105 protein-coding genes, 1 tRNA gene and 1 other RNA gene (2 of these 107 only partly in view) are annotated in these 114,173 nt (G+C 66.0%); 71 read left to right on the forward strand and 36 right to left on the reverse strand.

Going from position 1 to position 114,173, the window contains the following annotated elements; all coding sequences use genetic code 11:
* The 11 genes from OIK44_RS07910 to OIK44_RS07960 form a co-directional block, all read right to left on the reverse strand.
* Positions 1–616 carry the 5' portion of a phage baseplate assembly protein V gene (locus tag OIK44_RS07910; RefSeq protein WP_273670180.1) on the reverse strand. 47 nt of this gene lie to the left of the window's left edge, so the window shows 616 of its 663 coding nt (coding positions 1–616); its start codon is at positions 614–616; the stop codon falls past the left edge of the window.
* 124 nt (positions 617–740) lie between these two features.
* On the reverse strand, positions 741–1,208 hold the full coding sequence (locus OIK44_RS07915) for a phage virion morphogenesis protein (RefSeq protein ID WP_273670181.1): 468 nt from the start codon (positions 1,206–1,208) through the stop codon (positions 741–743).
* A complete protein-coding gene (locus OIK44_RS07920; protein WP_273670182.1) occupies positions 1,205–1,693 on the reverse strand; it encodes a phage tail protein in 489 nt (162 codons plus the stop codon). The genes OIK44_RS07915 and OIK44_RS07920 overlap by 4 nt, the downstream gene beginning before the upstream one ends.
* Positions 1,677–2,213, reverse strand: coding sequence for a lysis system i-spanin subunit Rz (locus OIK44_RS07925; protein ID WP_273670183.1), 537 nt, complete (start codon positions 2,211–2,213; stop codon positions 1,677–1,679). Before OIK44_RS07925 ends, OIK44_RS07920 begins: the two co-directional genes overlap by 17 nt.
* On the reverse strand, positions 2,210–2,776 hold the full coding sequence (locus OIK44_RS07930) for a glycoside hydrolase family 108 protein (protein ID WP_273670184.1): 567 nt from the start codon (positions 2,774–2,776) through the stop codon (positions 2,210–2,212). Before OIK44_RS07930 ends, OIK44_RS07925 begins: the two co-directional genes overlap by 4 nt.
* Positions 2,773–3,147: a hypothetical protein gene (locus OIK44_RS07935; protein ID WP_273670185.1), complete on the reverse strand. Its 375-nt coding sequence runs from the start codon at positions 3,145–3,147 to the stop codon at positions 2,773–2,775. Before OIK44_RS07935 ends, OIK44_RS07930 begins: the two co-directional genes overlap by 4 nt.
* 53 nt (positions 3,148–3,200) lie before the next feature.
* Entirely contained in the window at positions 3,201–3,410 is a 210-nt protein-coding gene (locus tag OIK44_RS07940; protein ID WP_273670186.1) for a tail protein X, read from the reverse strand.
* Positions 3,410–3,910: a head completion/stabilization protein gene (locus tag OIK44_RS07945; protein ID WP_273670187.1), complete on the reverse strand. Its 501-nt coding sequence runs from the start codon at positions 3,908–3,910 to the stop codon at positions 3,410–3,412. Before OIK44_RS07945 ends, OIK44_RS07940 begins: the two co-directional genes overlap by 1 nt.
* 106 nt (positions 3,911–4,016) lie before the next feature.
* Positions 4,017–4,733, reverse strand: a complete 717-nt coding sequence (gpM, locus tag OIK44_RS07950) for a phage terminase small subunit (RefSeq protein WP_273670188.1) — start codon at positions 4,731–4,733, stop codon at positions 4,017–4,019.
* Positions 4,734–4,736: 3 nt separating this feature from the next.
* Positions 4,737–5,756, reverse strand: coding sequence for a phage major capsid protein, P2 family (locus OIK44_RS07955; RefSeq protein ID WP_273670189.1), 1,020 nt, complete (start codon positions 5,754–5,756; stop codon positions 4,737–4,739).
* Positions 5,757–5,808: 52 nt separating this feature from the next.
* Complete coding sequence (locus OIK44_RS07960) at positions 5,809–6,600, reverse strand: GPO family capsid scaffolding protein (protein WP_273670190.1); 792 nt, start codon at positions 6,598–6,600, stop codon at positions 5,809–5,811.
* Between the two features lie 138 nt (positions 6,601–6,738).
* Here OIK44_RS07960 and OIK44_RS07965 point away from each other — a divergent pair, with 138 nt between their 5' ends.
* From OIK44_RS07965 to OIK44_RS07975, 3 genes are read left to right on the forward strand one after another with little or no spacing between them, the layout of a single operon-like run.
* Positions 6,739–8,526, forward strand: coding sequence for a terminase ATPase subunit family protein (locus OIK44_RS07965; protein WP_273670191.1), 1,788 nt, complete (start codon positions 6,739–6,741; stop codon positions 8,524–8,526).
* On the forward strand, positions 8,523–9,584 hold the full coding sequence (locus OIK44_RS07970; RefSeq protein ID WP_273670192.1) for a phage portal protein: 1,062 nt from the start codon (positions 8,523–8,525) through the stop codon (positions 9,582–9,584). Before OIK44_RS07965 ends, OIK44_RS07970 begins: the two co-directional genes overlap by 4 nt.
* Positions 9,581–9,796 (forward strand): hypothetical protein, encoded by a 216-nt coding sequence (locus tag OIK44_RS07975; RefSeq protein WP_273670193.1) that lies wholly within the window; start codon positions 9,581–9,583, stop codon positions 9,794–9,796. Before OIK44_RS07970 ends, OIK44_RS07975 begins: the two co-directional genes overlap by 4 nt.
* Before the next feature lie 1,017 nt (positions 9,797–10,813).
* On the opposite strand, the gene OIK44_RS07980 is transcribed toward OIK44_RS07975, so the two are convergent.
* From OIK44_RS07980 to ompA, 5 genes are all read right to left on the reverse strand, one after another.
* The gene (locus OIK44_RS07980) at positions 10,814–11,389 is read right to left on the reverse strand and encodes a Panacea domain-containing protein (protein ID WP_273670194.1); all 576 of its coding nucleotides are present in this window, start codon (positions 11,387–11,389) and stop codon (positions 10,814–10,816) included.
* A 239-nt stretch (positions 11,390–11,628) separates the two neighbouring features.
* Positions 11,629–11,988: a transfer-messenger RNA gene (ssrA, locus tag OIK44_RS07985) on the reverse strand.
* Positions 11,989–12,067: 79 nt separating this feature from the next.
* Entirely contained in the window at positions 12,068–12,775 is a 708-nt protein-coding gene (locus OIK44_RS07990) for an HAD family hydrolase (protein WP_273670195.1), read from the reverse strand.
* Positions 12,776–12,840: 65 nt separating this feature from the next.
* Positions 12,841–13,536: a bifunctional 2-polyprenyl-6-hydroxyphenol methylase/3-demethylubiquinol 3-O-methyltransferase UbiG gene (ubiG, locus tag OIK44_RS07995; RefSeq protein ID WP_273670196.1), complete on the reverse strand. Its 696-nt coding sequence runs from the start codon at positions 13,534–13,536 to the stop codon at positions 12,841–12,843.
* Between the two features lie 209 nt (positions 13,537–13,745).
* Positions 13,746–14,456, reverse strand: a complete 711-nt coding sequence (ompA, locus tag OIK44_RS08000) for an outer membrane protein OmpA (protein ID WP_273670197.1) — start codon at positions 14,454–14,456, stop codon at positions 13,746–13,748.
* A 541-nt stretch (positions 14,457–14,997) separates the two neighbouring features.
* Between ompA and gyrA the strand changes: the two genes are divergently transcribed.
* The 17 genes from gyrA to cysM all read left to right on the forward strand — a co-directional run bounded on the left by gyrA (position 14,998) and on the right by cysM (position 34,844).
* Positions 14,998–17,628 (forward strand): DNA gyrase subunit A, encoded by a 2,631-nt coding sequence (gyrA, locus tag OIK44_RS08005; RefSeq protein WP_273670198.1) that lies wholly within the window; start codon positions 14,998–15,000, stop codon positions 17,626–17,628.
* A gap of 243 nt (positions 17,629–17,871) precedes the next feature.
* Positions 17,872–18,960, forward strand: a complete 1,089-nt coding sequence (gene serC / locus OIK44_RS08010) for a 3-phosphoserine/phosphohydroxythreonine transaminase (protein WP_273670199.1) — start codon at positions 17,872–17,874, stop codon at positions 18,958–18,960.
* A 51-nt stretch (positions 18,961–19,011) separates the two neighbouring features.
* The gene (pheA, locus tag OIK44_RS08015) at positions 19,012–20,082 is read left to right on the forward strand and encodes a prephenate dehydratase (RefSeq protein WP_273670200.1); all 1,071 of its coding nucleotides are present in this window, start codon (positions 19,012–19,014) and stop codon (positions 20,080–20,082) included.
* 33 nt (positions 20,083–20,115) lie between these two features.
* Positions 20,116–21,018 (forward strand): prephenate dehydrogenase, encoded by a 903-nt coding sequence (locus tag OIK44_RS08020; RefSeq protein WP_273670201.1) that lies wholly within the window; start codon positions 20,116–20,118, stop codon positions 21,016–21,018.
* A gap of 26 nt (positions 21,019–21,044) precedes the next feature.
* Positions 21,045–22,397: a 3-phosphoshikimate 1-carboxyvinyltransferase gene (aroA, locus tag OIK44_RS08025; protein ID WP_273670202.1), complete on the forward strand. Its 1,353-nt coding sequence runs from the start codon at positions 21,045–21,047 to the stop codon at positions 22,395–22,397.
* A gap of 45 nt (positions 22,398–22,442) precedes the next feature.
* On the forward strand, positions 22,443–23,111 hold the full coding sequence (cmk, locus tag OIK44_RS08030) for a (d)CMP kinase (RefSeq protein WP_273670203.1): 669 nt from the start codon (positions 22,443–22,445) through the stop codon (positions 23,109–23,111).
* Between the two features lie 151 nt (positions 23,112–23,262).
* A complete protein-coding gene (rpsA, locus tag OIK44_RS08035; RefSeq protein WP_273670204.1) occupies positions 23,263–24,942 on the forward strand; it encodes a 30S ribosomal protein S1 in 1,680 nt (559 codons plus the stop codon).
* 20 nt (positions 24,943–24,962) lie between these two features.
* The gene (locus OIK44_RS08040) at positions 24,963–25,268 is read left to right on the forward strand and encodes an integration host factor subunit beta (RefSeq protein ID WP_273670205.1); all 306 of its coding nucleotides are present in this window, start codon (positions 24,963–24,965) and stop codon (positions 25,266–25,268) included.
* Positions 25,269–25,487: 219 nt separating this feature from the next.
* Positions 25,488–25,793, forward strand: a complete 306-nt coding sequence (locus tag OIK44_RS08045) for a LapA family protein (protein WP_273670206.1) — start codon at positions 25,488–25,490, stop codon at positions 25,791–25,793.
* Positions 25,794–25,825: 32 nt separating this feature from the next.
* The gene (gene lapB, locus OIK44_RS08050; RefSeq protein ID WP_273670207.1) at positions 25,826–27,001 is read left to right on the forward strand and encodes a lipopolysaccharide assembly protein LapB; all 1,176 of its coding nucleotides are present in this window, start codon (positions 25,826–25,828) and stop codon (positions 26,999–27,001) included.
* Positions 27,002–27,019: 18 nt separating this feature from the next.
* The gene (locus tag OIK44_RS08055) at positions 27,020–28,387 is read left to right on the forward strand and encodes a UDP-glucose dehydrogenase family protein (RefSeq protein WP_273670208.1); all 1,368 of its coding nucleotides are present in this window, start codon (positions 27,020–27,022) and stop codon (positions 28,385–28,387) included.
* The gene (gene rfaE1 / locus OIK44_RS08060) at positions 28,384–29,337 is read left to right on the forward strand and encodes a D-glycero-beta-D-manno-heptose-7-phosphate kinase (protein WP_273670209.1); all 954 of its coding nucleotides are present in this window, start codon (positions 28,384–28,386) and stop codon (positions 29,335–29,337) included. The genes OIK44_RS08055 and rfaE1 overlap by 4 nt, the downstream gene beginning before the upstream one ends.
* A 211-nt stretch (positions 29,338–29,548) precedes the next feature.
* Positions 29,549–30,070 carry a ComEA family DNA-binding protein gene (locus OIK44_RS08065; RefSeq protein ID WP_273670210.1) on the forward strand — a complete coding sequence of 174 codons (522 nt, stop codon included), beginning with the start codon at positions 29,549–29,551 and terminating at the stop codon, positions 30,068–30,070.
* Positions 30,071–30,351: 281 nt separating this feature from the next.
* Complete coding sequence (locus OIK44_RS08070; protein ID WP_273670211.1) at positions 30,352–31,380, forward strand: phospholipase C/P1 nuclease family protein; 1,029 nt, start codon at positions 30,352–30,354, stop codon at positions 31,378–31,380.
* Complete coding sequence (locus tag OIK44_RS08075; RefSeq protein ID WP_273670212.1) at positions 31,377–32,741, forward strand: peptidylprolyl isomerase; 1,365 nt, start codon at positions 31,377–31,379, stop codon at positions 32,739–32,741. The genes OIK44_RS08070 and OIK44_RS08075 overlap by 4 nt, the downstream gene beginning before the upstream one ends.
* Entirely contained in the window at positions 32,738–33,319 is a 582-nt protein-coding gene (locus OIK44_RS08080; RefSeq protein WP_273670213.1) for a hypothetical protein, read from the forward strand. The genes OIK44_RS08075 and OIK44_RS08080 overlap by 4 nt, the downstream gene beginning before the upstream one ends.
* A gap of 622 nt (positions 33,320–33,941) precedes the next feature.
* A complete protein-coding gene (gene cysM / locus OIK44_RS08085) occupies positions 33,942–34,844 on the forward strand; it encodes a cysteine synthase CysM (RefSeq protein ID WP_273670214.1) in 903 nt (300 codons plus the stop codon).
* Positions 34,845–34,922: 78 nt separating this feature from the next.
* Here the strand turns inward: cysM and OIK44_RS08090 are convergent, their stop codons facing one another.
* The 5 genes from OIK44_RS08090 to OIK44_RS08110 form a co-directional block, all read right to left on the reverse strand.
* Positions 34,923–35,255, reverse strand: a complete 333-nt coding sequence (locus OIK44_RS08090; protein WP_273670215.1) for a hypothetical protein — start codon at positions 35,253–35,255, stop codon at positions 34,923–34,925.
* A 427-nt stretch (positions 35,256–35,682) separates the two neighbouring features.
* Positions 35,683–36,777, reverse strand: a complete 1,095-nt coding sequence (mltB, locus tag OIK44_RS08095) for a lytic murein transglycosylase B (protein WP_273670216.1) — start codon at positions 36,775–36,777, stop codon at positions 35,683–35,685.
* Positions 36,774–38,786, reverse strand: a complete 2,013-nt coding sequence (locus tag OIK44_RS08100) for a transglutaminase TgpA family protein (RefSeq protein ID WP_273670217.1) — start codon at positions 38,784–38,786, stop codon at positions 36,774–36,776. Before OIK44_RS08100 ends, mltB begins: the two co-directional genes overlap by 4 nt.
* Positions 38,783–39,802 (reverse strand): DUF58 domain-containing protein, encoded by a 1,020-nt coding sequence (locus tag OIK44_RS08105; protein ID WP_273670218.1) that lies wholly within the window; start codon positions 39,800–39,802, stop codon positions 38,783–38,785. The genes OIK44_RS08100 and OIK44_RS08105 overlap by 4 nt, the downstream gene beginning before the upstream one ends.
* A gap of 65 nt (positions 39,803–39,867) precedes the next feature.
* Complete coding sequence (locus OIK44_RS08110) at positions 39,868–40,788, reverse strand: AAA family ATPase (protein ID WP_273670219.1); 921 nt, start codon at positions 40,786–40,788, stop codon at positions 39,868–39,870.
* Between the two features lie 208 nt (positions 40,789–40,996).
* Between OIK44_RS08110 and OIK44_RS08115 the strand changes: the two genes are divergently transcribed.
* Together OIK44_RS08115 and ylqF are read left to right on the forward strand one after the other, a co-directional pair.
* Positions 40,997–41,926, forward strand: coding sequence for a histone deacetylase family protein (locus tag OIK44_RS08115; RefSeq protein ID WP_273670220.1), 930 nt, complete (start codon positions 40,997–40,999; stop codon positions 41,924–41,926).
* Between the two features lie 104 nt (positions 41,927–42,030).
* The gene (gene ylqF, locus OIK44_RS08120; RefSeq protein WP_273670221.1) at positions 42,031–42,978 is read left to right on the forward strand and encodes a ribosome biogenesis GTPase YlqF; all 948 of its coding nucleotides are present in this window, start codon (positions 42,031–42,033) and stop codon (positions 42,976–42,978) included.
* 22 nt (positions 42,979–43,000) lie between these two features.
* On the opposite strand, the gene OIK44_RS08125 is transcribed toward ylqF, so the two are convergent.
* Positions 43,001–43,837 (reverse strand): DODA-type extradiol aromatic ring-opening family dioxygenase, encoded by an 837-nt coding sequence (locus OIK44_RS08125; RefSeq protein ID WP_273670222.1) that lies wholly within the window; start codon positions 43,835–43,837, stop codon positions 43,001–43,003.
* A gap of 133 nt (positions 43,838–43,970) precedes the next feature.
* Here OIK44_RS08125 and OIK44_RS08130 point away from each other — a divergent pair, with 133 nt between their 5' ends.
* The 8 genes from OIK44_RS08130 (at position 43,971) to OIK44_RS08165 (ending at position 52,205) form a co-directional block, all read left to right on the forward strand.
* Positions 43,971–44,876 carry a LysR family transcriptional regulator gene (locus OIK44_RS08130; RefSeq protein WP_273670223.1) on the forward strand — a complete coding sequence of 302 codons (906 nt, stop codon included), beginning with the start codon at positions 43,971–43,973 and terminating at the stop codon, positions 44,874–44,876.
* A gap of 160 nt (positions 44,877–45,036) precedes the next feature.
* Positions 45,037–46,932: a TonB-dependent receptor gene (locus tag OIK44_RS08135; RefSeq protein WP_273670224.1), complete on the forward strand. Its 1,896-nt coding sequence runs from the start codon at positions 45,037–45,039 to the stop codon at positions 46,930–46,932.
* 14 nt (positions 46,933–46,946) lie between these two features.
* Positions 46,947–47,849: a cobalamin-binding protein gene (locus tag OIK44_RS08140; RefSeq protein ID WP_273670225.1), complete on the forward strand. Its 903-nt coding sequence runs from the start codon at positions 46,947–46,949 to the stop codon at positions 47,847–47,849.
* Positions 47,850–47,961: 112 nt separating this feature from the next.
* The gene (locus OIK44_RS08145; protein ID WP_273670226.1) at positions 47,962–48,666 is read left to right on the forward strand and encodes a thiol:disulfide interchange protein DsbA/DsbL; all 705 of its coding nucleotides are present in this window, start codon (positions 47,962–47,964) and stop codon (positions 48,664–48,666) included.
* Positions 48,667–48,670: 4 nt separating this feature from the next.
* Positions 48,671–48,895, forward strand: a complete 225-nt coding sequence (locus OIK44_RS08150; protein ID WP_273670227.1) for a hypothetical protein — start codon at positions 48,671–48,673, stop codon at positions 48,893–48,895.
* A 211-nt stretch (positions 48,896–49,106) separates the two neighbouring features.
* Positions 49,107–50,768, forward strand: coding sequence for a methyl-accepting chemotaxis protein (locus tag OIK44_RS08155; protein ID WP_273670228.1), 1,662 nt, complete (start codon positions 49,107–49,109; stop codon positions 50,766–50,768).
* A gap of 103 nt (positions 50,769–50,871) precedes the next feature.
* Positions 50,872–51,429 (forward strand): ester cyclase, encoded by a 558-nt coding sequence (locus OIK44_RS08160; protein WP_273670229.1) that lies wholly within the window; start codon positions 50,872–50,874, stop codon positions 51,427–51,429.
* Positions 51,430–51,497: 68 nt separating this feature from the next.
* Positions 51,498–52,205, forward strand: a complete 708-nt coding sequence (locus OIK44_RS08165; RefSeq protein ID WP_273670230.1) for an SDR family oxidoreductase — start codon at positions 51,498–51,500, stop codon at positions 52,203–52,205.
* A 62-nt stretch (positions 52,206–52,267) separates the two neighbouring features.
* On the opposite strand, the gene OIK44_RS08170 is transcribed toward OIK44_RS08165, so the two are convergent.
* The 7 genes from OIK44_RS08170 to OIK44_RS08200 all read right to left on the reverse strand — a co-directional run bounded on the left by OIK44_RS08170 (position 52,268) and on the right by OIK44_RS08200 (position 58,900).
* Positions 52,268–53,188 (reverse strand): LysR family transcriptional regulator, encoded by a 921-nt coding sequence (locus OIK44_RS08170; protein ID WP_273670231.1) that lies wholly within the window; start codon positions 53,186–53,188, stop codon positions 52,268–52,270.
* Positions 53,189–53,222: 34 nt separating this feature from the next.
* On the reverse strand, positions 53,223–54,107 hold the full coding sequence (locus OIK44_RS08175; protein ID WP_420213836.1) for an HlyD family secretion protein: 885 nt from the start codon (positions 54,105–54,107) through the stop codon (positions 53,223–53,225).
* Between the two features lie 13 nt (positions 54,108–54,120).
* Positions 54,121–54,321 (reverse strand): DUF1656 domain-containing protein, encoded by a 201-nt coding sequence (locus tag OIK44_RS08180; protein WP_273670232.1) that lies wholly within the window; start codon positions 54,319–54,321, stop codon positions 54,121–54,123.
* Complete coding sequence (locus OIK44_RS08185) at positions 54,311–56,431, reverse strand: FUSC family protein (protein ID WP_273670233.1); 2,121 nt, start codon at positions 56,429–56,431, stop codon at positions 54,311–54,313. The genes OIK44_RS08180 and OIK44_RS08185 overlap by 11 nt, the downstream gene beginning before the upstream one ends.
* 63 nt (positions 56,432–56,494) lie before the next feature.
* Positions 56,495–56,992 (reverse strand): MarR family transcriptional regulator, encoded by a 498-nt coding sequence (locus OIK44_RS08190; RefSeq protein ID WP_273670234.1) that lies wholly within the window; start codon positions 56,990–56,992, stop codon positions 56,495–56,497.
* Between the two features lie 45 nt (positions 56,993–57,037).
* Positions 57,038–58,474 carry an efflux transporter outer membrane subunit gene (locus tag OIK44_RS08195; protein ID WP_273670235.1) on the reverse strand — a complete coding sequence of 479 codons (1,437 nt, stop codon included), beginning with the start codon at positions 58,472–58,474 and terminating at the stop codon, positions 57,038–57,040.
* 12 nt (positions 58,475–58,486) lie between these two features.
* Complete coding sequence (locus OIK44_RS08200; protein WP_273670236.1) at positions 58,487–58,900, reverse strand: DUF4148 domain-containing protein; 414 nt, start codon at positions 58,898–58,900, stop codon at positions 58,487–58,489.
* A gap of 305 nt (positions 58,901–59,205) precedes the next feature.
* Here OIK44_RS08200 and OIK44_RS08205 point away from each other — a divergent pair, with 305 nt between their 5' ends.
* From OIK44_RS08205 to OIK44_RS08215, 3 genes are all read left to right on the forward strand, one after another.
* Entirely contained in the window at positions 59,206–59,565 is a 360-nt protein-coding gene (locus OIK44_RS08205; RefSeq protein ID WP_273670237.1) for a hypothetical protein, read from the forward strand.
* Between the two features lie 98 nt (positions 59,566–59,663).
* Complete coding sequence (locus tag OIK44_RS08210) at positions 59,664–59,966, forward strand: hypothetical protein (RefSeq protein WP_273670238.1); 303 nt, start codon at positions 59,664–59,666, stop codon at positions 59,964–59,966.
* A 131-nt stretch (positions 59,967–60,097) separates the two neighbouring features.
* Positions 60,098–60,565 carry a DUF2244 domain-containing protein gene (locus OIK44_RS08215; RefSeq protein WP_273670239.1) on the forward strand — a complete coding sequence of 156 codons (468 nt, stop codon included), beginning with the start codon at positions 60,098–60,100 and terminating at the stop codon, positions 60,563–60,565.
* A 29-nt stretch (positions 60,566–60,594) separates the two neighbouring features.
* Here OIK44_RS08215 and OIK44_RS08220 read toward each other — a convergent pair whose 3' ends face one another.
* The 3 genes from OIK44_RS08220 to xseA form a co-directional block, all read right to left on the reverse strand.
* Positions 60,595–61,935, reverse strand: a complete 1,341-nt coding sequence (locus OIK44_RS08220) for a chitinase (protein WP_273670240.1) — start codon at positions 61,933–61,935, stop codon at positions 60,595–60,597.
* A gap of 378 nt (positions 61,936–62,313) precedes the next feature.
* Positions 62,314–62,892 (reverse strand): superoxide dismutase [Fe], encoded by a 579-nt coding sequence (gene sodB / locus OIK44_RS08225; protein ID WP_273670241.1) that lies wholly within the window; start codon positions 62,890–62,892, stop codon positions 62,314–62,316.
* 129 nt (positions 62,893–63,021) lie between these two features.
* Positions 63,022–64,383, reverse strand: coding sequence for an exodeoxyribonuclease VII large subunit (gene xseA / locus OIK44_RS08230; protein ID WP_273670242.1), 1,362 nt, complete (start codon positions 64,381–64,383; stop codon positions 63,022–63,024).
* Positions 64,384–66,171: 1,788 nt separating this feature from the next.
* Here xseA and OIK44_RS08235 point away from each other — a divergent pair.
* From OIK44_RS08235 to OIK44_RS08265, 7 genes are all read left to right on the forward strand, one after another.
* Positions 66,172–66,777: a MotA/TolQ/ExbB proton channel family protein gene (locus OIK44_RS08235; RefSeq protein WP_273670243.1), complete on the forward strand. Its 606-nt coding sequence runs from the start codon at positions 66,172–66,174 to the stop codon at positions 66,775–66,777.
* Positions 66,774–67,217: an ExbD/TolR family protein gene (locus tag OIK44_RS08240; RefSeq protein WP_273670244.1), complete on the forward strand. Its 444-nt coding sequence runs from the start codon at positions 66,774–66,776 to the stop codon at positions 67,215–67,217. The genes OIK44_RS08235 and OIK44_RS08240 overlap by 4 nt, the downstream gene beginning before the upstream one ends.
* A gap of 52 nt (positions 67,218–67,269) precedes the next feature.
* Positions 67,270–68,358, forward strand: coding sequence for a tetraacyldisaccharide 4'-kinase (gene lpxK, locus OIK44_RS08245; RefSeq protein ID WP_273670245.1), 1,089 nt, complete (start codon positions 67,270–67,272; stop codon positions 68,356–68,358).
* A complete protein-coding gene (locus OIK44_RS08250) occupies positions 68,339–68,515 on the forward strand; it encodes a Trm112 family protein (protein ID WP_273670246.1) in 177 nt (58 codons plus the stop codon). The genes lpxK and OIK44_RS08250 overlap by 20 nt, the downstream gene beginning before the upstream one ends.
* 13 nt (positions 68,516–68,528) lie before the next feature.
* Positions 68,529–69,281 (forward strand): 3-deoxy-manno-octulosonate cytidylyltransferase, encoded by a 753-nt coding sequence (gene kdsB / locus OIK44_RS08255; RefSeq protein WP_273670247.1) that lies wholly within the window; start codon positions 68,529–68,531, stop codon positions 69,279–69,281.
* Positions 69,282–69,491: 210 nt separating this feature from the next.
* The gene (gene adk, locus OIK44_RS08260; protein ID WP_273670248.1) at positions 69,492–70,148 is read left to right on the forward strand and encodes an adenylate kinase; all 657 of its coding nucleotides are present in this window, start codon (positions 69,492–69,494) and stop codon (positions 70,146–70,148) included.
* Between the two features lie 211 nt (positions 70,149–70,359).
* Entirely contained in the window at positions 70,360–72,477 is a 2,118-nt protein-coding gene (locus OIK44_RS08265) for a sodium-translocating pyrophosphatase (protein WP_273670249.1), read from the forward strand.
* Positions 72,478–72,540: 63 nt separating this feature from the next.
* On the opposite strand, the gene OIK44_RS08270 is transcribed toward OIK44_RS08265, so the two are convergent.
* Positions 72,541–74,565 (reverse strand): TonB-dependent receptor domain-containing protein, encoded by a 2,025-nt coding sequence (locus tag OIK44_RS08270; RefSeq protein ID WP_273670250.1) that lies wholly within the window; start codon positions 74,563–74,565, stop codon positions 72,541–72,543.
* A 236-nt stretch (positions 74,566–74,801) separates the two neighbouring features.
* Here OIK44_RS08270 and OIK44_RS08275 point away from each other — a divergent pair, with 236 nt between their 5' ends.
* The 17 genes from OIK44_RS08275 (at position 74,802) to OIK44_RS08355 (ending at position 95,436) form a co-directional block, all read left to right on the forward strand.
* A complete protein-coding gene (locus OIK44_RS08275) occupies positions 74,802–75,212 on the forward strand; it encodes a hypothetical protein (protein WP_273670251.1) in 411 nt (136 codons plus the stop codon).
* A 13-nt stretch (positions 75,213–75,225) separates the two neighbouring features.
* Complete coding sequence (locus OIK44_RS08280; protein WP_273670252.1) at positions 75,226–75,720, forward strand: hypothetical protein; 495 nt, start codon at positions 75,226–75,228, stop codon at positions 75,718–75,720.
* 19 nt (positions 75,721–75,739) lie between these two features.
* Positions 75,740–76,189: a hypothetical protein gene (locus tag OIK44_RS08285; protein WP_273670253.1), complete on the forward strand. Its 450-nt coding sequence runs from the start codon at positions 75,740–75,742 to the stop codon at positions 76,187–76,189.
* Between the two features lie 192 nt (positions 76,190–76,381).
* Entirely contained in the window at positions 76,382–77,140 is a 759-nt protein-coding gene (locus OIK44_RS08290; RefSeq protein ID WP_273670254.1) for a 3-hydroxyacyl-CoA dehydrogenase, read from the forward strand.
* Positions 77,141–77,222: 82 nt separating this feature from the next.
* Positions 77,223–79,001, forward strand: a complete 1,779-nt coding sequence (gene ggt, locus OIK44_RS08295; protein WP_273670255.1) for a gamma-glutamyltransferase — start codon at positions 77,223–77,225, stop codon at positions 78,999–79,001.
* Positions 79,002–79,130: 129 nt separating this feature from the next.
* Entirely contained in the window at positions 79,131–80,300 is a 1,170-nt protein-coding gene (locus tag OIK44_RS08300) for a patatin-like phospholipase family protein (protein ID WP_273670256.1), read from the forward strand.
* Positions 80,301–80,340: 40 nt separating this feature from the next.
* Positions 80,341–84,576 carry a hybrid sensor histidine kinase/response regulator gene (locus OIK44_RS08305; protein ID WP_273670257.1) on the forward strand — a complete coding sequence of 1,412 codons (4,236 nt, stop codon included), beginning with the start codon at positions 80,341–80,343 and terminating at the stop codon, positions 84,574–84,576.
* A gap of 104 nt (positions 84,577–84,680) precedes the next feature.
* A complete protein-coding gene (locus OIK44_RS08310; RefSeq protein ID WP_273670258.1) occupies positions 84,681–85,397 on the forward strand; it encodes a response regulator in 717 nt (238 codons plus the stop codon).
* A gap of 165 nt (positions 85,398–85,562) precedes the next feature.
* Entirely contained in the window at positions 85,563–87,185 is a 1,623-nt protein-coding gene (locus OIK44_RS08315) for an AMP-binding protein (RefSeq protein WP_273670259.1), read from the forward strand.
* Positions 87,186–87,195: 10 nt separating this feature from the next.
* The gene (locus OIK44_RS08320; protein ID WP_273670260.1) at positions 87,196–89,568 is read left to right on the forward strand and encodes a bifunctional salicylyl-CoA 5-hydroxylase/oxidoreductase; all 2,373 of its coding nucleotides are present in this window, start codon (positions 87,196–87,198) and stop codon (positions 89,566–89,568) included.
* Between the two features lies 1 nt (position 89,569).
* Entirely contained in the window at positions 89,570–90,358 is a 789-nt protein-coding gene (locus OIK44_RS08325) for an SDR family NAD(P)-dependent oxidoreductase (RefSeq protein ID WP_273670261.1), read from the forward strand.
* A gap of 17 nt (positions 90,359–90,375) precedes the next feature.
* On the forward strand, positions 90,376–90,903 hold the full coding sequence (locus OIK44_RS08330; protein ID WP_273670361.1) for a MarR family winged helix-turn-helix transcriptional regulator: 528 nt from the start codon (positions 90,376–90,378) through the stop codon (positions 90,901–90,903).
* An 11-nt stretch (positions 90,904–90,914) separates the two neighbouring features.
* The gene (locus OIK44_RS08335) at positions 90,915–91,769 is read left to right on the forward strand and encodes an enoyl-CoA hydratase family protein (protein WP_273670262.1); all 855 of its coding nucleotides are present in this window, start codon (positions 90,915–90,917) and stop codon (positions 91,767–91,769) included.
* Between the two features lies 1 nt (position 91,770).
* On the forward strand, positions 91,771–92,916 hold the full coding sequence (locus OIK44_RS08340) for an acyl-CoA dehydrogenase family protein (RefSeq protein ID WP_273670263.1): 1,146 nt from the start codon (positions 91,771–91,773) through the stop codon (positions 92,914–92,916).
* Positions 92,917–92,936: 20 nt separating this feature from the next.
* Positions 92,937–93,326: a RidA family protein gene (locus OIK44_RS08345; RefSeq protein WP_273670264.1), complete on the forward strand. Its 390-nt coding sequence runs from the start codon at positions 92,937–92,939 to the stop codon at positions 93,324–93,326.
* 140 nt (positions 93,327–93,466) lie between these two features.
* Positions 93,467–94,552: an acyltransferase family protein gene (locus tag OIK44_RS08350; RefSeq protein ID WP_273670265.1), complete on the forward strand. Its 1,086-nt coding sequence runs from the start codon at positions 93,467–93,469 to the stop codon at positions 94,550–94,552.
* Between the two features lie 134 nt (positions 94,553–94,686).
* Positions 94,687–95,436: a PEP_CTERM-anchored TLD domain-containing protein gene (locus tag OIK44_RS08355; RefSeq protein ID WP_273670266.1), complete on the forward strand. Its 750-nt coding sequence runs from the start codon at positions 94,687–94,689 to the stop codon at positions 95,434–95,436.
* Positions 95,437–95,463: 27 nt separating this feature from the next.
* Here the strand turns inward: OIK44_RS08355 and OIK44_RS08360 are convergent.
* Positions 95,464–95,538 (reverse strand) — tRNA-Arg (locus OIK44_RS08360).
* A 209-nt stretch (positions 95,539–95,747) separates the two neighbouring features.
* Between OIK44_RS08360 and OIK44_RS08365 the strand changes: the two genes are divergently transcribed.
* The 14 genes from OIK44_RS08365 to OIK44_RS08430 all read left to right on the forward strand — a co-directional run bounded on the left by OIK44_RS08365 (position 95,748) and on the right by OIK44_RS08430 (position 112,339).
* On the forward strand, positions 95,748–97,661 hold the full coding sequence (locus tag OIK44_RS08365; RefSeq protein ID WP_273670267.1) for an ATP-binding cassette domain-containing protein: 1,914 nt from the start codon (positions 95,748–95,750) through the stop codon (positions 97,659–97,661).
* A gap of 190 nt (positions 97,662–97,851) precedes the next feature.
* Positions 97,852–98,514, forward strand: a complete 663-nt coding sequence (locus OIK44_RS08370) for a CAAX prenyl protease-related protein (RefSeq protein ID WP_273670268.1) — start codon at positions 97,852–97,854, stop codon at positions 98,512–98,514.
* Positions 98,515–98,554: 40 nt separating this feature from the next.
* Entirely contained in the window at positions 98,555–99,823 is a 1,269-nt protein-coding gene (gene epsL / locus OIK44_RS08375; RefSeq protein WP_273670269.1) for an XrtB/PEP-CTERM-associated polysaccharide biosynthesis outer membrane protein EpsL, read from the forward strand.
* 8 nt (positions 99,824–99,831) lie between these two features.
* Positions 99,832–101,214 carry an undecaprenyl-phosphate glucose phosphotransferase gene (locus OIK44_RS08380; RefSeq protein WP_273670270.1) on the forward strand — a complete coding sequence of 461 codons (1,383 nt, stop codon included), beginning with the start codon at positions 99,832–99,834 and terminating at the stop codon, positions 101,212–101,214.
* Positions 101,215–101,639: 425 nt separating this feature from the next.
* A complete protein-coding gene (locus tag OIK44_RS08385) occupies positions 101,640–102,578 on the forward strand; it encodes an EpsD family peptidyl-prolyl cis-trans isomerase (protein WP_273670271.1) in 939 nt (312 codons plus the stop codon).
* A 44-nt stretch (positions 102,579–102,622) separates the two neighbouring features.
* A complete protein-coding gene (gene epsE / locus OIK44_RS08390; protein ID WP_273670272.1) occupies positions 102,623–103,411 on the forward strand; it encodes a polysaccharide export protein EpsE in 789 nt (262 codons plus the stop codon).
* A 64-nt stretch (positions 103,412–103,475) separates the two neighbouring features.
* Positions 103,476–104,885, forward strand: a complete 1,410-nt coding sequence (gene epsF / locus OIK44_RS08395; RefSeq protein ID WP_273670273.1) for a chain length determinant protein EpsF — start codon at positions 103,476–103,478, stop codon at positions 104,883–104,885.
* Positions 104,886–104,894: 9 nt separating this feature from the next.
* A complete protein-coding gene (epsG, locus tag OIK44_RS08400; RefSeq protein ID WP_273670274.1) occupies positions 104,895–105,773 on the forward strand; it encodes a chain length determinant protein tyrosine kinase EpsG in 879 nt (292 codons plus the stop codon).
* A gap of 35 nt (positions 105,774–105,808) precedes the next feature.
* Positions 105,809–106,687 carry an exosortase B gene (gene xrtB, locus OIK44_RS08405; RefSeq protein ID WP_273670275.1) on the forward strand — a complete coding sequence of 293 codons (879 nt, stop codon included), beginning with the start codon at positions 105,809–105,811 and terminating at the stop codon, positions 106,685–106,687.
* Positions 106,684–107,367 carry an exosortase-associated protein EpsI, B-type gene (gene epsI / locus OIK44_RS08410; protein ID WP_273670276.1) on the forward strand — a complete coding sequence of 228 codons (684 nt, stop codon included), beginning with the start codon at positions 106,684–106,686 and terminating at the stop codon, positions 107,365–107,367. Before xrtB ends, epsI begins: the two co-directional genes overlap by 4 nt.
* A 61-nt stretch (positions 107,368–107,428) precedes the next feature.
* On the forward strand, positions 107,429–109,033 hold the full coding sequence (locus OIK44_RS08415) for a hypothetical protein (RefSeq protein ID WP_273670277.1): 1,605 nt from the start codon (positions 107,429–107,431) through the stop codon (positions 109,031–109,033).
* A gap of 44 nt (positions 109,034–109,077) precedes the next feature.
* The gene (locus tag OIK44_RS08420) at positions 109,078–110,289 is read left to right on the forward strand and encodes a lipopolysaccharide biosynthesis protein (protein ID WP_273670278.1); all 1,212 of its coding nucleotides are present in this window, start codon (positions 109,078–109,080) and stop codon (positions 110,287–110,289) included.
* A 4-nt stretch (positions 110,290–110,293) separates the two neighbouring features.
* Positions 110,294–111,007, forward strand: a complete 714-nt coding sequence (locus tag OIK44_RS08425; RefSeq protein WP_273670279.1) for a glycosyltransferase family 32 protein — start codon at positions 110,294–110,296, stop codon at positions 111,005–111,007.
* A 264-nt stretch (positions 111,008–111,271) separates the two neighbouring features.
* Complete coding sequence (locus OIK44_RS08430; RefSeq protein WP_273670280.1) at positions 111,272–112,339, forward strand: acyltransferase family protein; 1,068 nt, start codon at positions 111,272–111,274, stop codon at positions 112,337–112,339.
* Between the two features lie 221 nt (positions 112,340–112,560).
* On the opposite strand, the gene OIK44_RS08435 is transcribed toward OIK44_RS08430, so the two are convergent.
* Both OIK44_RS08435 and OIK44_RS08440 read right to left on the reverse strand, forming a co-directional pair.
* Positions 112,561–113,325, reverse strand: coding sequence for a PEP-CTERM sorting domain-containing protein (locus OIK44_RS08435; RefSeq protein ID WP_273670281.1), 765 nt, complete (start codon positions 113,323–113,325; stop codon positions 112,561–112,563).
* 237 nt (positions 113,326–113,562) lie between these two features.
* Positions 113,563–114,173 carry the final stretch of a phenylacetate--CoA ligase family protein gene (locus tag OIK44_RS08440; RefSeq protein ID WP_273670282.1) on the reverse strand. Its footprint extends 640 nt past the window's final position, so the window shows 611 of its 1,251 coding nt (coding positions 641–1,251); the start codon falls outside the window, past its right edge; the stop codon is at positions 113,563–113,565.

Below are 114,173 nucleotides of genomic sequence, written 5' to 3' on the forward strand. Positions count from 1 at the left end.
CGTGTGGGTGCTTGGCCAGGCTGATGGCGCCGGCCAGCACGTCCACGGTCGCCTTGATCGTGCCTTGCACGGCCATGGCCACACCGCCGGCTGCGCCGGCCTTGGCGTTCACGCCGCCATTCAGGGTAGTGGCGCCCTGGATGGTCGTGCTTTGCATGACGATCAGGTTTTTCATGACGGTCAGATCGCCCGTGCATATGGTGCTGGGCGCGTTGGACGTGACCTTGTCGGCCGTGACAGTGGCGGTGCCGCCGGGCAGCGTGGCGGTCAAGGCATGCGCCGCGTGATCGTACTGCACCACGGCGCCGTCGGGATAGTGGGTTGTGTGTACCGTGTGGCTGGATTCGGGAGTGTCAAATTCCTCCGAGTACAGCGCCGGCATGATGGTGCCGCGCGTCAGGTCGCCGCCTGGTGACAGCACTACGACCTGTTCACCGACGGTAGGAGATGACCAGGTGCGCGTGCTGCCGGCGCGCGGCGTGATCCAGTTCAGCCATTGCGTGGTCAGTTTCGGGCCGAGTTTGACGCGTGCCTTTACCCCGTCCACCTCGGCGATGGTGCCCAGGCGGATCAGGTTTTGCAGCAGGCGGAGGATTTCGGACAGGTCGGCGTTCATGCATTGCATGTTGCCGAATCGCGTGCGCAGATGCACGCGATGGCGGGTTGCTATCGCGCTTACCGACCCGATTGAAGCGGTTTCCCTACGCGCGTGCGAGCGGTTAAGGACATCGGAAAAGGTGCTAGATGGATTCCATATGGCGTAACAGCGACTCGCGGATAAAAGCCCGATCCGATTCGCTGAATCCAAGCAAGGGCCGCGCAGGATATTTGTACCGTGGCCCGGTCTTCGACACCTGGTCTGGCAAGCCGTCCTGATGCACACGGGCTATTCGGGCCACGCGGCCAAAGAATCCGATTGTTATCTCGCCGGGAGCGGCGCGTATTTTCAGGTAGGTTGCCGTTCTGATTTTATTGAACATGGCGGCTTTTTTTCGCTTGATCCGACCGGCCTTGCCGTGCCACTCCTTGCGCGGTTTGCGCGCGGCGTAGGATGCGCCATCCGGCCCTTGCTGCGCCGCTATACGCTGCGCCTGGCTGCGGCGCAGGTCGATGGCGACCTTGTGATTGATGGCACGGCGCTGGGCCGGCTGCAGCCTGGCCAGCAGCGCGCCGGCCCATGCTTCCAGACTGTGAAGGTTGTCGGTCACGCGGTCGCCTGCGGTGTGTGCCATTCCGCCAGCAGCGTGTCGCCGGCGTAGAGCGACCAGAACTCGTCCGCGTAGGCCGGCGTCATTTGCGGTTCGGCCAGGTGCGTGACGTCGAGGCGTCCTTGCTCGCCGCGTTGGACGACCACGCGTTCCGTCAGGTCCAGCTTGATCGAGATATCGACCGTCTCGTGGTTGTTGAAGTCCACTTCGAAACTGATGCCGGTGCGGCGTTTTTCCTCGTTGCCCATCAGATCTACCTGGTGAGCTTTCAGCCAGGCGATCAAGGCCACCATGATGGCGTCGGCGTCGCCGGCGAAATCGGTGATGATCAGATTGAGCTTGAAGCGGTATTCGAACGACAGCGACGCCGTCGCCGCCGCTACGACGTTGCCCTCGTCGGCGAAGACGTGCAGACGGTCGGGGTTGCGCTGCAGGTCGGGGATGGCCTCGGCCAAGTGCCGGCGCAGGCTATTGGGCTTGTACATTGAATTGTTCCCGGATGCTGTTGTAGGCGTCGATGCAAGCGTTTAGCTGGCGGGCGGCATCGTCGCCGTCGCCGGCGATGGCGCCAAGAGCTGCCGCAGCCTCGATGTTAAGTTCGGCTCGCGCTTGGTCGCTATCTTCGCCGGCAGGGGCGGAATATGCGGCGCCGACGGCGCAAGCGCCGGCGACGGGGATTGACAGCCGCACAGCGCCGCCGCGCACGTCAGCGATAAAACGATCACGTTCAGCTTGTGCATGGCTCATCTCCAGTTTGAATTGTTCCGTGTGGTTGTCCAGGCCGAGCGCCGCCGCGCGCTCCAGCTCGCGCGCGTGGCCGGTGGCCTGCGCGAGCCGCGTTGCGGCGGCGGCCTCGCTGGTGGCCGCCGCGCGGCGCAGGTCGGCGATGGTCGCGTCCTTGCGCCAGCCCTGGACCGTCCAGCTCAGCATGGCGCCGACGATCATGCCCAAAGCCGGCGCCAGGCATTTTTGCAAGGCCATGCCGGGCCAGGCGAGCGGCATCATATCGCCACCCGTTCCTTGATCCAGCCGAACAGGAACCGGCGCTGGCTCGTGTTGGCTTCCGCGATGTCTAGGTAGCGCGCCGCCTGCACGCCGTTGAGCGCGCGCAGCATCACCGTCGCGCCGTCCTGGCCGCGCCACTTGAGGAAGGCGGCCAGGGCGCCCAGCGACAGCTCGCCCAGCCGGCCATCGACAAATAAGTTTTGGTAGCGGCTGCCGGTGTCGTTGAATCCGTTCAACCAACGCTGCAGGAACTCGGCGGCGCGGTGCGGCCCCATGTTGACGCCCGTATCGATCAGCTCGGCCCCGATGGAGGCGTTGATGTCCAGCACGCGGCCGAACCGCGGTTCGGTGATGTAGCGGGCCGTGTAGATGGCGCGCGCCACGCCTACGGGCATAGTGCGCATGGGGCCGGCGTATCCGTTCGCGCGCGCGACGGCGGCGGTGATGCCGAAATTCGTTTCGCCGCCGGCGTCCGCCGGATCGTTGACATAGCCGGCCTCCACCCGCAGCACGGAATCGACAACGCGGTCGATCAGCGCCTGGTTGGTGTCCTGGCCGCTCACAAGGATTCCTTGACGTCCCGCGCCATCTCGGCGATGTCCTTGTCGTTGCGGCGCTGAAACCACAGGGCCACGGCGCGCGATATCCACCATCCCGGCGCGCCGACGATCAGGTCGATGGCGCTGGCATTGACCATCGCGCCAATGGTGGGCAGTTGGGCGCACAGCAATTGGTAGGCCGTGCCGCCCAGCAGGCATGAGAACACGCCGGCGCAGGCCAGGCGCGCGACGAATTCGCCCTTGTTGAACGTGCCGTCCGTATTCAGCGGCGGCAGCACGATGTACAGCATGGCGGCGCCGATCATGCCCAGCGCAGCCTTGAAGCCGTAGAGTTTGACGAGTGTGGCGAAGCCACCGAACGATTCTGCGGACATTGCTTGATTCTCCGTATTGAGGATGAGTAAATATTTCATGTTGGCGATGCTTGCTAGTCCCATAGCTGCACGATGTCGGTCATGGTGGTCGTGCTCGGCACCGGCTCGGGCAGGGTGACGACGATGCCGCTGGGCAGCACCGCACCGTATTGCGCCAAGGATGGGTTTAGTTCCAAGGTGTGTTCGACGTAGCCGGCGCCGCCGCCCAGGTAGCGCCAGACCAGGGCGTCCACCGTGTCGTGCTGTTGCGTACGCACGCGCATCAGATCAGCTCGACGGTCAGGTGCGTGCGGCCGACGATATCGGCGATTGCCCACTGCGCATTGCGGCGCTGGGCGCCGGGCGCCTCGTCCAGCGCTTCCATGCTTTTCTTGTCGCTCAGCGACGAGGCCGTGGTGTCGTAGTCCCGGTAGCGTTCGATCAGATCGGCCTTGGCCGTGCTGTAGACGGCGCGCCGATACTGCGCCAGCAGGCGGCTTTCGCGGTTGATCCTGGTGGCCGGCACGTCCGCCATCGCCGCAACGCCGGCCACGGCGTGCTGGCCCTGCCACTGCTGCAGCTCGCGGTTGACGTGCAGGATGGCATCGACCACTGCCTGCACCAGGCGCGCGTCGGTGACGGTGCCATCGAGGCGCATGGCGTCGCGCAGGTCGGACAGCGCGATGTCGGGGAACCAGCCATCGTTTTCGACGATGCCGGCCGGCGCGGGCGCGGGCGCGGCAGCCGGTGTAGTCGATTGGGGCGGATGGGCGATAAAAGACATGGCGTGTACTTGGGTTGGAGAATAAAAGTCGGCGGTGGACGGGGTTCATCTGGCGTTGGTGCTGGCCAGAATTCCCCCGTGCCGCCGAGCGCCTTGGGGGTGCTCTTTACTTGGAGTCGGCCGCTCGCTTAATGCGCCGCTCCAGACGTTCGATTTCCTTTTTCACTCCGCTGGCCTCCGACAGGGCGCGGGCACGCTTCAGGTTCGCCATGGCGTTGTCGGCTAGCTCCAGCAGCGCCGGGGCGATGTCAGTGTCGTCGGCCAGGTCGAGCACGGCGACCATGGCCAGGCCGATGGCCTTGTGCAGCTTGGCGCGCGCCTGGTCGGGCGCGTCGCTCGACGCCGTCATTTTCTCGACGACGCCGAGCACCGTGACTGCGTGCTGCGGATCGGCGTTCAGCTTACCCTGCAGATAGCCTTCGGCGAATTCGTCGAGCAGCATGGTCGGAATGTCGCGGCTGTAGCCTTCCGGCAGAGTGAACTTATGCTCCATGGCGTAGGCGGCAATCGTCAGCGCGCGGTCGTACTCGCCCGTGTCGATGTGCCAGACCAGCAGGGTGGCGAACACGTCATCCTGCGCGCCCTTGCCGCCGGCCAGCACGCCGTCGATCCATTGCGCATAGTCCGGCAACAGGGTGGCCTTGACCTCGATCTTGCGTTCCACCGACTGAATGCTCTTCAGACGCCGGCGGTCGTCGGTCAGCTTGTAGAGCATCAACTCGTAGGCCGTGCCGGTGGTCACGTCCTGGGATTCGGATGCGCCGGCCGTGCGCTCGGCCAGAATGCGCGCGCGGTGGCGCATGGCTGGGGATGGGTTCGACATCGCTTAGGCTTTCAATTCGATGTTTTGCACCAGCGCGGTCAGGCCCAGGTCTTCGATGACATACGCATCGTTCGACGATTCGTAGTTCTCGATGCGGTCGCGCTTGGCTTCATCGACCACACGGCGCCGGCGTGCGCCCTCCTGGAAATAGATCGACAGATTGTCGAAGCGGGTGATCAGGATCGCATTGTCGGGGAAGTAGGGCACGCGCGCGGCCGGCAGGCCGCCGATGCGCTTCTGGCTGATGATGATGTCGGCCGCCAGCGTTTCGGTCGGCGCCTGCTTGGTGTTGACCAGCGGGAAATACTTGTCGCTTAACAGTTTGCGGCCCACGATGGCGACCAGGCCGGTGTCTTCCTGATACCACGGGTCCAGCAGGTTGACGGCATCGACCACGGCCGCGTCCAGGTTGGCGTAGTCGGCGCCGGCGGCGTCGCCGATGACGACCTTGCCGGGCATGTTGGCGCCGACCAGGCCCAGCACACGTTCCGGCGCCTGTTCGCGCAGGTGCTGCAGCCAACCCTTGTTGACGTCCTGCAGTAGGGGATTGGCGGCCAGATCGGTATCGGCCGCGACCTTGGTGCCGTTGAAACCGATCACGATGCGGTCGAGCGCCTGGCGCACCAGTATGGCGTTGGCCACGCGCGCCTGGAAGTCAGGAAACTTGGCCCAGGCGTCCAGCTTGGGGTAGGTGATGTGGGTGTCGAAGTTTGTCTTTTCGCAGCGGTACTTGACGCCGTCCAGCGAGGACAGGTCGCGCGTCTGGCGATCCTTGTTGGCGGATGTGTTGGTGCGGCCGGCAATCGGGCCGGACACGCCCAGACCCAGCTTTTCGCCTTCCTGGTCGGTGACGCCGATCATGTTCACTTTCGACAGGAACTCGCTCGATTCCTGCATCTTGCTTTCCAGTTTTTGCTGGATGGTCGGATCGACGCTGTAGGTGTGGGCGACGCTGTCGGTGTCGTTGAGCTGGCACAGGCGCGCCGCGTACTGGTTGAAGGCGAGACGGGTTTGTTTTTTCATGAAAATTTGCTCCAGGCGAAATGTTTTTTAAAGGGGATGAGCGGGCCGGCGCTTAGAACTCGGTCTGCACGGCGCCGTCGTTGCCGGTGGCGGCCGGGCGGCGCGGCGCACTGCCCGGCTCGGCGTCCATCTGCGCCTTGAAGGCGGTCAGCTCCGTTTGCGTCGCTTTCAGTGCGGCTTCCGCCATCTCGATGCGGACCAGCGCGGCGGCATAGTTGTGGTTGGCGCTGACGACATGGCCGGCCAGCTCCTGCACGGCGTCGCCGATGTCGGCGAACTGCTGTTCGTTGCCGGTCTTGGATTCGGTTTTCAAACGGGCGAACAGGTTTTTTACGATGTCGGCCAGCTTGGGGCCTTCGGGTTCGTCGAATTCCAGGCTGATTTCGACGGCCGAGGAAAACAGGTTCTCCGTGCTCTGCTTGCGGTTGGCCGAAAACAGCAGCGCTTCGGTGCCCAGGCTGGCCGGGCTGTCGGTGACGCCCAGGCCGACCAGGTAGGGGCGTTCCGTGTTGGCGAAGTTCGGTTGAATTTCCAGGCTGGTGAACAGCTTCTGCCGGGCCTTGTTGATGGCGACCAGCTCCGGCGTCGGCTCGATCTGCGCGAACAGGGCCAGCTTCTTGCCGGTGTCGGTATCGACCTCCTCCGCCTTGACGGCGATCACGTCACCGTAGGCTTTGAATGGGCCGTCCGGCAGGATGCTGCGGTAGTGCTCAAGCCAGACGCGCGCGGCGTAGGTCTTCGGGTTGTAGGAGGCGGCGATTTGCTCGATGGTGGCGCGGTCGATGTTACGGCCGTCCGTAGTGGCGCCCTCGGTGGCGACGCGGAAGAATTTCGATTTTGGCATGGTGGGCGTGTCATCAGTTGATCGGATAGCGCCATGGTCAACGTACTGGCGTTCCGATTCAATGCTGTGCGGGTTGCTATGCCCGATACCGACTTGCGGCTTCAACCGCTACGCGCGCGCACCGCCTACGCTGGCGGCATGCTAGAAACCGAAGAAAAAATTGCAGAATTGGCGGCGCCGGAATCCGAGCCGCGCCGCGTCGCGCGCGGCCTTTACTGGAAGGGCTGGCGCATATCGTCCATCGCGCGCCACTTGGGTATCAAGCGCAGCACCATCAATAGCTGGAAGGCGCGCGACGAGTGGGACAAGGCCCAGGCCATCGAGCACGTCGAGAACGCCGCCGAGCTGCGCATCGTGCAGCTAATCGAGAAAGAAGTAAAGAGCGGAAGCGACTACAAGGAAATCGATCTGCTGGCGCGCACCATCGTGCAGATGGCGCGCGTGCGCCGCTACGAGCAGCCCGGCGGCAACGAGGTGGATTTGAACCCGAAGCTGGCGAACCGCAACGCCGGCCCGAAGAAGAAACCGACGCGCAACGACTTCAGCGAAGAGCAGAAAATTCAGTTGCTCGACGCCTTCCAGGATTCGCTGTTCGACTATCAAAAGGTATGGTTCCGCAACGGCGACCAGCGTACCCGCGCCATCCTCAAGTCGCGGCAGATCGGGGCGACCTGGTATTTCGCCCGCGAGGCGCTGGCCGACGCGATGCGGACGGGGCGCAATCAGATTTTCCTGTCGGCGTCCAAGTCGCAGGCCCACGTCTTCAAGCAATACATCGTCCAGTTCGCGCGCGAGGCCGCCGGTATCGAGCTGACGGGCGACCCTATCGTGCTGCCGAACGGCGCGCACATGTACTTCCTTGGCACGAACGCGCGCACGGCCCAGGGCTACCACGGTAATTTTTACTTCGATGAATTTTTCTGGACGCAGAATTTCCAGGAACTGAACAAGGTCGCCTCGGGTATGGCGATCCACAAGAAATGGCGCAAGACGTATTTTTCTACGCCATCCTCGACGACCCACCAGGCTTACCCGTTCTGGACAGGCGAGCTGTTCAACAAGCGTCGCGCCAAGGCGGACCAGGTCAATATTGACGTCAGCCACAAGCGCCTGTCGTCGGGCTTCACGGGCGAGGACAAAATCTGGCGCCAGATCGTCACGATCATGGACGCCGAGCGCGGTGGCTGCAATCTGTTCGACATCGACGAGTTGCGCAACTTCGAATACAGCCCGGACCAGTTCGAAAACCTGTTGATGTGCAACTTCATCGACGACACGGCTTCCGTTTTCCCGCTCAACGAGCTGCAGCGCTGCATGGTCGATTCCTGGCTGGAGTGGGACGATTACAAGCCGCTCGTGTCGCTGCGCCCCTTCGGCAACAGGCCCGTGTGGATCGGCTACGACCCGTCGTTGACGGGCGACAGCGCCGGCTGCGTGGTGATCGCGCCGCCCATGACCGCCGGCGGCAAATTCCGCATCCTGGAGCGCCACCAGTGGCGCGGCCTGGACTTCAAGGATCAGGCCGAAGCGATCCGCCAGATGACCCTGCGCTTCAATGTCGAATACATCGGCATCGACACGACGGGCATGGGCATCGGCGTGTTCCCCATCGTGCGCCAGTTCTTCCCGGCCGCCACGGCCATCAACTACTCGCCCGAGGTCAAAACGCGCATGGTCTTGAAGGCGAAGAACATCGTCAGCAAGGCGCGGCTGGAATTCGACGCCGGTTGGATTGACATCGCGCAAGCCTTCATGGCGATCCGCAAAACCCTTACCCCTAGCGGCCGCAACGTCACCTACGACGCCGGCCGCAATGCCGAAACAGGCCATGCCGACCTGGCTTGGGCCTGCATGCACGCCCTCGACCATGAACCGTTCGAAGGCAGCACCGATACCAACCAATCTTTTATGGAGATTTATTCTTGAGAAACAAAGCTCGACATCTGCGTGCGCAGGACCAGCGCGCGGCGCCGGCCGTGGTGGCGCCGGCGCCGGCCGCCGGCGGCCTGGAAGCGTTTTCGTTCGGCGATCCTACCCCTGTGCTCGAACACAGCGACATACTCGACTGCTTCGAGTGCTGGAAGAATGGTGACTGGTATGAACCGCCCGTCAGCCTGGCCGGCCTGGCCAAATCGTTTAACGCCGGCGTGCACCACAGCAGCGCAATCCATTTCAAGGTGAACATCTTAGCGTCCACCCTGGTGCCGACCAAGTACCTGACGCGCGAGGCGTTTAAGCGTTTCGCGCTGGATTTTTTGACATTCGGAAATGGCTACCTGGAGAACCGCGCTAGCCGTTCCGGCCAGTTGCTCACCTTGGAACACGCGCTGGCCAAGTACATGCGGCGCGGCGTGGACATGGACACCTATTTTTTTGTGAACGCCTACCGGACCGTGCACCAGTTCGACAAGGGCAAGGTGTTCCACTTGATGGAACCGGACGTCAACCAGGAGCTGTACGGCGTGCCGCAGTACCTGAGCGCCCTGCAATCGGCCTGGCTCAACGAGGCGGCAACCCTGTTCCGCCGCAAATACTACAAAAACGGCTCGCATGCCGGCTTCGTGTTCTACATGACCGACGCGGCGGCCAACACGCAGGACGTGGACAACCTGCGCCAGGCGATGCGCGACAGCAAGGGGCCGGGAAATTTCCGCAACCTGTTCATGTACGCGCCGAACGGCAAGAAGGATGGCATCCAGATTTTGCCGGTATCCGACGTCGCGGCGAAGGACGAGTTTTTCAACATCAAGAGCGTGACGCGCGACGACCAACTGGCCGCGCACCGCGTGCCGCCGCAACTCATGGGCATCCTGCCGAACAACGCCGGCGGCTTCGGCGCCGTCGAGCCGGCCGCGCGCGTGTTCGCGCGCAATGAGCTGGTGCCGTTGCAATCGCAGTTCACCGCGATCAACGAGTGGGCCGGCGTGGAGGTGGTGAAGTTCGCGCCGTATCAGTTGACGGCGGACGGGGAGGGCGCGCCATGAGCGACCACGCCGACATCACCGACAAAATCATCTTCGCGGCCGTTCGCCGCGGCCTCGACGCCGTGCGCCGCCAGCCGCGCTTGGCGCCGGATTGCCGGTGCCATTACTGCGATGAAGAGGTCGGAGCCGCCGCGCTGTTCTGTGGTGTCGATTGCCGCGACGACTACGACAAGGAGCGGGCCGCAATCGCCCGCGCGGGGCGCGCCGTATGACCGCCACGCCGCGCTAGCAGTCAAGCCAAGGGCGAGGTAGCCCCACAGCGCCTGCGCGCCCCAAACGCCGGACAAGCCGCCCACGAGGCGGTTTTTTTGCGCCTTGGTGTTTGTTGTTGCTCAAAATGAAAGTTTTTGCCTTTTTCGGCCCGGCGCGCGCAGTCATCCCCGCCCCACGCCTGCCCGCTATATAGGGGTCTTTTGACTCAATTTTGCGTCATGGCCGAAGGTCCGGCAGGGCTGACGCGGCGGGCAGAAGAGGGGGGCATGCGATTTGACGCATTTTGGCGCACTTTGAGCGGTTTTTTGCGTTCATGGAGTGGTGGCGTGGGAAAAGCCGTTTTGTCGCGCTGTGTGGTCGTATCGCGGCGTTTGCAAGCATGCGCCGGCCGTCCGCCTCCATCGCTTGCGCGTTTAACTTCAAGCCCAAATTCTTTCGTTGACTTAGGTGTTCGGCCAAACTGGTCTTGAAAATGGTAGCGGCCATTCGCGAACATCTACGCCACAAAAAATAAAGCCCGCAAAACGCGGGCTTTTTGTTCGCTAGAGCAGTGGAGAGCAGCTTGCAAAAGTCGACGGTTAATTAGCAATTCAAGGTCGCGCGAGCGGCCATAATGTACTTAGTCTGCCGAGCGGTTGTATCTGGCGCATAAGCTGCGCACTCAAGTGCTGTATAAAGGATCTCTTTGGGGAATGAATGAACGTTAAAACATTCTTCTTCGTCAGATCGGCGAAGTCTCGCGCATCGAAATCCTCGATCTCGCGAAGATCTAGCCAAGTTGGCTTGCAAAGCACACCGGCCGGCATCGGAGTACCAAGATAATAACCTGGATGTACGCCATCCTTGTCACATGCCGGGGCTTGTGGCCGCTGATGCGCTTGGCTCGTCAAAAGACGATACACCAAATCACCATCCGGGCGGACAGCAAGAATTAATAGATATTTGGGTAGCATTTCCCCGGTCAAGGCATCCGTGTAAAACTGCGAATGCTTCCAAACCTCACCAAGGGCCGGCATCTAGTAGCCACCGTTCGCTACAGGATGCGAATAGCCTTTAGCTTCGCTTGCCAGCTCAAGAATCAAACTTCGATTGTCCGCATCGTCCGCAAGAGCGAGTAAATAAGGAATCTCTTTCTGCGCACCGCGCCCATTCGCCCATACCTTATCCCACGCGCCATTTTGCTCGTGAGTAACGTCTATCATTTTTGGTGATTGCGTAGTGAGATACTTCTCGCACAGGTCATGCAGGATAGTCATCTGCCGGCCGGTAAAGTCATCGGCATCAAACTCGACGTTTTTTCGGACCTTAACAGCCAGCCGAGTATAGTCAATGACCCGCTCAGGAACGATTTCGACAACTGCCTTTAGATCGTCCTCGAAATCTTCCCACTCCTGCATGAGCTCGACAGGTACAGGGCCAAATTTCCAAGCTTGATACTCGAATCCGGTCACACTCTTGCCTGTCTGGCGAAAGTGTTCAAAGTCAAGCATGTACAGTAACTTGAACAGCTTGATCTTGCCGCACGACTCTGTGTTCTTCGCGAAGAACACGATGGCGTTGCGAAGACGCGACCGAGCAATTGATGTTTTCATAATTTTAGTATAGCAGTTGCCTTTTTAAAGTCCACCGATTACGTCAATCGTATTGTAATAAAGTGCACCGTAGCAACAAAAATGATTCTTGCGGACAACAAGTTGCGTGTGCCACATGAGAGTGAGAGGCAAAAATAAAAGCTGTCATTATGTTGTCATTCCAGAGCCTAAACAGCCCAAAAACAACCCAAATAATGACAGCCTTCGTCTTGCTAACTACTTGATTCTAAAGAATTCAGTGGTGGAGACGGCGGGAATCGAACCCGCGTCCGCAAGCACTCTACAGACAGTTCTACATACTTAGCGCTGCCATTTAATTTAACCTATACGACGCGGACGCGCACGCTGCGGACAGGCGAGTTACCTATTATTTAGTGCGATGCCAAGTAACCCGGCATTACACGAGTCCCTGTAAATGACTCTACAGCTTTTAAGGGCCCACCCCAGGGACGAGGTGTTGTAGAGCTAACAGCGATTAAGCTGCCAGTGCGTACGAGTTATCGTTTGCAGTTAAGTTTTTCAGGTTGTATTTACGAGGTAGCCCGCCCTCGGTATGCCCTGCGCTGCTTTGCAACCCACGTCGAAACCAGGTCGTCCCCACAGAACCTTCATTTTAACGCAATTCGCGCAAGCGCGCAGACTTGATTCGCGGCTCGTCCACTGGGCGCCGGGTCCGCCTTACGCCGCCAGCTCGTCGCGGCCGGCGGCATCGACGACGTCGCGCACCAACGCCAGCAGCGCCTGCGGCGTCTCCAGCAGGTAGTCGGCGTCCCAACTGAGCGGCTCGGTGGCGCCGCAATAGCCCCAGGCGCAGGCCAGCGTCAGCATGCCCGCCGCGCGCCCGGCCTGGATGTCGCGCAGGTCGTCGCCGACGTACCAGCATTGCTCCGGCGCCAGGCCGAGCCGGCGCGCCGCTTCCAGCAGCGGCGCGGGGTGGGGCTTGGCGTGCGCCATCGTGTCGCCGGAGATGACGCAGCCGGCCGCGCCCAGGCCGATCAGGCCGACCAGCGGGTCGGTGAAGCGGGCCGCCTTGTTGGTGACCACGCCCCAGGCCAGGCCCAGTTCGGCGAGGCCGTCGAGCAGGGCCGGCACGCCGTCGAACAGGCCGCTGCGCACGGCCAGCGCCGCTTCGTAGTTGTCGAGGAAGCCGTCGCGCAGGGCGATGTAGCCCTCGTCGTCGGGGCCGATGCCGAAGGCCGCGCCTATCATGCCGCGGGCGCCGGACGAGGCGGTCGGGCGCAGCACGGCGTAGGGCGTCGCTTCCAGGCCGCGCGCGCTGCGCAGCAGGTTGACTGCGGCCGCCAGGTCCGGCGCTGTGTCGGCCAGGGTGCCGTCGAGGTCGAACAGGATGGCGAGCGGGGCTTGCGGGCGGTTTGGCGTGGTCATGGCGGATTCGGTGGTCGGCGGAGTCGGTAGGGTAGGGCGGCCGCAGCCGCCCCGGGTTTGTCGTGTTACAGCGGACGGGTGCAGGCGATCAGGTAGTTCACGCTGGTGTCGTCGTTGAGCGAGTAGATTTTGCTCAGGGGGTTGTAGCCCATGCCTTTCAAGCCCTTCACTTCCAGTTGCGCGCTGCGCGCGTATTGCGACAGTTCGGCCGGGGTGATGAATTTGTCGTAGTCGTGGGTGCCCTTGGGTAGCATGCGCAGCAGGTATTCCGCGCCGACGACGGCGAACAGGTAGGCTTTCGGGTTGCGGTTCAGCGTGGAGAAGAAGACGTGGCCGCCCGGTTTGACCAGCGTCGCGCAGGCGCGCACGATGGCGGCCGGGTCGGGCACGTGTTCCAGCATTTCCATGCAGGTCACGACGTCGTATTGGCCCGCTTCCTGCTCGGCCATCGCTTCGGCCGCGATCAGTTGGTAGCGCACTTGCGCGCCCGATTCCAGGCTGTGCAGGTCGGCCACTTTGAGGGCTTTTTCGGACAGGTCGATGCCCGTCACCTGGGCACCTTTTTTGGCCATCGATTCGGCCAGGATGCCGCCGCCGCAGCCGATGTCGATCACGCGGCGGCCGGCCAGCGGCGCGCGCGCATTGATCCATTCCAGGCGCAGGGGGTTGATTTCGTGTAAGGGACGAAACTCGGATGTGGGGTCCCACCAGCGATGGGCCAGCTCACTGAATTTTTGGATTTCGATAGGGTCGGCGTTCATAGGTCGAATCATAACGGCAATTTGGCCGATTCAATAGCGGGCGTTGCAAAAAAGCTGGTTTGGCTTGATTTGGGGAAAGTTGAGCAAGGTCAGGGGCGGCCTCGAAAGCCGGCGCCGGCCCCTGGGGCCAAGCGCCAAGCCAATAAAAAAACCCCGCCGTGGCGGGGTTTCTGTCGTTCGCAAGAAGCGAGCGGCGGTCTTGCCTGCAATTACTTGCGGGTGCCGACGACTTCGATTTCTACGCGGCGATTTTTTTCGCGGCCGGTTGCCGATTTGTTGTCAGCAACAGGTTGTTTTTCGCCTTTGCCTTCGGTGTACACGCGGTTGGTTTCGATACCTTTCGATACCAGGTAAGCCTTGACGGCTTCCGAGCGACGGATCGACAGTTTTTGGTTGTAAGCATCGGTGCCCACGGAGTCGGTGTGGCCGACAGCGATGATGACTTCCAGGTTGATGCCGCCCAGTTTCGAGCTCAGGTCGTCCAGTTTCGCTTTGCCTTCTGGTTTCAGCGTGGCTTTGTCGAAGTCGAAGAACGCGTCAGCGGCGAAGCTGACTTTTTCCGAGATCGGCGCTGGTGCCGGTGCCGGACGTGGTGCCGGTGCTGGTGCTGGAGCCGGTGCCGGTGCTGGAGCGGCCGGGGCTACGCATTTGCCGTCTTGCAGGGTTTCTGGAGCAACGCACAGTGGCACGTCGCAACCTGGCACCGCGTCAGCTGGCGTCCAGTAGCCGGTGCGCCAGCACAGGCCGAACGGGTCACGGGCGATGACGCCGCGTGCATCTTGCACGTAGGCGCTGTGTGGCGTTGGTGCTTTGATGTCGGTGGTCACTGGTGCGAACGGTGCCGCTGTCGGGGTTTGGGCCGTAGCCGAGCCAGCAATCACTGCGGATGCAGCGAAAAACAGGGTTGCAAATTTTTTCATTCTTTTTTCCTTTCGGGGGGTGATATCCGCAGAATTACACTGCGCGACTGGACCTGCTTGAACCAATAGTAACATGCAGGTTAGCAACGCTCGTTCCAGATTGCGAAACTAGCAATTAACTTCTCAATCATTTTGCCACAGGCTTCAAGTTCGCACGCCCGTGGTTAAATCAAAGTTTCCGGGATTTTAAGCGCCTCGTTGTTTTCATGCAACGATCGTAGGAGATTGTTACACTCTTATGACAACTTTTCCCCGTTTTGCCTATTTTGTTGGCATTTTTTTGCTAATTGTTATTGCCTCTGCGCACTACCCTGCCAGCCCTGCGCCGGGGTGGTCTGGCGCGGCGCGGCGGCGGCCCCGGCGCCGGAATTGCGCTGCAAGGGGGGCGCCCATGCTAAAATCCCATGCTTGACTGTTGAAAACATGGTAGCAAGCCCAATCCGCCCGCCGCCCATGCAACAGCCGCCCCGGATATGCAGTATGGCGTCACACATTGCGTAGCAGATAAGTTAACCACAGCCTGAGATCAGTCGAACCGCCAATGGATCAATTCGCAAAAGAAACAATCCCAATTTCCCTCGAAGAAGAGATGCGCAAGAGCTACCTCGATTACGCGATGAGCGTGATCGTCGGCCGGGCCTTGCCGGATGTGCGCGACGGCTTGAAGCCGGTGCACCGCCGCGTCTTGTACGCGATGCACGAAATGAACAATGTGTGGAACCGCCCTTACGTCAAGTGCGCCCGCGTCGTCGGCGAAACCATGGGTAAATTCCACCCGCACGGCGACGCCTCGATCTACGACACGCTGGTGCGCCTGGCGCAGGACTTCTCGCTGCGCTACACGCTGATCGACGGCCAGGGCAACTTCGGCTCCGTCGACGGCGACAGCGCCGCGGCGATGCGTTACACGGAGTGCCGCCTCGACAAGATCGCCGGCGAGATCCTGGCCGACATCGACAAGGACACCGTCGACTTCGTGCCGAACTACGACGGCAAGGAAAAAGAGCCGTCGGTGCTGCCGACCAAGATCCCTAACCTGCTGATCAACGGCTCCTCCGGCATCGCCGTCGGCATGGCCACCAACATCCCGCCGCACAACATCACCGAGATCATCAACGGCGCGCTGCACGTGTTGCGCAACCCCGACTGCAGCATCGACGAGCTGATCGAGATCATCCCGGCGCCGGACTTCCCGACGGCCGGCATCATCTACGGCGTCTCCGGCGTGCGCGACGGTTACCGCACGGGCCGCGGCCGCGTCGTCATGCGCGCCAAGACCCACTTCGAGGAGTTCGGCAAAGAGGGCGGCCGCATCGCCATCATCGTCGACGAGCTGCCCTACCAGGTGAACAAGAAGTCGCTGCTGGAGCGCATCGCCGAAAACGTCCGCGACAAGAAGCTCGACGGCATTTCCGACATCCGCGACGAGTCCGACAAGTCGGGCATGCGCGTGGTCATCGAATTGAAGCGCAACGAAGTGCCGGAAGTGGTGCTCAACAATCTGTACAAGCAGACCCAGTTGCAGGACACCTTCGGCATGAACATGGTGGCCCTGGTGGACGGCCAGCCGAAGTTGCTGAACCTGAAGCAGATGCTGCAGTGCTTCCTGTCGCACCGCCGCGAGGTGGTCACGCGCCGCACCGTGTTCGAGCTGCGCAAGGCGCGCGAGCGCGGCCACGTGCTCGAGGGCCTGGCCGTCGCGCTGGCCAATATCGACGACTTCATCGCCATCATCAAGGCGGCGCCGACGCCGCCTATCGCCAAGGTCGAGCTGATGACACGGCCGTGGGACTCGTCGGTCGTGCGCGAAATGCTGGCCCGCACCGGCGACGGCACCACCGTCGGCGGCGTCGACGCCTTCCGTCCCGAGCACCTGCCCAAGCACTACGGCATGCAGGCCGACGGCCTGTACAAGCTGTCGGACGACCAGGCGCAAGAGATTCTGCAGATGCGCCTGCAGCGCTTGACCGGCCTGGAGCAGGACAAGATCGTCAACGAATACAAAGACGTGATGGCCCACATCGCCGACCTGCTGGACATCCTCTCCAAGCCGGAGCGCGTCACCGTCATCATCACCGACGAGATGACGCTGGCGAAGAACGAATACGGCGAAGGCAACAAGGACGTGCGCCGCTCGCAGATCGAACTGAACGCCACCGACCTGGAAACGGAAGACTTGATCACGCCGCAGGACATGGTCGTGACGCTGTCGCACACCGGCTACATGAAGGCGCAGCCGATTTCCGAGTACCGCGCGCAGAAGCGCGGCGGACGCGGCAAGCAGGCCATGGCGACCAAGGAAGAGGACTGGATCGACCAGCTCTTCATCGCCAACACGCACGACTACATCCTGTGCTTCTCCGACCGCGGCCGCATGTACTGGCTGAAGGTGTGGGAAGTGCCGCAGGGTTCGCGCAACTCGCGCGGCAAGCCCATCGTCAACATGTTCCCGCTGCAGGACAATGAGAAGATCACCGTGATCCTGCCGCTGTCGGGCGACAACCGGGTCTTCCCGGAAGACCACTATGTGTTCATGTCGACCAGCCTGGGCACGGTCAAGAAGACGCCGCTGAAGGACTTCAGCAACCCGCGCAAGGCCGGCATCATCGCCGTCGACCTCGACGAGGGCGACTTCCTGATCGGCGCCGCGCTGACCGACGGCCAGCACGACGTGATGTTGTTCTCCGACTCGGGCAAGGCGGTGCGCTTCGACGAAAACGATGTGCGTCCGATGGGCCGCACGGCGCGCGGCGTGCGCGGCATGAACCTGGAAGAGGGGCAGCACGTGATCGCCCTGCTGGTGGCCGAGAACGAGCAGCAGTCGGTGCTGACGGCGACGGAAAACGGCTTCGGCAAACGCACGCCGATCACCGAGTACACCCGCCACGGCCGCGGCACCAAGGGCATGATCGCGATCCAGACCAGCGAGCGCAACGGCCGCGTCGTCGCCGCCACGCTGGTGGAGGAGAGCGATGAAATCATGCTCATCACCACGGGCGGCGTGCTGATCCGCACACGCGTGTCGGAAATCCGCGAAATGGGCCGCGCCACCCAGGGCGTGACGCTGATCGCGGTCGAGGACGGCACCAAGCTGTCCGGCCTGCAGCGCATCGTCGAAGCCGACGTCGACGACGTCGAGCTGGAAGCGGGACCCGACGCCAAGCCGGAATAAGGCCGAGCGTCTAGCTGGGGCCGGGCTTGTTCTAGCGAACGACCCCGGCCCCAGCTACGCCCGCGGCCGGTTCGTCGAACAGCGTGACAGCTGGGGTCTGACCCCAAGCTGCCGGGGTCAGACCCCAGGCGGCGCGTGCCGCGGGCCCGGATCGGCAATTCCTGCCGCCGCTTGCGGCGCAGTCCCGCTCTCTCCATTAGAATATCAAGGCAAACAAGCCCACCAGCCCCAAAGGATCGCAACGTGACGCACATCTACAATTTCTCCGCCGGCCCGGCCGTGCTGCCCAAAGAAGTGCTGGCGCAAGCCGCCGCCGAAATGCTCGACTGGCACGGCAGTGGAATGTCCGTCATGGAAATGAGCCACCGCGGCCCCGAATTCATTTCGATCTACCAGGCCGCCGTGCGCGACCTGCGCGAGCTGCTGGCCGTGCCCGACAATTACAAGATCCTCTTCCTGCAGGGCGGCGGCCTCGGCGAAAACGCCATCGTGCCGCTGAACCTGGTGGGCCGCAAGGCGCAGCCGGCAACGGTCGACTTCGTCCACACCGGCTCCTGGTCCGGCAAGTCGATCAAGGAGGCGGCCAAATACGCCACCGTCAACGTGGCCGCCTCGTCGCAGGCCGAGGGCTTTTGCGGCGTGCCGCCGCAGTCCGCCTGGAAGCTGACGCCGGACGCCGCCTATCTGCACATCTGCACCAACGAAACCATCGACGGCGTCGAGTACCCGTTCGCGCCCGAGCTGGCCGGCGACACCCCCATCGTCGCCGACATGTCCTCGCACATCCTGTCGCGCGTCATCGACGTGTCGCAGTACGGCGTCATCTTCGGCGGCGCGCAAAAGAACATCGGCCCGGCCGGCCTGACCCTGGTCATCGTGCGCGAAGACCTGCTTGGCGCGGCCCTGCCGATCTGCCCCTCGGCCTTCGACTGGAGCGTCGTCGCCGAACATGAGTCGATGTACAACACGCCGCCGACCTACGGGATCTATATCGCCGGCCTGGTGTTCCAGTGGCTCAAGCGCCAGGGCGGCGTGGCGGCGATGGAAAAGCGCAACATCGACAAGGCGGCACTGTTGTATGCTGCACTCGACGCGGACGATTTCTACCAGAACCGCGTCGCCAAGGCATACCGCTCGCGCATGACGATACCCTTCTTCCTGCGCGACGAGAGCAAAAACGAAGCATTCCTGGCCGGCGCCAAGCAGCGCGGCCTGCTGCAACTGAAGGGCCACAAGTCCGTCGGCGGTATGCGCGCATCGATCTACAACGCGATGCCGATCGAGGGCGTGCAAGCCCTGGTCGATTATTTGAACGAGTTCGCGGGCCGCTGAGCGCGCCGCGGCGCCGATCGCAATACGTAAGCACGGACACCTACGCAGACAATGACAGATAAATTAAAACCGTTGCGCGAGCAGATCGATGCGATCGACGCGCAAATCCTCGACCTGCTGAGCCGGCGCGCGCGCCTGGCCCAGGAGGTCGGCCACGTGAAGGCCGAGACGCAGGCGCCGGTGTTCCGCCCCGAGCGCGAGGCGCAGGTGCTGCGCGGCGTGGCCGAGCGCAATCCCGGCCCGATGGGCGACGGCGAGGTGCAGACGATTTTCCGCGAGATCATGTCGGCCTGCCGTTCGCTGGAGAAGCGCGTCACGGTCGCCTATCTGGGGCCGGTCGGCACCTTCACCGAGCAGGCCGTCTACCAGCAGTTCGGCAGCGCCGTCGAGGGCATGCCCTGCGCCACGATCGACGAGGTGTTCCGCGCCGCCGAGGCCGGCACGGCCGATTTCGGCGTCGTGCCGATCGAGAACTCCTCGGAGGGGCCGGTCAACCGCACGCTCGACCTCTTGATGCAGACCAGCCTGATCATCAGCGGCGAGGTGGCCATCAATATCCACCACAGCCTGATGACGCGCAGCGGCACGATGGACGGCGTCGGCGCCATCTGCGCCCATGCGCAGGCGCTGGCGCAGTGCCAGGCCTGGCTCAAGCAGCACTATCCGCACATCGAGCGGCGCGCCGTCGCCTCGAACGCGGAGGCGGCGCGCCTGGCCGCCGGCGACGGCGCCGTGGCGGCCATCGCCGGCGAGCTGGCCGGCCAGCAGTACAGCCTGGGCGTGGTGCAGGCGCACATCCAGGACGATCCGCACAACCGCACGCGCTTCGCCGTGATCGGCCAGTTGCAGACGACGCCGTCGGGCGAGGACCAGACCTCGCTGGTGCTGGCCGTGCCGAACAAGGCCGGCGCCGTGTACCAGCTGCTGGCGCCGCTGGCCCGCCACGGCGTGTCGATGACGCGCTTCGAGTCGCGCCCGGCGCGCATGGGCAGCTGGGAGTACTACTTCTACGTCGACATCGAGGGCCACGCCCAGGACGCGGCCGTGGCGCTGGCGCTGGCCGAGCTGAAGAGCAACGCCGCCTTTTTCAAGGTGCTGGGTTCCTACCCGGCCAGCCTGTGAGCGGCCGTGCACCCCCATCCCGACTGGACACCCATGCTGAATAAAGTCGTCATTTTTGGCGTCGGCCTGATCGGCGGCTCGTTCGCCCGCGCGCTCAAGCAGGCGGGCGCGGTCGGCCACGTGGTCGGCATGGGGCGCTCGCCGGCCCCGCTGGCGCGCGCCCTGGAGCTGGGCATCATCGACAGCGTCGGCGCCGACCTGGCCGAGGCGCTGCGCGGCGCCGACCTGGTGCTGCTGGCCGCGCCGGTGGCGCAGACCGAGCGCATCCTCGCCGCGCTGCGGCCGCACCTGCAGCCGGGCACCGTCGTCAGCGACGCCGGCAGCACCAAGGGCGACGTCGTCGCGGCGGCGCGCCGCGCGCTGGGCGGCAAGCTGGCGCAGTTCGTGCCGGGCCACCCCATCGCCGGGCGCGAGTCGAACGGCCCGGACGCCGCCATCGTCGACCTGTACCAGGGCCGCAAGACGGTGCTGACGCCGCTGGCGGAGAACGCGGCGGCCGACGTCGAGCGCGTCGCCGCCGCCTGGCGCGCCTGCGGCGCCGTCATCCACCGCCTCACGCCGGCCGAGCACGACAGGGTGTTCGCCGCCGTCAGCCACCTGCCGCACCTGCTGGCCTACGCGCTGGTCGACGACATCGCCAACAAGGCCCACGCCGACCTGCTGTTCCAGTACGCCGCCAGCGGCTTCCGCGACTTCACCCGCATCGCCGGCTCGTCGCCGGAGATGTGGCGCGACATCAGCCTGGCCAACCAGGCGGCGCTGCTGGGCGAGCTGGACGCCTATATGGCACAATTGACCGGGCTGCGGGCCATGCTGGCCGCCGGCGACGGCGCCGCCATCGAGGCCGTCTACGCCAACGCCCAGCGCGCCCGCCAGCAGTGGGGCGCGGCGATCGAGGCGGCCGAGGCGCCGCAGCCGACAGACCAGGCAGAATAGCCGCACACGCAGACAAGGAAACGCGCATGACGCAGCAAAAACACTATCCCCATCATCTCGACCTGAAGCCGGTCACGCACGTGCAGGGCGCGGTGCGCCTGCCCGGCTCGAAAAGCATCTCGAACCGCGTGCTGCTGCTGGCCGCGCTGGCCGAGGGCACGACCAAGATCGTCGATCTGCTGGCCTCGGACGACACCTTCGTCATGCTGGGCGCGCTGACCTCGCTCGGCGTGCACTGGGAGCAGGAGGAGCAGCGCCACCCGGAAACGCTGCACCAGGTGCACCACGTGCGCGGCGCCGGCGGCGTCTTCCCGCACCACGCGGCCGACCTCTTCATGGGCAACGCCGGCACCGCCATCCGTCCGCTGACGGCGGCGTTGGCCGTGATCGGCGGCGACTACACGCTGCACGGCGTGGCGCGCATGCACGAGCGGCCCATCGGCGACCTGGTCGACGCCCTCAACGCCGTCGGCGCGCAGATCGAGTACACGGGCGCGCAGGGCTTCCCGCCGCTGCGCATCCGCCGCGGCCACCTGCACGCCGACCGCATGGCGGTGCGCGGCAACGTGTCGAGCCAGTTCCTGACGGCGCTCTTGATGGTGGCGCCGCTGATGGCGCGCGAGCGCAGCGTGTCGATCGACGTCGTCGGCGAGCTGATCTCCCGGCCCTACATCGAAATCACCCTGAATCTGATGCGCCGCTTCGGCGTCGTCGTCGAGCAGGACGGCTGGCAGTCGTTCACCGTGCAGGCGGGGCAGAAGTACCGCAGCCCCGGCGTCATCCACGTCGAGGGCGACGCCTCGTCGGCGTCCTACTTCCTGGCGGCCGGCGCGATAGCCGGCGGGCCGGTGCGGGTCGAGGGCGTCGGCCGCGACAGCATCCAGGGCGACGTGCGCTTCGTCGCCGCGCTGCAGCAGATGGGCGCCACCGTGACGATGGGCGAGACCTGGATCGAGGCCAGCTCGAACGGCGTGCTGAAGGCCATCGACGCCGACTTCAACCATATCCCGGACGCGGCCATGACGATCGCCGTCGCCGCGCTGTACGCCGACGGCACCAGCACGCTGCGCAACATCGCCAGCTGGCGCGTCAAGGAAACCGACCGCATCGCCGCCATGGCCTGCGAGCTGCGCAAGCTCGGCGCCGAGGTGGAGGAGGGCGCCGACTACCTGCGCGTGACGCCGCCGGCGGCGATCGCCGCGGCCACCATCGACACCTACGACGACCACCGCATGGCCATGTGCTTCTCGCTGGCCTCGCTGGACGGCGCGGCGCGGCGCGGCAACAGCATGCGCATCAACGACCCGAAATGCGTCGCCAAGACCTTCCCCGGCTACTTCGAGGCATTCGCCGGCATCGCCCACGACAGCCTGTTTTAATCAGCGCGGCCGGGGCCCGCCCCGGTTTTAACAGAAAAATAATTTATGACCACATCGACTATTCCCGTCATCGCCATCGACGGCCCGACCGCTTCCGGCAAGGGCACGGTCGCGCACCGCGTCGCAGACCGGCTCGGCTACCACTACCTCGACTCCGGCGCCCTGTACCGCCTGACGGCGCTGACGGCGCTGCGCCGCGCCACGCCGCTGAACGACGAGCACGCGCTGGCCAAGCTGGCCGAGCATCTGCCGTGCAGCTTCGCCGGCGGCGAGATCCTGCTGGCCAACGAGAACGTCACGGACGCCATCCGCGCCGAGGCCGTCGGCAACACGGCCTCGCAGATCGCCGCGCTGCCGGCCGTGCGCCAGGCCCTGTTCGCGCTGCAACTGGGTTTCCGCAAGGCGCCCGGCCTGGTGGCCGACGGCCGCGACATGGGCACGGTGATTTTCCCCCACGCCCCCTTGAAAGTGTTCCTGACGGCAAGTGCTGACGCGCGCGCGCAACGCCGTTATAAGCAATTGATTGACAAGGGAATTTCTGCTAGTATAGAAGACCTTCTGATGGATTTGAATGCGCGAGACGCACGTGATACTCACCGTGCGATCGCGCCCCTGGTCCCCGCGGAGGGCGCGCATGTGCTCGATACGTCGAATATGACGGCCGATGAGGCCGTCGATCTGGTGTTGAAATGGCATGCTGCGGCGGTAAAGTAGTACGCATCAGTACTACTGTGGTGCCCGTGGCGGCCCAGTCCGGCCCCGGGCGTGTGTCAAACCTAACCCAGTTTAAGTCGCATCGTGCGATCGCTGCTGGTTAACTTGTGTGAACCCTATGTCTACAGCTACATCTACTGAATTTACCGGTATGGAAAGTTTTGCCGCGCTCTTCGAGGAATCCTTGTCGCGTCAAGATATGCGCTCCGGCGAAGTTATTTCCGCTGAAGTCGTGCGCCTCGACCACAATTTCGTGATCGTCAACGCCGGCCTCAAATCCGAAGCATTCATCCCAATCGAAGAATTCAAAAACGACCACGGCGAACTGGAAGTCAAAGTTGGTGACTTCGTTTCCGTGGCGATCGAATCGTTGGAAAACGGTTTCGGCGACACCATCCTGTCGCGCGACAAAGCCAAGCGTCTGGCTTCGTGGCTGGCCCTGGAAAAAGCGATGGAATCGGGCGAGATCGTCGTCGGTACCGTCAACGGCAAAGTCAAAGGCGGCCTGACCGTCCTGACCAACGGCATCCGCGCCTTCCTGCCGGGTTCGCTGGTCGACACCCGTCCAGTCAAGGACACCACCCCGTTCGAAGGCAAGACCCTGGAATTCAAGGTCATCAAGCTGGACCGCAAGCGTAACAACGTCGTGCTGTCGCGCCGCGCCGTCATCGAAGCATCGATGGGCGAAGAGCGTCAGAAACTGATGGAAACGCTGAAAGAAGGCACGGTCGTGACCGGCGTCGTCAAAAACATCACCGACTACGGCGCCTTCGTGGACCTGGGCGGCATCGACGGCCTGCTGCACATCACCGACCTGGCATGGCGCCGCGTGCGTCATCCGTCGGAAGTGCTGACGGTTGGCCAGGAAATCACTGCCAAGGTTCTGAAGTACGATCAAGAGAAGAACCGCGTTTCGCTGGGCGTGAAGCAACTGGGCGACGATCCTTGGACCGGTCTGTCCCGTCGTTACCCACAAAGCACCCGTCTGTTCGGCAAGGTCACGAACCTGACCGACTACGGCGCGTTCGTGGAAGTCGAGCAAGGCATCGAAGGTCTGGTCCACGTTTCCGAAATGGACTGGACCAACAAGAACGTCGCACCAAACAAAGTTGTCCAACTGGGCGACGAAGTAGAAGTGATGGTTCTGGAAATCGACGAAGAGCGTCGTCGCATCTCGCTGGGTATGAAACAGTGCAAAGCCAACCCTTGGGATGACTTTGGCGTGACCCACAAGAAGGGCGACAAAGTCCGCGGCGCGATCAAATCGATCACCGACTTCGGCGTGTTCATCGGCCTGGCCGGCAACATCGACGGCCTGGTGCACCTGTCCGACCTGTCCTGGACCGAAACGGGCGAAGAAGCCGTGCGTCGTTTCAAGAAAGGCGACGAACTGGAAGCCATCGTTCTGGCCATCGACGTCGAGCGCGAGCGCGTGTCCCTGGGCGTCAAGCAACTCGAAGGCGACCCATTCAACAACTTCGCTGCAATGAACGACAAAGGCTCCCTGGTAACGGGTACGGTCAAGTCGGTCGAGCCTAAAGGCGCCGTGATCCAGTTGTCCGAAGAAGTCGAAGGCTACCTGCGCGCTTCCGAAATCTCGCGCGACCGCGTCGAAGATGCCGGCACGCACCTGAAAGTCGGCGACAGCGTCGAGGCAATGGTCTTGAACATCGACCGCAAAGCCCGTGGTATCCAACTGTCGATCAAAGCGAAAGACAATGTTGAAACCCAGGAAGCGATGCAGAAAATGGCCGCTACCGACAACAACGCAGCTTCGGGCACCACCAGCCTGGGCGCATTGTTGAAAGCCAAGTTCGACAACAAGAACTAAGACAGTCCGCGGATCAGTAGATGACTAAATCCGAGTTGATCAACCGCCTCGCTGAGCGTTATTCTCAGCTGGTGGCCAAAGATGCGGAATATGCCGTCAAAACCATACTCGACGCGATGACCACCGCCCTGGCGACCGGTCAGCGCATCGAGATCCGCGGTTTTGGCAGCTTTGCCCTCAACAGCAGGCCACCGCGCATCGGCCGCAATCCGAAGTCCGGCGAAAAGGTGATGGTGCCCGAAAAGCGGGTGCCCCACTTCAAGCCGGGCAAGCAGTTGCGCGAGCGGGTAGACGCGATGGTCGGGCAACCGATCATCGAGGATTGACCTCGTCCGCTGAAAGGTGACTAGGCATGCCGCCCCAGAGAACGCGACGCGCACTTTGGGCCGGCATCAAGAAGCGGCGTCCTTGGATGCCGCTTTTTTTTGTACCGGGGGCAGACCTCGATTTTCCGGCAATTCTTGACCGAAAATCGAGGTCTGTCCCCTGCTTTCCGTTTTCTTGTGCCACACTGGCGCTTGTGAATCACAAACTGGACCTGGCTGATGAAATTTATTTCCTCCTTCGTTGGATTTGTTCTGTTCGTCTTGTTTTTCGGTTTCGCCCTGAAAAATACGCAGGAGGTCGATCTGCGCTTTTTCCTCAATTATGAGTTGCGCGGCCCGCTGGTCTTGATGCTGCTGGGCTTCTTCGTGGCCGGCGCCAGCCTCGGCGTGCTGGCCCTGACGCCGACCGTGTTCCGCCACCGCCGCGAAGCGAACAAGCAGCAATCGACGATCCAGACGCTGCAAACCGTGGCCCAGCAGGGCACCGTCCAGCCGCAGCCGGACAGCGTCAACACGCAGCAGTAATGCCGCTCACACACCAACAATAAAAAAATCGCATGGAATTTGAACTCTGGTTGCTTCTGGGGATACCGGTCTTTTTCGCGCTGGGCTGGATCGCCGCGCGGGTCGATATCAACCAGCTCGTGTCGGAGTCGCGCAGCCTGCCGCGCGGCTATTTCACGGGCCTGAACCATCTGCTCAACGAGCAGCCCGACAAGGCCGTCGACGCCTTCATCGAAATCGTCAAGCTGGACCCGGAAACGGCCGATATGCATTTCGCGCTGGGCAATCTGTTCCGCCGCCGCGGCGAAACCGAGCGGGCCATCCGCGTCCACCAGAACCTGCTGGCCCGCCCCGACCTGCCGCAGGAGCAGCAGTTGCACGCCGAGTACGAGCTGGGCCAGGACTACCTGAAGGCCGGCCTGCTCGACCGCGCCGAGGAAACCTTCAACCGCCTCGTCGGCACCCAGTACGCGGTGCAGGCGCGCCGCGCGCTGCTGGAGATTTTCCAGCGCGAGAAGGAGTGGCGGCGCGCCATCGAGGCGGCCATCGGCCTGCAGGAGTCGGGCGCCGGCGCGCGCCAGAAGGAGATCGCGCAGTTCTATTGCGAGCTGGCGCACGACGCGCTGGTGCATATGCACCCGGACGACGCCTTGCCGCTGCTCGACAAGGCGCTGCAGACGGACCGCAAGAACGTCCGCGCCACGCTGCTGACGGGCGACGCGCTGCTGGCCAAGGACGACGTCGAGGGCGCGCTGCTGACCTGGCGCCGCGTCGAACAGCAGAGCGTGCCGCACGTGGCCCTGGTGGCGCAGCGCCTGATGGACGGCTACCGCAAGGTCGGCCGGCCGCAGGAGGGCGTCAACCTGCTCAAATCGTATCTGGAGGAGGCCTCGTCGATCGACTTGATCGAGGTGGTCTTCAAGGCCGTCATCGAACTCGACGGCGTGGAGGCGGCCAAGCAGCTGGTCAGCGCCGAGCTGCGCCGCACGCCGACGCTGCTGGGCCTCGACAAGCTGCTCGAGGCGCGCCTGATGGACGCCCCGGCGGCCCTGTGGTCGGAGCTGTCGATGGTGAAGAACCTGGTGCACGGCTACACGCAGAAGCTGGCGCGCTACCAGTGCAGCCACTGCGGTTTCAAGGCGCGCCAGTTCTACTGGCAGTGCCCCGGTTGCAGCCGCTGGGAGACCTACCCGCCGCGGCGCACCGAAGAACTCAATGTCATGAACTAGATTTGGCGGTATAGAAAAATGAAAATCACAATTATCGGCACCGGCTATGTGGGCCTGGTGACCGGCGCCTGCCTGGCCGAACTGGGCAACGACGTCTTCTGCCTCGACCTCGACGAGAAAAAAATCGCCCTGCTCAACAACGGCGGCATCCCCATCCACGAGCCTGGCCTGGAAGAGGTGGTGGCGCGCAACCGCGCCGCCGGCCGCCTGCGCTTCTCGACCGACGTCGGCGCCGCCGTCGCCCACGGCAAGCTGCAATTCATCGCCGTCGGCACCCCGCCCGACGAGGACGGCTCGGCCGACCTGCAATACGTCCTCGCGGCCGCCCGCAACATCGGCAAGCACATGACCGAGTTCAAGGTCATCGTCGACAAGTCGACGGTCCCGGTCGGCACGGCCGAGCGCGTGCGCGCCGCCCTGCAGGCCGAGCTCGACGAGCGCGGCGTCGCGGCCACCTTCTCGGTCGCCTCGAACCCGGAATTCCTCAAGGAGGGCGCGGCCGTCGAAGACTTCATGCGCCCCGACCGCATCGTCATCGGCTGCGACAGCACGCCCGAGGGCGAGCGCGCGCGCGAGCTGATGAAGACGCTGTACGCGCCGTTCAACCGCAACCACGAGCGCACCTACTGGATGGACGTGCGCTCGGCCGAGTTCACCAAGTACGCGGCCAACGCCATGCTGGCCACCCGCATCTCCTTCATGAACGAGCTGGCCAACCTGGCCGACAAGGTCGGCGTCGACATCGAGGCGGTGCGCCACGGCATCGGCTCGGACCCGCGCATCGGCCACAGCTTCCTGTACGCCGGCTGCGGCTACGGCGGCTCCTGCTTCCCGAAAGACGTGCAGGCGCTGGAGCGCACGGCGCGCGGCCACGGCCAGGAATTGCTGATCTTGCGCGCCGTCGAGGCCGTCAACGACAGGCAGAAGCTGGTGCTGGGCGGGAAAGTCACGGCGCGCTACGGCGAGGATCTGGCGGGGCGCCATTTCGCCGTCTGGGGCCTGGCCTTCAAGCCGAACACCGACGACATGCGCGAGGCGTCGGCGCGGGTGCTGCTGGCCGAGCTGCTGCAGCGCGGCGCCAGCGTCGCCGTCTACGACCCGGTGGCGATGGCCGAGGCCAGGCGCGTGCTGGCGCTGGACCTGGCGCCGGCGCTGCTGGCGCGCATCCGCTTCGCCGCCAGCCCGATGGATGCGCTGAACGGCGCCGACGCGCTGGCCATCGTCACGGAATGGAAAGCCTTCCGCAGCCCCGACTTCGAGCAGATCAAGGCGCGTCTGAAAGAGCCCGTCATTTTCGACGGCCGCAACCTGTTCGAGCCGGCCGACATGGCCGAGGCGGGCATCGAATACCACGGGATCGGTCGCTCGGTCCTGACGCGCGCATGAGCGGCGCCATCGCCACCCGGCCGGCCGGCGCGCCGGCACTGGACGCCGTGCGCCTGCTGGTGGTCGGCGACGTCATGCTGGACCGCTACTGGTTCGGCGAAGTCAGCCGCATCTCGCCGGAAGCGCCGGTGCCCATCGTGCGCATCGAAAAGCGCGAAGAGCGCCTGGGCGGCGCCGCCAACGTGGCGCGCAACGCGGCCGCGCTGGGCGCCCACACGGGGCTGCTGGGCGTGGTCGGCGCCGACGAGGCCGGCGGCCAGGTCGAGCAGCTGCTGCACAGCGGCGGCATCCACAGCTACCTCAAGCGCGACCCGGCCATCTCCACCATCATCAAGCTGCGCGTCATCGGCCGCCAGCAGCAGATGCTGCGCATCGACTTCGAGGACGCGCCCAGCGACACCATCCTGCGCGACAAGTTGATCCAGTTCAACGCGCTGCTGCCGGACTACGACGTGGTGATCCTGTCCGACTACGCCAAGGGTAGCCTGGTCAACGTCGCCGCCATGATCCAGTCGGCGCGGGCGGCCGGCAAGATCGTCATGGTCGACCCGAAGGGCGACGACTTCGGGCGCTACGCCGGCGCGTCCGTGCTGACGCCGAACAAATCCGAACTGCGCCGCGTCGTCGGCAGCTGGAGCACGGAAGAGCAGCTGACGGCGAAGGCGCAGCAGATGCGCCGCGAGCTGGCGCTGGACGCGCTGCTGCTGACCCGCTCGGAAGAGGGCATGACGCTCTACACGGACGGCGAAGTGCTGCACATGCCGACCGACGCGCGCGAAGTGTTCGACGTCTCCGGCGCCGGCGACACCGTCATCGCGACGATGGCGGCGATGCTGGGCGCCGGCATGAGCCTGGGCGACGCCATGCGCACGGCCAACCGCGCCGGCGGCATCGTCGTCGGCAAGCTGGGCACGGCCACCGTCACGCGCGAAGAACTGTTCGCCGGCTGAGCCGGCGCCGCCCGCCCGTATCGGCCGGCGGCGCCGGCCCCGGCCTGGCGGCGGGTCCGCCGGCGTCCCCGGCATTGACCCCGCACAAATCTTTCGCGCTGCCAAGCGCAGCGGATTGTCAACCAGATCATTGCCTGCGCGTTAAGGTGGGCAAGGCGCGCTGCTCCTTGCGTTCGAGTCAACTTGAAACCACACCACGGAGAGATACGACATGATCAAGAAATTACTGCTGGCAGTTGCGACCCTGATAGCAACGATGGGCTTCGCCTTCGCACAAGTCGACGTCAACAAGGCCGACCAGGCCGCGCTGGACAGCGTCAAAGGCATCGGCCCGGCAAAATCGAAACAAATCATCGACGAGCGCACCAAAGGCGGCGAATTCAAGGACTGGGCGGACTTCGAGTCGCGCGTCAAAGGCATAGGCGCGAAAAACTCCGTCAAGCTGTCGGAAGCCGGCCTGCAGGTGAATGGCCAGTCGAAAGCGGGCGCCGCCGCCAAACCGGCCGCCGCCAAGGAAGCCAAGCACGCGGCCGCCGCCAAGGAAGCCAAACCGGCCGCCGGCAAGGAAATGAAGGAAGCCGCGCCTGCGGCCGCCGGCAAGGAAATGAAAGAAACCAAGCCAGCCGCCGGCATGAAAAAAGAAGCCAAACCGGCGGCCGCCGCCGATGCCGCCGCCAAGCCTGCCGTGACAGCCGAAGCGGGCAAGGCGAAGAAAGAAGAAGCGAAGAAATAAGCCGACGGCGCGGGCGCCAGCGTCCGCCGCGTCGAACAGACAGCCCCGCCGGCCGCGCCGCGCGGGGCTGTTTTTTTTAGCGCGCCGCCCGGCGCCGCGCCCCGGCGCGCCAGGTAAACCTGAGTATTACCTCTAGGAAAATGATTCTATGGGGCAACTATCCTGTCGTAGAATGGTCCGGCAAGTCCTCCCGCCGCCACGCATCGGCCATGCACGCCCGAGCGTCATGGCGCACGGTGCCAGCCAGTGCCCACCATCCTGCTCACATAAAGGACCCTATCATGAAAAAAAATCTTATTGCAGCAGCCGTCGCCATGGCATCTGTCTTCATGGCCAACGCGCCGGCCCACGCCTGGGGCCAGGAAACCCACCGCCGCATCGTCCTCGACGCCGTCGAGTTCATGAAAAACAATCCCGACCAGAGCAACTACACCAAGCTGCTGGCCGGCGTCACCCGCGCCGGCTACACGATGGAGCAGTTCGCCGCCGCGCTGGGCCAGGGCGCCTACGACGTCGACGATTTCGTCGACACCTACCTGTGCGGCGCCTCGACCGGCAATTGCCAGTACGCGCCCGTGTGGGGCGCCGGCGCCAGCATCGTCAAATACACCTCGTACTGGCATTTCCAGAACCACACCGCCGGCCCCGACGTTCACGGCAACCCCTTCGGCGGCTACAACTACGCCAAGCTGAGCATGGCCGGCGACATCGACAAGATGGCCGCCGCCTGGTTGTACGGCGACTACCTGGACGACGGCGCGGGCGGCCTGAAAGGCATGCTGGGCGACAGCAGCAAGTACAACAGCTACGCCTTGACGGAGGCGAACTACCGCTTCACCGGCGTGTCGAAGCCGGAGCAGTACAGCGACTTTGAAACCATGCCCTTCCAGCCGATCGACAACCTGGGCCAGTACTGGTTCCAGCAATTCCTCGCCCGCCCGACCGCGCAAAGCCTGGGCTTCGTGCTGCACACCACCGACCTGCTGCAGCCGCACCACACCTGGACCTCGTCGGCGCACAACCACGCCGGCTGGGAAACCTGGGTCACCGACCACTACGTGTCGGAGCGCCTGAACGACCCGGCGCTGGTGCGCGCGGCGCTGGCCGACTTCACGCCGGTGGCGCCGACGGCGATCGACATCCGCCCCCTGCTGACGCAGGGCGGCACCTACTCCTACGCCAACGGCGGCATCGTGCTGAGCTCGTCCGACCAGGGCGACCGCGTGCGCGTCGGCAAGCAAATGATCCCGCACTCGATCGCCATGGTCGTGCACGTGCTCAACCGCGCCGCCGAGCGCCTCGTCAATTGAGCCGGCGCGGCACCCTGGCCGCGCTGGCGGCCTGCGCCTGGCTGGCCGGGCCGGCCGGCGCCGCGCTGATCGACACCCGGCTCGACGATCCGGCGCTGGCGGCGCGCATCGACGGCGCGCCGCTGTACACGCTCAGCGTCGACGCGCTGGCGCGCGCCGCGCGCGAGAAGACGCCGGGCGCGCCGCGCGCCGCGGCGCTGCAAACGGCGATCATGAACCGTTTGCTGGCGGCGCTCGCGCGGCGCGACTTCAAGGCCGAGGAACTGCACCCGTCGACGCGCGTGACCTTCCAGCGCGACGTCGCCGCCGACGACAAGCTGGCGGCCAGCCTGCGCGCGCAGTACGGCAAGGAGCTGGAGGCGGCCTTGCGGGCCTTGCCGGGCGCCAGCCTCAACGGACTGGTACGCGAATCCTTCGAGCCGGAGCCGGCGGCGTGGGAACGGGTCTTCGGCAAGGGCGGCAAGCTGCAGCTGGAATACGTGCTGAGCGCGGAACAGCAGGCGCAGGCGAAGAAAACCATCCTGCTGCGCTACAAGCTGCCGGCCGGCCAGAGCGGCGACATCACGCTGTACGACGTCTACCGGCGCCAGAACGTGCAGGGCCGGGTCGAACTGTTTAACCGCAACCAGCCCTATCTGCGCCAGCAGGCCAGGCTGAAGCTGGCCAATCTGTTCGTGCTGCACTGGGCGACGCAGCAGTTCGGCGCCAAGGCCGTCGACGACCTGCGCCAGACCCTGGGCGAGCAGGATGAGGTGCTGGCGCTGCTGGCCCTGCACGGCATCGGCGACGACATCGAGGGCGAGAGCGCGCTGTTGGGGCGGCTGGCGAAACAGGTGGGCGCGGCCGAGATCGGCGCCTACTACCGCAGCCACAAGGAAGAGTTCCGGCGCATCGAACGGGTCAAGGCGCGGCATATCCGCGTCGCCGACGAGCGCCTGGGCAAGGAAGTCGTGGCGGCCGCGGCCAAGGGCGAGGACTTCGGCGCGCTGGCGCGGCGCCATTCGACGGCCGACGACGCCAAGGCGGGCGGCGAGCTGGGCTGGATCGTCCACGAGGGCAAACTGAGCTGGTTGCAGCAACTGGCCTTCATGCAGCCCGAGGGGCAGGTGTCGCGGCCCTATCGCGGGCCGGTTGCGCCGGACCAGGCGGCGTCGTGGGAAATCGTGCTGGTGGAGCAGCGCGTGCAGGGCTACCAGGCGCCCGACTCCGAGGCCGTGAAATACACGGCGCGCAAGGCGGTGGCGCGCGAGAAGGCCGCCGCGCAAATGAAGGCGCTGCGCGAGCGCGTCCTGCATGACGCCGCCATCGAAGTCGACGGCAAGCAACTGGACGCGCCGCTGCAATTGGGGGCGTCGACATGAGGCGGCGCGGCGTAGTCGTCGGCGCCGCGGCGCTTGGGGTTGTTGGCGCGGCCGTGCTGGCGATGTGGCCGGCGGCGCCGGCAGGGCCGGGCGCGCCGGCGGCGGCGTTGCCGGCTCAAGGCCCCGCCGCGCGGCCGGCGGCGCCGGCGGACTGGCCGCCGGCGTTCGCCGACGGCGAGCGCGAACTGAAGCGGGTGGCGTTGACGCCGCTGGAGCCGGCCGTGCCGGCCGCGTACAGCATGGCGCTGGCGCGCCAGAACGGCGACCCGCGCACGCCGCCGATCAGCCGCGACGAAGCGCCGGCGCCGCCGAGCGCGGCCGAGCTGGCGGACCCGCAAGCCTATCAGGGTTATGAGGCACGCCAGAGCATGAAACTGTATGCCGGCTATGTGCAGGCGGCCGACGCCGACATTCCGGCACTGCGCCGCGATATCGAGCAGGGGCGCAAGATGGGGGCCGCGCCTGAAGAGATCGCCAAGGTCGAGGAAAAATTGCGGCGCATCGTCGCCATGCGCGCCGAACTGCTGGCGCAGCATCCGGAACTGGCGCGGGCCGGCGACGGCAAATCCAGCCAATAGCGCGGAGCAGGGGGCTGACCCCAAAAACGGGTCTGACCCCAAACCCCGGCATCCGGAGCGGGCGCGGGCCGGCGACGGCAAATCCAGCCAATAGCGCTGAATAGGGGTCTGACCCTTCGGGTCTGACCCCGGCTTTTTAGCGTAAATTTATGCAGGAAACATAAAAGCCGAGGTCAGACCCCCAAAACGGGTCTGACCCCAAACCCCGGTATCTGGAACTGGCGCGGGCCGGCGACGGCAAATCCAGCCAATAGCGCGGAACAGGGGTCTGACCCTTCGGGTCTGACCCCAGCTTTTTAGCGTAAATTTATGCAGGAAACATAAAAGCCGGGGTCAGACCCCCAAAACGGGTCTGACCCCAAACCCCGGTATCCGGAACTGGCGCGGGCCGGCGACGGCAAATCCAGCCAATAGCGCGGAACAGGGGTCAGACCCCAAAAACGGGTCTGGCCCCTAAACCTGGCGACTGCGGCGCCGTAACAACAGTCTGGCCGTGCGACCTTGATGAAGGGCAAAAAAATCGCGCCGTCTTATTGCCGGCCCGGCCCTGGGCGGGCTCGGCCGACACGCGCCGGCCCTTCTCGGATTAGAATGGATGTTTTGTTGAATTCAATCATAGACGATGGCTTATAAGACTCTCGAAGATACGATCGGTAATACGCCGCTGGTGCGCCTGACGCGCCTGCCCGGCGCCGATGCCCTGGCGCGTAATAATATTATCCTGGGCAAGATGGAGGGCGATAATCCGGCCGGTTCCGTCAAGGACCGCGCCGCCATGTCGATGCTGCGCCGGGCCGAGGAGCGCGGCGCGATCAAGCCGGGCGATACGCTGATCGAGGCCACCAGCGGCAATACGGGTATCGCGCTGGCGATGGCCGCCGCGCTGCGCGGCTATAAGATGGTGTTGCTGATGCCGGAGAATCTGAGCGTCGAGCGGCGCCAGAGCATGGCCGCCTACGGCGCGCAGATCCTGCTGACGCCGAAGACGGGCGGCATGGAGTATGCCCGCGACCTGGCCGAGCAGATGCAGAAGGATGGCAAGGGGGTCATCCTCGACCAGTTCGGCAACTTCGACAATTCGCGCGCCCATTACGAGGGCACGGGGCCGGAGATCTGGCGCGACACGGACGGCCGCGTCACGCATTTCGTCAGCGCCATGGGCACCACGGGCACGATCATGGGCGTGTCGCAGTATTTGAAGGAGCAGAATCCGGCCATCCAGATCATCGGCGCGCAGCCGGAGGAGGGGTCGTCGATTCCCGGCATCCGCAAATGGCCGGAGGCCTATCTGCCGAAGATTTTCGACAGGAGCAGGGTCGATCAGATCGAGTCGGTCAGCCAGAGCGCGGCGGAGCGCATGGCGCGCCGGATGGCGGCGGAAGAGGGGATTTTCTGCGGCATCTCGGCAGCGGGGGCTTGCGAGATTGCGCTGCGCGTGTCGCAAACGGTGGAAAATGCGACGATCGTGTTTATTGTCTGCGACCGCGGCGACCGTTATCTGTCGACCGGGGTGTTTCCCGCGTAACGGGCGTTGGCACGACTTTCGCCTCCCTCTCCCCCTCGCGAGGGGAGGGAGGCGGGCGGAAAGTACACACCGCAAGGGTTAGCTTTGCGGTGTTTCGCCTTCCTTTGGCTTGAACTGCTTGTCGCTGATGCGGAACTTGTTGCGGCGGTCGCCCATCAAGTAGCGCAGGTCGCGGATGCTCAGGTCGCTGACTTCGTGCATGCGTATCAGCAGCGAGGCGCCGACCGGCAAGCGGTGGTGGCGGATCTTGCTGATCACCGGCGGAGCCACTTCCAGCGCGCGGGACAAGGCTGCGTCGTTTTTCAGGCGCAGGTTTTCGATGAGGGTGTCCAGTAATCTGTTTGGATTGTATTGCAACAGATCGTCGGAGTCCGAATCGCTGTTCATATCAATGCCGACTTGGTTTGTCATGTTCTAATGTTCCTTCTGTAGTTGCACTGCAAAGTAAAAACACTCGGAGCTCGCTCTTGCTGCGTCAATGTTCATTCTTTACTAAAGGAACGAATTCACACACGGTCGGATCCGGGATACAGGGTTCGTAATATATGCACAATTGTACAGCACCGCGCAATCTAATACTTAAAAGCAATAAAAAACTCAGGCTTGCATCATTGATGCCGTTGTCAAAATGCAACAACCATTTGGTATTTGTTACGTTTTTAGCCACTTAAAAAATAATAATATGACAATTCTGAGTATAAAGCAATTTCAGTTTTGACGACCGCACGATAGCCCTTACGCCGCAGGCCAGCACGGGCTCTGGTCTGCAACCTTACCGGCGCGCCGGCAAAGGGGCAATCTTCCTTACGCTTTCTTACAAGTAATAAAGCCGCCTGTTTTAGCCTCCCCGCGCCAGCCGCACGGCGCGGCCCAGGTCGAGCACCGACATGGCGTAGAAGTAACTGCGGTTGTATTGGGTGATGGCGAAAAAATTGGCCGTCGCTAACCAATACTCGGTCGCTTCCGCACCGTTTTGCAAGTCTACCAGACCAAACATTATTCCGCCCGGCAACGGTGCGTCGCTGCCGACGCCCGCGCCGGCCAGCTCGTCCTGCGTGTGTTTCGCCTCCAGGCCCTGGCCGATGTAGCCTTCCCAGGCCCGCGCCGGCGACACCGTGGCGGGGTAGGCGAAGGGGCGCGCCAGGTCGCGCTGCCAGCCGTGGCGGACCAGGAAGTTGGCGACGCTGCCGATGGCGTCGGCGGCCGAGCCGCGCAAGTCGACGCGGCCGTCGCCGTCGAAGTCGACGGCGTGCTGGAGTATGCTGCTGGGCATGAACTGCGGCAGGCCGACGGCGCCCGCGTAGGAGCCGAGCAGCGTCAGCGGATCGATATTGCTCTGGCGCGCGAACAGCAGCGCGCTTTCCAGCTCGCCGCGGAAGAAGGCCATGCGCGCGCCGCGCGTCGGCGTGTCCGGATAGGCGAAGGCCAGCGTGGTCAGCGCGTCCAGCACGCGGAAGCGCCCGGTGTTGCGGCCGTACACGGTTTCGACGCCGATGATGCCGACGATGATGTCGGCCGGCACGCCGTAGACGCTTTCGGCGCGCGCCAGCGCGTCGGCGTTGTCGTTCCAGAATTGCACGCCGGCGTCGATGCGCACGGGTTCGACGAAGCGCTGGCGGTAGGCTTGCCAGTTTTTCGGCTTGCCCGGCGGGGCCGGCTTCATCAGCTGGATCGTCGTCTCGACGTAGCGCACCTTGGCGAGCAGCGCCTCCAGGGCCGGGCGCTCGAACTGGTGCTTGCGCACCATGTCGTCGAGGAACTGGGCGACCTCCTTCCATTCGGCGAAGTTGACGTACTCGCCCTCATAGTCGGCCTTGGCGGCGACTTTCTTGGCCGCTTTGGCCGGGGCGCCGGCCGCCTGCGTCAGCGGCGTGGCGCCCAGCAGCAGGGCGAGGATCAGGGCGGAGGTGGTGCGGGTCGGGGTAGCTGTCATCGGGATTCGGTTAGCAGGCGCTTCAGGGTAGACAGCGACCTGGCTTTTTCATGGGGATGGGCGACACCATACTTGATCGCGGCGTAGATTGCCAGAAAGCGCAGGGCGGCGGCGCGCTGTTGCGGCTGCGCCGCGTGCCCGGCCAGCCGCTGCGCGTAGCCGTGCGGCCCTTCGTGCGGCAGGCGGGCGCAGCCGCGCCTGGCCTGCAGGCGGCAAAAGGCGGCGTACAGCGCGTCGAGCGGGTCGGCGGCGCGGCGCCGGCGCAGCGCCCGCGCCAGCCACAGCAGGGCGGCGCCGGCGCCGCCGGCCAGCAGCGCGCGCCAGTCGCCGGCCAGCGCCGCCAGCGCGTCGAGCACGCCGCGCTGGCGCTCGGGGTTGTAGTCGAGCACCCACTGGTTCCATGCGTTGTTGACGGCGTGCCAATTGAAGCGCAGCGCCGCCAGCAGCGAGTCGGGGCCGCCGATCAGCGCGTCCAGCCCCGCCAGGCCGAACGGCGCCGGCCTGGGCAGCGCGCGCGCCAGATTGCTTTCGATGCGCTCGGGGGCGACGGCGGCCGTCGGGTCGACCCGCAGCCAGCCGCGCCCGGCCAGCCACACCTCGGCCCAGGCGTGGGCGTCGGACTGGCGCACCGTCAGGTAGCCGTCCACCGGGTTCAGCTCGCCGCCCTGGTAGCCGGCGACGACGCGCGCCGGAATGCCGAGCGCGCGCATCAGCACGACGAAGGCGCCGGCGTAGTGCTCGCAAAAGCCGGCCTTGCTGTCGAACAGGAAGGCGTCCACGGCGTCGCGCCCCAGCAGCGGCGGCTGCAGCGTGTAGCGGTATTGCTCGCCGCGGAAGGTTCGCAGCACGGCGTCGACGGCCTCGGCCGGCTGGCGCCCCTGGCCCAGTTGCGCGGCCCAGGCCAGGGTGCGCGGGTTGTAGCCGCGCGGCAGCGCCAGCCACTGTTGCAGCCGGGCCGGCGCCGCGTCGGCCTGCAGCGTGTACTCGCTCACCGAGCTGGCGCGGTAGCGCGTGCGCGTCTCGATCGGCCGCAGCAGCAGCAGTTCCAGGGCCGGCGAGACGGCGTGGGGATTGCCGGCCGGCGCGTCGACGCGTTCGACGATGTCGAGGGCGAACAGCCAGCGCTGCCCGTTCGGCTCCAGCGTCACCTGGTAGCGCAGCGAGGGGCCGTTGAGCTTGATGTTGACGGGCTCGGGGTCGCCGCGCGCGGCGCCGCGCACCCAGGTGCGGCCGTCGTAGTCGGCCAGCACGATGCCGCGCCAGTACAGTTGCTGCTGCGGCGGGGCGGTGCGCTCGAAGCGCACGCGAAAGGCCGTTTCCTCCGACTGCGCGAGATTGGCGATGCTGCCCGGGGCCATGCTGTCGGACAGGCCGCTGCGTGCGCCGCGGCTGTCGCCGGGCAAGCCCCACAGCGGTCCCTGGATGCGCGGGAATAGCACGAACAGCAGCAGCGCCAGCGGCGCGGCGGCGCCGGCCATGCCGGCGGCCAGGCGCAGCCGGCGCCACAGCGGCGGCACGCCGCTGCCGTACTGGAAGGACAGTTGCGCCGCCAGCAGCGCCACCAGGGTGGCGCCGGCCAGGGCGGCGCTGGCCATGCTTTGCGAGTAGAAGAAGCTGGTCAGCAGCAGGAAGAAGCTGAGGAAGATGACGACGAACAGGTCGCGCCGCGCGTGCATTTCCAGCAGCTTGAACGCCAGCAGCAGGGCCAGCATGGCGACGCCGGCCTCGCGCCCCAGCAGCGTGCGGAAGCTGGCGTAGACGCCGGCCATCGCCAGCAGCGCCAGCGGCAGCAACAGCCACAGCGGCGGCAGGCGCTTGCCGCGCACGGTCAGGGTGGCGCGCCACAGCAGCGTGGCGGCGACGCCGGCGCTGGTCCACAGCGGCAGGTGGGCGGCGTGCGGCGCCAGCACCAGCACGGCGCTCAGCAGCAGCAACAGCGTGTCGGCCTTGTCGCGCGACAGCGCCGGCAGGGCCGCCGCCAGCCTGGCCCGGGCGCCGCCCGCGTTCATGGGCGGCGCTCCACGTGGCCGTGCAGGGCCAGCGCGCGCAGGCAGGCGGCGCGGTGCGCCTCGCCCAGCGCCGGCGGCAGGCGCAGCGCGTCCAGGTGCAGGCCGTAGGGCAGGGCCAGGCGCTCGGCGTCGAGCACCCAGCGGGTCAGCCGCGCCAGCCTGGCCTCGACGTCGAGCTGGGCCGGCAGGGCCTCGAAGTCCAGCGTCAGCTCGGTGGGCGCACCGGCGTCGAAATGCTTGCTGGCCAGTTGGCCGCCCAGCGCCGGGTCGAGCCGGGCGATCTGGCGCCAGGCCAGGTGGCGCATCGGGTCGCCCGGCCGGTAGTGGCGGATGCCGGCGAAGTCGTCGTGGCCGGCGTGGCCGCCGGCGCCGCCGGCCGCGCCGCGCAGGGGCAGCGGCGGCGCGGCCGTCTCCGGCGCCGGGTAGACCAGCACCCTGGCGTCCGGCTGCCAGTAGCTCCAGGCCTTGAACAGGCCCAGCGGAAAGCGCGTCACCAGGCGCACGCGCGGCGCCGCCAGCCAGCCGCGCGCGCCGCTGGCGCAGGACAGCAGCACCGCCGTGCTGGCGCCGGCGCCGACGTCGGCGACGTGGCGCGGCACGCCGGCGTCGAGGAAGTCGAGCCAGATGGCAAAGCGGTCCAGTTTGCTGCGGTTGTGCAGGTGCAGCTCGAACTGCGCCACCTCGCCGGCGAAGACGGGCTGGGCGCGGCCCGGCGCCAGGCGCAGCAGCGCCAGGTTGCGCGCCGTCATGCTCATGTCGACGATGGCGCAGGCGGCGCTGAAGAACGTCAGCGCGAAACCGAGGCCGAGGTTGTAGTTGATGGCGCCGATGAATAGCAGCAGCACCAGGCCGGCGAAGGCCATGCCGGCCCGGGTCGGCACGATGAAGACGCGGCGCGCCGTCAGCACGACCTCGCCCGGCTCGCGCTCGCGCAACTGGAACAGCCAGCGCCCGGCCAGCCCGCGCAGGCGCGCCGTGAGCGTGGCCGGCGGCGCCGGCGCTGGGTGTGTAGACATGTCCACCGTCCCTTGAAATAAGCCCCGGCCCCGGCTTTTTGCGGCCGAAGTCGCCCAGCCCGCCGCTACACCGCCACGGACTGCTGCAACTGCAGCACCAGATCATGGCTGGCCAGCGCGATGCCGTGCGCCGACTTCAGCGGCCGCAGCCGGTGCGCGCAGACCGGCACCAACAGCGCCTGCACATCCTCCGGTATCACATGGTCGCGGCCCTCCAGCGCGGCCCAGGCGCGCGCCGCCTGCAGCAGCGCGATGGCCGCGCGCGGACTCAGCCCCTCGGCGAAGAAACCGTTCTGCCGCGACGCCTGCGCCAGCGCCTGCACATAGTCGACCAGCGCCGGCGCCGTGTGGATGGCGCGCAGCGCGCGCTGGGCTGCGCCCAGCTCCTCGGGCGTCATCGCCGCCGGCAGCGCCTTCAGCATGCGGCGCCTGTCCTCGCCCAGCAGCAGCGCCCGTTCGGCGGCCGGGTCCGGATAACCGAGCGACAGGCACATCAAGAAGCGGTCCAGCTGCGACTCCGGCAGCGGGAAGGTGCCGACCTGGTGCGCCGGGTTTTGCGTGGCGATGACGAAGAACGGCTCCGGCAGCGCGCGCGTGACGCCGTCGGCGCTGACCTGGCGCTCCTCCATCGCCTCCAGCAGGCCGGACTGGGTCTTCGGCGTGGCGCGGTTGATTTCGTCGGCCAGCAGCACCTGGGTGAAGATGGGGCCGGGGTGGAATTCGAAGCTGTTCTTGTCGCGCGCGTAGATCGAGATGCCGGCCACGTCGGCCGGCAGCAGGTCGCTGGTGAACTGGATGCGGTTAAATTGCAGGCCGAGGGAAATGGCCAGCGCGTGCGCCAGCGTGGTCTTGCCGACGCCGGGCACGTCCTCGATCAGCAGGTGGCCGCCGGCCAGCAGGCAGGTCAGGGCCAGGCGCACCTGGCGGTCCTTGCCGACGACGATCTGGCCGACCTGGCGCGCCACCGCGTGCATTTTTGTGAACATGATCTTTTCCATGAAAACGCAGGCGGCGCCGAAAAAACGCAGCGTCGCAGCGGCCGGCGCCAAGCGGGAAAGCGCGGCCGCGTGGTAGATTAGCGTTATACACACATTTTATACGTCTCATCACCCCCGCCAATGATTCTATGCGAGAACGGCGCGGCGGGGGCAATAATGATCGTGACGTGAGCGTAGCGGTACAGAAAAACGAGACATGAGCACAGCCATTTACAGTCACACCGATTGCCAGCGCCACGAGATGGGCGACTGGCACCCCGAGTCGCCCGCGCGGCTGCAGGCCATCAGCGACCAGCTGATACTGGCGCACATCAACGATTTGCTCGAACACCGCGAGGCGCCGCTGGCGCAACTGGCCGACATCGAGCGGGTCCACAGCAAGAACGCGATCGGCCTGGTGCGCGACCACATTCCGGCGCCCGGCCACTACTACCCGCTGGACGGCGACACGCTGCTCAACGCGCACAGCTGGAACGCGGCCCTGCGCGCGGCCGGCGCGGCGGTGGCGGCCACCGACGCCGTCATCGACGGCGAGCTCGACAACGCGTTTTGCGCCACCCGCCCGCCCGGCCACCACGCCCGCCCGTCCGAGCCGATGGGTTTTTGCCTGTTTAACAATGTCGCCGTCGCGGCCCGCCACGCCCTCGACGCGCGCGGCCTGGAGCGCATCGCCATCGTCGACTTCGACGTGCACCACGGCAACGGCACGGCCGAGGCGCTGGCCCGGGATCCGCGCGCGCTGATGGTCAGCTTCTTCCAGCACCCCTTCTACCCCTTCAGCGACGTCGAGCCGTACACGGACAACTGCGTCAACGTGCCGGTGCCGGCGCGCTCGAAGGGCGACGTGGTGCGCCAGCTGGTGCTCGACCACTGGCTGCCGGCGCTGCACCGGCACCGGCCGCAGATGCTGTTCATCTCGGCCGGCTTCGACGCCCACCGCGAGGACGACGTCGGCGACATGGGCCTGGTCGAGGCCGACTACGCCTGGATCACCCGGCAAGTGATGGCCGTGGCCAGGCTATACGCGGGGGGGCGCATCGTCAGTTGCCTGGAGGGCGGCTACAACCTGTCGGCGCTGGGGCGCAGCGTGGCCGCGCACGTGCGCGCCTTGGCCGAGCTGGACTAGCGCGCCGAGCCGGCCGGCCGGCCCGAAGCGGCCACGAAAGTCCGCCCTTGCCGCGCCAAGCACGTAAAATAGCGGATTGACTGAACGATTTCGAAGGTAAGAGCATGGCAATCCAATGGTATCCCGGACATATGAACGCCGCCCGCAAGAAGGCGGCGGAGACGATGGAAAACACCGACCTGGTCATTGAAGTGGTCGATGCCCGGCTGCCCGAGGCCAGTTGCAACCCGATGGTCGAGGAGTTGCGCCTGTTCCGCCAGCGCCCCTGCCTGAAAATCCTCAACAAGACCGACCTGGCCGACCCGGCCGCGACGGCCGCCTGGGTCGCCTACTACAACGCCCAGGAGGGCGTGACGGCGTATGCGATGACGACCAAGAAGCCGGGCGAGGTGGCGCGCATCCCCGAGCTGGCCAAGTCGCTGGCGCCGCACCGCGGCGTGCCGACCAAGCCGCTGCGCATCATGATCATGGGCATCCCCAACGTCGGCAAGTCGACGCTGATGAACGCGCTGCTGAAAAAGCGCGTGGCCAAGGTCGGCGACGAGCCGGCCGTGACGAAGATGCAGCAAAAGCTCTACCTCGACAAAAACACTATCCTCACCGACACGCCCGGCATGCTGTGGCCGAAGATCGCCATCCCCAGCGACGGCCTGATGCTGGCGGCCAGCCACGCGATCGGCTCGAACGCGCTGATCGAGGAGGAGGTGGCCGTGTTCCTGGCCGAGGAGCTGCTCAAGCGCTACCCGGCGCTGCTGACGGCGCGCTACGGCTTCAAGACCGAGGACCTGGACGCCATCGGCGTCGTCGAGGGCATCGGTGCGCGGCGCGGCTACCGCCAGAAGGGCGGCGACCTGGATTTCGAGAAAGCCTCGCACACGCTGCTGCTGGACTACCGCAGCGGCGTGCTGGGGCGGATTTCGCTGGAAACGCCGGCCACCCGCGCCGCGCTGCTGGAGGCGCACGCCGCCGAGATGGCGGAGAAGGCGGCCAAGGCGGCCGCCCTGGCCGCCGAAAAAGCCAAGGCCGCCGCCAGCGGCCGGCGCGGCACCTGATCCGATCCGCGCGGGCGCGCGCCTAGGGGTCCGCCGGCAGGTCGGGCGCGGCCGGCGCGCCGAAGCGGAAGCTCGTCACCGCCAGCGCGCCGAAGAAATCGTCCTCGTGGTAGACCGTCGCGGCCGCCTCTTGCTCGGCCGCGCCCAGCGCCACCATCAGCGGCAGCAGGTGGTCTTCATAGGGGTGCGCCTGGCGCGCCGCCGGCGCCTCGCTCCAGCGCAGCAGTTGCGCCAGCCGTTCGGCCGGCGCCAGCGCCATCGTCTCGCGCAGCCAGCTGTCGAACTGCTGCGAGGCGTGGCCGCCGCCGGGGCCGAACTGGCGCAGGTTGTGGTAGCTCAGGCCGCTGCCGATGATCAGCACGCCCTCGTCGCGCAGCGGCGCCAGCGCGCGCCCCGCCTGCACATGGGTCAACGCGTCGTAGCCATGCTTGAGCGACAGTTGCACGACGGGGACGTCGGCCGCCGGATAGATCGGGTACAGCACGCTGAAGGTGCCGTGGTCGTAGCCGCGCCGCTCGTCCAGGCTGGCCGCCTGGCCGGCGCCGTCGAGCAGGGCCTTGACGCGCGCCGCCAGCGCCGGCTCGCCCGGCGCCGGATAGTGCAACTCGTAGGTGTGGGCGGGAAAGCCCGAATAGTCGTAGATCATGCCGGGCTGGGCGCCCGAGGACAGCAGGAATTGCGGCCCCTCCCAGTGCGCCGTGACGACGAGGACGGCGCGCGGCGTCGTGCCGATCTGCCGGGGGATGTCTTGCAGCGAGGCCAGCAGCCTGTCGTAGCGGCCGCCGTACTGGTCCAACATGAAGGGCCACGGCCCGCCGCCGTGGGACAGGAAATAGGTGGGAAGCATCAGGTCGGACATGGCAAACTCCTCGTTGGGCCTGGCGCGCGCGCAGGCGCCGCCTTTCATCGCTTCACTATAGGCATAGCCTGTTTGTTAATCAAGACGCGAAATATTGATATATCATTGCCGTTTTGTTGATGATCGCCTTCGCATGGACACTTTGCTCAGCATGCGCGTTTTTCGCGCCGTCGTCGAACTGGAAAGCTTTGTGCGCGCGGCCGAGCGGCTGGAGCTGTCGGCGGCGATGGCCAGCAAGCACGTCATGCACCTGGAGCGCCACCTCGACGCGCGCCTGCTCAACCGCAGCAGCCGCCACCTGAGCCTGACCGAAAGCGGGCGCGTGTATTTCGACCAGTGCCGCGACATGCTCGACAGCCTGGACGAGGTCGAGGCGACGCTGGGGCGCACCGCCGTGGTGCCGCGCGGCACGCTCAAGCTGAGCGCGCCCGTGTGGTTCGCCAACCCCATCTTCACGCGCGCGCTGGCGGCCTACCGGACCGGTTTTCCCGAGGTGGGCTTCGACATCGACCTGAGCGGACGCGCCGTCAACCTCGTCGAGGAGGGCTTCGACCTGGCGCTGCGGGTCGGCCAGGCGCCGGCCGCCAGCCTGATCGCGCGCCCGCTCGGCCCCGTGCAATTCCACCTGGTGGCCGCGCCCGCCTACCTGGAGCGGGCCGGCCGGCCGCGCCAGGCGGCCGAGCTGGCGCGCCACGCGGCCATCCTGTACACCTTGCTGGCGTCGGGGACGGAGCTGGTGCTGGACGGCCCGCTCGGCAGGGAAAGCGTCAGGCTGGCGCCGGTGCTGCAGACGAACAACGAGAGCCTGATGCACGCCGCCGTCCTGGACGGCATGGGCGTGGCCCTGCTGCCGTCGTGGCAGACGGCGGGCGACCTGGCGGCCGGCCGGCTGGAGCGTCTGCTGCCCGGCTACGCGGCGCCGGCGGCCACGCTGTACGCCGTCTACACGAGCCGCCGCTACCTGTCGTCGAAGGTGCGCACCTTCATCGACTTCCTGGCCGGCGACGGGCGCCTCGACCTGCGCGACGGCGCGGCGTGACGGCGCCGTTTGCGCCGCCCCCGGCATGTCGTCCCTGCCGCTTTTTACGCGCGGCGAGGCGCCAGCGCGGCCGCGCCCAGCCTCGTATAATGAGGCGAATTTTGTGCGCGCCGCCCGCCGCCGGGCGCGGGCCTGGCCGTCTTTTCCGAAAACGAACCCCATGACTTCTCCCGTACCACGCCGGCTTGCGCCGGTTTGCGTCCTGGCGCTGTGCCTGTCGGCGCCGGCGCTCGGTGCCGACATGGCGCTGCCGTCCATCGTCGTCAGCGGCGCCCGTCCCGGCGAGGACGCGGCGGCGCCCATCGGCGCCGTCGTCATCAGCGGCGAGGCGATCCGCCGCAGCGGCGCCGGCGGGCTGATGGCGGCCCTGCGCAAGCTGGGCGTCGCCGTGCCGCGCCGCCACCGCGCCGGCAAGCCGGGGCCGCGCGCCGGCGGCGCCGCCAGCCTGCACGAGGCCACGCTGCTCGACGGCGCGAGCCTGGCCGAGCAAGACCCCGACGACGCCTTGCTGGCGACGCTGCCGCTGGAGCGCATCGAGCGCGTCGAGATCAGCGGCGGCGCCGGCGCCGCCGTCATCAACGTCGTCACCCGGCCGCCGTCCGCGACGGCCGCGCACGGCGGCGTGTCCGCCGAGGCGGGCCAGTACGGCCGGCGCGAGGGCCGCGCCGCCATCGCCCAGGCATGGGACGGCTTTGCCCTGGACGCCGCCGCCAACGGCGAGCGCAGCGACAACGTCCGCGCCGACAGCCGTTTCCGCCGCTCCGGCTTCAGCGCCGCCGCCGACTGGAGCGGCAAGGACGGCGGCGCCGGCGTCAACGTCGAGAGCGCGCGCCAGAGCGCGCGCTTCCAGGCGCCGTGGCACGCCTGGCTGGACCGGCGCGCCGCCCGCCCCGACGTCGAAGAGGAAGACCTCGGCGCGCTGGACAGCTGCCGCGTCGGCGCCTTCGCCGACCGCCGCATCGGCAACCTCAAGCTGTCGCTGGACCTGACGCGGCGCGAGAAAACCATCACTACCACCTATGTGCGCGACTATGGGCGCAGCGTGGCCACCTACGCCAGCGGCCAGACCCAGCTTGCGCCGCGCCTGCGCCACCGCGCCAAGGGCGCCGGCCTGGCCAACGAGCTGGTGCTGGGCGTCGACCTCGCCCGCTGGCGCCACGCCAGCGCCACCGACGGCGGCCGCGTCGACACGCTGCAGCGTTCGCGCGCGCTGTACCTGCGCGACGAGCTCAAGTTCGACGCCCACGCCGCCCGCATCGCCGTCGGCGCGCGGCGCGAGCTGTTCCGCCGCGAGGCGCACAACCCCGACTATCCCGATACGGTCGAGCGCAGCGTCCAGGGCCACAACGCCTGGGACGTGGAGGCCAGCATCAAGCCGCTGCCGGCGCTGACGCTGCACGCCAAGGCCGGGCAAAGCTACCGCGTCGACGACAAGGGCTATACGAGCGCCTCGCTGACGCCGCTGGCCGGCGAAGTGGCGCACGACCTGGAGCTCGGCGCCGCGCTGGAGCGGGAGGCGGGCAGCGTCGGCCTGCGCCTGTTCCGCCGCCGTCTGAACAACGAGATCGTGTTCGACCAGAGCCTCGGCCAGATGGGCGCGAACCGCAACCTCGACCCCACCCAGCGCCACGGCGTCGAACTCGACGCCAGCGCCCGCCTGGGCGCGGAGTGGCAGTTGAGCGGCCGCGCGCAATACCTGCGCGCCCGTTTCAGCAGCGCGCCGCGCGACGACATCGACATCGCGCTGCTGCCCCGCCACAGCGTGTCGGCGCGGCTGTCCTGGCTGGCTTCCGCCGGCCACAGCGCCGACATCGGCGTGCAATGGTCGCAGTTGCAGCGCTACGGCGCCGACGCCGGCCGGCGCTGCCCGGCGGTGCTGCCCTCGTTCACGACCTTCGATGCGCGCTACGCCAGAACGCTCGGCCCGTGGGAGCTGGCGCTCGGCGCCAGCAACCTGGCGGACCGCCGCCACAGCGGACTGGCGCTGAGCTGCCAACTGGCCCTGTACCAGGACGAGCGCCGGCAGATTACACTGACGGCCCGTTACTCCTTTTGAATGAAAGCCCGCCGATGACGAACGCCCGCCGCCTGATCCCCTGCCTGATGCTGCTCTGGCCGGCCGTGTGCCTGGCCGGCGTCAGCGTGCGCGACGACGCCGGCCGCAGCGTGACGCTGGCGCAGCCGGCCCGGCGCGTCGTCGCCATGGCGCCGCATGTGACCGAGCTGCTGTTTGCCGCCGGCGGCGGCGCGCGCGTGGTCGGCGTGATGAACCACAGCGACTATCCGCAGGCGGCCCGGCGCCTGCCCGTGGTCGGCAGCAACGACCAGATCGACGTCGAGCGCGTGCTGGCGCTGCAGCCCGACCTGCTGGTGGTCTGGCAGAGCGGTAACACGGCGCGCCAGCTCGAGCAGTTGCGCGCGCTGGGCATCCCGATTTTCTACAGCGAGCCGCGCAAGCTCGACGACGTCGCCGACAGCCTGATCCGCTTCGGCCGCCTGCTCGACAGCGAGGCGGCGGCGCAGGCGGCGGCGCGGGCCTACCGGGCGCGCATCGCCGCGCTGACGGCGACCTACGCGCAGCGCCCGGCCGTGCGGGTGTTCTATCAGATCTGGGAGCGGCCGCTGTTCACGCTGAACGGCCAGCACATCGTCAGCGATGCGCTGCGCGCCTGCGGCGGCCGGAACATCTTCGCCGACCTGAACGTGGTGGCGCCGTCGGTAGGCGCCGAGGCGGTGCTGCAGGCGAACCCCGAGGCCATCGTCGGCGGCAAGGCGCGCGAAGGCGGCGGCATCGACGTGTGGCGCGAGTACAAGAGCATGCTGGCGGTGCAGCGCGGCAACCTGTTCACGCTCGACGGCGACATGCTGGCCCGCGCCACGCCGCGCATGGCCGACGCCGTGCAGACGCTGTGCGAGCAGCTGGAGCTGGCGCGGCGGCGCCGCCAGGCCGGCAAGCAGGCGGCGGGCGCTTAAGCGGGACTTAATTTGCCGGAGAAACGGGATTTTTTGCCGCCGGCCCCGGAACGGCGCCCGAAAAAGTGGTAATCTCGCCCCATCAGTTACCCTAATATCATGAAGGATTGTTATGCGTCTTTTGCGTCTCTTGCTCGCCGCCGTCACCCTGATGGCATCCACCTCCGGCGCCTTCGCGGCCGAACCGCAAAACGGTGTCGACTACACGACGCTGGACGCGACCACGCGTCCGGACACGGGCAAAAAAATCGAGGTCGTCGAGTTTTTCATGTATTCCTGCCCGCATTGCCACTCGCTGGAACCCTTGATGAGCGAGTGGGTCAAGAAGCAGGGCGACAACATCGTGTTCCGCCGCGTCCACATGGCCTTCTCCGGCCCCAACGACCCGCAGGCGCACGCCTATGTGACGCTGGAGGCGATGGGCAAGCTGGACCTGGTGCACGATAAGATTTTCCGCGCCGTCCACGTCGAGCGCAACCGCCTGAACAAGGATGAGGCGCTGACCGATTTCATCGCCAAGAACGGCGTCGACAAGGCCAAGTACCTGGAATTTTTCAATTCCTTCGCCGTTCAAACGAAAATGAAACGCGGCGCCTCGCTGATTAACACCTACAAGTTGACCAGCGCGCCGAGCATCGTCATCGATGGCCGCTTCGTCACCTCGCCGGCGCAGGCGGGCCGCCCGAATCAGCCTGAGCTGCAATCCCAGCAGGCTACCCTGAAAGTGATGGACATGCTGGTGGCGCGGGCGCTCAAGGAAAGCGGCAAGGGCGCCGCGGCGGCTCCGGCCGCCCCCGTGAAAACGGCAAAGAAGTAAAGCGATGAAACAGCTGCCCTGGACTTTGCTGGTGCTGGCGCTGGGCCTGCTGGTCTGGCTGTCGCTGGCCGTCGTGAACGCCGAAAACCAGCGCAACGCGCTGCTCACGCGCGCCTGCGCCGACCCCGTCTTCAAGGGCGAGGTCGATGCAAAGTGTTTGGCAAATATCAAATCGCGCGAGAGCTGGTGGCAACACCTGACCTACGCGATGACCCACGTGCGGCCCTGACCGCCCGCGCCCCGCGCCATGCCGTTCAACGTCGAGTTGAACGGCATTTTTTTTTTGCGGCGGGGCCGGCCGCGCGCGGCGATTCCACCGCTTATTGATCTTGATCCATATCCCGAAGCCCGTGTCGGGCCACGATGTGCAGATAAGAAAGTAGTTGCCGGGCACCCAAGTGCCTCATGCCGCGTGACACCGACCTTCAAAAGGCTACAACATGGAAATGACACTCAAGGCGCGCCTGAGCGCCGTGATCGCCGCGCTGTTTCTGCTGTCGGTCGCCATCGGCCTGCTGGGCCTGTACGGCATGGGCAAGGCGAACGCCGGGCTGGAGTCGGTCTACCAGGACCGCACCATCGCGCTGGAGCAGATTTCCCGCATCGACCGCCTGCTGGTGAGCAACCGGCTGGCGCTCAGCGAGGCGCTGCTCGATCCGCAGGCGGCGAATGTCGACGGAAAATCCCAACTGGTCGACAAGAACGCGGCGGAGATCACCAAGACCTGGAGCGCCTACATGCTGACCACCCTGACCGTCGAGGAAAAGCGCCTGGCCGACAAGTTCGCCGTGGACCGCGGCGCGATGGTGCGCGAGGCGCTGCTGCCGGCGATGGCGGCGCTGCGCGCGGGGCAGGTCGACGCGGCCCGTCAGCTCCAGCGCAAGTTCGACCAGCTGACGCAGCCCGTCAGGAGCGGCATCGACGCGCTGCGCCAGTTGCAGGTCGACGTCGCCGGGGGCGAATATGCGCAGGCCGTGGCGCGCTACGCGACGATACGCGCGCTGATGCTGGCGGCCCTCGGCGCGGGGGCCTTGGCGGCCGGCCTGACGGACTTTCTGCTGGTGCGCAAGATTTACCGGCAACTGGGCGGCGAGCCGGAATACGCGATGCAGATCGTCCAGCGCATCGCCGGCGGCGACCTGGGCGTGCCGGTCGAGCTGGCCGGCGACGATCGCCATAGCCTGCTGTACGCCATGCGCGGCATGCAGGAAAGCCTCGCCAGCACGGTCGGCACGATACGCCAGTCGACCGACACGATCGCCTGCGCGTCGAGCGAAATCGCCTCGGGCAACCTGGACCTGTCCTCGCGCACCGAGCAGCAGGCCAGTTCGCTGGAACAGACGGCGTCCTCGATGGAGGAGCTGACGTCGACGGTGAAGCAGAACAGCGACAGCGCGCGGCGCGCCAACCAGCTGGCGCTGTCGGCCTCCAGCGTCGCCGTGCAGGGCGGCGCCGTGGTGGCGCGGGTGGTCGAGACGATGGGGGCGATCAACGACTCGGCGCGCAAGATCGCCGACATCATCGGCGTCATCGACGGCATCGCCTTCCAGACCAATATCCTGGCCCTGAACGCGGCCGTCGAGGCGGCCCGCGCCGGCGAGCAGGGGCGCGGCTTCGCCGTCGTCGCCAGCGAGGTGCGCAATCTGGCCCAGCGCAGCGCCGGCGCCGCCAAGGAAATCAAGGAATTGATCGGCGACTCGGTCGAAAAGGTCGACAGCGGCAGCAAATTGGTGGACCAGGCCGGCGCGACGATGGACGAGATCGTCGCCAGCGTCAAGCGCGTCACCGACATCATGGGCGAGATCAGTTCGGCCAGCGCCGAGCAGGAGGCCGGCATCGAGCAGATCAATCAGGCCATCAGCGAAATGGACGGCGTCACGCAGCAGAACGCGGCGCTGGTCGAGCAGGCGGCGGCCGCCGCCGAGTCCCTGCAGGACCAGGCCGGCAGCCTGGCGCAAGCGGTCGGCGTGTTCAAGCTCGGCGGCGGCGAAGCGGCCGCGCCGGCGATGGCGCTGGTGGCGGGCCTGAAGCCGGCCGCCACGACGCCGCGGCCGGCGCCGCGTCCGGCCCGGCAGCAAAAAGCCGTGGGAATATTCAAATAAAACGAGAAGATCATTCAATCGGCGGCTCAATTATCAATGTGAACGATTGGCGGGACAATCCGGTCTGTGCATTTGGCACAACGACCAACTCCCGGGAACCACCATGTCCACTACCGCCACCCCCTTCCGCCGTCCGCCTTTCCTGATCGCGGCCGCCTTCGCCCTGTGCCAGATCAGCGCGCCGTTCGCGCTGGCGGCCGATCCGGCCCTGCCGGCGCCGCAGCAGGTCTTCACCGGCGGTAAGCCGGCCGAACTGGAAGCCGTGATGCTGGCCGCGCGCCGCTACGCCGCGTTCTGGAACAGCGGCGACGCCGCGCTGGCCAGGCAGGCGCTGGCGCCGGAATTCACCGACCGCACGCTGCCGGCCGGCCGCGCCCAGGGCCTGGCCGGCCCCTTGCAAGCGTCGCTGGCCTTCCGTGGCGCCGTGCCCGACCTGAAAGTGGAAATCACCGACCTGGTCGCCGCCGGCGACCGCGTCACGCTGCGCCTGCACTTCAGCGGCCACTTCACCGGCCGGTTCGGCGAAGTCCAGGGCAAGGGCCAGACGATCGAGTTCCAGGCCTTCGACATGTACCGCGTCGCCGACGGCCGCATCACCGACAACTGGCATCTGGAAGACAACCTGACGCTGCTGCGGCAGATGGGCATCGTTCAACAATAAACCCGCGCCGCGAAGCCGGAACGCTGCCGGCTTGCCGCCGCCGCACCCACCACACCAAAGGATCCAATATGTTCAAGCAATCGGCCTTCACAGGCAAAAACGTCGTCGTTGTCGGCGGCACCTCCGGCATCGGGCGCGCGGTCGCGCTGGCCGCGCGCGCGGCCGGCGCCACGGTCACCGTCATCGGCCGCTCGGCGCGCGGCGGCGACGGCATCGCCGCGGTCGCGGCCGACATCACCGACCCGGCCGCGCTGGCGCGGGCCTTCGGCGGCATCGGCGGCATCGACGCGTTGGTGCTCACGTCGGGCGCGCGGGTCGGCTCGACCAGATTGGCCGAGCTGGGCATGGACGAGATACAACTGGCCTTCGACGTCAAGGTCTACGGCTACCTGTCGGCCGTCAAGGCGGCCCTGCCGCACTTGGCGCCGGACGCCTCGGTCACGCTGACCTCGGGCCTGCTGTCGCGCAAATTCGGCGCCGGCGGCCTGCTCAAAAGCATGGTCAACGCGGCCGTCGAAGCGATGGCCAAAAACCTCGCCAAGGAACTGGCGCCGCGCCGCGTCAACGTCGTCAGCCCCGGCGTCACCGACACCGAACTGTGGGGCGAAAGCGGCGCCGAGGCGCGCGTTGCCGCGATGGGCCGCATCGGCGCCGGGCTGCCGGTGGGGCGCGTCGGCCAGGCCGGCGAGGTCGCCCAAGCCTACCTGCTGGCGATGGCGAACGGCTTCATGAGCGGCGCCGTCATCGACGTCGAAGGCGGCGGCCTGCTCGGCTAACAGCTGGGGACAGACCACGATTTCCAAGAAATACTTTCTTGGAAATCGTGGTCTGTCCCCGGCTAGGCGGCGCGGCCGAAGCGCTCCAGCAGGAAGTCGATCAGCAGGGCGATGCGCGGCGGCTGGAAGCGGGCGCGGTGGTAGAGCAGGTTCAGCGGCGCGCTGTCGGTGAAGTAGTCGTCGAGCACGGTCTGCAGCCGCCCGGCGCGCAGGTCGTCGCCGATGTCGAGGATGGATTTGTAGGCGTAGCCCTGGCCGCCGACGGCCCATTTGCGGATGATTTCGCCGTCGTTGCTTTGCAGGTAGCGCTGCACGCGCACGCTGCGCCGCTTGCCGTCTTCGCAGTAGCGCCATTCGTGCATCGGCCCCAGCGCCGTCACCAGCACGATGGCCGGCAGCTCGGCCAGCTCGTCGGGTGTGCGCGGCAGCCCGACCCGCGCCGCCAGCGCCGGCGCCACGCACACCACGCGCCGGCTCGGCCGCAGCAGCCGCGCCACCATGTCGCTGTCGGGCAGCTGGCCGTAGCGGATCGCCAGGTCGATGTCGTCCTGCACCAGGTTCGAGGTGGCGTCCGTCAGCACCAGCGCAAACTGGACTTCGGGGTGGCGCGCGCGGAATTCGTCCAGATAGGGCAGCAGCACGTTGCGGCCGATGTCGGACGGCGCCGATATCCTCACCGTGCCGCGCACCGCGCCGCTGCCGGCGTGCAGGCTTTCCTCGGCCTCGGCCATCAGGGCCAGCGCCTGCTCGCTGTAGTGCTTGTAGCGCTGGCCTTCTTCGGTCAGGCGCAGCCGCCGCGTGGTGCGTTCGAACAGTTTGACCTTCAGCGACGCTTCCAGTCGCTGGATGCAGGCGCTCGACGCGGCCGGCGACATGCCCTGTTTGCGGCCGGCGGCCGAGAAGCTGCCCAGCGCGGCGGCGTCGAGGAAGAGGCGGATGACGCTGAGGCGGTCGTTGCCGTTTTTGTGGGCGGGTGTCGTCATGCTGCCTGCGCGTCTATGGATGCGTGATTGTAGTTCATTTGCCCTTGCCGGGCGCGCCGACGATCACCGTGCAGGTGGTGCCCGCCACCAGCGTCTGGCCCGCCGCCAGCTGGTCGATGTGGATGCGCACCGGCACGCGCTGCGCCAGGCGCACCCAGTTGAAGGTCGGGTTGACGTCGGCCAGCAGTTCGCGGCCGGTGCTGGCGTCGCGGTCGGTGATGCCGTGGGCGATGCTTTCGACGTGGCCGCGCATGGCGGCGCCGCTCATGGTGTTCATCTGCACGGCGTCGCCCGGCTTCAGCATGGCCAGCTTGGTTTCCTCGAAATAGCCGACCACGTAGAAGGAGGCGTTGTCGATGACGGCCAGCTTGGCCGCGCCGACGGCGGCGAAGTCGCCGGCGTGGACGTTGAGGTTGGTCACGTAGCCGCTCGCCGGCGCGCGCACGAAGGTGCGTTCCAGGTTCAGCTGCGCCAGCTGGCGCGCCGCCAGCGCGGCCTGGTACTGGGCCGACGCGGTGGTGGCGGCGTACTGCGCCGTTTCGCGGCTTTCCGTCGAGACGATGCTGGCGTCGAGGCCGGCGCGCCGCGCCGCTTCCTTGCCGCGCCGGCCCTGTTCGGTTTTCTGCGCGGCCAGCACGGCGTCGGCCTGGGCCAGCGCGCTGACGTAGCGGGCCTTGTCGACGACGAACAGCACGGCGCCTTTCTGCACCAGCTGGTTGTCGCGCACCAGCACTTCGGTGACGGTGCCGGCGACGTCGGCGCCGACGTTGATGACGTCGGCCTTGATGCGGCCGTCGCGGGTCCACGGCGATTCCATGTAGCGCTGCCACATGGTCGCGCCGCACCACAGGGCGGCGGCCAGCATGAGCAGGGTGATTGAGTAGCGTATCAGCTTGGTCGGCATAGGGCGGTTTTTCATAGGGGTTCAGGGTTCATTGGTACAGCGGCAGCACCAGCGCCGCCAGGATGCAGACGAAGACGCACAGGCGCAGCAGCGACGGGTGCCAGACCAGGCGGTAGGCGCCCAGTTTGCCCAGGCACCAGTCGGCCGCCGCCTGCAGCGCCATGGCGACGAGGAAGAGCGGCAGCAGGGTGGGAATGAGTACGCCAAAAATGGCCAGTTCACGCGGCATGTTGCGGTCCTCCGGGGGCTTGCGGCAGTTGGTCGAGCAGGGATGTGTAGATCGAGTGCATATCGGCCAGCGCCGTCTGCAGGCGGGCGGCGCGCTGCGGGCTGGCGCCGGCGCGGGCCTGGCGCACCGGCGCGCCGGCGTCGAGCAGCGCGGCGATGGCGGCCTGGCAGTTGGCATGGCTCGGCGCGCGCAAGTAGGCGGCGATCTGCGCCACGCACCGGTCCAGCGCGGCGCTGGCCGCGCTGGGCGCCGAGCTGGCGATCAGCGCGCGCATTTCGATTACCGAGTGGCCCAGTTCCAGCAGCGTCAGGCCCTGGCGCAGCACGGCGCGCGTCGCCTCGGACGGGGCCGGGCCGGCGGCCGCGTTGAGCTGGTTGAGCAGGTCGCGCACGCGGTGGTCGAAGCGGTGCTTCAGGCGCTTCGGGCCGGCCACGCAGGTGTTCAGCGCCTCGCGCCACAGCGCCGCGGCGACGTGGTCCTTGTGGCCCATCGTGTGCTCGGGCAGCACGACGGCGAAGATGAGGTAGGCCAGCGCCACGCCCAGCAGCAGCGCCAGCGTGGTGTTCAGGAAGGCGGCGCCGTCGACGTGCATCAGGTTGACCGGCGTGACCACCGTGGCGACGAACAGGTTGATGCCGATGCCGACGCCGGCCCGCTTCGGGTTGGTGCTGAGGTAGCTGCCCAGCAGCAGCGGCGGCAGCATCGCCAGCACCAGCATCGGGTAGCCGTCGGCGCGCACCAGCACGAAGAACAGGCAGACGAAGGACAGCGGCACGGCGGCCAGGAAGCCGCTCAGGATCTGCTTGACCATCAGCGTCGGGCGCGGCGACGACGAGGCCAGCGCGCAGAAGATGGTGGCCATCAGCATCGTCGTGGCGGCGTAGGGCCAGGCCAGGTGGTAGCAGGCGGCGGCCAGCAACAACAGTGTCAGCGCGGCGCGCGCGCCGCTGGCGAAGACGATCGCGGGCGGCGTCTTCGGCGTGTAGGCCAGCGGATCGCAGAGCTGCTGGCGCTTGTTGTCGGCCAGGCCGTCGTAGACCTGCTGGAAGGCGCGCAGGTTCAGCGTGAAGCGCTCCAGCAGCTCGGCGGCGGTGTCGAAGTCGATGCGCTGGGCGCGCGTGGCGCCGCCGCCCTCCAGCGCCGCGCCCGCCCGCGCCACGGCCGCGCGCAGTTGCGCGCCGACCGCGTCGAGGCTGGCCAGCGTCGGCGCCGTTTGCAGCGCGCCGGCCAGCGGCGCGTAGAGCGGCTCGATCAGGGCGATCAGCGGCGTGGCCGGTTCCTGGCGCAGCCGGTGCAGCAGCCGGTGCAGCGTGTAGAAGGTGGTCAGCGCGGCCATGAACGAGGCGTTGAAGGCGTGCAGCCAGCGCCTGTCGGCGGGCGCGCCGTTCGCCTCGAAGAAGGCGGCGGCGCGGCCCGATTCGACGGCGGCGATGTCGGCGGCGAACTGCAGGTGGGTCAGTTCGACTTCGGCCGGCGCCAGTTGCCGCTCCAGCACGTCGTGGCAGAAACCCATCATGCGGGCGTAGCGCGCCTGCACGGTGCGCATCACCTGCGCGCCCTGGTGGCGCGGCCACAGGGCGTCGTTGACGACGGCCGAGCAGAGGATGCCCAGGCCGACTTCGGACACCCGCGTCACGGCCAGTGCGAAGGTCTGGGACGGCTGGTCGATGGCGGGGATGGCGATCATGCAGGCGGTGTAGCCGGCCAGCACGAAGCTGTAGGACTGGGCGTTGCGGAACATCGCCGCGCCGCCGGTGCACAGGCCGACCCACAGGGCCAGGCCGAGGAACAGCAGCACGCTTTGCTGCGCGAACGCGGCGATCAGCAGCAGGGCGCCGGCGCAGCCGACCAGGGTGCCGAGCAGGCGGTAGAAGCTTTTTTCCAGCACCATGCCGCTGCTGGGCAGGGCCAGGATGAAGACGGTGGCCATCGCCGAGTTGGGCGAGTCGAGGCCGAGGCGGTAGGCCAGCCACAGCGCGGCGAACGCCGCCAGCATGGTCTTGGCGACGAAGATCCAGCGTTCGCCCTCGCTGGCGCGCCAGTCGCGCGCGGCGGCGGCCAGGCCGGGCAAGGGGCCGGCGCCGTACAGGGTGGAGAGCAGCTTGGGCATATCGGTTCCGTGGGTCGGTTGGCGAAGCGTCGCCCGACACGCCGGCCAGCCCGCGTCGTCGGATTACGTGATGTTGTTCAGGTTGCGCAATTGGCGCGCAAAAATTCTTTCCATCTGTTGCAGTTCCTCGGCGCTGAAGCCGTCGTAGGCCTGGGTGGTCTTCGCGCACACCTGCGGCATGATCTCCTCGATCAGCGCGCGGCCGCGGTCGCTCAGCGAAATCATCACCGAGCGGCGGTCGCCGGGGCGGCTGCCGCGGTGGATCAGGCCGCGTTCCTCCAGGTCGTTGCACACGCGCGTCAGGTTGGCCGGCTTTTCGTGGCAGGCCATGCCCAGCGTGCAGGCGTTCGACGATTCGCCCTCGGTGCCGTACAACACCGCCAGCACCATGTAGCTGGCGTCGACCAGGTCGTACTTTTTCAGCGTCGCGTTGGTCAGGTCCTTCATCCCTTTTTGGATGTGGTAGGTCATGCGGATCAGGCGCACCAGTTCGAGCGGGAACTCCGGCATGCGGGTGCGAATGTTTTGCAGCCGCGCGTAGGTCGCGTCAAAAGCGTTCATCTGGAACTCCTCAAGCATAGAAAGGCTAGATTGTATATCGCTCAGTTATGGTAAAGCGCCGAATCCTCCGCCCAGGGCCGCCATCAGGCTGGCATAGCTGTCCAGCCGGCGCGCCCCCAACTGGGCCATGTTCTGCTGTTCCTGCAGCAGCGCCAGTTCGCTGTGCAGCAGGTTGACGGCGTCGCTGAGACCGGCCGCATAGGCCCGCGCGGCCAGTTGGCGCGCCTTGGCGGCCGTGGCCAGCGCGTCGGCGCCCAGGGCTTGCTGCTGTTGCAGCGACTGCGCCTTGGCGACGTTGTTGGCGACGTCGGCCAGCGCGGCGACCACGCTGCCGTTGTATTGGGCGACGGCGGCGTCGTACACGGCGCCCTGCTGGTCGAGCTGGGCGCGCAGGCGGGCGCCGGCGAAGATCGGCAGGGTCAGCGCCGGCGTGACGCCGCGCGTGGCCGAGGCGGCTTCGAGGAAGTGCGCGAAGCCGAACGATTGCAGGCCGGCGAAGGCGAGCAGGTTCAGGTTCGGATAGAAATCCGCCTTGGCCGCGTCGACGCGCTGGGCCGCCGCCTCGACGCGCCAGCGCTGCGCGGCGATGTCCGGGCGGCGCCCGAGCAGCTCGGCCGGCAGCGCGCTCGGCAGCGCCGGCGCCCGCTCCAGCCGCAGCGCCGGCCGGGTCAGCGCCTCGCCGTCGGCCGGCCCCTTGCCGGCCAGCGCCGCCAATTGGTTGCGCAGCAGCGCGATGGCCTCGGCCGACTGTTCCAGCTCGCGCCGGCCGGCCGGCAGCGTCGCCTCGACCTGGGCGACGTCGACCTCGGTGCCCAGGCCGGCCCGGCGGCGCCGTTGCGACAGCTCCAGCAACTGGTCGCGCCGCGCCAGGCCGGCGCGGATGCATTCCTGCCGCTCGAACTCGAACGACAGCTGGATATAGCTGCGCACCAGGGCCGTCTGCAGCGTCAGTTGCGCCACCTGCGACTCGGCCGAGGCCAGTTGCACCTCGTCGAGGGCGGCGGCGAGGGCGCTGCGGTTGCGGCCCCACAGGTCCAGATCGTAGGACAGTGACAGCGTGGCCTGGTTGCGCCAGGCGTACTGGCCGGCCAGCGGCGCCGGCGCGCTGCCGTGCAGGGAATAGCGTTCGCGGTCCAGCGACACGCTGGCGTCCGCCTTCGGCCGGGTGCGGTCCTCGGCCAGCCCGGCCAGCGCGCGCGCCTGGCGCACGCGCGCCTCGGCCGCCTGCAAGCCCGGATTGTCGGCCAGCGCGACAGCCAGCAACTGGTTCAGTTGCGGGTCGTGCAAATCCTGCCACCACGCCTGCCGCGGCCAGTCGGCGGCGGTCGCGGCCGCGCCTATGGCCTTGCCGGCGCCGAGCGCGTTGGCGTCAAGCAGCGGCGCGCCTTGCCCGGGCTTGCCCATGCTGGCGCAGGCGCCCAGGGCCAGGGCCAGGGCGGCGGCGCCGGCGGCGCGCAGCAACGGCGTGTGGAAGGTCGACATCGGCGAGCCGGCTTAGTTGGACGATTTGAGGAACTGATGCGCCGTTTGCGCGACGTCGAAGTCGGCCTCGGTGACGGGGATTTCGCCGTTCTGGCGGGCGCGGAGGTATTCGGCGCTGACTTGCGCGCGGGTCAGCGTGCTGGCGGCGGCCGGCATTTTCGGGTAGTCCGTTTCGCCGCTCGCCAGCTCGCCGGCGGCGCGGGCGCGCTGCAATTCGGCCGTGACCTGGGCGCGCGTCAGCGTGCTGGCGCTGGCCGGCAGTTTGGGATAGTCGGTTTCGCCGACGGGCAGTTCGCCGGCGCTGCGGGCGCGCACGAGTTCGGCGATGACTTGCTCGCGGCTCAGGCCGGCGGCAGGCGCCTGGGCGAAGGCGGAACCGGCGGCGGCAACGGCGAGCAGGGTGGCGATCAGTTGTTTTGCGTTCATGGTCATTCTCCAAAATACATTAATGGGTACTCAAGGCTGCCAAGCCCTTGGCGTGTGCGCAGCGCTGAGGTGTGGCCGAATTCACTCTTGGCCGGCTTGCCACTTACCGGTCGCTTCCTGCTGTGCGGGTGCGGCGCGGGGCCGCATTCGCCGGGAATTTGTTCATCTGCATATACTATATCAATGAATATTACATTTGTGAAGTAATTTCTTGTTTTTGCTCATTTGTAAAAAATGGCGAGTGAACCGCGTGCGGCAAACCCGGTCTAATGGCCATCGATGCAATGCATTCAGGGAGGGGCATCATGTCAGGCAGCAGCCTTGATCCGGACCGGCTACCGTTCGGCGCCGACCGCGTGTTGGGACGCGGGCACGGCACGGGCGCGCTGGGACCGAGCGATAGTTCCGACAGCGGCAGCGACTTGCGCGGCGCGCCAGGTTTGGCGGCGGGCGGCAAGACGGACGCGGAAGACGGCACGGCCGGTCCCGACGTCGGCGACGCCGACCTTGACAGCGACACGGATGCCGGCGGCACCGGCGAGCGTGCCGCCGCCGGGCGCGACACGGAGGTGCCGGACGGCGCCGACATCGACGTCGACCATATCGAAACGATTTCCGTCAAGCTCGGCGATGAGGAAGGGGGCCGCGCCGGCCACCGCCATTAAGTCGGGCGAGCGCGTAAAATAGGCGTACAGGCGGGCGCGGCGCAAGGCGCCAGACAACCATGGCTATGCAGCCAGCATGCACGGGAGGCAGTTGCGATATGAATGAAAAAGAAGAAGGCGTCATGGCCATGTACCGCGAATCGCGGCCGCAGGACTATGTCGGCGAAGCGGACACGACCAACTATTTGCCGTGGAGTTTGCTGACCATCGTGCTGGGACTGATCGCCTGGTTGATCATTTCGCTGAGCAACGCGGAAAACCAGCGCAATGCGCTGATGACGAAGGCTTGTCAGGACATCGTCTTTCCGGCCGAGCTGGACAAGCACTGCCTGAGCCTGGTTCGAACCCGCGACCATTGGTGGGAACATGTCTATTACGGCTTGACCCATCTGCGTCCCTGAGCCGATTCCCTGTTCCCCCCGTTGGCCTGCTTGTTTGACGGGCATCAAGACGTTGCTTAGCGTATGCGCCGGCCGATCCGCGCGACGGTGCCATACTTTCGAAGGGTAGCCCGCCAAATCGGGGAGACAGCATGCCGCGCGACGCCGCAATGCACCAGCCTGAATGGCTGCTCAAACGTAACTGCTCGCTGTCCCCGCGCCAGCTGGGGATGGCCTACGGCGTCTTGTGCCTGCTGTCGTTTGCCATTGCCGCGGCGTTCGCGCTGAGCGGTTACTGGTATGTGCCGGTTTTTTCGATCGTGGAAATGGGCGCGGTGGCGTGCGCGATGCTGTATTACGCGCGGCATGCGGCCGACTACGAGCATATTGCCTTGCGCGACAACTGCCTGTTGATCGAGCAGGTGCGCGCGGGGCAGATGCGGCAGACCCGGCTCGACCCCTATTGGACCCGCATTGGCGAACCCCGACGCGACAACGCCTTGATCCGCCTGGAAGCGCGCGGCGTCGCCGTTGAGGTCGGACGCTTCGTGACGGATGCGCGGCGGCGCCAGGTCGCGCGGGAATTGCAGCACTATCTGCCGGGCAGCCGCCTGCGCTGAACAAGGCCGCCGCCCGGCATGCCACCCTACTAAGGCAGCGTTCTGAGCACCGCCTTACTCGGCGCCGAGAAGTTATAGGCGTCGTGCCTGTCCCAGTTGATCGACCATGTCATGACGCCGCGGAAGTCCGGATAGGCGGCGACGGGCCGGATGGCGCCGCAGTTGAGCAGTCGGGTCAGGCAATTGAGCGCCTTGCTCACGTCGGCCGAGGTGGTGAAGCCGGAGTTGGCCGAGCTGCGCCCCGACGGCACGCCAAAGCCGACCTGGTCCGGGCGCAATCCGGCGAAGCTGTTCCCGCCATAGTTAAAGCCCTCGATCAGCATCCTTGCTGTTGCCACCAACTGGTCCGCCGAGCCGGCCTTGATGGCCGCCGTCGAGTAGGGCGTGTAGACGTCACCGTTGTTGTAGTACTGCGGGTGCAGCACGGTCAGCTCGTCGCGCAGCGCGTTAATGATCGGGATGTAGGCGCCCCAGATGCTGCCATAGGAAGTGTAAGCCCCCTCGACGTAGACCCATTCCGGCGCCATCGACAGATAGAACGTTGGGCCGACCTTGGCTTTGAGGCTCTTGACGGCGATCGGCAGGTAGGTCTGGATGGGCGCGCCCAGCGCGACGCCGTTTTCCAGGTCGAGGTCGATGCCGTCGAAACCGTATTTGCTGATGATGTCGTACAGGCTGTTGGCGAAGTTGTTCGCTTCGGCTGTCGATCCCACCGATACCGAGCCGTTCTGTCCGCCCAGCGACAGCACGACCTTCTTGCCTTTCGCCTGTTTCGCTTTGATGTCCTGGATGAACTGCGCTTCGCTGCCGGCGGAAGGGTCGAGGGTGAAGCTGACGTTGCCGTTTCCGGCATTGTCGCCGAACGACACCACGATGACGTCCCAGTCGTCGCTGACTTGCGCGATCGGATAGGTGGCGCCGCTTGGATTGGTGAAGTTGTGCCAGTAACCGATCAGCGCATGTTTTGCCAGCCCGGGCGTTGGAGTGGGTGTCGGGGTGGGAGTCGGCGTTGGTGTTGGAGTCGGTGTCGGTGTTGGAGTTGGAGTCGGTGTCGGTGTCGGAGTCGGAGTCGGCGTGCCGCAATTGCCTGCGCTGGTCCACGGTTTGCCACTGCCGGCATTGCCGCTGCTGCTTGCCGGATTGTCTCCTTGGGTCCAGTAATTTGCCGTGTAATTGATGTTGTTATAGCTTGCCTTGCCGCCGCCGACATAGACGGTGTCGCTGCCCCACTCGGCATAGCATGACACGGTCTGGGCCAGCAGGCTGGTTCGCGCTGATGTTTCCGATCCACTTTCGCTGCCGCCGCCGCAGCCGCTCAAGGTGCCGCCCAAAAGACCGACGACCAAGCTGTTGATAATAGTCTTGTTCAATTGCGTCTCCTTTTTTGTTGGTGTTTGGGCGGCTGGCGTCCGGATGCGGGGGGAGGCGAACACGTCCAATGAGGTGGGTGTAGCGTTGGAAGCGTGCGAGCATTCCATTTGGTAGTCAACTGGTTTTGAAAAACCAATTTTATGCAGTACCAATTTTTTGAAAAGGAGAGGGTGGCGAGCGATATGGTGGGGCTGCCGTTTGCAATACCAATTTTTTGCGTGGAAACACGTGGTATTAGGCGGGCGCATCGGCATGCGCGCCAGGCGAAAAAAAAGAAGCCTGTGCCTGCTGGCAAAGACTTCTTTTGGGGTGACGATCAGTTGCTCAGATCGTACCTGTGGTCAGACGCTGTTTGACGTTGACAAAAGCTGCGCGAATTAAGCGAAGTTTTTGGCAACGAAGTCCCAGTTCACCAGGCCCCAGAACGTTTCCACGTACTTGGCGCGCAGGTTGCGGTAGTCGATGTAGTAAGCGTGTTCCCACACGTCGCAGGTCAGCAGCGGCTTGTCGCCAGCCGTCAGCGGGCAGCCGGCGTTCGAGGTGTTGACGATCTCGACGGAACCGTCGGCCTTTTGCACCAGCCAGGTCCAGCCGGAACCGAAGTTGCCGACGCACGATTTGGTGAATTCTTCCTTGAACTTATCGAACGACGACCATTTGGCGTTGATCGCGTCGGCCACGGCACCGCTAGGTGCGCCGCCGCCGTTTGGCTTCATGCCGTTCCAGTAGAACGTGTGGTTCCACACTTGGGCCGCGTTGTTGAAGATGCCGCCGGACGATTTCTTGATGATTTCTTCCAGGGACAGGTTTTCGAACTCGGTGCCCTTGATCAGGTTGTTCAAGTTCGTCACATAGGTCTGATGATGCTTGGCGTAGTGGTATTCCAGCGTTTCTTTCGAAATGTGCGGAGCCAGAGCGTCCATTTCATACGGCAGTGGTGGCAGAGTATGTTCCATGTTGTGTCCCTTTGTGGTTGAGTGTGCAAACGAATGAGCGCAATATTTTTGCTGAAACGACCCCCATTGTAAAGCGGATGGGCCATTGCTGCATTCCGGCGCCGTGGCGCCGGAATACCTGGCCCCGGTTTATTCCAGCGTCGCCTGCACGCTGGCGATGCCGATTTGCGCGCTGCCTTCGGCCAGCCGCACGCCGACGTTCTGGCGCGCCTTCAGTTGCGAGGGCGCGCGCACTATCGCGCCTTTTTCATCCGTCAGGATCGCGTAGCCGCGCTCCAGCGTGCGCTGCGGATTCAACAGTTCCAGTTGCGCCGCCAGGCCGTCTAAGGCGTGGCGCCGCTGCGCCAGCCGGTGCGCCATGCCGGTTGCGGCGCGCTGGCGCTGGCCGTGCAGCGCCGTGCGCAAGGCCGTGGCGTCGGGCCGCTGGCCGGCCCAGCGCGCGCGCAGGCGGTCCAGGGCGAAGTGCGCCTGGTTCAGCGGCGCGCGCGTGGCGTGCGTCATCGCCGTCGCCAGCGCCAGCAGTTTCAAGCGCTGCTGCTCGATCTGCGCCGACGGGTTCAGCAGCCGGCGGCTGTGGTGGTCCAGCGTTTGCGCCGCCGTGTCGGCGCTGCGGCGCATGGCGCGGCACAGGTCGACGGCGTCGGCTTTCAGCGAGGCCATCCAGTCGGCGCGCGGCGTCGCCGCCAGTTCGGCCGCCGCCGTCGGCGTTGCGGCGCGCAGGTCGGCGGCGAAGTCGGCGATGGTGAAGTCGGTTTCATGGCCGACGCCGCAGATCACCGGCATGCTGCAGGCGGCGATGGCGTGCGCCACGCCTTCGTCGTTGAAGGACCACAGGTCTTCGATGCTGCCGCCGCCACGGCACACCAGCAGCACGTCGCACTCGGCGCGGCGCGAGGCGGTGGCGATCGCTTCGGCGATTTTCTCCGGCGCCTGCTGGCCCTGTACCGGGGTGGGGTACAGGATGATGTGGACGTGCGGCGCGCGCCGTTTCAGCGCGGTCAGGACGTCGCGCAGCGCCGCCGCCTGCGGGCTGGTGACGATGCCGATGGTCTTGGCGAACATGGGAATGGCGCGTTTGCGCTCCGGCGCGAACAGGCCCTGGGCATGGAGTTTTTCCTTCAGGCGCAGGAAGGCCTCGTACAGCGCGCCGACGCCGGCGCGGCGGATCGCCTCGACATTGATCTGGTAGTCGCCGCGCGCGCCGTACAGCGTGACGAGCGCGCGCACCTCGACCTTGTCGCCTTCGCGCGGCGTGAAGCCGGCGAATTGCGCGCGGCCGCGGAACATCACGGCGCGCACCTGGGCGGCGTCGTCCTTCAAGGTGAAGTACCAGTGGCCGGAGCTGGCGCGGGTGAAGTTGGAGATTTCGCCGGCGATCCAGCTCAGCGGGAAGGAGCGTTCCAGCAGCCGCGCCACGGCCTGGTTCAGGGCCGTGACGGTCAGCACCGGCGGCGCGGCGAAGCTGCTGTCTGTCGAAGTGTCGGTATTCATGGGGCTTGCGGGGGAACTGTCCACATAGTGTCGGGGGAGGTCATGCTTATGTCATATTTCATCAAGAACGACAAGTTTTATTTGTAAGTCCATGATTTTTATATAAAAATCTGCTTGCCTTATTTGGCGGCAATAGGAAAAAGTCCTTATGTATCAAGCACATCGGAAGCGGGCTGGGCACTTACGCACAAAGTTGTCCACAGAATATGTGTGGAACTATTAGGTCGCTCCGGCGCATGGGAGCGACGGCCGCTTCGACGCCGTCCGGCTTGCATCGAGTTTTCTTGCCGTATTTTTGCGCAGGGTAAAAATATTATTTTAAATCAAAGGCTTATATTATTGTAGCGCTCCTTGCTAACAATCTTATCCACAGAATATGTGCAGAACTGAGCGGCGGACGGTGGTGTGGATGATAATTTTTCCACGGCTGAATGCCTGCAAGCCCCCTGGAATTGCTTTTTGTATAGCTGCCTGTTTTTTGTGCTTGGCAAAAAACTCCTTTGAAATCAAGGGTGTTGTGTAGTGTCAAATACCTTGCTAACAATCTTATCCACAAAAGATGTGCGGAACTTCTAACGTCGTCGGGCTTCACGGTGGACAAGTCTGCTTGCACAGCCTGCGGCGCGCGATTTTGGGCTTTTTCCGCCAGATTTGGCAATATTTTGTACTGTGCAATATTTTTGTGCAGGATAGGAAAATCCTTATAAATCAAGGTACTTAGGCAATGCACATCGGCTTGCGCACAATCTTGTCCACAGAATGTGTGTAGAACTTATGCTTTACCGCAATGCAGGGCTTGCGAACAGGATGCCGTTTTCCTGCCTTATTTTTGGGCTGTGGGAAAATATCCTTATAAATCAATGACCTTGCCGCCCATTAATAATCTTGCTCACAATCTTGTCCACAATAAATGTGCAGAACTGGGGTGGCGCGCATGCGTCGGCGACGCGAAACGCTGGGGCGCGATCAGCGCGCTATGCGGAAAGCCCTGTTTAGGCAGCATGCCACTAATTTGCGCATGGGAATATATATGATATAAATCAATGGCTTAGATTAGAGTTGTATGCCTTGCTAACAATCTTATCCACAAAATATGTGCAGAAGTCCACATTGTCCGGGCGGCCGCTGCCTTCTGTTTCGCGGCGCCGGCAAACTGCATTGTTGGCGGCCGCTGAGCGCTTGCCAGGTGCTGCCGGGCAAGTAATCGAGGCTGCCCTATTTTTGCGCATGGAAATATTAATTATATAAATCAATGGCTTGAGGGGGGATGGATAGGCTTGCTCACAATCTTATCCACAGAAGATGTGCAGAACTTTGCGCCACCTCAAAGCGGTCGGATGGCTTGCCTGTACGGCGTGTGCACGGGCTATGCCGTATTTTTGCGCATGCAAATTTAAATGATATAAATCAATGACTTGACGAGGAGGGGGCGGCCTTGCGCACAATCTTATCCACAGAAGATGTGCAGAACTCCACAACTGAACTGTTCAGCCTGTCGGCCGGCGGCGCTCCGGCCGTCCCGGTGGATATCTGCGCCGCTGCCATGTTTTTACTCATGGCAAAAATATCCTTATAAATCAAGGTGCTTGGCGATTGTTAATTCGCTTGCTAACAATCTTATCCACAGAATATGTGCAAAAACCGCCATGTCTAGACCTGACCCCAATGTTGCGGTGGATAAAACCGACATGTCTAGACCTGACCCCAAAGTTTCTGGGCTTACATTGCGCCATTGCGCTTGCCTGTGCGTACAATAGGCGTTTGCGCCCCATTTTTCAGGAGTTTGTGTTGCTCGCTATTTTTCATGCCGCTGGCTGGCCTATCTGGCTGTTGTTGGTCGCCTCTGTCGTCGCCGTGGCGTTGATCGTCGAGCGTTTGCTGTATTTGCGCCGCAGTAAGATTTTGCCGCGTAAGTTGCTCGATGAGGTGGTGAAGGTGTATCGCGGCGCGCAGATCAGCGCCGATACGCTGGAGAAGCTGGAGCAGAATTCGCCGCTCGGCGTGGTGCTCGCCGCCGCGCTGCGCAATGTCGATTCGCCGCGCGAGGTGATGAAGGAGTCGATCGAGGAGGCCGGCAGCGGCGTGGCCCATGTGCTGGAGCGTTTTTTGACGACGCTGGGCACGATTGCGACGCTGGCGCCGTTGATGGGCTTGTTCGGCACCGTGGTCGGCATGATCGAGATTTTCGGTTCGCAGAACGCCGGCGGCGCGAATCCGACGCAGTTGGCGCATGGTATTTCGGTGGCGCTGTATAACACGGGTTTCGGGTTGGCGATCGCCATGCCGACGCTGGTGTTTTACCGCCATTTCCGCGCCCTGGTCGATAGTTTCATCATTGAGATGGAGCAGCAGGCCGTCAAGTTCGTCGATATCGTTCACAGTGCGCGCAAATGAATTTCCGTAAAGGTAAGGGGCGCGAGGATCCCGAAATCAATCTGATTCCTTTCATCGATGTGTTGTTGGTGATTTTGATTTTTTTGATGGTGACGACGACGTATAGCAAGTTCACCGAGTTGCAGATCACCTTGCCGACGGCCGACGCCAGCAAGGCGGTGGAGAAGCCGAACGAGATCAATGTGACGGTCGACGCCAAGGGCAATTACACGGTGAATCATGTGGCCGTGTCTTTCCGCGACGCGGCCGGTCTGGCCGATGCCTTGCGCGAGGCGGCCCTGGAGGCGAACCAGGGTAAGCCGCCGGCGCAGACGCCGGTGGTGATCGTCAATGCCGACCAGTTTGCGATGCATCAGATGGTGATTAATGTGATGGAGGCGGCGCGTTTGGCCGGCTATGAGAAGCTGACGTTCGCCGCGCAGGCCGGCGCTAAAAAGTAATCCGATCCCAGGGGGCGCCGGCCGGCGCGCCCGCTCCCTTTCCCTCCCTTGCATGCCGACTTCCCGCCCGCTCCAGTCCCCACTTTCCGCTCCGCCGCAGCCGTCCCGGTTGGAGGCGACCCTGACCCGCAATTGGTTGCGCCGCGGTGCGCTGGCCTGCGCCTTGTGGCCGCTGTCCTTGTTGTTCGGCGCGCTGAGCGCGGCGCGCGCCGCTTTGTTCCGGGCCGGTGTGCTGAAGTCGGCGCGCTTGCCGGTGCCGGTGGTGGTGGTGGGGAATATTTTTATCGGCGGCACGGGCAAGACGCCGTTGACGATCTGGCTGGTGCAGGCGCTGCGCGAGCGCGGCTTGCGGCCCGGCGTGATTTCGCGCGGGCATGGCAGCCGCGACCGCTCGCCACGTCCGGTGACGCCGCAGTCGACGCCGGGCGAGGTCGGCGACGAGCCGCTGTTGATCGCCCAGCACGGCCGCTGTCCGGTGGTGGTGGGGCGCGACCGCGCCGCCGCCGGCAGCGCACTGCTGGCCGCGTATCCGGATGTCGATGTGTTGATCGCCGATGACGGTTTGCAGCATTACGCCTTGCAGCGCGACGTGGAGATTGTCTTGTTCGACGGCCGCGGCGTTGGCAACGGCTGGTTGTTGCCGGCCGGCCCGCTGCGCGAGGGGCCGCGGCGGCGCCGCGATTTCACGGTGGTGAATACGCCGCTGTTGACGGCGGATTTGCGGGCGGCGCTGGCCGGGCCGGGCGGCGCCGCGTTCCAGATGCAGTTGCTCGGCGAGTTCGCCGAGCGCTTGGCCGAGCGCGCCGAGCGCATGCCGCTGGCCTTGCTGGCCGGCGGCGGCCGGCGCATCGTCGCGGCCGCCGGCATCGGCAATCCCGGGCGCTTTTTCAGCATGCTGAAAAGCGCCGGCGTGCAGTGCGCGGAACTGCCTTTGCCGGACCATCATGATTTCCTCGACCGGCCGTTTGCGGACGTCGACGCGGACATCATCTTGATCACGGAGAAGGATGCAGTAAAATGTGCGCAAATTGAATATCTCAAAGACGATCCGAGACTGTGGGTCGTTCCGGTCACGGCGCGCATCGATGCCGCGCTGGCCCAACAAATTGTGGAGAAATGTCGTGGATACTCGACTGCTTGATATCTTGGTTTGCCCTATTTGCAAGGGCCCGCTCGAACACGACAAGAAGGCGCTGGAGTTGATCTGCCGCGCCGACCGCCTTGCCTATCCTATCCGCGACGGCATTCCGATCATGTGGGCCGACCAGGCCCGCACGCTGCAAGACGCCGTCGAATAAGGCCGCCTGCAGCATGTCTTTCATTGTGATCATTCCGGCGCGGCTGGCCTCGACGCGCCTGCCGAACAAGCCTTTGGCCGATCTCGGCGGCAAGCCGATGGTGGTGCGGGTGGCCGAGCGCGCCGCCGCCTCCGGTGCGGTGCGCATTATCGTCGCCACCGACCATGAGGATATCCGCGCCGCCTGCGAGCGGCACGGCGTCGAGGTGTGCATGACGCGCGCCGACCATCCGTCCGGCACCGACCGCATCGCCGAGGTGGCGCGCACGCTGCAGTTGCCGCCGCAGGCCGTGGTCGTCAATTTGCAGGGCGACGAGCCCTTGATCGATCCGGCCCTGCTGGCCGCCGCCGCCGCGCAGATCAGCGCGACGGTGCCGATGGCCACCTGCGCCCATCCGCTGCGCGAGGCCGCCGACGTGTTCAATCCGAACGTCGTCAAGGTGGTGCTGGACAAGGCCGGGCGCGCGCTGTATTTCTCGCGCGCGGCGATCCCCTGGCACCGCGACGGCTTCGCGCAATCGACGCAGGCGCTGCCGGACGCTTACGCGCCGCTGCGCCACATCGGCCTCTACGCCTACAGCAACGCTTTCCTGCAAGCCTATCCGGATCTGGCGGTGTCGCCGCTGGAGTCGGTCGAGGCGCTGGAGCAGTTGCGCGTGCTGTGGCACGGTTATCCGATTGCCGTGCATGTGACGGCGTCGGCGCCGGCGGCCGGCGTGGACACGCCGGAAGATTTGGCGCGCGTCAGGTTGCATTTCGCGCAGTGAGCGCGGTATTGCGCTAACACAGGAAAAAACGATGTTTTGAGGCCAAAAAGACGCCAAACACTGCGTTTGATCAATCTCGCCATGTCAAATCGGCCACAAAGTTACGTTCCGCTGAACTTTTGTGGTAAGTTCCGTAGGAAGATAGTCAGATCAGCATCATCAAGTTTGCAGCACACCACCATATCCCCATATCTGTTTTAGGAATTTTTCATGCGTCTTATTCTTTTAGGAGCACCCGGTGCCGGCAAGGGCACCCAAGCTAATTTCATCAAGGAAAAATACAATATCCCGCAAATCTCCACCGGCGACATGCTGCGCGCCGCGATCAAGGCGGGCACGGAACTGGGTATCGCCGCCAAGAAGATCATGGATGCGGGCGGACTGGTGTCGGACGACATCATGATCGGCCTGGTGAAGAACCGCCTGAAAGACGCCGACTGCGCGAACGGTTATCTGTTCGACGGTTTCCCGCGCACGGTCGCGCAAGCGGACGCGATGAAGGATTCCGGCATTCATGTCGACTATGTGCTGGAAATCGACGTGCCGGACGCGTCCATCGTCGAGCGCATGGACGGCCGCCGCACCCATCCGGCGTCGGGCCGCAGCTACCACGTCAAATTCAATCCGCCGAAGGTTGAGGGCGTCGACGACGTCACCGGCGAAGCGCTGATCCAGCGCGACGACGACAAGGCGGAAACCGTCAAGAAGCGCCTGGAAGTGTTCCACAACCAGACCGAAGTGCTGCTTGGCTACTACAACGACTGGGCCAAGTCCGGCACGCCGGGCGCACCGAAGTACCGGCGCATTTCCGGCGTCGGTCCGGTCGAACAGATTCGCGATAGCGCGTTCGCCGCGCTGGCCGAATAAGCATCACCCGAAAGAGCGGACCGTGTGTCCGCTTTTTTTGCGCCCGAGCGCGGCGCCGCCGTCCCGTTTTCGCTTGGTCCGCCCCTCCCCGGGCGGGCGTTGCAAGGTTTTGCAGTACGCAGGTTGGTTGGCTGCGCGTGTCTATCCGGCACGGCCGGCAGTTTTCTGAGTGTCGTAGTGGTAGTGCTTGATCTAAAACAAAGGGGACAATATGGCAGCTAGTCTTTGCTTCGCGATAATCTGCGGCGTCATCGCCGTCGTGTATGGTCTGTGGTCCCGTAGTTGGATTTTGCGCCAGGATGCGGGCAACGCCCGCATGCAGGAAATCGCCCTGGCGATCCAGCAGGGCGCGGCCGCTTATCTGGCGCGCCAGTACCGCACCATCGCCATCGTCGGCGTGGTGTTGTTGATCGTGATTTTCGCCTTGCTGGGCGCGCAGACGGCGCTCGGTTTCTTCATCGGTTCGGTGCTCTCCGGCGCCTGCGGCTTCATCGGCATGAACGTGTCGGTGCGCGCCAATGTGCGCACGGCGCAGGCGGCCACGCGGGGCATGAACGAGGCGCTTGACGTCGCCTTCAAGGGCGGCGCCATCACCGGCATGCTGGTGGTCGGCCTGGGCCTGCTGGGCGTGACGCTGTTCTACTGGATGCTGATGTCGGGCGCCCCGGCCGGCGCCGACCAGCACAAGGTGATCCAGCCGCTGATCGGCCTGGCCTTCGGCGCCTCGCTCATTTCCATCTTCGCCCGTCTGGGCGGCGGCATCTTCACCAAGGGCGCCGACGTCGGCGCCGACCTCGTCGGCAAGGTCGAGGCGGGCATTCCCGAGGACGACCCGCGCAATCCGGCCGTGATCGCCGATAACGTCGGCGACAACGTCGGCGACTGCGCCGGCATGGCCGCCGACCTGTTCGAAACCTATGTCGTGACGCTGATCGCGACGATGCTGCTGGGCGCCCTGCTGATCAGCGGCTCCGGCGCCGCCATCATTTATCCCCTGCTGCTGGGCGCCGTGTCCATCATCGCCTCCATCGTCGGCTGCTCGATGGTGAAGGCCCAGCCGGGCAAGAAAATCATGTCGGCGCTGTACACCGGCCTGTGGTGGGCCGCGGGCCTGTCGCTGATCGGCTTCGCCGTCGTCACCTGGATGCTGTGGCCGGACGAGGCGATGCGCATGAAGATGATGGGCTCGACCGTGGTCGGCATCGTCCTCACCGGGCTGATGGTCTACATCACCGAGTACTACACGGGCACCGACTTCCATCCGGTGCGGCATATCGCCGAGGCTTCCACCACCGGGCACGGCACCAACATCATCGCCGGCCTGGGCGTGTCGATGAAGTCGACCGCCTATCCGGTGCTGGCCGTGTGCGCGGCCATCCTGGTGGCCTACCAGCTGGGCGGTTTGTACGGTATCGCGATCGCCGCCACGTCGATGCTGTCGATGGCCGGCATCGTCGTCGCGCTCGACGCCTACGGCCCGATCACCGACAACGCCGGCGGCATCGCCGAAATGTCGGGCCTGCCCGATTCCGTGCGCGCCATCACCGATCCGCTGGACGCCGTCGGCAACACCACCAAGGCCGTCACCAAGGGCTACGCGATCGGCTCGGCCGGCCTGGCCGCGCTGGTGCTGTTCGCCGACTACACGCACGCGCTGGAATCGGTCGGGCAGCACATCACTTTCGATTTGTCGAATCCGATGGTGATCGTCGGCCTGTTCATCGGCGGCCTGATCCCCTATCTGTTCGGGGCGATGGCGATGGAGGCGGTGGGGCGGGCGGCCGGCGCCGTGGTGGTCGAGGTGCGCCGCCAGTTCCGCGACATCAAGGGCATCATGGACGGCAGCGGCAAGCCTGAGTACGACAAGGCGGTGGATATGCTGACGGCGTCGGCGATCCGGGAAATGATCGTGCCCTCGCTGCTGCCGGTGGTGGTGCCGATTGTCGTCGGCATGCTGCTCGGGCCGGCCGCGCTGGGCGGCCTGTTGATGGGCACCATCGTCACCGGCCTGTTCGTCGCCATTTCGATGACGACGGGCGGCGGCGCCTGGGATAACGCCAAGAAGTATATTGAGGATGGCAATTTCGGCGGCAAGGGTTCGGACGCGCACAAGGCGGCCGTCACCGGCGACACCGTCGGCGATCCCTACAAGGACACGGCCGGCCCGGCCGTCAATCCCCTGATTAAGATCATCAACATCGTCGCGCTGCTGCTGGTGCCGCTGCTGCCGGCCAGCGGCTGGCTGGCGGTCGGCGCGCCGGTGGCGCTGCACGCGCCGGCGGCCGTGACGGCGCCGGCGCCGGCCGTCGTCGTCGCGCCGGCCCAGTAAGGGGCGGCACGCGGCGGCGGGGGGCCGGCCTGCTCAGGGGCCGGCCCCGTTATCACGCCCGGCTCAGAAGTTCGACGTCGCGCCGACAAATACGCGCCGGCCCGGCACGTAGTAGTTGACGGCGCCGTCCGCCTTCGGCCCCTTCTTGAACAGGTTCTCGATGCCGGCGCGCAGGGTGAACTGCTGGCCCAGCTTGTACGATGCGAGCGCGTCGACGATGCGGTAAGCCTTGGTCTGCACATTGCCGCCGTCCAGTTGCTTGCCGGTGTACTGGTGCGTCACTTCCGCATACAGCTGATCGTTGACTTGCCAGCCCAGCGCCGAGAACACCGACACTTTCGGCGTCGCCAGCAGGTTGGCGCCGGTGCTCAGGTTCTTCGCCTCGGCCATGTATGTCAGGTTGTTGCGCAAACTGATGTCTTTGCTGAGCGGTATTGTCGCCGTCGCCTCGACGCCGCTGGTGCGCGCCTTCTGGATGTTCTGCATCTTGGTCCACCAATAACCGTGCGCCTTGCCCAAGGGCGCGTAGTCGATCTTGTTCTTGAAGTTGGTGCGGAAATAGGTCAGGCCCAGGTCCCAGCCGGCGCGGGCGTAGGCGACGCCGATTTCGCCGCTCTCGCTGGTTTCCGGTTTCAGGTCGGCGTTGCCGGCCATGTAGCAACCTTCGTTGACGTAGCCGAGCGGGCGCAGGCTGCCGCAGCCGTTGCCGCCGGACTGGGTCGCCGCGCTCGGCGAGTTTTCCTTCAGGCTGGGGGCGCGGAAGCCTTTCGACACGCCGCCGCGCACGGTCCACTCCGGCAGCGGATGGTAAACCAGGTAGACGCGCGGGCTGGTATTGTTGCCGAACTTGCCGTGGTGGTCGAGGCGGGCGCCCAGCGTCGCCGTCAAGTCTTCGCGCAGGTAGATCTGGTCTTCGGCGAACAGGGCCGAGGTGGAGCCCGACAGCGAGGCGCCGGACACCTCCTTGCCGTTGTAATCGGACGGCACGGTGCCGATGGTGTCCGTGTTCGTCAGTTTTTCGCGCTTCCACTGGCCGCCCAGCGTCAGCAACTGCTCGAAGCCGAAGTTGAGGCGCTTTTCCAGCGTCGCGTCGAAGGCCGTGTCGGACGATTTGGCGGTCGCTTCGGCGATTTTGTTGTCGTAGTCGTTGTGGTAGAGATTGATCTTGGTCTTGCCGAAACTCCAGCGGCCCTCATGGCCGATGCCGACGCTGGTGCGCACCAGCTCGCTCGCGCCCCAGGCGGGCTGCACGGGCCGGTTCTTGGCGTTGAGCTGCGACGAGGCCGTCGCGCGTTGCTTGCCGTAGCTGGCGTCCAGCGACAGGTTCTGGTTCGGCGCCAGCGCCCAGTTCAACTGGCCCGTGACGGTGTCGTTGCGTTCGCCGCCCACGCCGCCGTGGAGCCCGCCGCTGGTGTCGTCCGGATTCTGCCGCGTCTGGCTGACGCCGAGGCGCACGCCGACGCCGTCGGCCAGCGGGCCGGCCAGGTTCAGGCCGAGCTGGTGCGCCGTGCCGCGGTCGCTGTCCTGCGGCCGCGTGTAGTTGGCCGTGGCCGAGCCGGCCCATTTTTTCGGCACCTTGCGGGTGATGATGTTAATCACGCCGCCCATGGCGTCGGAGCCGTACAGCGAGGACATCGGCCCGCGCACCACTTCGATGCGTTCGATCATCTCGGGGGAGATCCAGTTCAAGTCCTGCCGGCCCAGGTCGGGGCGGTAGTTGGTGTCGGCCGAATTGCCCTGGCGCTTGCCGTCGACGAGGATCAGCGTGTATTTGTCGGGCAGGCCGCGCAGCTTGATCTTCGATTGGTCGCCGGTCGGGCTGTTGCCGCCGCTTACGCCGGGGATGCGCCGCAGCAGGGTGGCCAGGTCGTACACGGGCTGGCGCTCGATCTCTTCGCGGCTGATGACGCTGATGCTGGCCGGGGCGTCGTGGATGTCGAGCGCAGCGCCCGAGGCCGTCACCACCACCACCGGCAACGGAGCGGCGTCGCGCACCGGCTCCGGATTGGCCCAGGCGCTGCCGACGGCGATGCTCAGCACACAAGGGATCAAGCGCAGGGAACGTCGCGCCGTGTTTCGATTCTTCATACCAGCCTTCAATGTTGTCAATGGGGCGGACGATGCCCGGGTCTTGTCTATTTCTTAATTGCGAATGAGAGTGATTCGCATTGCGGTGTTAACTTTACACCACAGTAGTGATTTTTGGCAAGCTTGGAACTGGCCGCGATTAAAGAGTGAGAAATTGTTACCGGCGCTTTTCTTTCGCGGGGCACCTGCCAATAATGAGTTCACCTTCATCGGATTTCGAAGGCCGGAGGCGCATCATGGAAGAGCAACTCGCAGCACCCCGGCAGCAGGGCCGGGGCAGCAGGAAGTATCTGAAGCCGGCACTGGCGCTGGCCTTTCTCATCGGTTCTGTGTTGGCCGGCAATGCCTGGGCCGACCGTGGCGGCCACCATGGCCATCATGGCCACCACGGCCGCAGCCACGTCGGCGTGTTCATCGGCGCGCCCCTGTTTTGGGGGCCGGGCTGGTATGCCGATCCCTACTATGGCTATCCCTACCGCTATCGGCCGGTGCTGGTGGCGCCCGAGCCGCTCGTGTACATCGAGCGCGATGTCGCGCCGGCAACGGCCTTGTGGTACTTCTGCAGCAATCCGCAAGGCTATTATCCCTACGTGAAACAATGCTCGACCAGCTGGCGCACGGTCACGCCGCAGTCCGTCGGGCGCTAGGAGGGGCGTGAGAATGAGGACGAGGATTTTACGCATGCTGTCGGCGCTGCCGGCGGCCCTGTTGCTGGGCGCTTGCACGACGCTGCCGAGCGGCCCGTCGGCGCTGGTGCTGCCCGGCACGGGCAAGAGTTTCGACCAGTTCCGCAGCGACGACTTTTCCTGCCGCGGCTATGCGCAGATGCAGACGGGCGGCGGTTCGGCGCAGCAGGCCGGCATCGACAGCGGCGTGCGCAGCGCCGCGCTGGGCACGGCGATCGGCGCGCTTGCCGGCGCGGCCATGGACGGCGGCCACGGCGCCGGGGTTGGCGCCGGCGCCGGCCTGGCCTTCGGCACCTTGGCCGGCGTGGGCGCGGGCGAGTATTCCGGCTACGCCTTGCAGCAGCGCTATGATTACGCTTATCAGCAATGCATGTACGCCAACGGGCACCGGGTGCCGGTGGCGGGCTGGCTCAGCGAAGTGCCGGCGCATGCCGCCATTCCGCCGCCCAATACACCGCCGCCCCGTTGAGCCGGCCGGGAACGGGCAGATGACAGCCTGGATCGCCGCCGCCGCGCTGTGTGTCGCCGCGATCGGCGCAGCGGCGGGCGAGGTGCGCCGTGCCGACGCCGGCGCGGCATCGCCGCACTGGCCGCTCTGTACGCTGGCGCCGGACGATCCCAGCCGGCTGGCCGTGGAACCATGCCGGCCCGCGCCGCCCGCGCCTGGCGCCGCGCGCCGCGCCGTGCCGCAAATCATCATGCCGATGCCGATGCCGATGCCGCCGCCGGCGTTGCCGCCGGCCCCGGCGCCGGTCCGGACGCCGGCGTGGGCGAAGCCGGCGGTGCCGCCGCGCGCGCCGCTGCCGGTGAATAGTTGCGAGCTCGGCGTCTGCCGCGACGCGGCCGGCGTACTTTATAACGGTGGCGTCGGCAACGTCACGCTGGATCCGAACGGCCGGCCATGCGTGCGCAACGGCGCGTGGTTGCAGTGTTTTTAGCCGCGCTTATTCGCTGTTGCCGGCGTTTTCAGGCCCCTTTCTTCCTGTTTCCGGTTTTTCTCTGTTCGCCTGAAAAATTCGCTACAATTGCCTCCACTTGACGTTTACGTAAACGGCAAATAAGCAGGTGGACTTTGCCCAGACCGCCGAAGCAGGCGGCGCTACCCTTTTCACATTTGACGGAGGAATTTTATGCAGATTCAAGACAATGTATTCATCATCACCGGTGGCGCATCCGGCCTGGGCGCGGCGACGGCGCGCATGATTACGGCGGCCGGCGGCAAGGTGGTGCTGGCCGACGTGCAGGTGGAAGCCGGCACGAAACTGGCGGCGGAGTTGCACGGCCAGTTCGTCAAATGCGACGTGACGTCGGAGGTGGACGGCCAGGCTGTCGTCGCCGCCGCCGTCGCGCTGGGCACCTTGCGCGGCCTGGTCAATTGCGCCGGCGTCGCGCCGGCCGTGAAAACCGTCGGCAAGGACGGCCCGCACCCGCTGGAACTATTCCAGCGCACTGTCAACATCAACCTGGTCGGCACATTCAATATGGCGCGCCTGGCGGCCGATGCGATGGGCAAGACCGAGGCCACTGGGCAGGGCGAGCGCGGCATCATCGTCAACACGGCGTCGGTGGCGGCCTTCGATGGCCAGATCGGCCAGGCCGCGTATGCGTCGTCGAAGGCGGCCGTGGTCGGCCTGACGCTGCCGATGGCGCGCGACCTGGCGCGCAGCGGCATCCGCGTGATGACGGTCGCTCCCGGCATTTTCGAGACGCCGATGTTGCTGGGCATGCCGGCCGAGGTGCAGGACGCGCTGGGCAAGATGGTGCCTTTCCCTTCGCGCCTGGGCAAGCCGGAGGAATACGCCCACCTGGTCAAGAGCATCATCGAAAACGTTATGCTGAACGGCGAAAGCATCCGCCTGGACGGCGCCATCCGCATGCAACCGAAGTAAGCCGTTGGCGGTTTTGAGGTAGGATGCCGGAACATCAGGCGCGCGGCCGCACGGTCAGCGCGCCTTTTTTTTCGGAGAATCCATGATCAGAATGAAGACGCTGGCGCTCGCTTGCGCGCTGCTGGGCGCGCTCGCCGCCGCCCCCGCCCACAGTTACGAGGCGCCGCAGCGGGCGCCGGAGATCGCCTCCGGCTACGCCAACAAGACCGGCTGGGCGGCGAAAAAATTCATGGTGGCGGCGGCCAATCCGCTCGCCGCCGACGCCGGCTACCAGATGCTGCGGCGGGGCGGGGCGGCGATCGACGCGGCCATCGCCACGCAACTGGTGCTCAGCCTGGTCGAGCCGCAATCCTCGGGCATAGGCGGCGGCGCCTTCCTGATGCATTCCGACGGCAAGACGGTGCAAGCCTACGACGGCCGCGAAACGGCGCCCGCCAGCGCCGACGAACACCTGTTCCAGAACCCGGACGGCAGCCCGCTGTCGCGCCGGGCCGGCATCGTCGGCGGCCGCGCGGTGGGCGCGCCGGGCGTGCTGCGCATGCTGGAGCTGGCGCACCAGCAGCACGGCAAGCTGCCGTGGGCGACGCTGTTCGGCCCCGCGCTGAAGCTGGCCGAGCGCGGCTTTCCCGTCAGCCCGCGCCTGAACACGCTGCTGCGCGCCGAGCAATACCTGCTCAAGGACCCGGTCGCCGCCGCCTACTTCTACGACGGGCGGCAGCAGGCCTGGCCGGTCGGCCACATCCTCAAGAACCCGGCGCTGGCGCGCACGCTGCGCGAGATCGCCAAGGGCGGCGCCGACGCCTTCTACCAGGGCCGCATCGCCGACGACATCGCCGCCAAGGTGGCCGGCCACGCCGCCAATCCGGGCGGCCTGACGGCGCGCGACATCGCCGACTACCGGCCCAAGGTGCGCGAGCCGGTCTGCAGCGACTACCGCCGCTGGACCGTGTGCGGCATGCCGCCGCCGTCGGCCGGCGGCATCGCCATCGCCCAGATGCTCGGCATCCTCGAACTGAAGGACATCGGCCAGTACCCGCCGCAAGACGGCGTCCCCGGCGCCGACGCCGTCCACCTGTTTGCCGAGGCGGGCCGGCTGGCCTTCGCCGACCGCGACCGCTACGTCGCCGACACCGACTTCGTGCCGCTGCCGGGCGCCGGCGTCGCAGCCATGCTCGACCGCGGCTACCTGGCGCAGCGCGCCGCGCTGATCGGCCCGGCCTCGATGGGCCGCGCCAAGTCCGGCACGCCGCCCGGCATGCTGGTGGCCTGGGGCGCCGACGACGCCGTCGAGCGGCCCTCGACCTCGCACCTGGCCGTCGTCGACCGCTACGGCGCCGGCCTGTCGATGACGACCTCGGTGGAGGACGCCTTCGGCTCGCGCCAGATGGTCGACGGCTTCTTGCTCAACAACCAGTTGACCGACTTCTCCTTCGCCTCGGCCGACGCCGACGGCTCGATCGCCAACCGGGTCCAGGCCGGCAAGCGGCCGCGCAGCGCGATGGCGCCGACGCTGGTGTTTGAAAAAGCCAGCGGCAAGCTGGTGCTGGCGGTGGGCGCGCCGGGCGGCTCGGCCATCATCAACTACGTCGCCAAGGTGCTGGTGGCGACCATGGACTGGGGCTTGAACGTGCAGCAGGCGATCAACCTGCCCAACTTCGGCAGCCGCAACGGCCCCACCGAGCTGGAGGCGGGGCGGGCGCCGGCGGCGCTGGTCGAGGCGCTCAAGGCCAGGGGCCACGAGGTGCGGGTGTTCGACCAGACCTCCGGCCTGCAAGGCATCATGCGCCTGAGCGCGCACGGTCAGGACATCTGGTTCGGCGGCGCCGACCCGCGCCGCGAGGGCAGCGTGCGCGGCGACTGAGACAGCCGGGGACAGACCACGATTTGCGGGCAAGACTTGCCCGGAAATCGTGGTCTGTCGCCGTTGTCGAATGTTTAATCCGCGCAACATTTATGCACAAAGGGGGCAGACCCTGCTAACCTTGCCTGCATGGGAATTCAAAAGAAGACAGGCTTGATCTTGACGGGCGGCGGCGCCCGCGCCGCCTACCAGGTCGGCGTGCTGCAGGCGATTTCGGAGATTTTGTGGGAGGCCGGCTGGCCGCCCGCCCGCAATCCCTTCGAGATCGTCTGCGGCACCTCGGCCGGCGCCATCAACGCCACCGCGCTGGCCTGCCGCGCCGACAATTTCGGCGAGGGCGTGCAAAAGCTGCTCGACGTCTGGCAGCACATCGAGGTCGAGCAGGTCTACCGCGCCGATTCGCTCGGCGTGATCCGCTCCGGCGCGCGCTGGCTGTCGCTGCTGTCCTTCGGCTGGCTGCTGCGGCAGTGGCGCGCCGCGCCGCCGACCTCGCTGCTCGACAACACCCCGCTGGTGAGCCTGCTGCACCGCATGCTCGACCTGCCGCGCCTGGACGCGGCGCTGTCGGACGGTCTGCTGCACGCGCTGGCCGTCACGGCCTCGTCCTACTCGGGCGGCCAGCACATGACGTTTTACCAGACGGCCGCCGACATCGTTCCCTGGATACGCACGCAGCGCGTCTCGCTGCAGGACCAGATCGGCGTCGAGCACCTGCTGGCGTCGGCGGCCATTCCCTTCATCTTCCCGGCCGTGCCGCTGTACGTCGGCGGCCGCCGCGAGTACTGCGGCGACGGCTCGATGCGCCAGCTGGCGCCGATCTCGCCGGCCATCCACCTGGGCGCCAGCAAGGTGCTGGTGGTCGGCGCCGGCCGCCTGACGGAGCCGGCGCGCGACGCCGCCGAGGCGGCGCGCTACCCCAGCCTGGCGCAGATCGCCGGCCACGCCATGTCCTCGATCTTCCTCGACAGCCTGGCCGTCGACATCGAGCGCCTGAACCGCGTCAACCTGACGCTGTCGATGCTGCCCGAGGAGCTGCTCGGGCGCACGCCGCTGAAGCCGGTCGAGCTGCTGGTGATCGCGCCGTCCGAGCGCCTCGACGACATCGCCAGCCGCCACATCGGCAGTTTGCCGCGGCCGATACGCACGATGCTCTCGGGCATAGGCGCGGCCGAGGCGCGCGGCGCCGCGTTGGCCTCGTACTTATTGTTCGAATCGTCTTATACTTGCGAGCTGATCCGGCTGGGCCAGCGCGACACGCAGGCCCGCAAGGATGACGTACTGGCGTTTTTCGGCTCGTGAGCGCCGCCCGCCTTTCCCCCACTTTGCCGATAGGACGCTTGTGCTGTTATTCCGACGACTAGGCGGGCCGCTTGCGCCGTTGCTGGCCCTGCTGCTGGCGCTGCTGGGCGCGGCCGCGCCGGCCGGCGCCGCCCCGGCGCGCACGCTGCGTTTCGAGCAGCTCAGCGTCGAGCACGGCCTGGCCCAGGAAACCGTGCTGTCGATCGCCCAGGACCGCCAGGGCTTCATGTGGTTCGGCAGCCAGGCCGGCCTGAGCCGCTACGACGGCTACCGCGTCGTCACCTACAAGAGCAGCGGCAGCGACAGCCGTAGCCTGGCGGCCGACTGGGTGCGCGCGCTGCACGTGGACCCGTCCGGCCAGTTGTGGGTCGGCACCGACGGCGGCCTGGACCGCTACGACCCGCTCAGCCACGACTTCAGCCATTTCGTGCCGCACGACGCCGGCAAGCGCGGCAACGGCAACCGCCACGTCCGCGCCATCGTCGACGACGGCGCCCGCGGCCTGTGGATCGCCACGGCCGACGGCTTGCAGCACCTGGACCCGGGCACCGGCCGCTTCACGCTGTGGCACCACGACCCGGCCCGCCCCGGCAGCCTGGGCGACAACGTCATCAACGCGCTGGCGCGCGACGGCGCCGGCCGCCTGTGGGTCGGCACCGCCAGCGGCCTGGACATGCTGGCGCCGGGCGCCGCCGAGTTCGAGCACTTCGCGCCCGAGCCGACGCCCGGCTCGAAGTTCAACGCCGTGCAGGCGCTGCTGGTGGACGCCGACCAGCAATTGTGGATAGGCAGCCTGGGCGGCATCGAGCGCTGGCGCCTCGACCGCACGCCGGGCGGGGCGCCGCAGCGCAGCCGCCTGGGCCCGCGCGAGGGCTTGAAGGAGGGCCACATCGGCGCCCTGTACCAGGACGGCGACGGCACCGTCTGGGTCGGCAGCAATGCCGACGGCCTGTACCGCTGGATGCCGCGGCAGCAGCGCTTCGTCCAGTACCGCCACCACGACAGCGACAAGCACAGCGTCGCCGACAACCAGGTGTCGGCGCTGTTCCGCGACCGCGTCGGCACCTTCTGGGTCGGCACCTGGTACAACGGCGTGAGCCGGGTCGACCTGGGCAGCGGCGGCTTTTCCCACTTCGCCAAGGCGGCCGACGCGCCGCACTCGCTGTCGGACAACAAGGTGCGCGCGCTGGCCGAGGCCGGCGCCGGGCGCGTCTGGGTCGGCACCAACCGCGGCTTGAACCTGTTCGACCCGGCCAGCGGCGCGGCCGAGGTGTTCGGCCTGAACCCGAACGTGCCGGCCGCGCTGCGCGACGAGCAGGTGACGGCGCTGTGGCGCGGCAAGGGCGACGTCCTGTGGGTGGGCGGGCGCACCGGCCTGCACCGGATGGACACGGCCAGCAAGCGTTTCAGCACGCTGTGGTTCGCCCGCGGCGACCCGGCCAGCGACATCATCCGCGGCATCGTCGCCGACCGCGCCGGCATGTTGTGGGTGTCTTCGCGCGGCGGCCTGCACCGCCTCGACCCCGACACCCGCGCCTTCCAGAGCTACCGCCACGACCCGGCCGACAGCACCAGCCTGGCCGACAACGTGGTGCGCCCGGTGCTCGAAGACAGCCGCGGCGCGCTGTGGGTCGGCACCTTCAACGGCCTCGACCTGCTGGACCGCCGGACGGGGCGCTTCCGCCACTTCCGCCACGATCCGCGCGACCCGGCCAGCCTCAGCCACGACGAGGTGCACGCGCTGTTCGAGGACGGCGACGGCAACGTCTGGGTCGGCACCGCCTATGGCTTGAACCGCATGAAGATGGGCGCCGACGGCGTGCCGCGCTTTCGCCGCTACCTGCGCCGCGACGGCATGGCCGACGACGCCATCGCCAGCATCCTCGCCGACGGCAAGGGCGGCCTGTGGCTGAGCACCAACAGCGGCATCAGCCACCTGGACATCGCCAGCGGCCGCTTCCGCAACTTCGACAGCTCCGACGGCACGGCCGAAGGCGCCTTCTTCGACGGCTCGGCGCTGCGCGGCGCCGACGGCACCCTGTACTTCGGCGGCTTTTCCGGCGTCACCGCGTTCACGCCGCAGGCGATCCGCAACAACGGCGTCGCCCCGGCCGTCGCCATCACGGCCTTCCAGATCCTCAACCAGCCCGTCGAGGCGGGGCGCGGCGCCTATCCGCACGTGCTCAGCGGCGCCATCGAGCGCAGCGCCGCGCTGACGCTGGGCGACCAGGACGCCGTCTTCTCGCTCGAATTCGCGGCCCTGCACTACGCGGCGCCGCAGCGCAACCGCTACGCCTACCGCCTGGAGGGCTTCGACCGCGACTGGGTCGCCACCGACGCCAGCAAGCGCTTCGCCACCTACACCAACCTCGACCCCGGCCAGTACGTGTTCCGCGTCAAGGCCGCCAACAAGGACGGCTTGTGGAACGACGAGGGCGCCACGCTGGCCATCACGATCCTGCCGCCGTACTGGAAAACCTGGTGGTTCCGCGCGCTGCTGGCGCTGCTGCTGCTGGGCGCGGCCTGCGCCGCCTACATGGCGCGCATGCGCGGCGTGCGGGCGCAGAAAACCTGGCTGGAGCGCCAGGTGTCGGCGCGCACCGCCGAGGTGGAGCAGAAGAACAGCCTGTTGCAGCAGCAGGAAAAGCGCGTGCGCCTGCAGTCGGGCGAGCTGGCGCTGGCCAACCGCGCGCTGCAGGACAACGACGAGCGGCTGCGCCAGGCCAAGCAGAAGGCCGAGGACGCGACGCGGCAAAAGTCCGAGTTCCTCGCCAATATGAGCCATGAAATGCGCACGCCGCTGGCCGGCGTCATCGGCATGCTCGGCTTCGCGCTGCGCGACCAGCAGCTGCAGGAGGGCACGCGCGCGCAAATCCTGCGCGGCCAGGCCAACGCCCAGTCGCTGCTGGCCATCATCAACGACCTGCTGGACTTCTCGAAGATCGAGGCGGGCAAGCTGAGCATCGAAAACATCGACTTCGCCCTGGGCGCGGCCATCGAAAACGTCGTCAGCCTGTTCGAGGAGCAGGCGGCGGCGCGCAGCGTCGGCTTCACCATCGACTTCGCGCCCGACCTGCCGACCTTCGTCGTCGGCGACCCGACCCGGCTGCGCCAGGTGCTGGTGAACCTGGTCGGCAACGCCTTCAAATTCACCCAGAGCGGCGCCGTCGGCGTGCGCGTCGAGCGCGCCGGCAGCGCGCCGGGGCCGCGCGGACGCGGCGTCAACCTGATCCGCTTCAGCGTGCGCGACTCCGGCATCGGCATCGAGCAGGAGGCGCTGCCGCGGCTGTTCCAGCAATTCGAACAGGCCGACAGCACGACGACGCGGCGCTACGGCGGCACCGGCCTGGGGCTGGCCATCTGCCGCCAGCTGGTCGAGCTGATGGACGGCCAGATCAGCGCCGAGAGCGCGCCCGGCGTCGGCAGCACCTTCAGCTTCGTCGTGCCGCTGGCCGACGGCGTGGCGCCGCCGCTGCTGCCGCAGGTGGCGCGGGCGCCGCACAGCCACCAGTTGCGCGTGCTGTGCGCCGAGGATTTCCCGACCAACCAGATCATCATCCGCGTGCTGCTGGAAGACCTGGGCCACCGCGTCGACGTCGTCGTCAACGGCGCGCTGGCCGTGGCCGCGTGCGCGCGCACGCGCTACGACCTGATCCTGATGGACGGCCGCATGCCGGAGATGGACGGCGCCAGCGCGACGCGGCTGATCCGCGCCGGCGGCCCGGCCGAGGCGCCGGTGCGCGACCAGGAAATGCTGATCATCGCGCTGACGGCCAACGCCAGCGAGGAGGACCGCAGCCGCTACCTGGGGGCCGGCATGGACGACTTCCTGACCAAGCCGATCGACGAGGCGGCGCTGCACTTCCAGCTGGGCCGCGCCATCGAACGCCAGTTGCAGCGCGGCTTCATGCTGCCGCTGATGCCGGCGCGCGGCGCGGCGCCGTCGGCGGCCGAGCTCGACGCGATGTTCGGCGTCGCGGCCGAGACGGCGCCGGCGCCGCCGGCGCGCGGCGGCGAATTGAAGCGGCGCCTGCGCGACGCCTTCGCCGCCGACGTCGACGGGCGCCTGGGCGCGCTCGACGCGGCGCTGGCGGCCTGCGACAGCGAGGCGGCCGGGCGCCTGCTGCACGGCCTCAAGGGCAGCGCCGCCTACCTCGACGAAATCGAGCTGCATCTGCTGTGCAGCGAACTGGAGGAGGCGGCCGACGCGGCCGAATGGGCGGCGCTGCGGGCGGCCATGCCGCGCCTGCGCGATCTGCTCGGGCGCATACGCTAGGCGGACTGGGCGGCGCCGCGCGGCGCTGGGTATAATCGGCCATTCAGGCAAGCGTCGTCCCGACATGATCTTGCGCGGCGGGCGCGGCCACATTGGAGAGCGACATGAAAGTACTGGTGGTGGACGATGACGTCGTCTCGCGCATGGTGTTGATGCACCTGATCGACAGCTGCGGCAGCTTCGACATCGTCGAGGCCGAGGACGGCGCCGACGCCTGGGAGCAGCTGGAAAACGGCCTGCGCCCGTCGATCTGCTTCTGCGACCTGCGCATGCCGCGGCTGTCCGGCATGGAGTTGCTGCAGCGCGTCAAGGGCGACGCCAGGCTGAACACCATGCCGCTGGTGCTGGTTTCCTCGGCGACCGACCGCGAAACCGTGCAACACGCGACCCAGTCGGGCGCGGCCGGCTACCTCGTCAAACCCTTCCAGGCCGAGCAGGTGCGCGTGCATTTGGGCGCCTACCTCGACCAGGCCGCCAGCGGCTACCTGCATCAGGCGGAAACGCCGCTGGAGACGGAACGGCGACTCGGCATCAACAGCGAGCGCCTGCTGGTCTACCTGGCCGGCTTCCAGAGCCAGCTCACGGCGGCCAGCGGCGAGCTGGACGCGCTGCTGGCGCGCGGCGAGCAGGACGAGGCGCAGAGCAAGGTCGAGCGGCTGCAGACGGGTTGCGTGACGCTGGGGCTGAGCGGCGCGGCGGCGGCGCTGGGCGGCTTCGCGGCGGGGCGGCTGAGCAGCACGGCGCTGCAGGCGGTGCTGGCCGACGTCGTGCGCGCCGTCATCCACCAGGCCGGCCTGGTGCGCCAGCAGCACCTGTCATAAAAGCCGGGGACAGACCACCATTTTCAAGAAATTATTCTTGAAAATGGTGGTCTGTCCCCGGCTGTTGCCGGCCGCTGGCCCGATTGTCTTGATGTTTGGATAGTTTAGGTTTAAAGTATCTGCTCGCAGGCCGCATCGATACGTTTATCCAAGCTCAGGGCGACTATGACCAGACCGACTGCCGCAGCACCCGCTTATTCCGCACATGTGGACCATTTCGCGCGCGAGCATTTGCCGCCGCCCGAGCTGTGGCCGCAGATCCGCTTCGATTTGCCCTCGCTGCAGTATCCGCCGCGCCTGAATTGCGTCGCCGCGCTGCTCGACGCGGCCGTCGCCGCCGGCGGCGGCGAGCGCATCGCCATCTACGCCGACGGCGTGCGCTGGACTTACGCGCAGCTGCAGCGCAAGGTCGACCAGGTCGCCCATGTGCTGCGCGCCGATATGGGCCTGGTGCCGGGCAACCGCGTGCTGCTGCGCGGCGCCAACAATCCGCTGATGGCGGCCTGTGTGCTGGCCGTGCTGAAGGCCGGTTGCGTCGCGGTGCCGACCATGCCGCTGCTGCGCGCCCGCGAACTGGCCGCCATCATCGGCAAGGCCGAGGTCAACGCGGTGCTGTGCGCCGCCGCGCTGCGCGGCGAGATCGACGCGCTCGACGCGGCGCCGGCCACGCTGTGGTTCAACGACGCCGGCGCCGACGCGCTGGAGGCGCGCATGGCGCGCCACACGGCGCCCTTCGAGGCCGTCGACACGGCCGCCGACGACGTCTGCCTGATCAGTTTCACGTCCGGCACCACCGGCGTCCCCAAGGGCACCATGCATTTCCACCGCGACGTGCTGGCCATTTGCGACTGTTTTCCCCGTTCGACGCTGGAGTCGCAGGCCGACGATGTCTTCATCGGCACGCCGCCGCTGGCCTTCACTTTCGGCCTCGGCGGCCTGCTGCTGTTCCCGCTGCGCGTGGGCGCCGCCACCGTGCTGCTGGAGAAGCTGACGCCGGAGTCGCTGCTGGCCGCGATCGCCCAGTACCGGGCCAGCGTCTGCTTCACGGCGCCGACGTTTTACCGCCAGATGACGCCGCTGGCGTCCCGGTTTGACTTGTCCAGCCTGCGCAAGACGGTGTCGGCCGGCGAGGCGCTGCCGCTGGCCACGCGCGACGGCTGGCAGGCCGCGACCGGCCTGGCGATGATAGACGGCATAGGCGCGACCGAGCTGCTGCACATCTTCATTTCGGCTGCCGGCGAGCAGATCCGCCGCGGCGCCACCGGCAAGCCGATTCCCGGCTACCAGGCGTGCATCCTCGACCGCGACGGCAAGCCGGTCGGCCCCGGCGTCATCGGCCGCCTCGCCGTCAAGGGGCCGACCGGCTGCCGCTACCTGGCCGACCCGCGCCAGAAGGATTATGTGCTGGACGGCTGGAACCTGACCGGCGACGCCTATGAAATGGACGCCGACGGCTATTTCTTCTACCGCTCGCGCACCGACGACATGATCATCTCGGCCGGCTACAACATCGCCGGCCCGGAGGTCGAGGATGCGCTGCTGCGCCATCCGGCCGTGGCCGAATGCGGCGTCATCGGCGTCGCCGACGAGGAGCGCGGCCAGGTGGTCGAGGCGCATGTGGTGCTGAAGGACGGTTTTCATGCGGACGCGGCGCTGGCGGCGCAGTTGCAGGAGTTCGTCAAGCGGCAGATCGCGCCGTATAAATATCCCCGCTCGATCAAGTTCCAGGCGGCGCTGCCGCGCACCGAAACCGGCAAGCTGCAGCGCTTCAAGCTGCGCACAGAATAAGGCCAGACACATGAATATCGTTTGCATAGGGGGCGGTCCCGCCGGCCTGTATTTCAGCCTGCTGATGAAGAAGCAGAATCCGGCCCACCGCATCACCGTGATCGAACGGAACCGGCCTTACGACACCTTCGGCTGGGGCGTGGTGTTTTCCGACCAGACGCTGGGCAACCTGGTCAACGCCGACGAGCAGAGCGCGCGCGCCATCCTGCAGTCCTTCAACCACTGGGACGACATCGACGTCCATTTCAAGGGCCGCATGGTGCGCTCCGGCGGCCACGGCTTCTGCGGCATCGGCCGCAAGCGCTTGCTGAACATCCTGCAGCAGCGCTGCGAGGAGCTGGGCGTCGAGCTGGTGTTCGAAACCGACGTCGCGGACGACCAGGAAATCGCCCAGGCTTACCGCGCCGATCTGGTGATCGCCTCGGACGGCTTGAACAGCCGCATCCGCGGCCGCTACGCCGCCAGCTACCAGCCCGACATCGAGGCGCGCCGCTGCCGCTTCGTCTGGCTCGGCACGCGCAAGAAGTTCGACGCCTTCACCTTCGCCTTCAAGCAGACCGAACACGGCTGGTTCCAGGCCCACATTTACCAGTACGACGGCGACACCTCGACCTTCATCGTCGAAACGCCGGAATCGGTGTGGCGCAGCGCCGGCCTGGAGCAGATGAGCGCCGAGCAGGGCATCGCCTTCTGCGAGCGCCTGTTCGCCGACCAGCTCGACGGCCACGCGCTGATGTCGAACGCCTCGCACCTGCGCGGCTCGGCGATATGGATCACCTTCCCGCGCATCGTCTGCGGCCAGTGGGTGCACTGGAACGGCGCCACGCCGGTGGTGTTGATGGGCGACGCCGCGCACACCGCGCATTATTCGATCGGTTCCGGCACCAAGCTGGCGCTGGAGGACGCGATCGAGTTGGCGCGCTGTTTCGGCCAGCACGCCGACGCGGCCGCCGCGCTGGCCGCCTACCAGGCGGCGCGCTCGGTCGAGGTCATCAAGATCCAGAGCGCGGCGCGCAATTCGATGGAATGGTTCGAAAACGTCGCGCGCTATACGGCGATGGAGGCGCCGCAGTTCGCCTATTCGATGCTGACGCGCAGCCAGCGCCTGTCGCACGAAAACCTGCGCCTGCGCGACCCGGCCTATGTGGCCGGCTACGAAGCCTGGCTGGCCGAACGCGCCTGCGCCCAGGCCGGCGTGGCGCTGCCGGCCGGCGCGCGCGTGCCGCCGATGCTGACGCCCTTCAAGGCGCGCGGCCTGACGCTGAAGAACCGCATCGTCGTCTCGCCGATGGCGCAGTACAGCGCCGTCGACGGCGTCGCCGGCGATTACCATTTGGTGCATTTGGGCGCGCGCGCGCTGGGCGGCGCGGCGATGGTGTTCGCCGAAATGACCTGCGTCTCGGCCGACGCGCGCATCACGCCGGCCTGTCCCGGCATGTACGCGCCCGAGCACACGCGGGCGTGGCGGCGCATCGTCGATTTCGTCCACGCCAGCGGCGACGCGAAGATCGCCATCCAGCTCGGCCACGCCGGCGCCAAGGGCTCGACCCGCGCCATGTGGGACGGCATCGACCAGCCGCTGGCCGAGGGCAACTGGGCGCTGCTGGCGGCCTCGCCGCAGCAATATCTGGCCGGCGTGTCGCAGACGGCGCGCGCCGCCGACGCCGCCGACATGGCGCGCATCGAGGCCGACTTCGTGCGCGCCACGCTGGCCTCGGACGAAGCCGGTTTCGACTGGCTGGAGCTGCACTGCGCGCACGGCTATTTGCTGTCGAGCTTCATCTCGCCGCTGACCAACCGGCGCGCCGACGAGTACGGCGGCAGCCTGGAAAACCGCTGCCGCTTCCCGCTGCGCGTGTTCGCCGCGATGCGCGCCGCCTGGCCGCAGCATAAGCCGATGAGTGTGCGCATTTCGGCGCACGACTGGGTCGAGGGCGGCATCACGCCGGACGACGCGGTGGCGATTGCGCGCCTGTTCAAGGCGGCCGGCGCCGACCTGATCGACTGTTCGTCGGGCCAGGTCAGCAAGGCCGAGCGGCCGCTGTACGGACGCATGTTCCAGACCCCGTTCGCCGACCGCGTGCGCAACGAGGCCGGCGTCGCCACCATCGCGGTCGGTTCCATCTTCGAGGCCGACCACGCCAACAGCATCATCGCCGCCGGCCGCGCCGACCTGTGCGCGGTGGGCCGGCCGCATCTGGCCAATCCGGCGTGGACCTTGACCGAGGCGGCCAAGATCGGTTTCCAGGAGATCGCCTGGCCGAAGCAGTACCAGCCGGGCAAGCTGCAGTTGGAGCGCAATCTGCAGCGCGACAAGCAGCTGGCCGCCGCCAACACCGGCCTGACGCCGCAGCAGGTCGCGGCCAAGCTGCTGGAGGCTTGACATGGCGCCGCTGGCATTGACGGGCAAGCACGCGCTGGTGACCGGGGCGGGGCGCGGCATCGGTTTCGCCTGCGCCCGCGCGCTGCTGGAGCGCGGCGCGCGCGTCACGCTGGCCGGGCGCGACGCCGGCCGGCTGGCCGCCGCCGCGGCGCAACTGGCCGAACTGGTGGCCGGCGCAGAGCTGGCCTGCGAGCCGCTCGACGTCGGCGACGAGGAGGCGGTGCGGGCCGCCTTCGCCGGCGCCGCCGCCCGTTTCGGCCGCATCGACATCCTCGTCAACAACGCCGGGCAGGCCACGTCCGCGCCCTTCGGCAAGACCGATTCGGCGCTGTGGCAGCAGATGCTGGCGGTGAACCTGAGCGGCGCCTTCCACTGCATGCAGGCGGCGTTGCCGGGCATGCTGGAGGCGCGCTGGGGGCGCATCGTCAACGTCGCCTCGACGGCGGGCCTGGTCGGCTACCGTTACGTGAGCGCTTACGTCGCCGCCAAGCACGGCGTGGTGGGGCTGACGCGCGCGCTGGCGCTGGAGGTGGCGGCCAAGGGCGTGACGGTGAACGCGGTCTGCCCCGGCTATACCGACACCGACATCGTGCGGCAGGCGCTGGCCAATATCGTCGCCAAGACCGGCCGCAGCGAAGCGCAGGCGCTGGCCGAACTGGCCGCCGGCAACCCGCAGCAGCGCCTGGTGCAATGCGCGGAGGTGGCCGGCGCGGTGGCGTGGCTGTGCCTGCCCGAGTCGGCCGCAATGAATGGACAGTCGATCGCCGTCGCCGGCGGCGAAGTCATGTAAGGAGTCGTATGTCAGGCATGGAAAAGGAAGCGCAAGTGAGTGCCGGCTTAGCCGATCAGGGCGAGGACGCCGTGCTCGACCTGGCCAGCCGGCTGACGCAGGACCATCACCAGTCGCTCAAGCTGTGGTTGCGCATGTTGTCGTGCACGGTGAAGATAGAGAACGAGATACGCAGCCGCTTGCGCAGCAATTTCGACATCACGCTGCCGCGCTTCGACCTGATGGCGCAGCTGGAGCGCTACCCGGACGGGCTGCGCATGGGCGAGCTGTCGAAGCGCATGATGGTCACGGGCGGCAACATCACCGGCATCACCGACCAGCTGGAGGCGGAAAAGCTGGTGCTGCGCGTGGCCGACCCGAAGGACAAGCGCGCCTACAGCGTCAAGCTGACGGCGGCCGGCCGGCGCGCCTTCGCCGCGATGGCGGTGGTGCACGAGAGTTGGGTCGCCGAACTGCTGCACGGCGTCACGCCGCAAGATAAAACCCAGCTGATCGATCTGCTGTCGCACATGAAGCGGCAGTTGAACGAGCCGGCCGACAAATAAAGGATACCACTATGCGATACCTCCCAGGCCAGGCGCAGCAACTGCCCGGCAACCGCAGCGCGCTGGCCGGCTACCAGGCGCGCCACTTCCGCTTCGAGGTGGCGGCCGGCGTAGCCACGCTGACGCTGAACCGGCCCGAGCGCAAGAACCCGCTGACCTTCGACTCCTACGCCGAGCTGCGCGAGCTGTTTCGCGCGCTGGCCTACGCCGACGACGTCAAGGCCGTCGTCGTCAGCGGCGCCGGTGAAAACTTCTGCTCGGGCGGCGACGTGCACGACATCATCGGCCCGCTGACCCGGCTCGACATGCCGGGCTTGCTGGCCTTCACGCGCATGACCGGCGACGTCGTCAAGGCGATGCGCGCCTGCCCGCAACCGATCGTCGCCGCCATCGACGGCATCTGCGCCGGCGCCGGCGCTATGCTGGCGCTGGCCGCCGACATCCGCCTCGGCAGCGCGCGCAGCAAGACCGCCTTCCTGTTCACCCGCGTCGGCCTGGCCGGCTGCGACATGGGCGCCTGCGCGCTGCTGCCGCGCGTGATCGGCCAGGGCCGCGCCGCCGAGCTGCTCTACACCGGCCGCTCGATGTCGGGCGCGGAGGGGGAGCGCTGGGGCTTTTTCAACAGCCTGCACGAACCCGAGGCGCTGCTGGGCGCGGCCCAGGGCTGCGCCGCCGGGCTGGCCGGCGGCCCGACCTTCGCGCACGGCATGACCAAGAAAATGCTGCAGCAGGAGTGGAATATGGGCATCGACGAGGCCATCGAGGCCGAGGCCCAGGCGCAGGCCATTTGCATGGCGACCAACGACTTCCACCGCGCCTACCACGCCTTCGTGGCCAAGGAAAAACCGCAATTCGAGGGGGATTGAGATGAGCGATAAAAGTTATCTGGACTGGCCGTTTTTCGACGCCGGACACGCCCGGCTGGAGCGCGAGCTGGACCTGTGGGCCGCGGCGCACCTGCACGCGGACCACGGCGCCGACGTCGACGCGGCCTGCCGCGCGCTGGTGCGCCAACTGGGCCAGGCCGGCTGGCTGCGCCACGCCGTCGGCGCCATCGACACGCGCGCCATCTGCCTGATCCGCGAGACGCTGGCGCGCTACGCCGGCCTGGCCGACTTCAGCTTCGCCATGCAGGGCCTCGGTTCCGGCGCGATCAGCCTGTTCGGCAGCGCCGCCAACCAGGAAGCCTACCTGGGGCGGGTGGCGCGCGGCGAGGCCATCGCCGCGTTCGCGCTGTCGGAGCCGCAGGCCGGCTCGGACGTGGCGGCGCTGGCCTGCGCCGCCGTGGCCGACGGCGACGACTACATCCTCAACGGCGAGAAGACCTGGATATCGAACGGCGGCATCGCCGACTTCTACGTGGTCTTCGCGCGCACCGGCGAGGCGCCGGGTTCGCGCGGCATCAGCGCCTTCATCGTCGACGCCGGCATGCCCGGCTGCGAGATCGCCGAACGCATCGAACTGATCGCGCCGCATCCGCTGGCGCGGCTGCGCTTCGAGAATTGCCGCGTCCCGGCCACGCAGCGCCTGGGCGCGGCGGGGCAGGGCTTCAAGGTGGCGATGGCGACGCTGGACGTGTTCCGCACCTCGGTCGCGGCGGCGGCGCTGGGCTTCGCCCGGCGCGCCTTCGACGCGGCGCTGGCGCACGCGATGCAGCGCAAGATGTTCGGCCAGACGCTGGCCGACTTCCAGCTGACGCAGGCGAAGCTGGCGCAGATGGCCGCCGGCATCGACGCGGCCGCGCTGCTGACCTACCGCGCCGCCTGGCAGCGCGACCAGGGCCGCAAGGTGACGAAGGAGGCGGCGATGGCGAAGATGACGGCGACCGAGACGGCGCAGCAGGTGATCGACGCGGCCGTGCAGCTGTTCGGCGGCCTGGGCGTCGTCAGCGGCCATCCGGTCGAATGCCTGTACCGGGAAATCCGCGCGCTGCGCATCTACGAGGGCGCCACCGAGGTGCAGCAATTGATCATCGCGCGCGAGCTGCTGCGCGAGGCGCCCGGCGCCGCATAAGGATAAGAGAAAGGTTTTTCATGGAATTTTTACAACCGCCCGGATGGGCCAGGCCGCGCGGCTATTCGAACGGCGTGGCCGCCAGCGGACGCACGGTGTGCGTCAGCGGCATGATAGGCTGGGACGGCCAGGGGCAGTTCCACACCGACGATTTCGCCGGCCAGGTGCGCCAGGCGCTGCACAACGTCGTCGCCGTGCTGGCCGAGGCCGGCGCGACGCCCGCGCACATCGTGCGCATGACCTGGTATGTCGTCGACAAGCAGGAGTATGTGGCCGCCTACCGCGACATCGGCATCGCCTACCGCGAGCTGATCGGCCTGCATTTCCCGGCCATGACGGCGGTGCAGGTGGTGGCGCTGGTCGAGGACCGGGCCAAGGTGGAAATCGAGGTCACCGCCATCGTGCCCTGAGCCCGCGCGGGGGAGGGGGCGCTGGCGGCGCGCCCCTGGGTTGCCTGAATTCATTTCATTTTAATAATTCTGTTAAAGTTATGTAAAATACGGGTCTTCACCCATTTGTTGGGATACCCACAGGAACCAGGCCGGACAACATGATCAAATCGCTCGAAGGCGGCAGAGGTTTCGCTGCCCTGATTGTCGCATTATTCCATCTGAAAATTGCCGCGCCGCATATCTCCCTCATCCGCAACGGTTATCTGCTGGTCGACCTGTTTTTCGTTTTAAGCGGCTTCCTGATCTGTTCCGCCTATAAAAACAAGCTGGAAAACAAGGATGCGATCGGGCCATTTTTGCTGCGCCGATTTGGCCGCCTGTTCCCCTTGCTGGTGTTTGCGAGCCTGGTTTTCGTGCTGGCCCAGGCCGGCAATGTGTTCGCGAAAAACCTCCTCGTCGAACTCGGCTACGCGAAATTTTCCACCCACGTCGGCATGCTGCCGTATGCCATTCCGACGGCGGCGGAAATCGTGGCGACGCTCACCATGACGCACGGCATGGGCGTATTCGACAAGCTCATTCTCAACTATGCCAGCTGGAGCATCAGCGTCGAGTTTTACACCTATATCCTATTCGCCTGCCTGTGTTTCCTGCTGCGCGGCCGCCTGCGCCTGCTGGTCTTCGCCGCGCTCGGCCTGCTGGCCTTCGCCGTCACCGTCTGGGCCAGCGTCGATGTGCACCAATGCTATCTGCAGGGGCATTGCATGGACGTGACCTTCGATTTTGGCTTCGCCCGCTGCGTGGCCTCATTCTTTTTGGGGGTGCTGACCTATGGTTTGAGCCGCTCGGTCCGGTTCGACGCGAATTTGCTGCAGGGCGTCGCGCTCGGCCTGACCCTGCTGGTATTTGGCTTCGTCGGCACGCTGCCCGCGCTGGCCTTTTTCTGCCCCCTGCTGTTCGCCTTGCTGGTATTGTCGGTGTGCGGCGATACCGGCTTCCTGGCCCAGTTGTTCAAGCGCGCGCCCTTCCAGGTGCTCGGGCAGCGCTCCTATTCCATTTACATGATGCATCCGGTGATACTGATTGCGTTCGAGCCTGTCGTGAAGCGCGCCACCGGCCATGCGTTCCTTGAGGCCGGCGTGTTGCTCGCCTATGTGGCCGTGGTGTTCCTGGTGTCGGGCTGGACCTATAAATGGATCGAAGACCCATGGCGTATCCGCTTTAACCGGCTGGCGCTGGCCTAGCCGCGTCAGCGCCCCTTGATGCTGAACTGACACCCGACGCAATATAACTTGAAAACATGGCATGTAAAGCGAATAATATGGCATGCTGCACAGGGTGCTTGAGAGATTGCTAGGTGTCACATGAGGGGGCCGACATGCAAAATTTTCCCAGAAGAGTGGCGCCGCCGCTGCTGGCGCTGGCCGGCCTGTGCTGCGGCCTGTCCGCGCAGGCGGACGCCACCCTGCCGGGTTCGACGCTGCTGACGGCCGCGTATAAAACCCAGTTGGAGACGTGGCTGGGCGAGGGCCGCCTCGGCCTGAACCGGGTGTACGCGAAGGCGGCCGGCGACACTTCGCTGAACTTCCACCAGGCGGCCGACGGCAAGGGCCGCACCTTTTCGGTGATGCAGGCGACCAATGAGCTGGGCCAGACCTGGCTGGTTGGCGGCTACAATCCCCAGAGCTGGAGTTCCATCAACGCCTTCAACATGACTCCCGATAACAAGGATCGCACGGCCTTCCTGTTCAATCTGAGTTCCGGCGCGCTGCACCGGCAAACGCCGAAGACCCCGGTCTTCGACACGACCGGCGCCTACCAAACCTATAACTCCGCCAACGCCGGCCCCACCTTCGGCGTCGGCCACGACTTGTTCGTGCCGGCCAATCTGTCGACGGGCGGCCATTCCTGGAGCTATTCCTATATCGACCCGGAGCATGCCGAGTTTGGCAAAAGCTTGCTCGATGGCTCGACGGCGCACCACTTCAACATCAGTTATGGCGCCATCGAAGTGTTTACGATCAGTGTGGTGCCCGAGCCTGGCCGCGATGGCATGCTGGCGGCGGGACTGGCGGGACTGGCGGGATTGGCGTGGACGGCGCGGCGGCGCAGGGTGGCGCCGGCCTGAGCGGCGCGAGCGCGGGGCGCGTAAAGCTGGTCCCCCCGACTGGAATCGAACCAGTATCCCACGCTTAGGAGGCATGTGCACTATCCATTGTGCTACGGGGAGGACGCTGGGCGCCGCGCTGGGCGCCCGACGATGTCGCGCCAGCCGGCGGGCAGCAGCCCTGGATGTCGCGGATCGAGCGCAATTATAGCCGACAGTTTGCCGATATATGGCGTTCGATGCGCGAGTATCGGTACAATGCGTGCTTCATTCATCTAATCGGCCGGTATTTCGCGTCAAAGCGGAACGCGCCCGAGCACCTTTCACTCATTATGGCTGTCATCTCTCTCTCATCGGCGCAATTGGCGTTCGGTCACGTCGCGCTGCTCGACCACGCGGAATTTTCACTGGAAACGACCGAGCGCGTCGGTCTGATCGGCCGCAACGGCACCGGCAAGTCCTCGCTGCTGAAGGTCATCTCGGGCAAGTTCAAGCTGGACGACGGCTTGTTGGTCATGCAACAGGGCATCAAGATCGCCTATGTCGAGCAAGAGCCGCAATTCGACCAGGAAATGTCGGTGTATGACGCCGTCGCCTCCGGCATGGGCGATCTGCAGGCGCTGCTGCAGGAATACGACGCGCTGACGGGCCAGTTCGGCCAGGGCGACGACGAGGCATTGATGGAGCGCATGCACGACATCCAGGTCAAGCTCGACGCCGCCGACGGCTGGAGCTTGCCGAACAAGGTGGAAACCGTGCTGGGCCGCCTGAACCTGAGCGGCGACATGCTGATGAAGACGCTTTCCGGCGGCATGCAGAAGCGCGTCGCCCTGGCTCGCGCCCTCGTGTCGGCGCCGGACGTGCTGCTGCTCGACGAACCGACCAACCATCTGGACTTCACTTCCATCCTGTGGCTGGAAGGCTTGTTGCGCGACTTCAAGGGCAGCGTGCTGTTCATCACCCATGACCGCAGCTTCCTCGACAACGTCGCCACCCGCATCATCGAACTCGACCGCGGCCGCCTGCTGTCCTATCCGGGCAACTTCACCGCCTACCAGGTCAGGAAGAGCGAGCAACTGGAAATCGAAGAGGTCGAGAACGCCAAGTTCGACAAATTCCTCGCCCAGGAAGAGGTGTGGATACGCAAGGGCGTCAAGGCGCGCCGCGTGCGCGACGAGGGCCGCGTGCGCCGCCTGGAAGCCTTGCGCGTGACGCGCAGCCTGCGCCGCGAGCAGCAGGGCCAGGTCAAGCTGGACGTGTCGGCCGGCGAACGCTCCGGCAAGATCGTCGCCGAGCTGGAAGGCGTGTCGAAGTCCTACGGCGAGAAAGTCATCGTGCGCGACTTCACGGGCACCATTTTGCGCGGCGACAAGGTCGGCTTGATCGGCGCCAACGGCGCCGGCAAGACCACCCTGCTGAAAATGATCCTGGGCCAGGAGGAGGCCGACAGCGGCACCATCCGCCTGGGCACCAAGCTGCAGGTGGCGTATTTCGACCAGATGCGCACGCAGTTGAACGAAGAGGCGAATTTGATGGAAACCATCGCGCCGGGCAGCGACTGGGTCGAGATCAACGGCCAGCGCAAGCACGTGATGACCTATCTGAACGACTTCCTGTTCGCGCCGGAGCGCGCCCGCTCGCCCGTCAAATCGCTGTCCGGCGGCGAGCGCAACCGCCTGCTGCTGGCGCGCCTGTTCGCCAAGCCGGCGAACGTGCTGGTGCTCGACGAACCGACCAACGATCTGGACATCGACACGCTGGAATTGCTGGAGGAATTGCTGGAGGATTACACCGGCACCGTCTTCCTCGTCAGCCATGACCGCACCTTCCTCGACAACGTCGTGACCCAGGTCGTGGTTTCCGAAGGCGAGGGCAAGTGGCGCGAATTCGTCGGCGGCTACACGGATTGGGAGCGCGTGCGCAGCGTCGCGCCGGCGCCGGCGCCGATGCCGAAGGGGGCCGCGAAAGCCGCCCAGCCGGCCGCCGCCCAAGCGGCCGCCCAGCCCGCCGCCAAGCAGAAAAAGCTCAGCTACAAGGAGCAGCGCGAGCTCGACGACTTGCCCGTGCTGATCGCCAAGCTGGAGGACGAGCAGGCCGTGCTCGCCGGGCAGCTGGCCCATCCGGACTTTTACAAGAAAACCCCGGCCGAGGGCAAGCGCCTGAACGCCCGCATCGCCGAGATCGAAGTGGAGTTGCTTGACGCGCTGGAAAAGTGGGAAGTGATCGAGGCCCGCAGCAAGGGCTAAGCTTGGACGGCGGCGTCGGCCGCTGTTGTTTGCAGGGGAAATCGGCACGCCGGGCTTGATTGCGATTGTTGTATCAATCACAATAGCGTTTTCGTGTCGAAAGAACCATGTATGCCTGTACAAGAAAGTTTCTGCGCCGGGGGCCGCTGCCCGGCGCCAGCCGCGCCCACCGCCAACGGCGGGGGCGCGGATGTTTGACCGCGACGCCCTGCCGCGGGTACTGCCCTTCCTCGTCTACATGTTCTTCGTCTTCCTCGACGATATGCTGGGCCGCCTAGGCTGGCAAGCCCACGAGTTGCGCCACCTGTACGCCGTCAAGATCGGCGCCGTGCTGGCCCTGCTGCTGGCCTACCGCCGCCGCTACACGGAATTGGCGACCTGGACGCTGGGCGCCGGCGGCGTGCTGGCCGCCGCGCTGGCCGGCGTCGTCGTGCTGGTGTTGTGGATCAATCTGAACGCCGGCTGGATGAGCGTCGGCGCCGCGGCCGGTTTCGACCCGCGCACCGATGGCGCGATCGACTGGCTGATGGTGGCCGTGCGCATCGCCGGCGCCGCCCTGGTCGTGCCCGTGATGGAGGAATTGTTTTGGCGTTCCTTCCTGATGCGCTGGATCGACACCCCGGATTTCCTCGCCGCCAGCCCCGCACGCGTGAAAGCGCGGGGTTTTGTTGTCGCGGTGATATTATTCGGGTTTGAACATAATCTGTGGCTCGCCGGCATCGTTGCCGGCGCCGTCTACAGCATCCTGTACATGCGTAGCCAATCTCTGTGGTCGCCCATCGTGGCGCACGGCGTCACCAATGGCTTGCTGGGGGGATGGATAGTTTCCACTGGTCACTGGACTTACTGGTAATATTACCCGTCAGCGGTTTGATCTTTTAGAAGATGAAAAAATGTTGAGCTACTCGCAAACACACACCGATGATTGCCGGATTTTTTCCGGCATTTTCACCCCGTGGCCCGGCGCCGCGTCGCGCGCCGCCGCGCCCGCGCTGGCTGCCCTGCTGGCCGCCATGTGGGCGGCGCCGGCGGCGGCCGACATCAGCGACACCATCCACCCCTTCGCCGCCGTCACCGTGTCGCGCGACGGCAATCTGTTCCGCCTGGCCGACCAGGATGCCAGCAGCGGCCCGCGCGCCGACACGATCCGCCAGTTGCAGGGCGGTTTCACGTTCGAGCGGCCGATCGGCCGCCAGGTGCTGTCTGGCCAGGCGAAGGTGTCGAAGGTCACCTTCGGCCACTACCAGCAATTGAATTACAACGGGCGCGATTTGCTGGCGGCGCTGGAATGGCACGTCGGCAACCACATCGACGGCCACGCCGGCGTCAGCAACGCCCAGACCTTGACGCCGTTTACGGATTTCCGCTCCAACGAGCGCAATCTGCGCGTGCAGCGCCGCGAATATCTCGACGGCGGCTGGCGCTTCCACCCGAGCTGGCGGGTGCGCGGCGGCATGACGCAAGACCATTTCGAGTACGAGTTGCTGTCGCAGCGTTTCAGCGAGCGCAAGGAGCGCAGCGCCGAGCTGGGCGTCGACTACCTCGCCTCCAGCGACAGCCGCGTCGGCCTGCAATTGCGCCGGGTCAGCAGCGACTATCCGAACAAGCGCGTGGTGGGCGGCATCGGCATCGACGAGGGCTATGTGCAGAACGAGCTCAAGGCCAGCATCTACTGGCGCTTCAGCGGCGTTACCCAGATGCAGTTCCTCGGCGGCCTGGTCGAGCGCAAGCACTCCCTGTTCACCCTGCGCGACAGCAAGGGCACCAACGGCCGCCTGGTCGTGTACTGGACGCCGCTTAGCAAGCTGCGCCTCACGGCCACCGGCTGGCGCGAGTTCGGCGCCGTCGAAAGCTCCTTCGTCAACAGCAGCCTGAGCGTCGGGGGCAGCCTGGCCGCCACCTGGGACATCTCGTCCAAGCTGCGCGCCGACGCCCAGGTGCGCCGCGAGAAGCGCGATTTCTCTTCGATCAATGGCGTCGTCTTTCCCAGCGGCGCCACCGACACTACCCGCAGCGCGTCGCTGGGTCTGACCTATTCCCCGCACCGCTCCATCCAACTCGGCGTCGGCCTGACTCACGACGTCCGCGACGGCGCCGCGCTGATCGGCACCGGAAGTTACAGCGCCAATGGCGTTTCATTGAACGCCAACGCAAGGTTTTAAAGCTCAACATGACGGTTAACGATATTCCCCTAATTTCTTTCTTCCAGCGCATCCTCGATCCGATCATCATCATGGGCACGCTGTACCTGCTGTCGATGGGGCTCGCCGAGCCGTTCACCGGCTATTCGATGGTGCTGATGATACTGGCCTTCTTCGTCTCGTCGTCGGTGTACCAGCACGTCGATCCCTACCGCACCTGGCGCAGCGGGCGCATGCTGGCCTACGCCCGCGACATCTTCGTCGGCTGGTGCATCACGGCGCTGATCCTGGTGTTCCTCGGCTCGGCCAGCGGCCTGGCTTACCACTACGACAACACCGTCGTGCTGGCCTGGTTCGTCGCCACCCCGTTCGCGCTGCTGGCGGCCCACCTGGCGGCCCGCAAGATCGGCTCCGACCCGGCCCAGGACAGCGAAATGCGCTCGGTGGTCATCATCGGCGCCAACGACGCCAGCCTGAAGTTCGCCGCCACCATCGGCCGCAACCCGAACCTGTTCATGTCCGTGCGCGGCTATTTCGACGACCGCACGCAAGACCGCTGGCCGGCCGCCATGCGCCAGCCTATGCTGGGCACGATGGCCGACATCGCCCCCTATGTGCGCGAACACAGCATCAAGATGATCTTCATCAGCCAGCCGATCTCGGCGCAGCCGCGCATCCGCAAGCTGCTCGACGAGTTGCAGGACACCACGGCCTCGGTCTACTTCCTGCCCGACATCTATGTGTTCGACCTGATGCAGGCCCGCTTCGACAATGTCGGCGGCATGCCCGTCATCGCCATCTGCGAGTCGCCGTTCACCGGCTTTAACAGCATGATCAAGCGCGGCAGCGACATCGCGCTGGGCGCGCTGATCCAGGTGCTGCTGCTGCCGATCATGTTGTGCATCGCCATCGCCGTCAAGCTGACGTCGCCGGGGCCGGTGATTTTCCGCCAGCGCCGCTACGGCCTGTACGGCGAGGAAATCATCGTCTACAAATTCCGCTCGATGACGGTCAGCGAGGATGGCGCCAAGGTGACCCAGGCCACCAAGAACGACCAGCGCGTGACGAAGATCGGCGCCTTCCTGCGCCGCAGCTCGCTCGACGAATTGCCGCAGTTTATCAACGTGCTGCAGGGGCGCATGAGCATCGTCGGCCCGCGCCCGCACGCGGTGGCCCACAACGAGCAGTACCGCAAGCTCATCAAGGGCTATATGTTGCGCCACAAGGTCAAGCCCGGCATCACGGGCTGGGCCCAGGTCAACGGCTTGCGCGGCGAAACGGAAACGCTGGACAAGATGGAGGCGCGCGTGCAGTTCGACCTCGACTACCTGCGCAACTGGTCGCTCTGGCTCGACATCCGCATCATCCTGCGCACCGTGAAAGTGGTGCTGGCGCGCGAAAACGCCCATTGAGGGGCGGCGGGCGGCGCGGCGCGGCGCTAAAAGATGTTGCGCGCGCTCAATTCGCGCTAGAATCAAGGCAGGCCGGCGCCAGCCGGCAGCCCGTCTATCGAAGCGGCCTATTGCGCAGCAGGATGTTATAGTTATGCTCTCGCGCCACGGGGCGCTCGGCCCGTGGGCGCCGGCTTTCCGGGCGGCGCGCGCCAGCCCGTGTAAATGCATTTTGTATTGCCTGTTCCAATATTTATAATATTGACAATCGTGGGAGCAGGTTGCATAATTTCCCGCGAATTTTGTGTATAGTACGCAAACTGTTATTGCTGTTCATGCAATAAGAAAAGTCAGGCCAACGGCAGCGCAGACCCGGACCGGTCGACGCCCACTTAGCAATGCATCCTGAAGGAATAATTTTGAACCATACTGATACCGCAAGCTCGATGACAAAGACCACACAACCGCTGGCCAAACGCGCCCTGTGCGCCAGTTTGCTGGTGTTGGCGGCGGCCGGCCTGACGGCCTGCGGCGGCGACAGCAAGGAAAAGAAGCCGGGCCAGGCCCTCGTCAGCGTGAACGGCGAGGAAATCACCGTCTTGCAGCTCAATGAGGAATTGCAGCGCTCCGGCGCCCAGGCGGCCCAGCAGGAAGTGGCCAGCAAGCAATTGCTGGAAGCCTTGATCGACCGCCAGTTGCTGCAGAACGAGGCGATCAAGGACAAGACGGACCGCGACCCCAAAGTCTTGCAGGCGATCGAGCGGGCCAAGTCGCTGATCGTGGCCCAGGCGTATATGCAGAAACGGGTCGGCAGCATCGCCAAGCCGACCCGCGCCGAGGTGGAAGACTACTTCGCCAAGAACCCCGGCTTCTTCAGCAACCGCAAGCTGTTCGAGATGCGCGAGCTGGTCATCGCCAGCGGCGACATGAACGAGGCGCTGAAGACGGCGATGGACGGCTTCAAGTCGCTCGAAGAGGTGGCCGGCTGGCTCGACGCCCACAAGGTCAAGTTCGTCCGCACCCAGCTGGCGCGCACCAGCGCCGATTTGGCGCCTGAGCTGAGCGCCAAGCTGCTGGCCATGCCGAAGGGGCAGTTGTTCATCATCCGCGAAGGCGAGCGCAGCATGCTGATCCAGATCGCCGAGATCAAGGATAGCCCGGTGGTGCTGGAGGCGGCGGCGCCGCAGATCGAGCAATTCCTGTTCAACAAGAAGAACAAGGAAGCGGCCGACGCCGAACTGGCGCGCCTGCGCGCCACGGCGAAGATCGAGTACATGAACAAGGCGGCGCCGGCGGCTCCCGCCGCGCCGGCCGGGAAACCTGCGGCGGCGGCGCCGGCGGCGGCCGACGACTCGGCGGCGCGCGGCGTCGCGGGTATGAAGTAAGGCAATACAGTTTTATCAAATTTTTCACAAGGATTGGGCAAATCATGAAACGACTCCTACATTGGATGATGGCGACGCTGCTGGTGCTGACGGCGGCTGTGGCGGGCGCGGCCGACTTGCCGCTGGGGCCGGGCGATGTGCTGAAACTGTCCGTCTACGGCAGTCCCGACCTGGCGCTGGAAACCCGCGTCAGCGAGGCTGGCGAAATCACCTTTCCGCTGATCGGCACGGTCGCCGTCGGCGGCCTGCCCGTCGCCGCGGCCGAAAAGAAGATCGGCGGCTTGCTGGAGAGCGGGGGCTTCCTGCGCCGCGCCCAGGTCAACATCATCGTCACCGTCGTGCAAAGCGCGCAAGTGTCGGTGCTGGGCCAGGTTAACCGCCCGGGCCGCTACCCCATCGAGGGCAAGCGCAGCCTGATGGACGTGCTGGCGATGGCCGGCGGCATAGGCGGCGAGGGCGGCGACACGATCAGCCTGATCCGCAAGCGCGACGGCGTCACCACCAAGAGCGTCGTCGACGTGATCCAGATGATACGCAGCGGCGAGCTGAGCCAGGACTACGACCTGGCCGGCAACGACGTCATCTACGTCGAGCGCGCCCCCCGCTTCTACATCTATGGCGAGGTGCAGCGTCCCGGCATGTTCCGCCTGGAACGCGCGATGACCGTCGTGCAAGCCCTGTCGGCCGGCGGCGGTCTGTCGCAGCGCGGCACCGAGCGCGGCATGATCATCAAGCGCCGCGACGCCCAGGGCAAGGTGCAAGCCATCGATGCCAAACAGGACGACCTGCTGCAAATCGACGATGTCGTGTTTGTCAAGGAAAGCTGGTTTTGATTGAACACCCTGTTGCCCCTCGCCGGGCAATTCCGCCGTATTTCGCCGCCATGAGAGTTGCACAATGAATTTCCCCCAATTTTTACTTATCCTCCGGGCCCGCAAGTGGATCTTGCTGATCACCCTGCTCGTCACCGTCAGCGCCACGGTCGTCGTCAGCCTGTTGCTGCCGAAGACCTATAAGGGCACGGCCTCGCTGCTGCTCAACTACAAGGGCATCGACCCCGTCACGGGCTTGACCATGCCGGCGCAGCTGTTGCCCGGCTATATGGCGACGCAGATGGACATCATCAGCAGCAAGAACGTGGCGCTGCGCGTCGTCGACCACCTGGGCCTGGCCCGCAGCGAAGGCGTGCTGGCCCAGTACAACGCGGCCACCGCCGGCAAGGGCACGATCCGCGACTGGCTGGCCGACCTGCTGCTGGCCAAGCTGGAGGCGGTGCCGTCGCGCGAGAGCAGCGTCGTCGACATCAGCTTCAAGGGCGGCGACCCGAAGTTCGTCGCCGACATCGCCAACGCCTTCGCCGACGAATACCAGAAGACCAGCATCCAGCTCAAGGTCGACCCGCTGCGCAAGGCGTCGACGTATTTCAGCGAGCAGACTAAGCTGCTGCGCGATAACGTCGAACTGGCGCAAAGCCGCCTCTCGAAATACCAGCAGGAACACGGCATCGTCAGCGTCGACAACCGCCTCGACGTCGAGTCGAACCGCTTGAACGACCTGTCGGCCCAGTTGGTGGGCGCGCAGGGCCAGTCGATGGAGGCGACGTCGCGCCAGCGCATGGCCTCGGGCAACGGCGCGGCCGAGTCGCCCGACGTGGCGGCCAATCCGCTGGTGCTGAACCTGAAGATGAGCCTGTCGAACGCGGAAGCCAAGCTGGCCGAAGTGGGCCAGCGCCTGGGCAACAACCATCCCCAGTATGAGAGCGCCAAAGCGGAAGTGGAGAAGCTGCGCGGCGACTTGAAGGAAAGCATGCGCGTCACCTCCAACAGCGTCGGCAACACGGCCGGCATCCTGCAGCAGCGCGAGGGCGCCGTGCGCGCCGCGCTGGAGCTGCAAAAAGCCAAGGTGCTGGAATTGAACCGCACCCGCGACGAAATGGGCGTGCTGGCCAAGGACGTGGAAAGCGCCCAGCGGGCCTTCGACATCACTTCGCAGCGCTTCTCGCAAACCCGCATCGAGGGCCTGTCCGAGCAGTCCGACATCGCCATCCTGAACCCGGCCGTGCCGCCTACCCAGCCCACCGGCCCGAAAGTGTTGCTCAACACCATGTTGTCGCTGTTCCTCGGCACGCTGCTGGGCGTCGGCCTGTCGCTGCTGGCGGAAATGCTGGACCGCCGCGTGCGCTCGAACGACGATCTGGCCGAGTTGTTGCAAATCCCCGTGTTCGGCAGCATCGCCTGGACGGCGCCCAAGCGCTCGCGCCTGGCGGGGATGAAAATGTTTTTGCCGCGCCGCGCGCGCACCCAATAAGGAATCATCATGAACACAGCAGCGCATCCCATTGCCACCCCGTCCGCTACACGCAGTGGCAATTCCAGCATCGGCGGGCTCTTGCTTGAGTCGGGCAAGATCACGCCCGAAAGCGCGGAGCGCGTCTTGCGCATGCAAAAGGAACTGGGCATCCGCTTCGGCGAGGCGGCCCAGCGCCTGGGCCTGGTCACCGAGGCCGACATCCAGCAAGTGCTGGCGCGCCAGTTCGACTATCCCTATTTGCAACCGGGCCAGGGCAAGTTTTCCGACAAGCTCGTCGCCGCCTACCAGCCCTTCAGCGCCCAGGTCGAATCGCTGCGCGCCATCCGCAGCCAGTTGATGCTGCGCTGGTTCGCCCGCGGCCACAAGTCGCTGGTCGTCGTCGGCATCAACTCCGGCGACGGCGCCAGCCTGTTCGCCGCCAACCTGGCCATCGTCTTCTCGCAACTGGGCGAGCGCACGCTGCTCGTCGACGCCAATCTGCGCCACCCGCGCCAGCACGAGATCTTCGACTTGAGCGGACGCCAGGGCCTGTCCGACATGCTGGCCGGCCGCGCCGACCAGGACGCCATCGCCCGCGTCGAATCCTTCGTCGACCTGTCCGTGCTGGGCGCCGGCACGATGCCGCCGAATCCGCAGGAACTGCTGAGCCGCTCCGCCTTCGGCGACCTCAACACCAAGCTGGCCTCGCAGTACGACGCCGTGCTCTACGACGCCTCCGCGTTCGCGCTGGGCTCGGACGCGCTGGCCATCGCCGCGCGCGCCGGCGGCGTGCTGCTGGTGGCCCGCAAAAACCACACCCGGGTCGACGACATCAACGCCATGACGGAGCAGATGCGCCACAGCGGCGCCGAAGTCATCGGCTCGGTATTGGTTGATTTTTCATGAAACCCTTGGTCCAGGCAGGGCCCGGGCGGGCGGCCATGCCGTCGCCCGCCGCGCTGCGCGGCTGGTTGCCGGTCGCCGTCGGCTTCCTCGTGCTGTTCGTGCCTTCCTTCCACACCTTCATGACGCAGGTGTGGACCTACGAGGATTCGGCGCACGGCCCGATCATCCTGGCGCTGTCGCTGTGGCTGCTGTTCAAGCGGCGCGCCGACGTCGCCGCCGTGGCCCGCGACAACATGGGCTCGGTGCCGGCCTGGATCGCCCTGCTGCTGGGCATGCTGCTGTACATCGTCGGCCGCTCGCAGCAGATCCTCGCCTTCGAATTCGCCTCCTTCGTCTGGGCCATGGTGGCCATCGCCTGGCTCAAGCTCGGCGCCCGCGCCGTGCGCACGCTGTGGTTCCCCTTCTTCTTCATGCTGTTCATGATCCCGCTGCCGGCCTCCGTCGTGGCCATGCTGACCATGCCGATGAAGATGGCCGTCTCCTACACCACCGAGCACCTGCTGTTCTGGGCCGGCTACCCGATCGCCCGCAGCGGCGTGATCCTGCAGATCGGCCAGTACCAGTTGCTCGTCGCCGACGCCTGCGCCGGCCTGCAGACCCTGCTCGCGCTGGAGTCGCTGGGCCTGTTCTACCTGAATGTCGTGCACCACACCTCGACCTTCCGCAACGTCGTGCTGGCGATCCTGATCGTGCCGATTTCCTTCAGCGCCAACGTGCTGCGGGTGCTGGCCCTGACGCTGATCACCTATTACTTCGGCGACGCGGCCGGCCAGGGCTTCCTGCACGGCTTCGCCGGCATGGTGCTGTTCGTCAGCGCCCTGGTGCTCATCATCAGCACGGACACGCTGCTGCAATGGCTGATCGCGGCGCGCCAGTCGCGCCGCGCGGTCCCCAACGACAAGGCTTACCCATGAAACATTCTTTTGTCGCCAGCCTGGCGCTGGGCGCCGTGATGTTGCTCAGCGCCGGCCTGGCCAAGGTCGCCACGCCGACCGTGCGCATCGCCGACAGCCGGCCGCGCATCGACCTGGCCGCGTCCATCCCCGTCCAGTTCGGCAACTGGGAAGAGGACCGCGCGCTGCTGTCGGCCGTCGTCAACCCGACGGCCCAGGCGGAAATCCAGCGCATCTACGCGCAGACGCTGTCGCGCACCTACGTCAACCGCAACGGCGAGCGCATCATGCTGTCGATCGCCTACGGCACCGACCAGACCGACGGCCTGTCCGTGCACTTCCCCGAGGGCTGCTACGGCGGCCAGGGCTTCGCCGTCGGCGCCACCACGCTGGGGCCGCTGGCCACCAGCGCCGGGCCGATCCCGTCGGCGCGGCTGGTGGCGTCCATGTACAACCGCAACGAGCCGATCACCTACTGGATCGTGGTCGGCGACAAGGCCGTCAACGACTCCTGGCAAATGAAGAAGGCCAAGCTGGCGTATGCGCTGAAGGGCCTGATTCCCGACGCCACGCTGATGCGGGTGTCGAGCATCACGGCCGACAACGCCGCCGGCTACAAGCTGCAGCAGGAATTCATCAGCGAGATGATGGCGGCGATGACGCCGGAGCAGCGCCACCACTTCGCCGGCCTGGCGCAATAAGGGGCCGCGCGCCCGCCGGGCCAGGGCCGCGCGCCGGTCCGATGGAACAGACGGAATAACTATGAATCTCTTGCAAAAAAAACTGGCGGCGTATGCGCCGCCGCTGGGCCGCCTGCCGGCCCCGGGCAGCCTGCTGCGGCGCCTGCCGCGGCGGCCCCGTTTCTCGCTGGTGCTGGGCGTTTTGGCCGCCTTGCTGCTGGCCGCCTTCCTCGGCGCCGTCATCGCGCTCGGCTCGAACCAGCTGACCATCGTGCTGGCCGGCGTGCTGATCGTCGTGCCGGTGATCTTCCTGGTCTCCACCAAGGACTTGCTGCCGCTGCTGTTCGTCTACCTGCTGCTGGTGCAGGGCATAGGCGGCTCCTTTTTCCACCTGCGCCTGACGACGTGGATGGGCAGCGGCTTCGCCTTTTTCTTCCTGTGCCGCACGCTGATGGAGCTGAGTAATTTCCAGCGCCTGCGCCAGACCCGCGCCCGCACCGGCACGGGCTCCGGCTACGTCCTCGCCGCCGCCGCCCTCTACCTGTTGTTCTTCTTCTTCGGCCTGGCGATCGGCCACGCCACGACGGCCCAGGTGATTTCGGCGCTGCGCTTCGGCGTGCCGATGTTCGGCGTGCTGCTGGCGATGTACAGCTTCGAGCTGTCGCAGGCGCGCATCAATCTGCTGTGGACGCTGATATTGGTGGCCTGCGTGTGCCAGGTGCCGGTCGCCACCTACCAGCATTTCTTCATGATGGCGGTGATCGGCTGGGACGCCGTGGTCGGCACCTTCGGCATCGGCATGAGCCCCGTGCTGGTGCTGTTTTCGATCATCTCGATGACCTACGCCATCGCGCGCTGGATGCGCGGCTTGATGCCGGTCTGGTTGCTGGCGGCGATCCTGCTGGTCGGCATGGTGAATATTCTGCTGGGCGAGGTCAAGGCCGTGCTGTTCTGGCTGCCGCTGAGCTTCTTCCTGATCATGCGCAAGCGCGTGCTGAAAAACGTCTTCGCCTTCCTCGCCTACGGCTTTTTCCTGTTCGTCTTCGTCGTCGGTACCTTCCTGGCGTACAAGGCCCTGTACTGGGGCGAGAGCGGCACGTCCGGCAACACGCTGGAAGAAAAGCTGAACCACACGGGCGGCTACTTCTTCGACCCGCACGAGATCAAATACAGCAACGGCGAAATCAGCCGCGGCGCCTCGCTCTACCTGTGGTACAAGGACCCCGTGCCCGGCGTGCTGGAGCGCCTGGTTGGCTACGGCCCGGGCGCCAGCGCCACCAGCGACGGCACGGGCATGGGCGTCGTCGCGGCGCGCTACCGCCCGCTGCGGGTGAACGCGACGGCGCTGGCCGCGCTGCTGTGGGACGTCGGCATCCTCGGCACGCTGAGCTTCGCCGCGATGCTGTTGTACGGCATCGTCGCGGCGCGCCGCTACCTGGCGCGGGGCCAGGGCACGCCCGAGCAGGACGCCATCATCGACACCAGCCTGGTTACGCTGGTGCTGCTGATGTCCACGTTGATCTACAACCGCAACCTGGTCGACGAGCTCTCGGTACAACTGCTGTGCTTCTTCTGCCTCGGCTGTATCGTCCAACTGAGCCGCTTCGGCGCCGCGGCGGCGCCGGCCGCCGCCACGCCGGCACGCGCCGGCGCCGGCGCTGTCATGAAACAAACTGAGTACGTATGACCGAATCGAGCAAGGCATTTCAAAAGTTGGTCAAAAATAGTTCGATGATGTTCCTGCTGAATCTGGCGGGGGCGGGCGTGAGCGTGTTTACCATTCCCATCAGCCTGAAAGTGATCGGCATCGCCTCCTACGGCCACCTGGTGCTGGTGCAGTCGATCGCCCTGGCCGTCTTCGTCTGCACCAGCTTCCAGTATTGGCAGGGGTTGCTGGTGGAGTTGCCGGGGCGGCAGATGGACACGCCGGCGCTCCGGCGGGCGGTGTGGACCAGCTTCCGCTACGAGTTGCTGGCCATCGGCATCGTCGGCGCCGTGGCGCTGTTGCTGCACCTGGCCGGCTTGCAGCAGATCGCGGAATTCTCGGCGCCGCAGCTGCTGCTGCTGTCGCTGTCGGCCGTGTTCCCCGTCGTCGGCACCCACACCGCCTACTTCCGCCTCGTCGACCGCTACAATGTGTTGATGCTGGCCGGCCTGTCGACCAGCGTGCTGAAGCTGATCTGCCTGCACCTGGTCGCGCATTTCTCGCCGACCGTCGGCAATCTGGTGCTGGCCTACGCCATCCCGGAAATCCTCCGCCTGGGGGCCTTGTTCGCCATCATCGGCGCCGACCGGCTGCCGCTACAGGGCAAGCTCTGCGCATCCACCGTCAGCCACGCGCGCATCGTCAAGGCAGGCAAGTGGGGCATGCTGCAAGCCATTTTCGACTTGCCCGTCGTGTATGTCGACCGCATCATCCTCGGCTTTGCCCTGTCGGGGGAAAACCTGGGCATCTTCAGCATCCTCAAGCGCATTTACGGCTTGATCAACATGGCCACGTCGCCGTTCTACACGACCTCGATCCCGGAGTTCGCGGCGCGGGAGAACGCCGGCGACCGCAAGGGCGCGTTTGCGCTCTGGATCAAGACCGTCAAGATGCTGTTCGTCGTCGTCGCCACCGCCGGCATCCTGTGCTACCTGAGCAAGAGCCTGTGGATGCCCCTCATTTTCACGGGGCTGCGCGATTACCTGAACGAATTCACCGTCGTCCTCGTCACGGCCGTGTGCGCGGGCACCTTCGTCAGCACCCATGCGCTGTACTGGTCGCTGGGCAAGATGCGCGAAACGACGCTGATCACCGTCGCCACCAACGTCCTGTATCTGGGCGTGCTGTGGGGCTTGACCAGCCGCTTCGGCCTGCTCGGCACCGTCTTCGCCTTCCTCGTGCACGTGCTGCTCGCGGTTTCCATTAAAATTTTATTACTGCGCCGCCTGGCGGCTTGAGAACATGATACCCAAAGTGATACATTATTGCTGGTTCGGCAAGGGCGAGATGAGCCCGCTGCACCTTCGCTGCATCGAATCGTGGAAGCGCTACTGCCCCGATTACGAATTGCGCCTGTGGAACGAGGAAAATGCGGACATCGACAATCCGTATTGCCGCGCCGCCATCAAGCAGCGCAAATGGGCCTTCGTCTCGGACTGGGTGCGCTTCGACGTGCTGGCCAAGCACGGCGGCGTCTACCTCGACACGGACATGGAGTTGATCACGTCGATCGATTCGGTGCTGGAACATGCAGGCTGCGTCAGCGCCCGTGAAAGCCAGCGCGTCATCGGCGCCGCCTTCATCGCCTGCCACGCCGGCGACCCCGTCATGGAGCAGGCGCGTGCCATCATCCTCGACGACCTGAGCCGGCGTTCGCTGTTCGTCTCCTCGCCGCTGATACTGGCGCAGGCGCTGAAACTGTGCGGTCCGGGCCTGATCCATCTCCTCGATCAGAAATGTTTCTATCCGTTCAATCCCTTCGACCAGGACCAGCCCAACAACCCGCGCCAGTTGATGTACGCCGACGTGACGCCGGCCACGCTGGGCATCCACCACTACAGCGTGTCGTGGGGCGACAAATTCTTCAAGCGCGCCGTCCAGCGCCTGCTCGGCTACGCGGGCATCAAGCCGCGCTGGCATATCTCCTTCAATGCTTTCGAGGCTGCCCGCCGCTAAGCCGGCGCCGCCGCGGCCCGCGGCGGCGTTCTTGAAATCTCTCCAAATATTTCATTTTTGAAAATATTAGTATATTTTCTTGCATTTTCCGTATAATGCTCGATGGGCCAGAGACGGCCGGCCATGCCGGCGCGCTTGCTCCGGTTTGATCGGCCTCAGCCGGCCACGCGGCCGGCGCGGGACAATGGTATAGCCGGCCTCATGCGTGGCGCGGCGTTTCCGGCATTCCTGATATGCTTGCATTTTTCATATTAATACTCACCAATGACAAACCGGATCAACTACCTTGACGGGCACCGCGGCCTAGCCATTTTGCTGGTCATCGGCTACCACGTGTTCAGCCGTTGGAGCGAACTCGTCCCTTACGGCGCCCAGTTCGCCAATATTCCCCTGTTCAAGGCCGGCTGGGTGGGCGTCCAGCTATTCTTCCTGATTTCCGGTTTCGTCATCCTGATGACGCTGGAAAAGTGCCAGGGGGCACGCGACTTCCTGTACCGGCGCTGGCTGCGGCTGTTCCCGGCCATGCTGATCTGCGCCTTGCTGATCTACCTGACTGCCGGCTTCTTTCACGAGCGTCCGGCCGGCATGCCGCCGGCCAGCAGCTTGCTGCCCAGCCTGACCTTCATCGAGCCGCAATGGTGGGAAAGCCTGCTGGGCAGCTCGCCGGGCTATTTGGAAGGCTCGTTCTGGTCGCTGTATGTCGAGGTCAAATTTTATGTTTTTTCGGCCCTGGTTTTCTATGCCTTCGGCCGGGAGAAGTTAATCTATGCCATTTTTGGCGCCTACGGCTTGGCCATCGGCGTCGCCATGGCGAACGCGCACATCGAGCACGCCTATCTGGCGGCACTGCACGCCGGGCTGACCCAACTGTCCTTCATCCACTTCGGCTGGTTCGCCGCCGGCGCCGGTTTTTACCTGTTTCACAAGTCGGGCGCGCGCCGCTGGTTCTGGCTGTCGCTGGCGGCGGCGCTGCTGAGCGCCGGTCTGGCCGCCGAGCCCAGCCTGAAGCACGCGATGGCGGCGATGGCGATCGCGGTCCTGTTCGCCGTTTCCGTGGCCAGCAAAAAAATCCAGTCCGCGCTGAACAACCGCCTGCTCGTCACGATGGGGGCCATCAGTTACCCGCTGTATCTGCTGCACGAAAACATGCTCATCTCGATGGTGATCAAGCTGGGAAAAATGGGCTGGTCCATCCCGCCTATCCTGCTTCCCGCGCTGCCGCTGCTGCTCTTGTGCGTGGCGGCCTATGTCATTGCGACTTTCGGCGAGAGGGCGGTCCGGGCGGCGATCGAGCTGGGCCGGCGCAACCTGCTGCCGCTGCCGGCGCGCTAGGTGGGGAGGGGGGCGGCATCAGGCCGCCCCGGCGTCGCCCGGCTGTCGCTTTACGAGGCGAGGGCGCTTGAGCCGGCGGCGCATTCATTTCAACTAAACAGAGAATTGTGGTCTGGCAATTTAGTTTGTCTCTGATTCCTCAGGAAGAAACTATGCCATTCAAATACCATTGCGCCATGCCGCGCACCGAGGTGCGCGGCATGGCGTGATCGTCGTTCTTATCAGGCTTGTTTGCGCTTGAGCAAGGCCAATGACAGCAGGCCCAAGGACAGCATCATCCACGTTCCTGGTTCAGGGACGGGCGACAGGGGCGCCGTGTAGATCGTCAATACCGAATTGAATATGTTCAGCGAGGCGAGGGATGGAGATTTTTGCTCGCGGTCCCAAGGATCGAGCGCATTCTGATCGTAGTAGTAGGTATAGGTCGCATTGCTGCCGACGAAGGAGTTGAGCGCCAGCGTCAGCGCGTCGCTGCCGGCCCCGAAGTGGTCGCTCAGCTCAAAGGTTTGCGTGCCGTTAAGGTTATCCTTGACGTAGGACAATGGGTCATGGTGCGGCGTCGCGTTCGCGGTTTGAATGTTCAGTCTGGCTTGATTGTTTGCCGTGCCTGGCGTACCCGGCAGATAGCGCGGGTCGTTGGGAACTGCCCCCACTGCCAGCTTGCCGCCCAGGCCACCGGACAGCGAGTAACCAATGATCTTGTAGCCACTCTGGGCCAACAGGGACATCGACATGCCATATTCAAAGTTGTCGGCAGGGAGGCCACCTGACAGGACATTCGAACGTGTGCGCAAGGTATCGAGCGCCAGTGTGGTGACGCCGGCAGTCGAGCTCAGTACGGAGAAACCCGGCTGGCTGTAACCGTCGTTAAAATTATTGATCGAAAAACCGTTCAGCACGACGGACTCAGCCTGTGCGCCCGCTGCGGCGGACAGCAACAGCGAGGCGAATAGCGTGGAGGCAAAATGTTTGGGTAGCAATTGCATGGCAGGTCCTTGTTGGATATGAAAAATGATACAAATGGAAATACCCGGCAATTGTGATCTATATTGCAATTATTTGCAAATGGACATTTTCTATCGTGCGCGAGGGACGCCTCCCTTAGGCGTATTGTAGATTTTCAAGCTGTACTGGGCTGACATGGCCGATGGCGCGCGCCGCCAGTTTGCGCCGGCGGCGCGCCCGCTGCGATACTTTCCGCACGCGGGCGCGGGGCGCCGCCGCTAGCGCGCCTGCGGCTCTTCCACAACGGAAAGAAATTCAAATTTGCCGTTCGGGCCGCGCGGGATGGCGCCGACCACTTCGACCTCGACCTCGACGTCGGGCACCCGGTACAGCAGATTGGCGACCAACTGCGCGGCCACGTCCGGCGACAGCGTCGTCATCGGCACCACGCGCAACAGGAAGCGGGCATTGCCGCGGTAAATGATCTGCCCTTCGAGCACCTGGGCGGCGTCCTTGAACACATGGCCCAGCGGGCCCACCTGGCGGCCGTCCGGCAGCACGATGACGCGTTCGTTGCGGCCGTGCACAGATTCGATGACGGGGAAGACGCGGCCGCAGGCGCAGCCCTGGGCGGCCAGGGTGACGCGGTCGCCCGTGCGGTAGCGCTGCAAGATGGTGGCGCGGTTGTTCAGGCTGGTGCCGACCAGCTCGATCTGGCCTTCCGTGTCGAGCAATTCGACGTCGCTGTAGTCGGTCAGCAGGTGGTAGTTGCCCTGTTCGCAGGTGCCGATGGCGACGACGCGCTCGGCCTGGCCGTACCAGTCGAAGGTGGCCACGCCGAAGGTGGCGTCGACGCAGGCGCGCACCTCCGGCAGCAGGGTTTCGGAGG

The sequence above is a fragment of the Janthinobacterium fluminis genome (genome assembly GCF_028595325.1).
Classification (GTDB): Bacteria; Pseudomonadota; Gammaproteobacteria; order Burkholderiales; family Burkholderiaceae_D; genus Janthinobacterium; species Janthinobacterium fluminis.

Bases quoted from the DNA above. Each gene is read 5' to 3' on its own strand.
- OIK44_RS08155 (WP_273670228.1), top strand. From the start codon at position 49,107: ATGGAAATGACACTCAAGGCGCGCCTGAGCGCCGTGATCGCCGCGCTG.
- OIK44_RS08215 (WP_273670239.1), top strand. From the start codon at position 60,098: ATGCCGCGCGACGCCGCAATGCACCAGCCTGAATGGCTGCTCAAACGT.
- rpsA (WP_273670204.1), top strand. From the start codon at position 23,263: ATGGAAAGTTTTGCCGCGCTCTTCGAGGAATCCTTGTCGCGTCAAGAT.
- OIK44_RS08310 (WP_273670258.1), top strand. From the start codon at position 84,681: ATGAAAGTACTGGTGGTGGACGATGACGTCGTCTCGCGCATGGTGTTG.
- OIK44_RS08065 (WP_273670210.1), top strand. From the start codon at position 29,549: ATGATCAAGAAATTACTGCTGGCAGTTGCGACCCTGATAGCAACGATG.
- ompA (WP_273670197.1), bottom strand. From the start codon at position 14,456: ATGAAAAAATTTGCAACCCTGTTTTTCGCTGCATCCGCAGTGATTGCT.
- OIK44_RS08205 (WP_273670237.1), top strand. From the start codon at position 59,206: ATGTCAGGCAGCAGCCTTGATCCGGACCGGCTACCGTTCGGCGCCGAC.
- OIK44_RS07925 (WP_273670183.1), bottom strand. From the start codon at position 2,213: ATGATGCCGCTCGCCTGGCCCGGCATGGCCTTGCAAAAATGCCTGGCG.
- epsL (WP_273670269.1), top strand. From the start codon at position 98,555: ATGTTGAGCTACTCGCAAACACACACCGATGATTGCCGGATTTTTTCC.
- OIK44_RS08345 (WP_273670264.1), top strand. From the start codon at position 92,937: ATGGAATTTTTACAACCGCCCGGATGGGCCAGGCCGCGCGGCTATTCG.
- gpM (WP_273670188.1), bottom strand. From the start codon at position 4,733: ATGTCGAACCCATCCCCAGCCATGCGCCACCGCGCGCGCATTCTGGCC.
- lpxK (WP_273670245.1), top strand. From the start codon at position 67,270: ATGCCGACTTCCCGCCCGCTCCAGTCCCCACTTTCCGCTCCGCCGCAG.
- OIK44_RS08040 (WP_273670205.1), top strand. From the start codon at position 24,963: ATGACTAAATCCGAGTTGATCAACCGCCTCGCTGAGCGTTATTCTCAG.
- OIK44_RS08385 (WP_273670271.1), top strand. From the start codon at position 101,640: ATGACAAAGACCACACAACCGCTGGCCAAACGCGCCCTGTGCGCCAGT.
- OIK44_RS08165 (WP_273670230.1), top strand. From the start codon at position 51,498: ATGTTCAAGCAATCGGCCTTCACAGGCAAAAACGTCGTCGTTGTCGGC.
- OIK44_RS08160 (WP_273670229.1), top strand. From the start codon at position 50,872: ATGTCCACTACCGCCACCCCCTTCCGCCGTCCGCCTTTCCTGATCGCG.
- OIK44_RS08265 (WP_273670249.1), top strand. From the start codon at position 70,360: ATGGCAGCTAGTCTTTGCTTCGCGATAATCTGCGGCGTCATCGCCGTC.
- OIK44_RS08335 (WP_273670262.1), top strand. From the start codon at position 90,915: ATGCGATACCTCCCAGGCCAGGCGCAGCAACTGCCCGGCAACCGCAGC.
- OIK44_RS08425 (WP_273670279.1), top strand. From the start codon at position 110,294: ATGATACCCAAAGTGATACATTATTGCTGGTTCGGCAAGGGCGAGATG.
- OIK44_RS08140 (WP_273670225.1), top strand. From the start codon at position 46,947: ATGACGAACGCCCGCCGCCTGATCCCCTGCCTGATGCTGCTCTGGCCG.
- OIK44_RS08280 (WP_273670252.1), top strand. From the start codon at position 75,226: ATGAGGACGAGGATTTTACGCATGCTGTCGGCGCTGCCGGCGGCCCTG.
- OIK44_RS08315 (WP_273670259.1), top strand. From the start codon at position 85,563: ATGACCAGACCGACTGCCGCAGCACCCGCTTATTCCGCACATGTGGAC.
- OIK44_RS08240 (WP_273670244.1), top strand. From the start codon at position 66,774: ATGAATTTCCGTAAAGGTAAGGGGCGCGAGGATCCCGAAATCAATCTG.
- OIK44_RS08100 (WP_273670217.1), bottom strand. From the start codon at position 38,786: ATGAACGCGGGCGGCGCCCGGGCCAGGCTGGCGGCGGCCCTGCCGGCG.
- OIK44_RS08435 (WP_273670281.1), bottom strand. From the start codon at position 113,325: ATGCAATTGCTACCCAAACATTTTGCCTCCACGCTATTCGCCTCGCTG.
- OIK44_RS08130 (WP_273670223.1), top strand. From the start codon at position 43,971: ATGGACACTTTGCTCAGCATGCGCGTTTTTCGCGCCGTCGTCGAACTG.
- OIK44_RS08380 (WP_273670270.1), top strand. From the start codon at position 99,832: ATGACGGTTAACGATATTCCCCTAATTTCTTTCTTCCAGCGCATCCTC.
- OIK44_RS07960 (WP_273670190.1), bottom strand. From the start codon at position 6,600: ATGCCAAAATCGAAATTCTTCCGCGTCGCCACCGAGGGCGCCACTACG.
- ubiG (WP_273670196.1), bottom strand. From the start codon at position 13,536: ATGAACGCCGACCCTATCGAAATCCAAAAATTCAGTGAGCTGGCCCAT.
- epsE (WP_273670272.1), top strand. From the start codon at position 102,623: ATGAAACGACTCCTACATTGGATGATGGCGACGCTGCTGGTGCTGACG.
- OIK44_RS08090 (WP_273670215.1), bottom strand. From the start codon at position 35,255: ATGACAAACCAAGTCGGCATTGATATGAACAGCGATTCGGACTCCGAC.
- OIK44_RS07955 (WP_273670189.1), bottom strand. From the start codon at position 5,756: ATGAAAAAACAAACCCGTCTCGCCTTCAACCAGTACGCGGCGCGCCTG.
- OIK44_RS07945 (WP_273670187.1), bottom strand. From the start codon at position 3,910: ATGTCTTTTATCGCCCATCCGCCCCAATCGACTACACCGGCTGCCGCG.
- OIK44_RS08300 (WP_273670256.1), top strand. From the start codon at position 79,131: ATGGGAATTCAAAAGAAGACAGGCTTGATCTTGACGGGCGGCGGCGCC.
- adk (WP_273670248.1), top strand. From the start codon at position 69,492: ATGCGTCTTATTCTTTTAGGAGCACCCGGTGCCGGCAAGGGCACCCAA.
- OIK44_RS08355 (WP_273670266.1), top strand. From the start codon at position 94,687: ATGCAAAATTTTCCCAGAAGAGTGGCGCCGCCGCTGCTGGCGCTGGCC.
- OIK44_RS08330 (WP_273670361.1), top strand. From the start codon at position 90,376: ATGGAAAAGGAAGCGCAAGTGAGTGCCGGCTTAGCCGATCAGGGCGAG.
- OIK44_RS08105 (WP_273670218.1), bottom strand. From the start codon at position 39,802: ATGTCTACACACCCAGCGCCGGCGCCGCCGGCCACGCTCACGGCGCGC.
- kdsB (WP_273670247.1), top strand. From the start codon at position 68,529: ATGTCTTTCATTGTGATCATTCCGGCGCGGCTGGCCTCGACGCGCCTG.
- OIK44_RS08195 (WP_273670235.1), bottom strand. From the start codon at position 58,474: ATGTCGACCTTCCACACGCCGTTGCTGCGCGCCGCCGGCGCCGCCGCC.
- epsF (WP_273670273.1), top strand. From the start codon at position 103,476: ATGAATTTCCCCCAATTTTTACTTATCCTCCGGGCCCGCAAGTGGATC.
- sodB (WP_273670241.1), bottom strand. From the start codon at position 62,892: ATGGAACATACTCTGCCACCACTGCCGTATGAAATGGACGCTCTGGCT.
- OIK44_RS08370 (WP_273670268.1), top strand. From the start codon at position 97,852: ATGTTTGACCGCGACGCCCTGCCGCGGGTACTGCCCTTCCTCGTCTAC.
- OIK44_RS08430 (WP_273670280.1), top strand. From the start codon at position 111,272: ATGACAAACCGGATCAACTACCTTGACGGGCACCGCGGCCTAGCCATT.
- aroA (WP_273670202.1), top strand. From the start codon at position 21,045: ATGACGCAGCAAAAACACTATCCCCATCATCTCGACCTGAAGCCGGTC.
- OIK44_RS07940 (WP_273670186.1), bottom strand. From the start codon at position 3,410: ATGCGCGTGCGTACGCAACAGCACGACACGGTGGACGCCCTGGTCTGG.
- OIK44_RS07920 (WP_273670182.1), bottom strand. From the start codon at position 1,693: ATGTACAAGCCCAATAGCCTGCGCCGGCACTTGGCCGAGGCCATCCCC.
- OIK44_RS08045 (WP_273670206.1), top strand. From the start codon at position 25,488: ATGAAATTTATTTCCTCCTTCGTTGGATTTGTTCTGTTCGTCTTGTTT.
- OIK44_RS08150 (WP_273670227.1), top strand. From the start codon at position 48,671: ATGAAACAGCTGCCCTGGACTTTGCTGGTGCTGGCGCTGGGCCTGCTG.
- OIK44_RS07980 (WP_273670194.1), bottom strand. From the start codon at position 11,389: ATGAAAACATCAATTGCTCGGTCGCGTCTTCGCAACGCCATCGTGTTC.
- lapB (WP_273670207.1), top strand. From the start codon at position 25,826: ATGGAATTTGAACTCTGGTTGCTTCTGGGGATACCGGTCTTTTTCGCG.
- OIK44_RS08290 (WP_273670254.1), top strand. From the start codon at position 76,382: ATGCAGATTCAAGACAATGTATTCATCATCACCGGTGGCGCATCCGGC.
- OIK44_RS08110 (WP_273670219.1), bottom strand. From the start codon at position 40,788: ATGTTCACAAAAATGCACGCGGTGGCGCGCCAGGTCGGCCAGATCGTC.
- OIK44_RS08185 (WP_273670233.1), bottom strand. From the start codon at position 56,431: ATGCCCAAGCTGCTCTCCACCCTGTACGGCGCCGGCCCCTTGCCCGGC.
- OIK44_RS08415 (WP_273670277.1), top strand. From the start codon at position 107,429: ATGAATCTCTTGCAAAAAAAACTGGCGGCGTATGCGCCGCCGCTGGGC.
- OIK44_RS08080 (WP_273670213.1), top strand. From the start codon at position 32,738: ATGAGGCGGCGCGGCGTAGTCGTCGGCGCCGCGGCGCTTGGGGTTGTT.
- OIK44_RS08170 (WP_273670231.1), bottom strand. From the start codon at position 53,188: ATGACGACACCCGCCCACAAAAACGGCAACGACCGCCTCAGCGTCATC.
- OIK44_RS07935 (WP_273670185.1), bottom strand. From the start codon at position 3,147: ATGTCCGCAGAATCGTTCGGTGGCTTCGCCACACTCGTCAAACTCTAC.
- epsG (WP_273670274.1), top strand. From the start codon at position 104,895: ATGAACACAGCAGCGCATCCCATTGCCACCCCGTCCGCTACACGCAGT.
- OIK44_RS08210 (WP_273670238.1), top strand. From the start codon at position 59,664: ATGAATGAAAAAGAAGAAGGCGTCATGGCCATGTACCGCGAATCGCGG.
- gyrA (WP_273670198.1), top strand. From the start codon at position 14,998: ATGGATCAATTCGCAAAAGAAACAATCCCAATTTCCCTCGAAGAAGAG.
- OIK44_RS08135 (WP_273670224.1), top strand. From the start codon at position 45,037: ATGACTTCTCCCGTACCACGCCGGCTTGCGCCGGTTTGCGTCCTGGCG.
- OIK44_RS08175 (WP_420213836.1), bottom strand. From the start codon at position 54,107: ATGAAAAACCGCCCTATGCCGACCAAGCTGATACGCTACTCAATCACC.
- OIK44_RS08270 (WP_273670250.1), bottom strand. From the start codon at position 74,565: ATGAAGAATCGAAACACGGCGCGACGTTCCCTGCGCTTGATCCCTTGT.
- OIK44_RS08285 (WP_273670253.1), top strand. From the start codon at position 75,740: ATGACAGCCTGGATCGCCGCCGCCGCGCTGTGTGTCGCCGCGATCGGC.
- OIK44_RS08320 (WP_273670260.1), top strand. From the start codon at position 87,196: ATGAATATCGTTTGCATAGGGGGCGGTCCCGCCGGCCTGTATTTCAGC.
- OIK44_RS08340 (WP_273670263.1), top strand. From the start codon at position 91,771: ATGAGCGATAAAAGTTATCTGGACTGGCCGTTTTTCGACGCCGGACAC.
- xseA (WP_273670242.1), bottom strand. From the start codon at position 64,383: ATGAATACCGACACTTCGACAGACAGCAGCTTCGCCGCGCCGCCGGTG.
- OIK44_RS08200 (WP_273670236.1), bottom strand. From the start codon at position 58,900: ATGAACGCAAAACAACTGATCGCCACCCTGCTCGCCGTTGCCGCCGCC.
- OIK44_RS08190 (WP_273670234.1), bottom strand. From the start codon at position 56,992: ATGAACGCTTTTGACGCGACCTACGCGCGGCTGCAAAACATTCGCACC.
- OIK44_RS08350 (WP_273670265.1), top strand. From the start codon at position 93,467: ATGATCAAATCGCTCGAAGGCGGCAGAGGTTTCGCTGCCCTGATTGTC.
- OIK44_RS08020 (WP_273670201.1), top strand. From the start codon at position 20,116: ATGCTGAATAAAGTCGTCATTTTTGGCGTCGGCCTGATCGGCGGCTCG.
- rfaE1 (WP_273670209.1), top strand. From the start codon at position 28,384: ATGAGCGGCGCCATCGCCACCCGGCCGGCCGGCGCGCCGGCACTGGAC.
- ggt (WP_273670255.1), top strand. From the start codon at position 77,223: ATGATCAGAATGAAGACGCTGGCGCTCGCTTGCGCGCTGCTGGGCGCG.
- OIK44_RS07990 (WP_273670195.1), bottom strand. From the start codon at position 12,775: ATGACCACGCCAAACCGCCCGCAAGCCCCGCTCGCCATCCTGTTCGAC.
- OIK44_RS08180 (WP_273670232.1), bottom strand. From the start codon at position 54,321: ATGCCGCGTGAACTGGCCATTTTTGGCGTACTCATTCCCACCCTGCTG.
- OIK44_RS08365 (WP_273670267.1), top strand. From the start codon at position 95,748: ATGGCTGTCATCTCTCTCTCATCGGCGCAATTGGCGTTCGGTCACGTC.
- cmk (WP_273670203.1), top strand. From the start codon at position 22,443: ATGACCACATCGACTATTCCCGTCATCGCCATCGACGGCCCGACCGCT.
- OIK44_RS08420 (WP_273670278.1), top strand. From the start codon at position 109,078: ATGATGTTCCTGCTGAATCTGGCGGGGGCGGGCGTGAGCGTGTTTACC.
- OIK44_RS08275 (WP_273670251.1), top strand. From the start codon at position 74,802: ATGGAAGAGCAACTCGCAGCACCCCGGCAGCAGGGCCGGGGCAGCAGG.
- pheA (WP_273670200.1), top strand. From the start codon at position 19,012: ATGACAGATAAATTAAAACCGTTGCGCGAGCAGATCGATGCGATCGAC.
- cysM (WP_273670214.1), top strand. From the start codon at position 33,942: ATGGCTTATAAGACTCTCGAAGATACGATCGGTAATACGCCGCTGGTG.
- ylqF (WP_273670221.1), top strand. From the start codon at position 42,031: ATGGCAATCCAATGGTATCCCGGACATATGAACGCCGCCCGCAAGAAG.
- OIK44_RS07975 (WP_273670193.1), top strand. From the start codon at position 9,581: ATGAGCGACCACGCCGACATCACCGACAAAATCATCTTCGCGGCCGTT.
- OIK44_RS08325 (WP_273670261.1), top strand. From the start codon at position 89,570: ATGGCGCCGCTGGCATTGACGGGCAAGCACGCGCTGGTGACCGGGGCG.
- OIK44_RS08115 (WP_273670220.1), top strand. From the start codon at position 40,997: ATGAGCACAGCCATTTACAGTCACACCGATTGCCAGCGCCACGAGATG.
- xrtB (WP_273670275.1), top strand. From the start codon at position 105,809: ATGCCGTCGCCCGCCGCGCTGCGCGGCTGGTTGCCGGTCGCCGTCGGC.
- OIK44_RS08145 (WP_273670226.1), top strand. From the start codon at position 47,962: ATGCGTCTTTTGCGTCTCTTGCTCGCCGCCGTCACCCTGATGGCATCC.
- epsI (WP_273670276.1), top strand. From the start codon at position 106,684: ATGAAACATTCTTTTGTCGCCAGCCTGGCGCTGGGCGCCGTGATGTTG.
- OIK44_RS08125 (WP_273670222.1), bottom strand. From the start codon at position 43,837: ATGTCCGACCTGATGCTTCCCACCTATTTCCTGTCCCACGGCGGCGGG.
- OIK44_RS07965 (WP_273670191.1), top strand. From the start codon at position 6,739: ATGCTAGAAACCGAAGAAAAAATTGCAGAATTGGCGGCGCCGGAATCC.
- OIK44_RS08070 (WP_273670211.1), top strand. From the start codon at position 30,352: ATGAAAAAAAATCTTATTGCAGCAGCCGTCGCCATGGCATCTGTCTTC.
- OIK44_RS08055 (WP_273670208.1), top strand. From the start codon at position 27,020: ATGAAAATCACAATTATCGGCACCGGCTATGTGGGCCTGGTGACCGGC.
- mltB (WP_273670216.1), bottom strand. From the start codon at position 36,777: ATGACAGCTACCCCGACCCGCACCACCTCCGCCCTGATCCTCGCCCTG.